85 protein-coding genes, 1 tRNA gene and 1 pseudogene (2 of these 87 only partly in view) are annotated in these 115,343 nt (G+C 64.8%); 37 read left to right on the forward strand and 50 right to left on the reverse strand.

Going from position 1 to position 115,343, the window contains the following annotated elements:
* Positions 1-612, forward strand: the final stretch of a protein-coding gene (locus tag BCV67_RS07360) for a TonB-dependent receptor (protein ID WP_062167203.1). Its footprint begins 2,418 nt before the window's first position; only the last 612 of its 3,030 coding nucleotides appear in the window; its start codon lies off the left edge, out of view; the stop codon is at positions 610-612.
* A gap of 83 nt (positions 613-695) precedes the next feature.
* Here BCV67_RS07360 and BCV67_RS07365 read toward each other — a convergent pair whose 3' ends face one another.
* Entirely contained in the window at positions 696-2,777 is a 2,082-nt protein-coding gene (locus tag BCV67_RS07365) for a gluconolaconase (protein WP_062167205.1), read from the reverse strand.
* Between the two features lie 83 nt (positions 2,778-2,860).
* Here BCV67_RS07365 and BCV67_RS07370 point away from each other — a divergent pair, with 83 nt between their 5' ends.
* Positions 2,861-3,322 (forward strand): hypothetical protein, encoded by a 462-nt coding sequence (locus BCV67_RS07370; protein ID WP_062167207.1) that lies wholly within the window; start codon positions 2,861-2,863, stop codon positions 3,320-3,322.
* A gap of 295 nt (positions 3,323-3,617) precedes the next feature.
* Here BCV67_RS07370 and BCV67_RS07375 read toward each other — a convergent pair whose 3' ends face one another.
* A complete protein-coding gene (locus tag BCV67_RS07375; protein ID WP_062167209.1) occupies positions 3,618-4,391 on the reverse strand; it encodes a lytic transglycosylase domain-containing protein in 774 nt (257 codons plus the stop codon).
* 121 nt (positions 4,392-4,512) lie between these two features.
* Here BCV67_RS07375 and BCV67_RS07380 point away from each other — a divergent pair, with 121 nt between their 5' ends.
* The gene (locus BCV67_RS07380) at positions 4,513-4,821 is read left to right on the forward strand and encodes a hypothetical protein (protein WP_062167211.1); all 309 of its coding nucleotides are present in this window, start codon (positions 4,513-4,515) and stop codon (positions 4,819-4,821) included.
* 165 nt (positions 4,822-4,986) lie between these two features.
* Here the strand turns inward: BCV67_RS07380 and BCV67_RS07385 are convergent, their stop codons facing one another.
* Both BCV67_RS07385 and BCV67_RS07390 read right to left on the reverse strand, forming a co-directional pair.
* The gene (locus tag BCV67_RS07385; RefSeq protein ID WP_062167213.1) at positions 4,987-6,057 is read right to left on the reverse strand and encodes a chitinase; all 1,071 of its coding nucleotides are present in this window, start codon (positions 6,055-6,057) and stop codon (positions 4,987-4,989) included.
* Between the two features lie 187 nt (positions 6,058-6,244).
* Positions 6,245-7,201: a hypothetical protein gene (locus BCV67_RS07390; RefSeq protein WP_062167215.1), complete on the reverse strand. Its 957-nt coding sequence runs from the start codon at positions 7,199-7,201 to the stop codon at positions 6,245-6,247.
* Positions 7,202-7,385: 184 nt separating this feature from the next.
* Here BCV67_RS07390 and BCV67_RS07395 point away from each other — a divergent pair, with 184 nt between their 5' ends.
* Positions 7,386-9,134 (forward strand): acyl-CoA dehydrogenase family protein, encoded by a 1,749-nt coding sequence (locus BCV67_RS07395; protein WP_082746525.1) that lies wholly within the window; start codon positions 7,386-7,388, stop codon positions 9,132-9,134.
* Positions 9,135-9,687: 553 nt separating this feature from the next.
* Here the strand turns inward: BCV67_RS07395 and BCV67_RS07400 are convergent.
* Positions 9,688-11,181 (reverse strand): SulP family inorganic anion transporter, encoded by a 1,494-nt coding sequence (locus BCV67_RS07400; RefSeq protein ID WP_062167219.1) that lies wholly within the window; start codon positions 11,179-11,181, stop codon positions 9,688-9,690.
* A 302-nt stretch (positions 11,182-11,483) separates the two neighbouring features.
* Between BCV67_RS07400 and BCV67_RS07405 the strand changes: the two genes are divergently transcribed.
* The 4 genes from BCV67_RS07405 to BCV67_RS07420 all read left to right on the forward strand — a co-directional run bounded on the left by BCV67_RS07405 (position 11,484) and on the right by BCV67_RS07420 (position 14,737).
* Complete coding sequence (locus BCV67_RS07405; RefSeq protein ID WP_062167223.1) at positions 11,484-12,326, forward strand: class I SAM-dependent methyltransferase; 843 nt, start codon at positions 11,484-11,486, stop codon at positions 12,324-12,326.
* Between the two features lie 180 nt (positions 12,327-12,506).
* Positions 12,507-13,148 carry a CDGSH iron-sulfur domain-containing protein gene (locus BCV67_RS07410; protein ID WP_062167227.1) on the forward strand — a complete coding sequence of 214 codons (642 nt, stop codon included), beginning with the start codon at positions 12,507-12,509 and terminating at the stop codon, positions 13,146-13,148.
* Positions 13,149-13,178: 30 nt separating this feature from the next.
* Complete coding sequence (locus tag BCV67_RS07415; RefSeq protein WP_062167230.1) at positions 13,179-13,475, forward strand: hypothetical protein; 297 nt, start codon at positions 13,179-13,181, stop codon at positions 13,473-13,475.
* Positions 13,476-13,606: 131 nt separating this feature from the next.
* A complete protein-coding gene (locus BCV67_RS07420) occupies positions 13,607-14,737 on the forward strand; it encodes an alpha/beta fold hydrolase (protein ID WP_062167232.1) in 1,131 nt (376 codons plus the stop codon).
* Between the two features lie 102 nt (positions 14,738-14,839).
* Here the strand turns inward: BCV67_RS07420 and BCV67_RS07425 are convergent, their stop codons facing one another.
* A complete protein-coding gene (locus tag BCV67_RS07425) occupies positions 14,840-16,165 on the reverse strand; it encodes a serine hydrolase domain-containing protein (RefSeq protein ID WP_197430078.1) in 1,326 nt (441 codons plus the stop codon).
* Positions 16,166-16,787: 622 nt separating this feature from the next.
* Between BCV67_RS07425 and BCV67_RS07430 the strand changes: the two genes are divergently transcribed.
* Entirely contained in the window at positions 16,788-19,775 is a 2,988-nt protein-coding gene (locus BCV67_RS07430; protein ID WP_065868071.1) for a TonB-dependent receptor, read from the forward strand.
* Positions 19,776-20,296: 521 nt separating this feature from the next.
* On the opposite strand, the gene BCV67_RS07435 is transcribed toward BCV67_RS07430, so the two are convergent.
* The 3 genes from BCV67_RS07435 to dtd form a co-directional block, all read right to left on the reverse strand.
* Positions 20,297-20,372: transfer RNA gene (locus BCV67_RS07435), tRNA-Ile, on the reverse strand.
* Positions 20,373-20,617: 245 nt separating this feature from the next.
* A complete protein-coding gene (gene rpoD, locus BCV67_RS07440; RefSeq protein WP_062167238.1) occupies positions 20,618-22,465 on the reverse strand; it encodes an RNA polymerase sigma factor RpoD in 1,848 nt (615 codons plus the stop codon).
* 93 nt (positions 22,466-22,558) lie between these two features.
* Positions 22,559-22,999, reverse strand: coding sequence for a D-aminoacyl-tRNA deacylase (gene dtd / locus BCV67_RS07445; RefSeq protein WP_062171511.1), 441 nt, complete (start codon positions 22,997-22,999; stop codon positions 22,559-22,561).
* 63 nt (positions 23,000-23,062) lie between these two features.
* Between dtd and BCV67_RS07450 the strand changes: the two genes are divergently transcribed.
* From BCV67_RS07450 to BCV67_RS07465, 4 genes are all read left to right on the forward strand, one after another.
* The gene (locus BCV67_RS07450; RefSeq protein WP_062167240.1) at positions 23,063-23,983 is read left to right on the forward strand and encodes a lauroyl acyltransferase; all 921 of its coding nucleotides are present in this window, start codon (positions 23,063-23,065) and stop codon (positions 23,981-23,983) included.
* A 74-nt stretch (positions 23,984-24,057) separates the two neighbouring features.
* Positions 24,058-25,179, forward strand: a complete 1,122-nt coding sequence (ribA, locus tag BCV67_RS07455) for a GTP cyclohydrolase II RibA (RefSeq protein WP_062167242.1) — start codon at positions 24,058-24,060, stop codon at positions 25,177-25,179.
* A gap of 210 nt (positions 25,180-25,389) precedes the next feature.
* Positions 25,390-25,899, forward strand: coding sequence for a PH domain-containing protein (locus BCV67_RS07460; protein ID WP_062167244.1), 510 nt, complete (start codon positions 25,390-25,392; stop codon positions 25,897-25,899).
* Complete coding sequence (locus BCV67_RS07465) at positions 25,896-27,407, forward strand: PH domain-containing protein (protein WP_062167246.1); 1,512 nt, start codon at positions 25,896-25,898, stop codon at positions 27,405-27,407. The genes BCV67_RS07460 and BCV67_RS07465 overlap by 4 nt, the downstream gene beginning before the upstream one ends.
* A 168-nt stretch (positions 27,408-27,575) precedes the next feature.
* Here BCV67_RS07465 and BCV67_RS07470 read toward each other — a convergent pair whose 3' ends face one another.
* Positions 27,576-28,607 (reverse strand): CDP-glycerol glycerophosphotransferase family protein, encoded by a 1,032-nt coding sequence (locus BCV67_RS07470; protein WP_062171513.1) that lies wholly within the window; start codon positions 28,605-28,607, stop codon positions 27,576-27,578.
* Between the two features lie 101 nt (positions 28,608-28,708).
* Here BCV67_RS07470 and BCV67_RS07475 point away from each other — a divergent pair, with 101 nt between their 5' ends.
* From BCV67_RS07475 to BCV67_RS07485, 3 genes are all read left to right on the forward strand, one after another.
* Entirely contained in the window at positions 28,709-29,536 is an 828-nt protein-coding gene (locus tag BCV67_RS07475; protein WP_062167248.1) for a glycosyltransferase family 2 protein, read from the forward strand.
* A 216-nt stretch (positions 29,537-29,752) separates the two neighbouring features.
* On the forward strand, positions 29,753-31,033 hold the full coding sequence (locus BCV67_RS07480; RefSeq protein ID WP_156455787.1) for an O-antigen ligase family protein: 1,281 nt from the start codon (positions 29,753-29,755) through the stop codon (positions 31,031-31,033).
* Positions 31,030-31,944, forward strand: a complete 915-nt coding sequence (locus BCV67_RS07485) for a glycosyltransferase family 2 protein (protein ID WP_062167252.1) — start codon at positions 31,030-31,032, stop codon at positions 31,942-31,944. Before BCV67_RS07480 ends, BCV67_RS07485 begins: the two co-directional genes overlap by 4 nt.
* A gap of 100 nt (positions 31,945-32,044) precedes the next feature.
* On the opposite strand, the gene BCV67_RS07490 is transcribed toward BCV67_RS07485, so the two are convergent.
* From BCV67_RS07490 to def, 4 genes are all read right to left on the reverse strand, one after another.
* On the reverse strand, positions 32,045-32,812 hold the full coding sequence (locus tag BCV67_RS07490; RefSeq protein ID WP_062167254.1) for a glycosyltransferase family 25 protein: 768 nt from the start codon (positions 32,810-32,812) through the stop codon (positions 32,045-32,047).
* Between the two features lie 214 nt (positions 32,813-33,026).
* Positions 33,027-34,364: a 16S rRNA (cytosine(967)-C(5))-methyltransferase RsmB gene (rsmB, locus tag BCV67_RS07495; protein WP_062167256.1), complete on the reverse strand. Its 1,338-nt coding sequence runs from the start codon at positions 34,362-34,364 to the stop codon at positions 33,027-33,029.
* 4 nt (positions 34,365-34,368) lie between these two features.
* Positions 34,369-35,292 (reverse strand): methionyl-tRNA formyltransferase, encoded by a 924-nt coding sequence (gene fmt / locus BCV67_RS07500; RefSeq protein ID WP_062167258.1) that lies wholly within the window; start codon positions 35,290-35,292, stop codon positions 34,369-34,371.
* Between the two features lie 165 nt (positions 35,293-35,457).
* The gene (def, locus tag BCV67_RS07505; protein WP_062167260.1) at positions 35,458-35,973 is read right to left on the reverse strand and encodes a peptide deformylase; all 516 of its coding nucleotides are present in this window, start codon (positions 35,971-35,973) and stop codon (positions 35,458-35,460) included.
* A 129-nt stretch (positions 35,974-36,102) separates the two neighbouring features.
* Here def and BCV67_RS07510 point away from each other — a divergent pair, with 129 nt between their 5' ends.
* The 7 genes from BCV67_RS07510 to BCV67_RS07540 all read left to right on the forward strand — a co-directional run bounded on the left by BCV67_RS07510 (position 36,103) and on the right by BCV67_RS07540 (position 44,286).
* Positions 36,103-37,227, forward strand: a complete 1,125-nt coding sequence (locus BCV67_RS07510; RefSeq protein ID WP_062167262.1) for a LysM peptidoglycan-binding domain-containing protein — start codon at positions 36,103-36,105, stop codon at positions 37,225-37,227.
* Between the two features lie 78 nt (positions 37,228-37,305).
* Positions 37,306-38,457 (forward strand): DNA-processing protein DprA, encoded by a 1,152-nt coding sequence (gene dprA, locus BCV67_RS07515; protein ID WP_062171516.1) that lies wholly within the window; start codon positions 37,306-37,308, stop codon positions 38,455-38,457.
* A gap of 45 nt (positions 38,458-38,502) precedes the next feature.
* The gene (locus tag BCV67_RS07520; RefSeq protein ID WP_057629553.1) at positions 38,503-38,976 is read left to right on the forward strand and encodes a DUF494 family protein; all 474 of its coding nucleotides are present in this window, start codon (positions 38,503-38,505) and stop codon (positions 38,974-38,976) included.
* A 21-nt stretch (positions 38,977-38,997) separates the two neighbouring features.
* Positions 38,998-39,738 (forward strand): GYF domain-containing protein, encoded by a 741-nt coding sequence (locus tag BCV67_RS07525; RefSeq protein WP_062167264.1) that lies wholly within the window; start codon positions 38,998-39,000, stop codon positions 39,736-39,738.
* Between the two features lie 33 nt (positions 39,739-39,771).
* Positions 39,772-40,728: an RDD family protein gene (locus BCV67_RS07530; protein WP_062167266.1), complete on the forward strand. Its 957-nt coding sequence runs from the start codon at positions 39,772-39,774 to the stop codon at positions 40,726-40,728.
* A 187-nt stretch (positions 40,729-40,915) separates the two neighbouring features.
* Positions 40,916-43,417, forward strand: coding sequence for a DNA topoisomerase I (locus BCV67_RS07535; RefSeq protein WP_062167268.1), 2,502 nt, complete (start codon positions 40,916-40,918; stop codon positions 43,415-43,417).
* Between the two features lie 308 nt (positions 43,418-43,725).
* Positions 43,726-44,286, forward strand: coding sequence for a Sua5/YciO/YrdC/YwlC family protein (locus tag BCV67_RS07540; RefSeq protein WP_062167270.1), 561 nt, complete (start codon positions 43,726-43,728; stop codon positions 44,284-44,286).
* 340 nt (positions 44,287-44,626) lie between these two features.
* Here BCV67_RS07540 and BCV67_RS07545 read toward each other — a convergent pair whose 3' ends face one another.
* Positions 44,627-45,544 carry a hypothetical protein gene (locus BCV67_RS07545; RefSeq protein ID WP_062167272.1) on the reverse strand — a complete coding sequence of 306 codons (918 nt, stop codon included), beginning with the start codon at positions 45,542-45,544 and terminating at the stop codon, positions 44,627-44,629.
* Positions 45,545-45,684: 140 nt separating this feature from the next.
* On the opposite strand from BCV67_RS07545, the gene BCV67_RS07550 reads away from it, so the two are divergent.
* On the forward strand, positions 45,685-46,365 hold the full coding sequence (locus BCV67_RS07550; RefSeq protein ID WP_062167274.1) for a DUF4124 domain-containing protein: 681 nt from the start codon (positions 45,685-45,687) through the stop codon (positions 46,363-46,365).
* On the forward strand, positions 46,365-46,991 hold the full coding sequence (locus BCV67_RS07555; RefSeq protein WP_062167276.1) for a DUF4124 domain-containing protein: 627 nt from the start codon (positions 46,365-46,367) through the stop codon (positions 46,989-46,991). Before BCV67_RS07550 ends, BCV67_RS07555 begins: the two co-directional genes overlap by 1 nt.
* On the opposite strand, the gene BCV67_RS07560 is transcribed toward BCV67_RS07555, so the two are convergent.
* Positions 46,979-47,755, reverse strand: coding sequence for an SDR family oxidoreductase (locus tag BCV67_RS07560; protein ID WP_062167278.1), 777 nt, complete (start codon positions 47,753-47,755; stop codon positions 46,979-46,981). The genes BCV67_RS07555 and BCV67_RS07560 overlap by 13 nt on opposite strands.
* A 95-nt stretch (positions 47,756-47,850) precedes the next feature.
* On the opposite strand from BCV67_RS07560, the gene BCV67_RS07565 reads away from it, so the two are divergent.
* A complete protein-coding gene (locus tag BCV67_RS07565) occupies positions 47,851-48,078 on the forward strand; it encodes a hypothetical protein (RefSeq protein ID WP_062167280.1) in 228 nt (75 codons plus the stop codon).
* A gap of 103 nt (positions 48,079-48,181) precedes the next feature.
* Here BCV67_RS07565 and sppA read toward each other — a convergent pair whose 3' ends face one another.
* The 4 genes from sppA to BCV67_RS07585 form a co-directional block, all read right to left on the reverse strand.
* A complete protein-coding gene (sppA, locus tag BCV67_RS07570) occupies positions 48,182-50,089 on the reverse strand; it encodes a signal peptide peptidase SppA (RefSeq protein WP_065868072.1) in 1,908 nt (635 codons plus the stop codon).
* Between the two features lie 70 nt (positions 50,090-50,159).
* Positions 50,160-51,524, reverse strand: a complete 1,365-nt coding sequence (locus tag BCV67_RS07575; protein WP_062167284.1) for an MATE family efflux transporter — start codon at positions 51,522-51,524, stop codon at positions 50,160-50,162.
* A 127-nt stretch (positions 51,525-51,651) separates the two neighbouring features.
* Complete coding sequence (locus tag BCV67_RS07580; RefSeq protein ID WP_062167286.1) at positions 51,652-52,215, reverse strand: DUF3106 domain-containing protein; 564 nt, start codon at positions 52,213-52,215, stop codon at positions 51,652-51,654.
* On the reverse strand, positions 52,208-53,218 hold the full coding sequence (locus BCV67_RS07585) for a hypothetical protein (protein ID WP_062167288.1): 1,011 nt from the start codon (positions 53,216-53,218) through the stop codon (positions 52,208-52,210). Before BCV67_RS07585 ends, BCV67_RS07580 begins: the two co-directional genes overlap by 8 nt.
* Before the next feature lie 421 nt (positions 53,219-53,639).
* Here BCV67_RS07585 and BCV67_RS07590 point away from each other — a divergent pair, with 421 nt between their 5' ends.
* On the forward strand, positions 53,640-55,835 hold the full coding sequence (locus tag BCV67_RS07590; RefSeq protein WP_062167290.1) for a primosomal protein N': 2,196 nt from the start codon (positions 53,640-53,642) through the stop codon (positions 55,833-55,835).
* Between the two features lie 298 nt (positions 55,836-56,133).
* Here BCV67_RS07590 and BCV67_RS07595 read toward each other — a convergent pair whose 3' ends face one another.
* The 8 genes from BCV67_RS07595 to BCV67_RS07630 all read right to left on the reverse strand — a co-directional run bounded on the left by BCV67_RS07595 (position 56,134) and on the right by BCV67_RS07630 (position 68,835).
* Entirely contained in the window at positions 56,134-57,222 is a 1,089-nt protein-coding gene (locus BCV67_RS07595; protein WP_065868210.1) for a serine hydrolase domain-containing protein, read from the reverse strand.
* A gap of 224 nt (positions 57,223-57,446) precedes the next feature.
* Positions 57,447-58,883, reverse strand: coding sequence for a glycoside hydrolase family 47 protein (locus BCV67_RS07600; protein ID WP_231732469.1), 1,437 nt, complete (start codon positions 58,881-58,883; stop codon positions 57,447-57,449).
* Positions 58,883-61,597 (reverse strand): beta-mannosidase, encoded by a 2,715-nt coding sequence (locus BCV67_RS07605; RefSeq protein ID WP_082746528.1) that lies wholly within the window; start codon positions 61,595-61,597, stop codon positions 58,883-58,885. Before BCV67_RS07605 ends, BCV67_RS07600 begins: the two co-directional genes overlap by 1 nt.
* A 33-nt stretch (positions 61,598-61,630) precedes the next feature.
* Entirely contained in the window at positions 61,631-62,872 is a 1,242-nt protein-coding gene (locus BCV67_RS07610) for an AGE family epimerase/isomerase (RefSeq protein ID WP_062167291.1), read from the reverse strand.
* On the reverse strand, positions 62,869-63,864 hold the full coding sequence (locus BCV67_RS07615; protein WP_062167294.1) for a carbohydrate kinase family protein: 996 nt from the start codon (positions 63,862-63,864) through the stop codon (positions 62,869-62,871). Before BCV67_RS07615 ends, BCV67_RS07610 begins: the two co-directional genes overlap by 4 nt.
* Positions 63,865-63,870: 6 nt before the next feature.
* On the reverse strand, positions 63,871-65,178 hold the full coding sequence (gene fucP / locus BCV67_RS07620) for an L-fucose:H+ symporter permease (RefSeq protein WP_062167296.1): 1,308 nt from the start codon (positions 65,176-65,178) through the stop codon (positions 63,871-63,873).
* A 43-nt stretch (positions 65,179-65,221) separates the two neighbouring features.
* On the reverse strand, positions 65,222-66,280 hold the full coding sequence (locus BCV67_RS07625) for a LacI family DNA-binding transcriptional regulator (RefSeq protein WP_062167298.1): 1,059 nt from the start codon (positions 66,278-66,280) through the stop codon (positions 65,222-65,224).
* A 98-nt stretch (positions 66,281-66,378) separates the two neighbouring features.
* On the reverse strand, positions 66,379-68,835 hold the full coding sequence (locus tag BCV67_RS07630) for a GH92 family glycosyl hydrolase (protein ID WP_062167300.1): 2,457 nt from the start codon (positions 68,833-68,835) through the stop codon (positions 66,379-66,381).
* Positions 68,836-69,809: 974 nt separating this feature from the next.
* Here BCV67_RS07630 and BCV67_RS07635 point away from each other — a divergent pair.
* The gene (locus BCV67_RS07635; RefSeq protein WP_062167302.1) at positions 69,810-72,902 is read left to right on the forward strand and encodes a TonB-dependent receptor; all 3,093 of its coding nucleotides are present in this window, start codon (positions 69,810-69,812) and stop codon (positions 72,900-72,902) included.
* Between the two features lie 597 nt (positions 72,903-73,499).
* Here BCV67_RS07635 and BCV67_RS07640 read toward each other — a convergent pair.
* From BCV67_RS07640 to BCV67_RS20670, 3 genes and pseudogenes are all read right to left on the reverse strand, one after another.
* Complete coding sequence (locus BCV67_RS07640; RefSeq protein ID WP_062167304.1) at positions 73,500-74,120, reverse strand: glutathione S-transferase family protein; 621 nt, start codon at positions 74,118-74,120, stop codon at positions 73,500-73,502.
* Between the two features lie 16 nt (positions 74,121-74,136).
* Positions 74,137-74,538, reverse strand: a complete 402-nt coding sequence (locus tag BCV67_RS20665) for an OST-HTH/LOTUS domain-containing protein (protein ID WP_428999512.1) — start codon at positions 74,536-74,538, stop codon at positions 74,137-74,139.
* Positions 74,515-74,988 (reverse strand): annotated as a pseudogene (locus BCV67_RS20670) (NYN domain-containing protein); the annotation flags it as partial. The pseudogene BCV67_RS20670 and the gene BCV67_RS20665, both read right to left, overlap by 24 nt.
* A gap of 127 nt (positions 74,989-75,115) precedes the next feature.
* Here BCV67_RS20670 and BCV67_RS07650 point away from each other — a divergent pair.
* Positions 75,116-76,396 carry an NAD(P)/FAD-dependent oxidoreductase gene (locus tag BCV67_RS07650; RefSeq protein ID WP_062171521.1) on the forward strand — a complete coding sequence of 427 codons (1,281 nt, stop codon included), beginning with the start codon at positions 75,116-75,118 and terminating at the stop codon, positions 76,394-76,396.
* A 20-nt stretch (positions 76,397-76,416) separates the two neighbouring features.
* On the opposite strand, the gene BCV67_RS07655 is transcribed toward BCV67_RS07650, so the two are convergent.
* The 3 genes from BCV67_RS07655 to BCV67_RS07665 all read right to left on the reverse strand — a co-directional run bounded on the left by BCV67_RS07655 (position 76,417) and on the right by BCV67_RS07665 (position 84,084).
* Positions 76,417-76,818: a GFA family protein gene (locus BCV67_RS07655; RefSeq protein WP_062167308.1), complete on the reverse strand. Its 402-nt coding sequence runs from the start codon at positions 76,816-76,818 to the stop codon at positions 76,417-76,419.
* Positions 76,819-77,277: 459 nt separating this feature from the next.
* The gene (gene rpoH / locus BCV67_RS07660; protein WP_057628050.1) at positions 77,278-78,153 is read right to left on the reverse strand and encodes an RNA polymerase sigma factor RpoH; all 876 of its coding nucleotides are present in this window, start codon (positions 78,151-78,153) and stop codon (positions 77,278-77,280) included.
* 342 nt (positions 78,154-78,495) lie between these two features.
* Positions 78,496-84,084, reverse strand: coding sequence for an IPT/TIG domain-containing protein (locus BCV67_RS07665; protein ID WP_156455788.1), 5,589 nt, complete (start codon positions 84,082-84,084; stop codon positions 78,496-78,498).
* On the opposite strand from BCV67_RS07665, the gene BCV67_RS20000 reads away from it, so the two are divergent.
* Positions 84,077-84,370, forward strand: a complete 294-nt coding sequence (locus BCV67_RS20000) for a hypothetical protein (RefSeq protein ID WP_156455789.1) — start codon at positions 84,077-84,079, stop codon at positions 84,368-84,370. The genes BCV67_RS07665 and BCV67_RS20000 overlap by 8 nt on opposite strands.
* A gap of 168 nt (positions 84,371-84,538) precedes the next feature.
* Here the strand turns inward: BCV67_RS20000 and ung are convergent, their stop codons facing one another.
* The 5 genes from ung to rhlB all read right to left on the reverse strand — a co-directional run bounded on the left by ung (position 84,539) and on the right by rhlB (position 89,903).
* Entirely contained in the window at positions 84,539-85,249 is a 711-nt protein-coding gene (gene ung / locus BCV67_RS07675; protein ID WP_062167314.1) for a uracil-DNA glycosylase, read from the reverse strand.
* Positions 85,246-86,088 carry a response regulator gene (locus tag BCV67_RS07680; protein ID WP_057628046.1) on the reverse strand — a complete coding sequence of 281 codons (843 nt, stop codon included), beginning with the start codon at positions 86,086-86,088 and terminating at the stop codon, positions 85,246-85,248. Before BCV67_RS07680 ends, ung begins: the two co-directional genes overlap by 4 nt.
* 7 nt (positions 86,089-86,095) lie before the next feature.
* Positions 86,096-87,049, reverse strand: coding sequence for a permease-like cell division protein FtsX (gene ftsX, locus BCV67_RS07685; RefSeq protein ID WP_062167316.1), 954 nt, complete (start codon positions 87,047-87,049; stop codon positions 86,096-86,098).
* Complete coding sequence (gene ftsE, locus BCV67_RS07690) at positions 87,046-87,732, reverse strand: cell division ATP-binding protein FtsE (protein WP_062167318.1); 687 nt, start codon at positions 87,730-87,732, stop codon at positions 87,046-87,048. Before ftsE ends, ftsX begins: the two co-directional genes overlap by 4 nt.
* 500 nt (positions 87,733-88,232) lie before the next feature.
* Positions 88,233-89,903, reverse strand: a complete 1,671-nt coding sequence (gene rhlB / locus BCV67_RS07695) for an ATP-dependent RNA helicase RhlB (RefSeq protein WP_062167320.1) — start codon at positions 89,901-89,903, stop codon at positions 88,233-88,235.
* A 196-nt stretch (positions 89,904-90,099) separates the two neighbouring features.
* On the opposite strand from rhlB, the gene trxA reads away from it, so the two are divergent.
* Together trxA and rho are read left to right on the forward strand one after the other, a co-directional pair.
* Positions 90,100-90,429: a thioredoxin TrxA gene (trxA, locus tag BCV67_RS07700; RefSeq protein WP_057628040.1), complete on the forward strand. Its 330-nt coding sequence runs from the start codon at positions 90,100-90,102 to the stop codon at positions 90,427-90,429.
* 225 nt (positions 90,430-90,654) lie between these two features.
* A complete protein-coding gene (rho, locus tag BCV67_RS07705; RefSeq protein ID WP_062167322.1) occupies positions 90,655-92,424 on the forward strand; it encodes a transcription termination factor Rho in 1,770 nt (589 codons plus the stop codon).
* Positions 92,425-93,044: 620 nt separating this feature from the next.
* Here rho and aceK read toward each other — a convergent pair.
* The 10 genes from aceK to BCV67_RS07755 all read right to left on the reverse strand — a co-directional run bounded on the left by aceK (position 93,045) and on the right by BCV67_RS07755 (position 104,431).
* The gene (gene aceK, locus BCV67_RS07710; RefSeq protein WP_062167324.1) at positions 93,045-94,775 is read right to left on the reverse strand and encodes a bifunctional isocitrate dehydrogenase kinase/phosphatase; all 1,731 of its coding nucleotides are present in this window, start codon (positions 94,773-94,775) and stop codon (positions 93,045-93,047) included.
* Positions 94,776-95,188: 413 nt separating this feature from the next.
* Positions 95,189-95,605 (reverse strand): roadblock/LC7 domain-containing protein, encoded by a 417-nt coding sequence (locus BCV67_RS07715; protein WP_062167326.1) that lies wholly within the window; start codon positions 95,603-95,605, stop codon positions 95,189-95,191.
* Positions 95,598-96,146 (reverse strand): GTP-binding protein, encoded by a 549-nt coding sequence (locus tag BCV67_RS07720; protein ID WP_062167328.1) that lies wholly within the window; start codon positions 96,144-96,146, stop codon positions 95,598-95,600. The genes BCV67_RS07715 and BCV67_RS07720 overlap by 8 nt, the downstream gene beginning before the upstream one ends.
* Positions 96,143-97,117, reverse strand: coding sequence for a hypothetical protein (locus BCV67_RS07725; protein ID WP_062167329.1), 975 nt, complete (start codon positions 97,115-97,117; stop codon positions 96,143-96,145). Before BCV67_RS07725 ends, BCV67_RS07720 begins: the two co-directional genes overlap by 4 nt.
* 249 nt (positions 97,118-97,366) lie before the next feature.
* Positions 97,367-99,598, reverse strand: coding sequence for an NADP-dependent isocitrate dehydrogenase (locus BCV67_RS07730; RefSeq protein ID WP_062167332.1), 2,232 nt, complete (start codon positions 99,596-99,598; stop codon positions 97,367-97,369).
* Positions 99,599-100,381: 783 nt separating this feature from the next.
* Positions 100,382-100,861, reverse strand: a complete 480-nt coding sequence (locus BCV67_RS07735) for a hypothetical protein (protein WP_062167334.1) — start codon at positions 100,859-100,861, stop codon at positions 100,382-100,384.
* A gap of 49 nt (positions 100,862-100,910) precedes the next feature.
* Positions 100,911-101,213, reverse strand: coding sequence for a LysM peptidoglycan-binding domain-containing protein (locus tag BCV67_RS07740; protein WP_062167336.1), 303 nt, complete (start codon positions 101,211-101,213; stop codon positions 100,911-100,913).
* Between the two features lie 99 nt (positions 101,214-101,312).
* Complete coding sequence (gene queF / locus BCV67_RS07745; protein ID WP_062167338.1) at positions 101,313-102,122, reverse strand: NADPH-dependent 7-cyano-7-deazaguanine reductase QueF; 810 nt, start codon at positions 102,120-102,122, stop codon at positions 101,313-101,315.
* Between the two features lie 81 nt (positions 102,123-102,203).
* Positions 102,204-103,067, reverse strand: a complete 864-nt coding sequence (locus BCV67_RS07750) for a DUF4261 domain-containing protein (RefSeq protein WP_062167340.1) — start codon at positions 103,065-103,067, stop codon at positions 102,204-102,206.
* A gap of 44 nt (positions 103,068-103,111) precedes the next feature.
* Complete coding sequence (locus tag BCV67_RS07755) at positions 103,112-104,431, reverse strand: amidohydrolase (protein ID WP_062167342.1); 1,320 nt, start codon at positions 104,429-104,431, stop codon at positions 103,112-103,114.
* Between the two features lie 714 nt (positions 104,432-105,145).
* On the opposite strand from BCV67_RS07755, the gene BCV67_RS07760 reads away from it, so the two are divergent.
* From BCV67_RS07760 to BCV67_RS07780, 5 genes are all read left to right on the forward strand, one after another.
* Positions 105,146-106,387 (forward strand): efflux RND transporter periplasmic adaptor subunit, encoded by a 1,242-nt coding sequence (locus BCV67_RS07760; RefSeq protein ID WP_062167344.1) that lies wholly within the window; start codon positions 105,146-105,148, stop codon positions 106,385-106,387.
* A gap of 47 nt (positions 106,388-106,434) precedes the next feature.
* The gene (locus BCV67_RS07765; RefSeq protein WP_062167346.1) at positions 106,435-109,659 is read left to right on the forward strand and encodes an efflux RND transporter permease subunit; all 3,225 of its coding nucleotides are present in this window, start codon (positions 106,435-106,437) and stop codon (positions 109,657-109,659) included.
* 6 nt (positions 109,660-109,665) lie between these two features.
* Complete coding sequence (locus BCV67_RS07770; protein WP_062167347.1) at positions 109,666-112,785, forward strand: efflux RND transporter permease subunit; 3,120 nt, start codon at positions 109,666-109,668, stop codon at positions 112,783-112,785.
* Positions 112,786-113,351: 566 nt separating this feature from the next.
* Positions 113,352-114,461 (forward strand): catalase family peroxidase, encoded by a 1,110-nt coding sequence (locus tag BCV67_RS07775; RefSeq protein WP_062167349.1) that lies wholly within the window; start codon positions 113,352-113,354, stop codon positions 114,459-114,461.
* Positions 114,458-114,997, forward strand: a complete 540-nt coding sequence (locus tag BCV67_RS07780) for a cytochrome b (protein WP_062167351.1) — start codon at positions 114,458-114,460, stop codon at positions 114,995-114,997. The genes BCV67_RS07775 and BCV67_RS07780 overlap by 4 nt, the downstream gene beginning before the upstream one ends.
* Before the next feature lie 99 nt (positions 114,998-115,096).
* Here the strand turns inward: BCV67_RS07780 and BCV67_RS07785 are convergent, their stop codons facing one another.
* On the reverse strand, positions 115,097-115,343 hold the end of the coding sequence (locus BCV67_RS07785; RefSeq protein WP_062167352.1) for a response regulator transcription factor. 356 nt of this gene lie beyond the right edge of the window; the window shows 247 of its 603 coding nt (coding positions 357-603); the start codon falls outside the window, past its right edge; the stop codon is at positions 115,097-115,099.

Genomic DNA, 115,343 nt, shown 5'->3' on the forward strand with positions numbered 1-115,343 from the left:
CTGTTCCTGGAACACCCACTGTCCAACAACTGGTACGGCCGCGTGGACTACACCTGGTCGCGTAACTTCGGCAATACCGAAGGCCAGGTGAAGTCGGATATCGGCCAGGACGATGTGTCCAAGACGCAGGACTGGGACGGCTCGTACCTGATGGAATACGCCGGTGGCTACTTGGCCAACGATCGTCGCCACCAGCTGAAGGGTTACGGCGCCTACCAGTTCAACGACGAATGGACCGCGTCGGCGACCCTGCGCATCATGTCGGGTATGCCGAAGAACTGCTTGGGCTACTACGGCGCCAATGAAGGCGATCCGATGAGCTACAAGACCGCTTACCACTACTGCGCCGGTCAGCCGTCGCGTCCGGGTGATGCGGGCCGCCAGCCATGGACCAAGCGTGTGGACCTGGGTGTGATGTACCGCCCGGCTTTCGCCGACCACAAGCTGGCCTTCAGCCTGGATGTGTTCAATGTGTTCAACGAGTTGAAGGCTGTTCAGTCGGACTCGAAGTTCAACTCCGACGCTCGTTACACCGTGTCCAACACCTATGGCATTGGCACGTACTACACCGCACCGCGTTCGATGCGTCTGTCAGCTTCGTACGACTTCTGATCTGAACCACCGCAACAACGCAATCTCTCTGTAATAGCGAAGTACTTGAAACCCCGGCCCAGCGCCGGGGTTTTTTTTATCCGTCACTGCAGCAGCAACTGCAGCTCACGTGCTGCCACCGCCTCATTGCCGCTGAAATCCTTCGCACTGATCCGGATCGTGTAATTGCCCGGCTGCAGCTCAGCCAGCTGCAGCGCACCGCCGGCCAGCAGCCCGTCACGCACGGTATTGGTCAGTACGTAACGGAAGCGGGTACTGCTGCTGCCGTGCACGGTGATGCCGCTGTCGGCGGCATAAGCCTGCTTCACCGCTTCGCGCTGCGGCGGCATGCGGTTGAAGATGATGTTGGTGCGCGGTTGCTCGTAGCCGGGCAGCGCGCGGCCATTGGCATCCAGGATCTGATAGCCCAAGCTGTAGAGCCCAAGCCGGCGTCGCGGCAGGTTGTTGTCGACCTGATCCCAGGCTTCCACCACCAGTTGCAGGCCGGCAGCATCGCGCGGCACGCGCAGGCGTCCATCCGCTTTTTCGGCCAGGCGTTGATTGTCAGCGTCGAGCACGGCGATGTCGTCGATCTTCGGCGCAACATGGTCGGCATAGTTCGAGAAACCAAGACGCACGGCATTGCGCTCATAGCCGGACGGTCCCACCGCCAGGTGCACATGCGCCTGGTTGTTGATGCTGCCCAGCGCATCGCCGGGCTGGAAGCGGGTGCCACGGCGCACGCGCACACGATCAAGCTGGCCGTTGTCGTCGTACACCAATTGCATGCGCGTCGGGTCCAGCGCACGGTTGGATGCATCGCGGCCAACCTTCATGTGGATGTAATCAAGCTTGTCCAGCGACAAGCCTTCGGCCTGCCCGCCCAGGGTCCAGGTCGAGGCCGGGCTGCTGACCTTGCCACTGACAATCGCCAGCACCGTCTGGCCGACGTCACCGCGCACATCGAAACCACTGTGCAGATGGTGCCGGCTCTCACCGCTGAAGTTGCCACGCACCTCCCCCAAGGTGCCGGTCACCTCATGCCAACCCGACTGCGGTGCCAGCGGCCAGCGGCCCTGGTTTGCGGGTAGGGGGTTTTCCGTCGATGGCCCCAGCTGCGGCACCACCTCCGGCATATTCGCCGTGCGCGGCACCAGATGATGGATGCGATAGGCATCGGCATCGCTCAACAGCAGGCTGCCATCAGGCGCCAGTGCCAGCCCGGCCGGGCGCGCAAAACGCAGGGCATCGTTGCCGGCCACGGCGACGATATGGCCGTGTGGTGACAGCTGCACCACGCGCCCAGTCTGCCGCTCGCCCACATAGACCACGTCGTCGTGGGTGATGGCCAGCGTCATCGGCCCCCACAACACACGCTCGGCGTTGGGCATGCCGACGCGGGTGCTGACCATGCCGTTGCCGTCAATGCTGCGCAGCGCATTGTTCTGCAGGTCGGCAATCCAGAGATTGCCGTGGCCGTCGAACTTCAGATCGGTAGGCGTATCGAAGCGTGCCTGCGCGCCGGGGCCATCTTCCCAGCCTGGCTGCGCGCCGCCGGCCAAGGTGGTGACCGTACCATCGCTGGCAATCACACGGATGCGATCATTCCAGGTATCGGCAACATAGACCCGGCCATCGGCCGCTACTGCCACCCCCATCGGCCCGTTGAAGCGCGCCTGCGCGGCAGTGCCATCGGCAAAACCGGGGCTGCCATTGCCGGCCAGCGTGCTGACCAGCCCCTGTGCGCTGATCTTGCGGATGGCGTGGTTGCCGGTGTCGGCGACATAAAGGTTGCCCTGCGCGTCCAAGGCAATGCCCGAGGGCGTATTGAACCTGGCCGCACTGCCCTGGCCATCGGCAAGGCCTTCAACACCGCCCGCCAGCAGCTGGAAGCGGCCATCCAGGCCGCGATACAGGATGCGGTTGTTGTCGCCGGCATCGGCGACGAACAGCACGCCACCACCCATCACCAGCCCCCAGGGATCACTGAAGCGGGTCTGCGCGGCGGTGCCGGCAGCGTTGCCCGCCACCCCGTCACCACCAAGCAGATCGATCCGCGCCTGCCAGCCCAGCGGCGTCGCCGGCGGCGCCGCAGGCGCGGGCGCTTCGGGCGCCCACAGGAAGCTGGCGCCCAAGGCGGCAGCGGTGACGCCGATGACGGCCATTACCCAATGTTTGCGATCCATGTACACCCAACCAACTGCGGACCCGGCACGATAGACGCTCACGGCCCGCGGCGGAACCGCCGAAAGCCCTGTTGGAGAACCGTATGCACCTGTATCTGCAAGAAGACCTGATCCGGCTGCAGGCCGGGCAAACCACCGACATCAGCCTGCCGCTGTCGCTGTCATCGCTGCTGCAGGCGGGCCTGCAGCACTTTCCGCCGACGGAGCGGGCGCTGGAGGAGGCCATCGCCAGTGCCGAAGACGCACTGATGCCCTGGATTCCTGCCCTGCGCCAGGACTCGCTGGAGGTATTGGAATGTGCCGATGCGGCGCTTGCGCCCTTGCCGGGTGTGCTGGGATACCCGCAACAGCCAATCTGGGAGTTGGATATTGAAGAAGTGGAACGGGCGTTCAACCAACTGGCGCAGGTAGCGGCCGGGATGCCAGCCAAGTCCTTGGGGCTGCCGGAGCGGGCGGATTTCGTTGCAGCGTTGGTGGTGGTGCGCGAGCTGATGCATCACGTGGGGTGGCAGCAGTTGCGCTTGCTTGAGGCTGGGGCGGATTGAGGTTGGAAGTTGGGGTTTGGGGAAATGCAGAAGCAAACGCCAAGGCCAGAGCCAGAGCACCCCTCCCCAACCCTCCCCTTCGCCTACGGCGAAAGGGAGGGGGCTCAAGCCAAAGCCAAAGCCAAAACCAAAGCCAAAGCCAAAGCCAAAGCATCAGCACTGCACCATCCGCCCCCCTCCCTTGCGCGAAGCGCAGGGGAGGGCTGGGGAGGGGTGCTCTGGCTCTGGCTCTGGCTCTAGTTCCAGCTTCGGTTCCAACTGCGAAGCCCCTCCATCCAAACCCCCAACAACCAAACTACAACGCCGGCCTTTCCGGCCCCGTTCCCATCGCCTCTCGGTACCGGCCGTACAACGCCAATACCTTGTCCACGTACTGCCGCGTCTCCGCGTACGGCGGCACGCCGCCATAACGTGCAACCACCCCGATGCCTGCGTTATAGGCTGCAGCAGCCAGGGTCCGGTCACCGTTGTAACGGCGCAGCAGCGATTTCATGTAACGCGCGCCGCCGTTGATGGACTGGGCGGGCGACAACGGATCGCTTACGCCGTATTCGCTCGCCGTTTCCGGCATCAGCTGCATCACGCCCTGTGCGCCCTTGGGTGACACTGCTTTCTCATCGAACGCACTCTCCGCGTGGGCCACGGCCCGCAGCCAGGCATCATCCACGCCAGTGGCCTTGGCAGCAGCACGGAACTGCGGTGCGTGACGATTCAACTGCGGCGTGCCTACCCGGCCCAATCCTGCATGCGCTGGCTCACCCGGTGGCGTAGCCACGGTGAAACGCAGGTAGGGAGTTGAACCCGGTAGGTTGCGGGTGGAATAAACCGGCTTGCCGTCCTGCTCGCGCTCGTAGAGAGTTCCGCTGAATACCCCAAAGTTGCCCCATAGATTAGGCGTCTGCACGGCATTGTCGTCGAGTTCGATGGCCTTGCAGACGGAGCCCGGTTCTGGAGCCGTAGCCATGCTCACTGTGGCTTTCTGCACGCAGCGGTACACCGTGCGCGCCTGCAAAGGCCCGCACAGCCCGTACATCAGCAGCAACAGCAAAAGCGCAGCCGCGCGCGGCATGGCCGGATCCCATCAACAGAAGGAGCACGATGCTGAGCCTGCATGCTTGAACGGCAGGTGATGAAAAATGCGCCAATCGCGCCCAGAATGAACAGCCGCTTTCCAACCCTGTGCCAAGCCCATGACCGTACCCCTGCTAGGCTTCGACAACCCGCAGTTCCATACCGGCCGCAACACCAGCGTACGGCGCGGCGCGCGTTGGCATGGGGTAGCGCAGGCCTGCATCGCCTTGGGTGAAGGGCGCCAACTGGGCCCCCTGCCCCTGCAGACCGAACTGCGCAGTTTCGACGCCCTGGAAGAGGCGGATCTGTGCGACGAACATGACCCTGCATGCCGTAGCCCGGCAGGGCTGTTGGCGGTAATGCAGCGCCTGTATCCCGGTTTCCGCCATGACGAACTGGTCACCCTGGTGCACTTCCGGCTGGAATGAGTCCGCTGGCTGCACGGGTGCGTGATCACCGGTCTGTTGGTGGCGGCTCACCTGCGCGACCTCCCCCTGGATTGGAGCAAGGCCGGGCATCGGATGAGGGGGAGCCTGTGCCTGTTGTTCCGGCAACTACCGGAAACCACCAGGCGCACAAGCTCCCCGCTGCAATCAGCGCGTCCGTGCTGCGCGCAGATGCTGGCCTACCGGCTCGGAAAACGCGCGACCGTCGGCCACATCCCAGTTGATCGACCAGGTCATCACGCCTCGGAAATCCGGGTGCGGCCGGGCCGGCTTCAGCTCATCGCACTGGGTGGCCGTGGTCAGGCAATCGAAGGCGCGGTTTATGTCCGCTGGTGTCGCATAACCGTTGCCGGCAGCGCGCAGGCCCGACGGCAACGCCAGCGCAACCTGGTCCGCACGCAGCCCGGCAAACCGTCCCTTGCCGCCGGCCAGATCAAAGCCTTCGATCAGCATCTTGGCCGAGCCCACCATCATGTCGACGCTGCCACCCGGGTACTTCTCGGCGCGGTAGGGCGTGGGCAGGCCGCCATTGTTGTAGAGCTGCACGTGCAGCAGGTCCAGCTCGTCGCGCAGGCCATCGATCAGGGGCAGGTAGGCTCCCCAGATACCGTCCATCGATACCAGCCCACCCTGCACATAAGGATGCTCCGGTGCCATCGACACATACAGGTTCGGGTACATCTCATGCAGCCGCTTCACTGCGGATACCAGGTGCGGGATGACCGGCGCGCCATGCACAACGCCTGCGATTTTCTCCAGGTCGACATCGATGCCGTCGAAGCCGAAGGTGTTGATCGCCTCGGCGGTAGTGCGCACGAAGTTGTCTTCATCGCGCTGCGTGTTCAAGGTCACCGTGCCCAGCTCGCCGCCGAAGGAGAGCACCACGATCTTGCCCTGTGCACGTTTGGCGGCAATGTCTGCAATCAACTGCGTGCGATCCAGCGCCGGATCCGGGTTGAACGCCACCTTGCCCTCGCCCATGTCATCGGCGAAGGCCAGCACGATCACATCCCAACTGTCATCCACCTTGGCGACCGGCAGCAGCCCCTGGCCATTGTCGAAATTGTGCAGATAGCCCACCAGCGCATGTCTGGGCAACGGATGGCTGTGCCCGGGCGCGACACCCACGCCGCCCGCCGCAGCGGGCTTGGACGTTGCCTGGCAACCGAATGTGGAAACAAGCACCAACGCGGAGAACAACAGACTGATCGACTTCATCACAACCCCAGAATGGAAGACGCCCGATTCTAGGCATGCATTTCCCGCAAAAAGCCATTGAAAGACAACAACTTAGGAAAGTCGTCCTGGTTTGTCCCGGTTTGTCCACTGGGTGACATTCAACCCGATCGGCGGGCACCGGCAATGGCGGCGGCAAGGCCCGCCTCTGGCCTGCGTTGACCCGCGCTCAAGTGCACGTTTTCATGCGCCGCTCGGCATCCCAGAGCGCACGCCGCGCAAGGTCGTAGGCACTATCGGCCGCACTGGGCAGGCTGTGCTCGGCCTCCACAGGATCGGCACCGTTGTTGTAGCGGTACTCCACGCGCTGCAGGGCGTCCATGTGCTGCTGCGCGATACCGAGCCAACGTCGGCGCTGCTCACCATTGCAACGTGGATAGCGTTGCTCCAACGCGCCGATAGCGAGGCGGATGCGACGGCTGGCCCCGCCCCTCATGTCCGGCGCCTTCTCGTAGCGGATGGGCGCGGCCTTGTAGGCATCGCCGGTGGCCTCACTGCCCAGATCGGACGGGCGCTCATGCAGGCCGGGGTTGAACGCAACATCCGGCGGACGCCGCGCCTGTGCCGGCTGGATGTCCCGCCCATGGATCAAGCGCGCGCCCATTTCGCCCAGCGTCGGCGGCTTTTTCTTGTCTTCGAACATGCCCGAGACCATCTTCTCCAACGGCCGTTCCCCCACGCCGGTGGCCAATTCATCGCGGTGTTGGAACACCTGCTGCGCGGCATCCTTCTGTGCCGGCACCGTGCCACTCGGTGGCACCGCCAGGCTGCCATCCCGACCATAGAGCCGTTGCGACCATGCGGCTTGGGCAGCTGCGGGTGCAGTTGGCGCTGCAGAGGGCGCGGCGCTGACGCGCGCTTGGTTCGCCGGCAGCGGCGTATCGGCATGTGACGGCACCACCAGTGCTGGCGCGGCAGCCGGCATCGGCACTGTTTGCGGTTGGGGCGGCGCCGCAGGCATGGCCGCCGGCAGCACCCAGCGCAGCTCGACCCCTGCCTGTTCCGTCACCGGATTGGGCGCCGGCAGCTGCAACATCAGCCGCGCCATCCCCGCCATGAAAGCCACGGCGATCACGCCCGCAGTCAGGCGGATCCATAGCGGTTCGGCGGAACGGTCAGAACGCATGCAACTCCATCACCAACACGACGCAGAGCGGCAACCGGCCCTGTCACGGTACAAATGCACAGTGCAGTGACCGACAAGAGCACAACGAGTTCCACGATTGTGCCTTGCGGATGTGTGAACCTGCGGCAAGAGTGGGCCATCATTCAACAAAGGGCGGCATCGTCCGCACCCCAAGGAGCCGTACGTGAATACCGTTGCAGCGCAGAACCTGGATGAAAGCATCGCCAAACAGCTGTTCTTCGGCCATATCGCCGAGGATGTGCTGTTCCCCTATCCGCAGATCCGCGAACGTGACCGCGAGATGCTGGGCGCGATGACGGACGCCATTGACCAGTTCCTGGCCGACAAGACCGCCGATCTGCGGCAGTACGACCGCGACGCCGAGCAGCCGCCGGAGTTCATCCAGGCGTTGCGGGACATGGGCCTGTTCGGACTGATCATCCCCGAGGAATACGGCGGGCTGGAGCTGTCCAATGGCGCCTATGCGCGGGTGCTGGGCCAGACCAGCAGCCATGACAGCTCGGTGTCGCTGACCATCGGCGCGCACAGTTCCATCGGCATGAAAGGCCTGCTGTTGTTCGGCAACGATGAGCAGAAGCAGCGTTACCTGCCCAAGCTTGCCAGCGGCGAGATGATTGCCGCGTTCTGCCTGACCGAAGCCGGCGCCGGCTCCGATGCCGCGGCCATCCGCACCAAGGCGCAACGCAACGACGACGGCAGCTGGACCCTGAGCGGCGAGAAGATCTGGATCACCAACGGCGGCATCGCCGATTTCTATACGGTGTTCGCGCGTACCGACACGCCGGAAGGCAAGGTCACCGCCTTTATCGTCGAGGCCGGCTGGGACGGCGTCAGCCACGGCCCGCACGAAGACAAGATGGGCATCCGTGCTTCCTCCACCACCACCGTTGCCTTCAACGACGTGCGCGTGCCGGCGGCCAATGTGCTGGGCCCGGTAGGCAAAGGCTTCAAGGTGGCGATGAACATCCTCAACAGCGGCCGCACCGGCCTGGGCGGTGGCGCGGTCGGCGGCATGCGTGCGCTGATCCGCATGGCCTGCGCACAGGCCAGCGAGCGCAAGCAGTTCGGCCAGCCGATCGCCGAGTTCGGCCTGGTGCGCGAGAAGATCGCGCAGATGACTGCCGACTGCTTCGCCGCCGAGAGCACGGTGTGGATGGTGGCGCATCTGATCGACAGCGGCCGCACCGACTATTCGGTGGAAGCGGCGATGAGCAAGATCTTCGCCAGCGAGGCGGTGCAGCGCAGCTGCTACGAAGCTTTGCAGATTGCCGCCGGCAACGGCTTCATGCGCGAGCTGCCGTACGAGCAGATGACCCGCGATACCCGCATCCTGTCGATCTTCGAGGGCACCAACGAGATCCTGCGCCTGTACGTGGCGCTCAATGGGTTGAAGGGCGTGGGCGCAACGCTGAGCGAACTACAGAGCGCGGTGGGCGGCATCTTCAACGACCCGATCAAGGGTTTCGGTGTACTCAGCGACTACGCCGGCCGCCGTGTGCGCGAAGCCACCGGCTACGGCACCGGCCGCATCCGCGCGCCGCTCAACGACGCGCTGCGGCCACTGGCGCGCCTGTGCGAGAAGTACACGGTGGAACTGTCCAAGGCATCAGACCAGCTGCTGCGCAAGCATGGCAAGAAGATCGCCGACCAGCAGCATGCGCAGAAGCGCGTGGCCGATATCGCCATCGATCTGTTTGTCGGGCTGTGTGTGCTGTCACGGGTGGAGAGCCTGCTGCAGGCCAAGCATCCGGCAGCAGAGGATGCGGTGAAGATCGCGCGGCTGTTCGCACGCCAGGCCCGTCGCCGCATGGCGCGCAATGTGCGTGGCCTGGAGCGCAATGAAGACGAGATCGTCGAATCGCTGGCGGCATCGGTACTGGAGCGCGGCGGCTACGCCTGGGACGTGATGTAACCCAGCTTGTTGTAGGAGCGGCGTAAGCCGCGAAGGCAATGTACTGTCCGTTGCTGGGACCACTGCAATTGCAGATTCCGCAACAACCGGCAGCAGCATCAGCTTCGCGGCTGATGCCGCTCCCACAAGGCAACCCAACCACCCGCCGGTTGTAGGAGCGGCGTGAGCCGCGAAGCCACCGCGCTGTCCGACGGGAAGCGATTGTGCAATTGCGCGTTCCCCGGCCACAGCCAGCAGCATCAGCTTCGCGGCTGATGCCGCTCCCACAAGGCAACCCAGCCACCCGCCGGTTGTAGCAGCGGCGTGAGCCGCGAAGCCACTGCACTGTCCGACGGGAGCGATTGTGCAATTGCGCGTTCCCCGGCCACAGCCAGCAGCATCAGCTTCGCGGCTTACGCCGCTCCTACACAGGCACGGCAGCCATCCGGCAATTGTGGGAGCGGTGTAAACCGCGAAGCTCGCGCGCTGTCCGTTGCGGAAACCACTGCAATTGCAGATCCCCCGGCGGCCGGCGGCAGCATCAGCTTCGCGGCTGATGCCGCTCCTACAAGCGTTACGCTGGCGCATCCTCGACAGCCAGTTCGCCCTCACGCAGCACGCGCCGCAGCAGCGCGCGCCCTTGTCTATCCAGGCCCAGTACGCGCGGCTTGATGCCATGGTGGCGATAACGGCTGACCACCTTCTCCAGCGCCGCCACCGCGGTGATATCCCACAGCTGTGCCGCTGACAGATCAATCACCACCGCACGCCCCTGCACCAGGCGCGGATCGAAAGCATCAATGAAGGCATCGGCCGAGGCAAAGAACACCTGCCCGCTCACCGCATAGCGGACGCTGCCATCGGCCAGGTCCTGCTGCTCGATACGCAGCAGACGCGCCACCTTCAGCGCAAAGAACACACCGCTCAACAACACGCCGACGCCGACACCCGCCGCAAGGTTGTGCGTCCCCAAGGTCACAGCCACCGTCGCCAGCATCACCACGCCGGACAGGCGCGGATGCCGCACCAGCGCGCCCAGGCTGCGCCAGTCAAACGTGGACACACTGACCATCACCATGATCGCCACCAGCGCGATCACCGGCACCTGCCCAACCCAGGGTTTCAGCAGCACCATCAGCACCAGCAGGAACACGCCGGCAAACAGCGTCGACAGCCTTCCGCGGCCACCGTATTTCACGTTGCCCACGGTCTGCCCGATCATGCCGCAGCCGGCAATGCCGCCGAACAGGCTGGCGGCGATATTGGCCACGCCCAGACCGGTGCATTCGCGGTTCTTGGAGCTGGGTGTGTCGGTGAGTTCGTCCACCACACGCGCCGTCATCATCGACTCCAGCAAGCCCACCATCGCAATGGCCAGGGCCGGCATCGCGATGATGCGCAGGGTTTCCAGATCAAACGGCAAGGACGGCAAGCCCATCCATTGCGGCAACGCCTCCGGCAGCTTGCCCAGGTCATTCACGGTAGGAAGGTCCAACTTCAACCACGCAGCCAATACACTCAGCACCACGATGCAGATCAGGGGCGAGGGAATCGCCCGCACAGCGGGCAGCGGCAGGCGCGGCAAGCCGTAGATCACCAACAGGCCCAAGGCCAGCATTGCCCAGGTGGCGGTGGTGGCACCGTGCAGCTGCGGCAGCTGCGCGGCGAAGATCAGGATCGCCAGCGCGTTGACGAAGCCGGTGCGCACCGAGCTGCTGACAAAGCGCATCAACACGCCCAACCGCAGCACGCCGAACAGGATCTGGATCACGCCGGCCAACAGGCCTGCGGCAAACAGATAGGGAAGGCCATGCGCGCTGATCAGCGGTGCTGCCACCAAAGCCACCGAGCCGGCCGCCGCGGTGATCATCGCCGGCCGGCCGCCGAACACCGCGATCACGATGCTCAGCACGAAAGACGCGAACAAACCCACCTGCGGGTCCACCCCGGCCACGAACGAGAACGCGATGACCTCGGGGATCAGCGCAAAGGTGGCCACGGCGCCGGCCAACATTTCACGCAGGGGATGAGCGCGCCACTGCGCCAGTTCAGAATGCAGGAAGGACATACGGGCTGGCCGCTGGCGCCGGCCGATTGGGCGGCGGAGCACGCGGAATCGAAGGGAGGGGCGCGAATTATGCCTCCTTGGGTTACCGGGCGCTGCTTGAGGCGGCGTTCCCGGCAAAAAGCCTGAACGTCCAAAGCTACCTCTCCCCGGCCCTCCCCGCGCTTGCGGCAAAGGGAGGGAGTTCTGCCCCCTCCCTTTTGCGAAGCAAAGGGACGCGCTGGGGAGGCGGGCTCTTCGCCAGGAACAAAACCCCAAACCCCTCCCTGCGGTAGCATTCCCTCCCCCGTATCACCGCCATTCCCATGCCCCACTACACCGGCCCCCTGCTGACCCGCCCCCTGCTCGAACAGCTGCAAAGCGCTCTGAAGCAAGGCAGCAGCGAAGCAAGCGCCTCGCTCGACCTGGGCCGCAGCCAGCAAACAGTCAGCCTCAGCGCTGATGGCTGGCAGTACCGTGGCCAGCACTACCCGTGGCCGGCCAAGCTCAAGGACCGCACCATCTACTACTGGGATGGCGATGAATTCAGCGCTGCCTCGCGCTTTGGCAGCGGCCTGTACAAGCTGGTGCCCACCGACTGGGGCATCCCCACCTTCGAGATCGACGGCATCAAGATGCTGGTCAGCGCGCAGATCTCGCCGCTAGACGATGCCCACCGCAAGGTGGCACTGGTGGAGCCACGCGGCAAGCAGCTGCTCGATACCTGCGGCGGCATGGGTTACTTCGCCGCCTGCTGCCTGGATGAAGGCGTCGCCAGCATCCGTTCCTTCGAAAAGAGCCCCGAAGTCCTTTGGCTGCGCACCCTCAACCCGTGGTCACCGGATCCCGATGGTGAACATGCAGGTGGTCGCCTGCAGCTGACCCAAGGCGATATCTCCAAAGAAATCGAAGGCATCGCCGATGCATCGATGGATGCGGTGTTGCACGATCCGCCGCGCTTCGGCATTGCCGGCGAGCTGTACTCGCAGGTGTTCTACGATCAACTGGCGCGCGTGCTGCGCAAGGGCGGCCGCCTGTTCCATTACACCGGCGCGCCGAACAAGCTCACCAGCGGCCGCGATGTACCGCGCGAAGTCGCCACCCGCCTGCAGAAGGCAGGCTTCAAGGCCGAGCTGGCCCTGGATGGGGTACTGGCCGTACGCCGCTAGCAGGCAGCTTGTGGGAGCGGCGTGAGCCGCGAAGCTCACACACCTACAGAACACCAGGTCAACGGCAATCTCATTGCCCGCTCGCTTCGCGGCTCACGCCGCTCCCACAAACAACACCGGCATACGCCCCGCCTTAACGTCCCGCGCGCGACACTGTGCCTTCAGAAGCGGAGGCAGCCCATGGCAACCGAAACCGTACGCGGCAGAACCGTCACCATTCATTTCGATGGCGAACGCTGCATCCACTCGCGCAACTGCGTGCTCAGCCACCCGGACGTGTTCGTGCCCAATGTGGTCGGCGAGTGGATCCACCCCGATGCGGTGGCACCGGAAGAAGTGGAACTGATCGCGCGCAACTGCCCCTCCGGCGCCATCCGCTACGAATACAACGACGGCAGCCACGCCGAGCCCGCTCCAGTGGTGAACCTGGTGCATATCCGCGAGAACGGCCCGCTCGCATTCACCGCACCGCTGCTCATTGCCGGCAAGGATGAAGGCATGCGCGCCACTCTGTGCCGCTGCGGCGAATCGCACAGAAAACCCTTCTGCGACCACCGGCACGTCGACTGTGGTTTTACCGCCAGCGGCGAGCCAGCGGAAAAGAAATCCGACCCTTTGCCGCAACGTGATGGCCCGCTGCAGGTCAACCCGACCAGGAACGGCCCGCTGCACGTCATCGGCAACCTTGAAGTGGTCAGCGGCACCGGCCGCACCATCGACCGCGTCACCGAGACCTGGTTGTGCCGCTGCGGTCATTCCAACAACAAGCCCTTCTGCGATGGCAGCCACCGAAAAGTGGGCTTCCAGGCCGAAGGCGAATAACCGTCCCCTCACGTCCGCAAGGAGATTTACATGGCAAACCTCGAACTCCGCCTCACCGCCGACGACGGCGTCGCCCAGGCCATGCTCGACATGCTCAAGGGCATGGACGATGTGGATTCAGCCGAAGACATCACCGAACCCGCGTTCGCCGCTGATGACGAGGACAGCAGCTCGGCAGGCCTGAGCGACAACGAAGGCCCGGGCTCCTATCTGATCCAGGTGGAAACCCTCAACGACGAAAGCTTGGCACGCGTGCTGGACGCCGCGCAGGCCCTGGCGGAAAGACTGGGTGCGGTACTGGAGATCGAATCCGATTCGCAGGACTGAGGTGAGCGACCCGCGGCCACGGTAGAGATATGCGACAGCTGCAGCCAATGCTGTAAATTTGTCGGAGGTGTCGTTGCGGCGCGCACATGACATGCTTCATCCCTGCAACTGACACCGAGCCGGGGAAACCGATGAAGCTGCTGCCGTTGTTCCTGTTCTGCATTGCCGTTGGCGCCTGCTCCGGCGCAAGCGCCGCCGTGCCCGAAGCGCCCGTGCCGCGTGATCGGGCACAGGCCACTGCGATCGTGGCGGACATGCGCCGCGTGGTTGCCGACAACGGCATCGAGCGCCTGGAGAAGGTCCGCATTGGCGGGATTGATCAATGGGTATCGATCCGCGGCAACGATGCCCGCAACCCGGTTTTACTGATGCTGCATGGTGGGCCGGGCTGGGTCGCCATGCCAACCAGCTGGTATTTCCAGCGCGGCTGGGAGGAGTACTTCACCGTCGTGCAGTGGGACCAGCGCGGCGCGGGCAAGACCTTTGCGAGCAACGACCCAGTGCAGCTGGCCCCCACCATGACCCGCGAGCGCATGGTTGCCGATTCACTGGAAATGGTGGCATGGCTGCGCCATGAATTCGGTAAGCAGAAGATCTTCGTGCTCGGCCATTCCTGGGGCAGCTATCTGGGCCTGGAAGTTGCCAAGCAGCGCCCGCAGTGGCTGCATGCCTATATCGGCATGGGCCAGATATCCAACGCCCCGGAGAGCGAACGGCGCGGCTGGGCATGGACCATGCAACAGGCGCAACGCGACCACAACGCGCAGGCCATCGCCGAGCTTCAGGCGATAGCACCCTATGCCCAGGGCAACGCACCTGTTGCATTGGATGCCCTGTTCAAGCAGCGACGCTGGTTGAACCACTATGGCGGCATGGTCCACAACCGCCGCGGCGGTGACGCCGAGGCCGCAGCCTTTGCGCTGTCACCCGAGTATGCCGACGCGGATATAGCCGCAGCCTGGAAGGGCAACGAGTTTTCCATGCAGCACCTGCTCGCGGATGTGCTGACCCTCAACATGAGCAGCACCCGCCAGCTCAAGACGCCGCTGTTCCTGTTCCTGGGCCGGCACGATTACAACGTGTCCTCCAAACTGGCGGCCGAATGGTTCGCCAGCGTGGATGCGCCGCAGAAGAAACTGATCTGGTTTGAACAGTCCGCGCATGAAGTGATGAATGAAGAGCCGGGAAAGACCTTGCTGAGCCTGGTGCAGGAGGTACGGCCCATCGCAGAAGCGGCCGGCGATGGCGTCTTTGAGAACTGAACCAGATGGCCGCGCGGCAACGGCAACAATCGCGCCCCAATTCCAGTAGTAGCGGGTCCATCGAAGATGGACACAATACTGCGGGTGCATACCCGCACTCGATCAAAGATCGTACGAAAGAAGATCGTACCCAGTCGCCGCGCGCACCACCCGCCGGTGCACGAACGAACCGCTGCCGCCATTGGTCAACACCACGATGCCCCGCCCCCGCTGCGCATCGCCAATGGCGAAATTCTTGAAGATGCCGCTGTTGCTACCCGAGTGATAGAACATCGGGCCGTCGCGGGTCTGCTCGGTATTCCAACCCAGGCCTTTCTCGGTCCATCGCCCCGGCAAGCTGATCTGCGGCGTCAGCATGGCCCGTCGCGCACTCTCACTGATCTCCCATGCCGCAGCTTGCCGGCCCGCCATCATCAAGCTCAGGAACGTCGCATAGTCCTGCACCGTCGTGCGCAGACTGGCGGCGGCGTTGGCGAGGATGTCACCCGGCCAAGTCACCAAGCCTGGCGGCGATGCGGCCTGTACCTCCGGTAGCGCACGCTCGGCATCTTCATACTTCCATGCAGACAGCGGCTTTCCCCAGCGCTCGGCGACGCGTTGAGCTGCGTTCCATTGTTCACGCAGCACCTGCGGCGGCACGCCGGCATCAATGCGATCGTGTGCGGGATGACCAAACACGGAGCGCTCCGCCAGATCCATATTCCAGGTGTAGCTGCTGTTCTTCATCCCGGCAGGACCAAACAGATAGGCCTGCATCGACTCATCCAGACTCTGGCCGGTGAGCGTTTCAACAACCAGCTGCAACCAGACGAATGCCTCACCGGAATAGTTGATGCGCGTACCGGGCTTCACCATCGGCACCAGCTTCTCGGTGGCGGGTGACTTGCGCCAATCGGGTAACCCCGTCGTATGCCGCAATACGTCGCGCGCGGTGATCAGTGCCACCCATGGATGATCGCCAAGGTAATCAGGGCGCCGATACCGAACCAGCGGAACATCCAGATCGATCCGCCCCTGTCCCACCAGCTGCATCACCAGATAGGCGAACACGGGCTTGCTGAGCGAGGCGTCCTCGAACACCGTGCGCGCATCAACAGGTCTGCCGGTCTGTACCTCGGCCAAACCAAAACCTCTACTCCATGCCACAGCACCGTCTTCAACCACGGCGATGCCCACGCCAGGAACCGCAAAGGCCTGCATGATCCGAGGCAACTCGGCGAGAAATGTATCGTCAGGAATCCAGGAACCGCTGTCGGTGTTTTTACACGACGCAGCCAATGCTCGGGTTGAAGGCAACGCGGCGAGAATCCCCAAGGTGGCGGACTGCGCGATGAAGCGGCGACGACCTGGAACCGTGCGTATGGACATTGCCAGCAGTCTCCCTTGCGGAGGGCTCAGCTTAGCCGGTGTTCTATAAGTCGTGATCAAAAAGTTTCGGCATTGATATCACCCGGCCAACACCGACATCACACATGCCCCATCCATAAGCCACCAGGTACAACTGCGTCACCCCACTGCAAGCAACTCCCCACGACTCAACGCCACGTGGAGCCGAGGGATTCAGGCCCCTCGATTGCCGGCCAAACCCACCCGCAAACTTTGCAGGAAACCGACTGCCCCGCAGCGGCATCCGCCCCACGTAGAAAGCAGATTCATCAAGGACGGAAGCCAGGTGTAGAAGCGCTGGACCCACACCGATGCATCTATCTGTACGCGCATCGAATGCCGCGAGAAGCACATGCCGGCAGCTGTGCTGTGCCTCAAACTCGATGTCAGAAAGATAGGGCCTTGCTACGACTGATGGCATCGTCTCATCGCGGTCGTCGAGCATGCAATGAAGAGATCAAGAATAGAATTTTTTTTCATGCATCTCCCAATTTCATTATGTCAGCGATTCTGTAGCTGAGTTCATAACTTATGTCAGTGACCACTGCTGAACCGTCAACTACAGTTCGAGCGCTTCGTGGAAGTTGGATACATCAGCAACCAAAGTTCCGTCTTCCGTTCATCCTCGGGCGAAGCGCATTCCTAAGCAGTAGAGAGAACAGCGATGACGACAGTAAAGGTACTGGCCCGTTCCGGGCTTACGGTTGCCCTGATGAGTGCTGTATTGAGTTTCGGTGCACACGCACAATCCACATCCGGCGCCATCAGCGGCAGCGCCGACGCTGGAAGCACCATCGTTATTGAAAGTACATCGGGCCTTTCGCGCACCGTGGTGGTCGACGAAAATGGGCGTTATAACGTGGGTAGCCTGCCGGTTGGCGCCTATACGGTGAAGCAGATCAAGGGTGGCGCTACCGTTGGCACCCGCAGTATCACCGTTGCGGTTTCATCCACCGCGGATGCTTCATTCAACGCCACGACGCTTTCTACTGTCGAAGTGGTGGGCACGCGAATGCAGCCCATCGACGTGACCCAGGTCGATTCACGCATGGTCATCACGGCCGAACAGTTGGCCAAGCTGCCGATCGCGCGTAGCGCCGATGCCATCGCACAATTGGCTCCTGGCGTCATTCAAGGGTCCAACGACTTCGTCAATGCATCCAACGGTCAGCGACTGTCCTCCTTCGGCGGCGCGTCTGTCTCTGAGAACGCTTACTACATCAATGGCATGAACGTCACCGATCCGCTGAAAGGTTTCGGCGGCATTGAATTGCCTTATGGCTCCATTGAGCAGCAGGAAGTGTTGACCGGCGGCTATGGCGCTGCGTACGGGCGCACCACCGGTGGCGTCATCAACCAGATTGGTAAGCGCGGTACGAATGAGTGGAAGTTCGGAGGACAGCTGCAGTGGACCCCTGAATGGGGCAAGAGTGATCCGCGCAACACTTACTATTCGGATGCGCTACCAGGCAAACTCGGCAGCCATGATCTGTACCAGTACCGCGAGGACAACGTAGGTTGGACGAAGGTAGAAAGTGCCTACGTCGGTGGTCCGATCATCAAGGACAAACTGTATTTCTTTGCTTCGGCGGAAGGCGCCCGGACAGAGGATCAGCTGGTAGGTGTAAAGTCATCCGCATCACAAGTCTCCGAACGCACGTTCAAGGACCCGAAGTGGTACGCCAAGGTTGACTGGAACATCACCAACGACCACGTGCTTGAACTCACTGGAGCGTCAACACAACACAAGTTCTCTGGCCAGAACTACCGCTACAACTACAACACGTTCAACCGCGGTGACTACCTCAGCGACGCGACCGCGTCGGAGACGAAGGCGGTGATGTGGATCGCCAAGTACACGGGCTATCTAACGGATAACCTGACGGTCAATGCCCAGTATGGCGAACAGAAGACGGACCTGGAGTCCGATCCGGACAACAAGTTCTCCAACCTGATACCCGTCAGTGGCAGCGTCAATCAGAACCCGGCTTTGAACGGCGGAACTCCCATCACCAATGCCAACAAGCTGGCGCAGATATCCGATCCCAGGCATCAGACGTTTGGCGCAAACTACCGTTTCGATGTGACCTATCAACTGGGCGGTCACGCGATCACCGCAGGCATCGACAACCAGCGGACCGAAGACCGCAACGACAGCACCATCATGGCGCCGGACGCCGGTTACATGTGGCTCTACGGCCGCAAGCCGAACGCGATGACGCCCATCAGCGAAGGGGGAGTGGGCGCTCCCGGCAACTATCCCGGCGGCGAGACCGGCTACTACGTTTCCAAGTACATCCAGGAAACCCGCGCCTCGGTCAAAGTCATGCAGCGCGCCCAGTACATAGAGGACAACTGGCAGGTAAACGACCGCTGGCTGGTCAAGCTCGGCCTGCGCAACGACCAGTTCATCAATTACAACCCGGAGGGCAAGGCTTACATCAGGCAGACCAAGCCGCAGTGGGCGCCGCGACTGGGCTTCGCTTGGGATGTCAATGGCGACAGCACATTCAAGGTCTACGGTAACGCTGGACGCTACTACCTCGCACTGCCGACCTCACTGGCTGCACGCGGCGCCGCAGGTTCCATCTATACCAACGAGTACTACACCTACACGGGCATCGATGCGAACGGCAACCCGACCGGCCTGACCGCAATCGACACAATCAACGGCCCGGGCGCGCCGTACTCGGCCAATCGCGAATACGGTCAATCGCCGGATCCGAAGACGGTTACGGCGAAGAACCTGAAGGCCCAATCGCAGGATGAGTACATCGTGGGCTTTGACAAGGTCTTCAACGAGAACTGGAACTACGGCGCCAAGCTGACATACCGCAAGTTGAACAACGCCATCGACGATACCTGCTACATCGACAAATTCGAAGAAATGGCTGCTGCTCAAGGTATCGATACTACCGGTCTACGCGGTTGCTATTTCTTCAACCCCGGTAGTGCCGCGGTGTTCAACCTGCCCAATGCTCAGGGCGGCTACACCGAGCTGGCCATCACCAACGCAGACTTCGGTTATTCAAAGGTAAAGCGCACCTATACGGCATTGGATGTCTATGTCGAACACCCGTTCGACGGCAGGCTGTGGGGGCGCGTGACTTACACCTACGCCCACAGTCGCGGCAACACCGAAGGCCAGGTGAAGTCCGACATCGGCCAAAGTGACATCTCGGCTACGCAGGACTGGGACTACCCATCCCTGATGGAATATGCCGGTGGCCACCTTCCGAATGATCGTACCCACCAGCTCAAGGCGATGGGCATGTGGCAGATCAACCCGCAATGGAGCATCAGCAGTACGTTGCAGGTCATGAGCGGGACGCCGAACTCCTGCCAGGGCGCATATGGTCCGGATGAAACCTCTCCGGCCTACGCGGGCAACTACTACCATTGGTGCGGTGGCAAGCCGGCCAAGATGGGCGACGCCGGTGAAACGCCCTGGATCAAGAATCTCAACCTCAGTGCCGAGTACCGTCCATCCTTCGCGGACGGAAAACTGGCCTTCACTGTTGACATGCTGAATGCTTTGAACGAGCAGAAGGCTACCCGTCTGGAGCCGGACTACGGCCCCGGCATCTATCGCCAGGTCCTGTCCTGGCAGGCTCCGCGCAGCATGCGCCTGGGCGTGACCTACGACTTCTGATGCAACCGCGGTGAACAGAAGGGGGCGCCAATCAATGCGCCCCTTTTCTGTGTTGCTCCATGATCCATCGCAGGCAAGAGTGGCAAGCACCAGCGCCCGCCCCGAGCGCTGAAGATGATGACTCAAGATGCGGCCTATGCCGCCACATCAACCGCACGACCTGAGCACAAAACGTTTGCTCTCCACTGCTTCGATCCAATGCCTACCACCGCAAAGAAATCGCGGGTTTCGATCCGTGCGCGTTGCAGAGCGATTTCTATCGAACGTTTTTCCATGCCGTTTGCCGTTGCCATGAGCTGGCCGTAGATGGGATTAGCCAAGCCCCTGACTGATCAGCAACGGTATTTTTCCAAGAGATTTACCTCGGGCATCTGCTTCAATCAGAAGAAAACAGAGCCAAGCAATTGCTTCCACGCTATGCGCAGTGGACGGAGCTGATTGATTGATCGCGGAATTTTCCCGCGAATTCTTCAACGCCCCTGCTCCAACCCGACAAAAACAGAGCTAAGCGATTGATTTCATGGTGGGCCCACCAGGATTCGAACCTGGAACCAAAGGATTATGAGTCCTCTGCTCTAACCGTTGAGCTATAGGCCCGTAGCGACGACACAGTGTAGTGGAGCCGGCTGCGTGCGACTACTTCCCTGTGTCTGCTTTTGATGTGCGCGTGTTGCGCGCTGCACCGCACGACTGCAGGGCCGCCACACCGGCTCCGCAACGCGCCGCAGAACGCCTGTGCCGCTCTGTGCCCCCACCAATACACACACCAAAGAAAAACCCCGCCTGGCCGGGGTTTCTCCTTGCCGGCACTTACGCGCCAGCCGTCAGCTGCAAACCAGCGATCACTCGATGTCGAGGAAGCTGCGCAGCTGCTCCGAACGGCTCGGGTGACGCAGCTTGCGCAGCGCCTTGGCCTCGATCTGGCGGATGCGCTCGCGGGTCACGTCGAACTGCTTGCCCACTTCTTCCAGCGTGTGATCGGTGTTCATGTCGATGCCGAAGCGCATGCGCAGCACCTTGGCTTCCCTCGGGGTGAGGCCAGCCAGCACGTCACGCACGGTTTCCGACAAGTTGATGTTGGTGGTGTTCTCGATCGGGGACTCCACATTGGTGTCCTCGATGAAGTCGCCCAGATGCGAGTCCTCGTCGTCGCCGATCGGGGTTTCCATCGAGATCGGCTCCTTGGCGATCTTCATCACCTTGCGGATCTTGTCTTCCGGCATGTCCATTTCCTTGGCCAGCTCCTCCGGCGTGGCCTCGCGGCCGTACTGCTGGAGCATCTGGCGGGAAATGCGGTTCAACTTGTTGATCGTCTCGATCATGTGCACCGGAATACGGATGGTGCGGGCCTGGTCGGCGATCGAACGGGTGATCGCCTGACGGATCCACCAGGTGGCATAGGTCGAGAACTTGTAACCGCGGCGGTATTCAAACTTGTCCACGGCCTTCATCAGGCCGATGTTGCCCTCCTGGATCAGGTCCAGGAACTGCAGGCCGCGGTTGGTGTACTTCTTGGCGATGGAGATGACCAGGCGCAGGTTGGCCTCGACCATTTCCTTCTTGGCCTTGCGGGCCTTGGCTTCGCCGTAGGCCATGACGCGGCTGATTTCCTTCAGCTCGTCCAGGCTCAGCTGGGTGTTCTTTTCCAGGTCGATGGTGGCCTGCTGCTCGGACACGATCTGGTCCTTGACGTCACGCAGGGCCGACGACCACTTCTGCTTACGCTTGATAGCGTCTTCCACCCACTCCAGATTCGTCTGGTTGCCTTCCCACGAGCGGATGAAATCCTTACGCGGCATACGGGCGGTGATGGTGGCCAGGTGCAGCACGCGGCGCTCCTGTGCCTTGACCTGGCCCATGGTCTCGCGCAGCAGGCGGACCAGCACGTCGGTCAGCGGCAGCGGCAGCTTCAGGGTCACGAAGGTGGCCGAGATTTCCTCGCGCAGCTTGGTCTGGGCCTTGGTGTCACCCTTGGCGTGGGCCTTCTTGAACTTGGCAAGGTCGCTGGCCAGCTGCTCCATGCGGTTGGCGACTTCGACCGGATCCGGACCGGTCGGGCCGGCCTCTTCCTCGACGTCGTCGCCGTCAGCGTCTTCGTCGCCGTCTTCGGCAGCGTCATCGCTGGTGTCTTCGGCAACGGCCGGAGCCGGCGCCTCTTCCACCAGGTCGTTGAAGCCGACGATCACTTCGGCCAGGCGCTTCTTGCCTTCCTTGTGCAGTTCGTAATCGGCCAGTACCGATTCAACGGCCAGCGGGAAGGTGCCCAGTGCAGCCTGCACCTGGCCCAGGCCTTCTTCGATACGCTTGGCGATGGCGATTTCGCCTTCGCGGGTCAGCAGCTCGACGGTACCCATTTCGCGCATGTACATGCGCACCGGGTCGGTGGTGCGGCCACCTTCGGTGTCGAGTGCGGTAAGTGCGGCAGCAGCTTCTTCGGCCGCGGTATCATCGACTTCACGGTTGCCGGTGTTGCCGTCGCTGAGCATCAGCGTGTCGGCGTCGGGGGCAACTTCATGGACATCGATGCCCATGCCGGTGATCAGGCCGATGATGTCTTCGATCTGCTCCGGGTCGACCATGTCGTCGGGCAGATGGTCATTAACTTCGGCGTAGGTCAGGTAGCCCTGTTCCAGGCCCTTGCTGATCAGAAGCTTGATGTCGTTTTGCTGGGCAGGACGTTCGTTGGCCATGTAATGCTCGCGCCACCGGCGATTGTGAAGATGGGAACCTAGCATTATACCAGCGCAGCATAACGCTTGCCGGGGCGGTGGGTTCACGGCGCGTCATGGTCTGAGCAGAAAGGTTACAGGCCCGTCGTTGATCAGGCTGACAACCATATGGGCGCCAAAGCGGCCGGTTTCCACCCCTGCGGCGTGTTTTTCCGTGCAGATCGCCACCAGCCGATTGAAAAGCCGTTCAGCCTCGGCCGGCGGCGCGGCACTGGTGAAGCTGGGCCGCATGCCTGAACGGGTGTCGGCAGCCAGGGTGAACTGGCTCACCAGCAGCAGCCCGCCGCCGGTATCGCGCAAAGAACGGTTCATCTTGCCGGCATCGTCGGCGAAAACCCGATAACCCAGCAGCCTGTCGGCCATCCGAGGCAGCATCGCCTCATCGTCACCTGGCTCCACCCCGACCAGCGCCAGCAGGCCCGGGCCGATCTGCCCTACCACCGCATCGTCGACAGTGATCGAGGCTTGGGCAACACGTTGGATCAGGCAAAGCATGGACAGCTCCTGCAGGCGGGCCGGGCACCATAGCACCGGGCGCCAGCGGCTAAACTTGGGGGAATGAAACCGCAATCCGTCGCCAAGCTCTATTACCGCCTCGCCAGCATCCTGACCCACCTGCCCTGGTCCTGGCAGCGGACGCTGGCCGATACCGTGGCCTGGCTGTGGCGCAGCATCAATGCCCGCGAAAGCCGGGTGACCCGTCGCAACCTGGAGCTGGCCTACCCCGAACTGGACGCCGCGCAGCGCGCGCGCCTGCACCGCGAGGTATTGCGCACCACCGCCCGTCAGGCTCTGGAAACTCTGTACCTGTGGACTCACGACCCGGCCAGTAACCTGTCCCGGCACCTGCGCGAACGCCATGGCCAGGAGCTCTACGACGCTGCTCTGGCCTCCGGCAAGGGCGTGATCGTGGTCGCCCCGCATTACGGCAACTGGGAGCTGCTGAATCAATGGCTGGCTTCGCGCGGCCCTATCGCCATTGTCTATGCGCCGCCGGAGAACCCGGTTGGCGACGAATTCCTGCAACTGGTGCGCGGCGGTGACAACGTGCGCCAGGTGCGTGCCGAGGGCCCGGCGGTACGCCAGCTGTTCAAGGTACTCAAGGACGGTGGCGCCACCGGCATCCTGCCCGATCAGCAGCCCAAGAACGGCGACGGCGTGTTCGTTCCGTTCTTCGGTATCCAGGCGCTGACCATGACCTTGGTCAACCGCCTGGCCGAGCGCACCGGCGCCACCGTCCTGTACGGCTGGTGCGAGCGCACCGGGCCCAACCTCGACTTCGCCCTGCATATCGAACCAGCCGAGGCACAGATCGCCGACCCGGACCTGCAGCTGGCTGCCGCCACCCTCAGCGCCGGTATCGAGCGCATCGCCCGCCGCGATCCCACGCAATACCAGTGGACCTACAAGCGCTACACATTGCGGCCACCCGGCAGTGGCGAGCACGACCCTTACGCCACCGCCCGTCACCCGCATTGAACCTGCTCCTGCAACACTGCATCACCCGTGCTGCTTGATTGATTCGACAGCCAACGGCCCCCATAAGGTTTCAAATGAACAGCCCCGCATCCGCCAGCCCGCCCTATTTCGGCCAGACCGCCGCCATCGCCTGCGAGCGCGCCGCCGCCGAGCTGCGCGCGGGCCGCCCGGTGGTGATCAGCGACGGCCGGCGCCGGCTTGCCAGCATCGCCCTGGACAGCGCCTCGCCGGCAGGCTTCGCCGCCTTCGCCAAGGCTGCGCAGAACCGCCACTACCTGTTCCTGAGCGCCGCGCGCGCACAGACGCTGGGCATCCACGCCGCCGATGGCATCCGCGTTCCGCTGGCCGGCCGCGACTTCGCCGAGCTGCCGGCGCTGGCCTATCTGCGCGATGCAACTGCGCCTGCCGATGCATTGCCCGAGGGCGACGCGCTGGACGCTGCCAGCGTGGAAGTGGCGCGGCTGGGCCTGCTGCTACCGGCCATGGTGTCGGTGGAACTGGAAGCGGCGGGCAGCCCGTTTGACGACTGCATGCAGCTCAGCGCCGATGCCCTGCGCGAAGGTGCCGGCCAGGCCGGCCAGGACTATGAACTGGTCACCCGCTCGCCGGTGCCGTTGCGCGATGTCGGCATGAGCGAGTTCGCCGTGTTCCGTGGCGGCGTGGCGCAGCGCGACCAGGTCGCGGTGATTGTCGGCAACCCAGACATGAGTGGCATCGTACCGGTGCGCGTGCATTCGTCCTGCCTCACCGGCGACCTGTTCGGCTCGCTCAAGTGCGACTGCGGCGACCAGCTGCGGCGTGGCCTGCGCACGCTCAAGGAGCTTGGCGGCGGCATCCTGTTGTATTTGGACCAGGAAGGCCGCGGCACCGGTATCGCCGCGAAAATGCGCGCCTACGGGTACCAGCACGAAGGCCTGGACACCATCGACGCCGACGCGCAGCTGGGCTTCGGCTCCGACGAGCGCCGCTATGGCAGTGCGGTGGCGATGCTGCGTGCATTGGGCGTGCAACGCATCCAGCTGTTGACCAATAATCCGACCAAGGTGCAGCGCCTGCGCAACGCCGGCATCGAAGTGCTGGGCTGCGTGCCGATCACCGGCGAGATCACCCACGAGAACGAGCAGTACCTGCGCACCAAGGCCGCACGCGCCGGCCATCATCTGGATGTGGACGCACTGATCATGGCAGCGCAGTAACAGCCCTGCTTCCTGGCAATTTTGTGGAAGCGGCGTAAGCCGCGAAGCCTATGCCGTAGTGAGTCAACGAAAAGCCTGCACTCTGGTTTTCGAGGTAGGCCACCATTGTGGGCGCCGGGTGCTGCACCAGCTTCGCGGCTTACGCCGCTCCTACAGCAGCCATCGATGCCCACCTAACGTTGTACGGCCCCGCCGTTATATCGTCTGCGCATGACTGAACCTGCCGACTTCGATATACCCGCCCCGGACGACAAGCAATGGCAGGCCCTGCCGCCACGCGGCGCGCTGTTTGCCGCCGCTGGTGCGGCACTGAGCATGGCGCTGCTGCTCGGTGTCGCCTGTGTGGTGCTGATGCTGGCCACCGATCAATCGAACTGGTTGCTGGGCCCCTTGGCAGCCGCCGGGTTGGGGGCGCTGATCGGCGCATGGTTCGGCTGGCGTCGGCATCGGCTCACCTTCTGGCGGCTGGACAGCCAATCGCTGGGCGTGCGCCGCGGCCATATGTGGCAGAGCGAAAGCCATGTGCCGGTATCGCGCGTGCAGCACCTGGACCTGCGCCGCGGCCCGCTGGAGCGCATGGCCGGGCTGGCCACGCTGATCGTGCACACCGCCGGCACCCGCATGAACACCGTGGCGGTGGCCGGGCTGGCGCAGGCCGACGCCGAACGCCTGCGTGACCGGCTGGCGCGGCAGCTGGACCACGACGACGACGCGCTGTGAGCGAACTTCCACCGCCGCTACCCGGCCAGGAACAACGACTGCATCCGTGGTCATGGCTGTTCGCCCTGCAGCAGCAGGTGCAGCAGTTCCTGCTGCCCTTGCTGGCCCTGCTGGTATTCGGCAGCCGCCGCGATGACGACCTGCCCTACCACCACTGGATCAGCGCCGCGATCGTGCTGGCACTGGTGGCCACGGCGGTACTGCAATACCTGAGTTATCGCTACCGCATCGGCAGCGACGCCCTGAGCATCCGCAGCGGCATCTTCGAACGCACGCGCCGTGAGATCCCGTTTGCGCGCATCCACAACGTGGTGGTGCACCAGAACCTGCTGCACCGGATGTTCGGCGTCGCCGAGCTGCGCCTGGAATCGGCCGGTGGCGAAAAACCCGAGGCAGAGATGCGGGTGCTCAAGCTGAGCCAGGCGCTGGAGCTGGAACGGCTGATCCGCCAAGGCGGCAGCGCGCCCGTAGCCAGCACGCAGAGCGAGGCCCCCGGCGATGGCGTACTGCTGAGCCTGCCGCTGCCCGAGCTGGTACGGCAGGGACTGATCGCCAACCGCGCGATGGTGGTAGTGGCCGCGGCGATCGGTGCGGCGTATCAATTGTTCCCGCGCCGGGCCACCTCCGATTTCATCGAGGAGCAGGGCCGGCACGCGTTCGGCTATGCCAGCCAGTTGCAGCTGGGCACGCTGACCATGGCCGCCACCGGCGTGCTGCTGCTGGCGTTCGCACTGGTGCTGATGCGGCTGCTGTCGGTCGGGCTGGCCATCGTGCAGTACTACGGCTTCCGCCTGAGTGAGGCCGACCGCCGCCTGACCGTCGAGCGCGGCCTGTTCACCCGCGTGCGCAGCAGCGTTGCCCGCCGCCGCATCCAGGCCTGGACCCTGCGCGAAGGCGCGCTGCATCGCCTGTTCAAGCGCCGCCAACTGCGGGTGGACATCGCCAGTGGCGGCCAGCAGCAGGAACAGGACGGCCGCGCGCTGAAGGAGCTGGCACCACTGGCACCGCCGGCCACCTGTGACAGCCTGCTGCAGCATCTGTTGCCGCACCTGCAATGGCCACCCGCGCAGTGGCAGCCGGTGAGCACCCGCGGCTGGTGGCGGCTGTGCCTGCCCGCGCTGCTGTTGATGGGCAGCCTGTCAGCATTACTGGTCTACGAGACCGGTCGCGCGTGGGGGCTGCTGCCATTGCTATGGCTGCCGTGGTCGGCACTGAAGGCGCACCGTCAGGTGAGCCGCATCGGCTACAACATCGATGCGCAGCGTGTCGCCATCCGCGGCGGCTGGTGGAACCGCTGGTGGCGCGTGGCCGAACTGGACAAGCTGCAGGCCCTGCGGCTGGATCGTTCGCCGCTGGACCGGCATTTCGGCACCGCGACATTGACCTTGGATACTGCGGGTGCGGCCGGCGCGCCGGCCTTGCAGCTGCGGTTTTTGGAGGAAGCCCAGGCGCGTGCGCTGATGGCGCAGCTTGAGCGGGAGATGGTGCGGCGCAAACTGCGTTGGTGAGGGTGTAGAGCACTCCCCTCTCCCGCCCCTTCGGGGCACCCTCTCCCGCAAGGGGAGAGGGGCGAAGCAGCGCGAGCTCAAGCATTGCCTGCAATTGCAGATCTTCCCCTCTCCCCTTGCGGGAGAGGGTGCCCCAAAGGGGCGGGAGAGGGGGAAAAGCGCGTTACCTCAAACCCGCGCCGGGCCCCAATAACCGATGCGCTTGCGCAGCTTGATCTTGCGCCACCAGTTGCGCGGCTTGGGCTTGCGGTTGCGCCCGCCCTTGGCGATGAAATCGTCAATGGCCTGCAGGATGCGCTCGCTGGAGCGGCCATCGCGGTAGGGATGCAGCTGGTCGGCGAACTGGCGCACCGCCGCCATCAGCTCCGGCGGCCGCGACAAGGCAGTTCGGATCGCGCCTTCAAACTGCGCCGGGTCATCGATGTCGATCAGCTGCGGGCCCGGCCGACGGTTTTTGAAGGTGACCACCGGCTTGTAGGTCAGCAGGAATTCGTTGAGCGCCGAGGAGGTGTCAGAGCACATCATGTCCACCTGCGGGAACAGGTCCAGGATGTTGTCGTCATCGGCAAAGCGCAGGTACGGGCCTTCAAGGGCGCGGTACTTGGCGGTGATTTCCGGGTCCATCTTCGGGTGGAAGGTGACGATCCAGCGCCATTCCCCGGTCTGCGACAAGCGCTTGATCTCGTCGTACAGAAGGCCGGCGGCACTCCAGGACGGCGAGAAGGTGGAGTGGTAAAGGATCACCGGCGGCTCGCGCACCGGATCGGGCTGGTCCTTGAGCTGGCTCATGAACGGGTCGATCTTCGGGAAGCCGGTCTCCACCACCGAAAAATGTCCGGACTTCTGCGCCAGTTCCGAGAACGCGGCGGTATCGCGCGGGCCGGTGGTGCAGTACAGGTCGAAGAAGCCACGGATGTAGATATGCCGCGGCTTGCCCGCGTCGAAGCCGTGGAAGGTCTCGACCTTCACCCCGGGGAAGAAGTGCGGCACCGCGTTGGACGAGGTGATCACCGCGCAGGGGTTCCAGGCGCGCACCTGCGCAACCGTGAGCAGGGTTTCATCGGCGGCCAGATCTTCCGCGCCGGGGCCGTCGAAAAACCATGCCGCCTCATCGCCACGTGCGCGGATCGCTGCCTGCAGCGGGCGGAGGATGGCCAGGGCATAACGCTCGGACCCGTACAGCAGATAGTGGCGTGGCACGGCGGGGAACTCCTGAATATCCCGGATATTGCGCAATTATCGCATCGCCAGTGGGAGCCGTCGCTGCTAGGCTTTGGCCCATCCCCCGTACCAGATGCCGCATGCCCAGCCCAAGCACCACCCTGTCCAGCCAACGCCCGCGCCTGTCGGCCTGCATCATCGCCTTCAATGAAGCCGACCGCATTGGTGACTGCCTGGCCTCGCTGGCGTTCTGTGACGAGATCGTGGTGGTGGATTCGTTTTCCAGCGACGCCACCGTCGCCGTCGCCGAGGCGGCCGGTGCGCGCGTGCTGCAGCGGGCCTTCGATGGCTTCCGCAGCCAGAAGGCGTTCTGTGTTGAACAGGCCAGCCATGACTGGGTGCTGTGCCTGGATGCCGATGAGCGGGTCAACCCGGAACTGCGTGCGGCCATCGAATCCGAACGCGATGCCGGCTTGCCCCGCGCCGTGGGCTACCGCTTCGCGCGCTGCTCGGAATACTTCGGCCGCTTCCTGCGGCACGGCACGGCCTACCCCGACCGCGTACTACGCCTGTTCGACCGCCGCCACGGCGGCTGGCGCGGTGATCGCGAAATCCACGAAGCGGTGTCGCTGGACGGCCCGGCCGCGCTGCTGAAGGGTGATCTGCTGCACCACCCGTACCGCAGCTTCCTGCAGCTGCTGGACAAGAAACAGAAGTACGCGCGGATGATGGCCGAGCACGAGTTCGGCAAAGGCAAGCGCGCCAGCCTGGGCAAGCTGATCATCGCCCCGAGCTGGCGCTTCATCCGCAGCTACGTGATCAAGCGCGGCTTCCTCGACGGCTGGCCAGGGCTGATCGAAGCCTTCGTCAGCGCTAATTACGTGCGGCAGAAGACCATCATGCTGTGGCTGCTGCAGAACGGGCAGCCGCTGGTGACGCCGCCAACCGGTGCCGGGCCCGGCAACTAGCCCGGCACCGGGCTCACGGCGTTTGCTGAACCCTGCCTCGGCAGGTGCCATCCACATGCAATCCGGTTCGTTGAAGATGCAGGTTCGCGTCGCTAGAATTGTCCGTTCCAGCTAGCGACTGAGAATCAGACTGGTTGCCCGGTGGCGGTCCCTGTCACTGCCACTTTCCCAGCGGCGTCCCCACGCCCCACCGGTGTGATCCATTACGTGAATCATTTGACTGCGGCCCCCTCCACCCCGCTGTTGCAGGCACTGCGAGCCCGGCTGCTGACCCTTGGCCAGTGGTGCGCGGTGCTTTCGCTGTTTGCCGCGCCCATCAACAAGCCAGCCACCAACATCCTGATCGGCCTGGGCCTGCTGGGCTCGCTGGCCGGTACCGGGCTGGTCGAGCGCTGGCGTGCCGCCGTGCGCGAGCCGGTGGTGATCGGCTTCCTGGTCTGGTTCGCCGTGCTGCTCGCCAGCGCACTGCATGCCACGCTTACCACCGGAGCCTCGATGTTCAGCGAAGCGGGATTGTGGGGCTGCCTTTACCCGGCCCTCATTGCCAGCCTGCTGCGCGATTCGCGCTGGCGTTGGCGCGCGCTGGCCGCGTTTGCCGTAGCCGCCGGCCTGGTGGTGGTGATTTCCTACCTGATGCAGTTCGGCCTGGTGCCGCAGCGGGCGGTGGCTGAAATCCAGCCTTCCATGCGCAACACCGTGTTCAAGGAATACACCCAGCAGGGCCTGGCCAGCCTGATCCTGATGTCGATGCTGGTGGCCATCGGGCTGAACAGCCCCAACCGCCGCTGGCGTGTCGCCGCCCTGCTCGGTGCGGCGGTGGTGCTGGCCAACGTGGTGTTGCTCATCCAGAGCCGGACCACCTATATCGTGCTGTTGCCGCTGCTGGGGTATTGGATCTACCGCCTGGTGGCGCACCGCTTCAACGGCTGGCGCACGCTGATCATCAGCGCCGGCCTGATCGTGCTCACCATTGGCAGCCTGTGGTCGACCCCGAGCATCCGTGAGCGCATGCTCAGTTCGATCACCGAGGAAGTCGACAGTTACCTGGTTACCCAGCAACCCACTTCCAGCGGCATCCGTCTCTGGTTGTGGCAGCAGACCCTGCCAATCATCGCCGACGCGCCGGTATTCGGGCACGGGCTGAACCAGTGGGAGCCGCTCTATCTTGAGCAGATGCGCGATATTCCCGGCTCAGCGCCGTTCATCACCGGCCACCCGCACCAGGAAGCCCTGCTCATCCTGGCCGAAGAAGGGACGGTAGGCCTGCTCGTCTTCATCGGCCTGCTGCTGGGCTTTGCCGCCCATGCGCACAAGCTGCCCTCTCCGCAAAAGGGTATCTTTGCCAGCATTCTGATCATCTATGTCGCCGCCGGCCTGGCCAACGGGCTGTGGAGCAACTTCACCCATCGACACGTCTTCATCCTGTTGATGGCCTGCATCCCGCTGGGCAGCTTCCCTTGGTACGGTGTCGGCAGAGAGCGCGAATCCACCTCATGAACCCCAGCCCGTCGTTTGATGAGGTGACCATTGTCTGCGTCACCTACAACAGTTCGACTCTTGTGGAGGCGATGGCCAGCACCCTGGCTGCCTTCCCGCATGTCGTCATCATCGACAACGGCAGCAGTGACGACACCGCCGCGCACATTGCCCAACGCATCCGGCATGCACGGCTGGTCACGCGCACCACCAACGCCGGCTACGGCAGTGCCAACAACCAGGCAATGGCGCTCGTGCAGACGCCCTTCGCCTTGCTGCTCAACCCCGATTGCCTGATCGCGGCGGATGACCTGCAATGCCTGCTGGACTGCATGCGCGATCACCCGCAGGCCGGCGTGGTTGGCCCGCAGAACTGGCGCAGTGACACCGTGCCGCAGATCTCGCATCGCGCGGCATTCTTCAAGCCCGATGTCGACAGCACCTGCACGGTACCGGACAAGGTCATCAGCGCCGACTGGATCCACGGCTGCTGCCAGCTGCTGCGGACCCGCGCGTTCCGCGATATCGGTGGCTTCGATGAAATATTCTTCCTGTACTACGAAGACGACGACCTGTGCCTGCGCATGGCCCAGGCCGGCTACCAATGCCTGCTGCAACCGGCCGCACGCGCCTTCCACAAGGGCGGCGCATCCTCCGCCCCCAGCATCCGCATCGACTTCATCAAACGTTTCAACTATGCCCGCTCACGGCAGATCGCCATCCGCCGCTACATGGGCAACGGCGCCGGGCGCATGCACCTGGCCAAACTGATGGTCGCAGCGGTGCCGGCGGTGGCGGTCTACAGCCTGCTGCTGCGGCGCCGTGACGTGATCAAGTGGGCCGCGTGGGGAGCGGCGGCATTCTCCGCCGCGCTGGGGTTGGACGTGGTGCCAGGACGCGGTAAGCCGGCGCCCGCCACCAGCCGCGCCTAGCGGCAGACAGCACCGCACTGCGCGGCGCTGCCAGCACTACGAAACAGCATCCAATCCTTCATGCCGGGCGCTGCCTGCAACGGCCGGGCCTCGCCTGGGATCAACCGTTGCCGATACGCGTGCGCCAGCGCAGCCGCGACGCCAGGTTGTAGGCAAACCAGCGCACGCTCAGACGCGCGCGGTAGATCTCGCGGCTCCACCACCCCAACACACCGACACCCGGCTTGGCCTTGCGCCCGGCCTGGATCACCGATGCGAACAGATCGCCGCTGCGCACCACCCCGGGCTTGAGGCCCAGGCATTCCACACCATGCAACCAGGCCAGATCCATGTAGTCGTCGACCGGCAGTACCCAGCGATCGGCATGACGCAGGAATTTTTCCGCCGCCGACGGTGCCAGGTAGTAGCCGAATGCACACAGGGGACTGCGCCAGTAGCGGTGCAACACGAAGTCGCCAAACTGTACCCAGGGCGAGCTGGGCCGGTCTGCTGCATGCAGGCGGAAGTACCCCACCGAATCCGGCAGGCGCGGCAGGTCGCGCAGCACGTCCAGGAAACGCGGGTCGATGGTGATGTCGTCTTCAAACACGATCATCGGCCGGCCGCTGTCCACGCATTGCTGCCACAACAGATAGTGGCTGGCCCAGCAACCGATTTCGCCCGGGCGGAACGGCCGTCCCTTGCAGGTCAGACGGCGCTTTTCATCCACCTTGGCGAACAGCGGGTGATCGCTGTGGCCGTTGACGGCATCCCATACCGTAACCTCGATGCCCAAGGCAGCCGCCTGCCGCTGGATCGAGGCACGGCGATCCGCCGATGCCGGCAGATTGATGACATAAAGGGGCAGGTCTGCGGACGGCCGGGTCATTGCGCGAAGCGATCCTGGAAAAGAATCAATACAGGCTCCCGACGCATCAGGAGCCATCCTGAGCACAACTGCGAGCCATGATAGTACCTGATCACCACCTTGCCACCTCCGCCCCATACCTGCCCGCCGACACGTCGCGGCGGGGCTTTCCATTGATCGGCAGCAATGCCGCCAGCTTGATCGGATTTGTCCGCGATCTGCGGACGCGGCGTCTTTACGCCCGTTTCAGCAACCGCGCATAGAAGAAGCCATCACCGCCCTGCTCACCTGGCAGCCGCTGGCGGCTGCCCACAACGTCATGCCCGAATGCATCAGGCAACACCTGCACCTGCGCATCCGCGGTACGGGCGAGGAAACGTTCCACCTGCTGGCCGTTTTCCGCGCGCAGGATCGAACAGGTGGAGTACAGCAGCACGCCACCGGGACGCAGCACCGTCCACAAGGCATCCAGCAGACGTGCCTGCAGCGCGGCCAATGCGGTGATGTCTTCGGCGCGGCGGTGCAACAGCACGTCGGGCTGGCGGCGGATGATGCCGGTGGCCGAACACGGCGCATCCAGCAATACCGCATCAAACGCGGTGCCATCCCACCAGGCGGCGGTATCGGCGGCATCCACCGCGACTACCTGCGCCTGCGGACCAACGCCGGTACGTGCAAAGGTTTCGCGGATGCGCTGCAGACGTCGCGCATCCACATCCAGCGCTAGCAGCTGCAGCGATGGATCGCGCTCCAGTAGGTGGGCGGATTTGCCCCCGGGCGCCGCGCAGGCATCCAGCACGCGTGCGCCAGGCGTCGCCTGCAAGGCATCGGCTACCTGCTGCGCCGACAGATCCTGCACCGACACCGCGCCCTGCGCGAAGCCCGGCAGGCTGCTCACCGGCACCGCCATCGGCAGGCGCACCGCGTCGGCCGACAAGGGCTCGGCAACGGCTTCGATACCCGCCTCGGCCAGCAACGCCAGATACGCCTCACGTGTGTGCTGCTGGCGATTCACCCGCAGCCACATCGGCGCCGGCTGCAGGCTCTGCGCGATGATCTCCGGCGCCTGCTGCGGCCAATCGGCCTGCACCTGGGCCAGCAGCCACGCCGGCCAGGCGTCCTCGGCTCGTGCCTCGGCAAAGCCTTCGCGCTGCGCACGCCGCAGCAGGGCATTGACCATGCCGGCCTGACGTTCACGGCCCAGCGCGCGCGCGGCATCCACCGTCGCCGACAACGCGGCATGCGCCGGCAGCTGCAGTACATCGAGCTGGGCGAAACCGGCCATCAGCAGCGCGCGCAGATCGCTGTCGCGCGCACCCAGCGGTTTCTGCAGCCACTGCCGCAGTGCCTGGTCGTAGACCACCCGGCGGCGCAGTGCCGCAAAACAGATGGCTTCCAGCAGCGCGCGATCGCGGCTGTCGTCCAGCTTGGGCAGGGCCGCGCCCAGTTCGGCCTTGAGCGAGCGCCCCTTGCCGATGACCGCCGCCAGCACCTTGGCCGCCAGCGCGCGGGTCTGCACGCCGGGCTGTGCCGCCGGGGTCTTACCCCACGGCGAGGAAGTAGCAGCCGTCATCCGCTCAGCCCTCGATCCGCAGGTCGCGACGTGCGTTCAGATAATCGGCGGCGGTGATCGCCTTGCCGCCTTCGCGCTGCACCACGCGCAGGCGCAGCGCACCCTGCCCGCAGGCAATGTCGATGCCATCGCGCGAGGCGCCGATCACCGTGCCCGGTGCCTTGCCACGGTTGTCGTCGATGGCGACCGCGCCATGGATGCGAACGCGCTCGCCGGCCAGGGTGGCTTCGGCCACCGGCCACGGATTGAAGGCGCGCACGCGCCGCGCCAGCGCAGCAGCAGGTTCGGCCCAGTCGAGCTTGGCCTCGGCCTTGTCCAGCTTGTGCGCGTAGGTGACGCCGGCCTCGGGCTGCCGCTGCGGCACCGGCTTGAGGCCGGCGCGCAACAAGCCCAGACCATCGGAGAGCACCTGTGCGCCCAGCTGTGCCAGACGGTCATGCAATTGCCCGCCGGTATCGGTATCGCTGATCGGGGTGTGCTGGCGCAGCAGCACCGGGCCGGTATCCAGGCCGGCTTCCATCTGCATCAGGCAGACGCCGGTTTCGGCATCGCCGGCCTCGATCGCGCGCTGGATCGGCGCCGCGCCGCGCCAACGCGGCAGCAGCGAGGCATGCACGTTCCAGCAGCCGTGGGTAGGAATGGCCAACACCGCCTTGGGCAGGATCAGGCCATAGGCCACCACGATCATCAGATCCGGCTGCAGGTCGCGCAGCTGCTGCTGTGCTTCGGGCGTCTTCAGGCTTTCCGGCTGGAACACCGGAATGCCGCGCGCAATCGCGTCAAGCTTCACCGGCGAGGGCATCAGCCCGCGGCCACGGCCGGCAGGACGGTCCGGCTGGGTGTAGACCGCAACCACCTCATGCTGGCGGGCGGCGGCAGCCAACGAGGCGACGGCGAATTCCGGCGTACCGGCGAAGATGATTTTCATTGGGCGGGATTCGCGATGCGGGATCCGCGAGGGGCTGAGGCGGCGCAGCGGCGGCCGTTACCCATCACGAATCGAAAAAGAAAGGTGCAGGCCGTTGATGTACTACACAACGCCAAGACGGCAGCAGGCGTGGCAGGGCCTGCGCCTGCCTCCGCCAGCGCCGGATCAAGCCACGTGCTTGCGCGTCTTGGCCAGCTTCTTGCGCACCATCTCGCGCTTGAGCGGCGACAGATAGTCGATGAACAGCTTGCCGTCCAGGTGATCCATCTCGTGCTGGATGCAGGTGGCCAGCAGATCATCGGCCGCCAGTTCCTGCTGCTTGCCGTCGCGGTCCAGGAAGCGCACCACGATGGAATCGGCACGGGTGACATCGGCATAGATGCCCGGCACCGACAGGCAGCCTTCCTGATAGACGCGGCCGCTTTCGCTGGCGCTGACGATCTGCGGGTTGATGAATACCTGCGGCTCGTTGTGCTCTTCGCTGACGTCGATGACCATGAAACGCTTATGCACGTCCACCTGGCTGGCGGCCAGGCCGATGCCGGGGGCGTCGTACATAGTCTGCAGCATGTCGTCGAGCAGCTGCTGGAATGCCGGCGTGGTCACTTCGGCCGCTTCGACAAGGGCCGCCTTGGTGCGCAGGCGCGGATCGGGGAACTCAAGAATGGGCAGGAGGGCCATGGTGGTACCAATCTGGGAATGCCGCTTATTTCGGCAAGATGTCGCAATTCTAACGCTTGCGCTTGCCCGGCGCCCCCGTTTCTGCAATATAGTGCGCCAACCTGTTGGGGAATCAGGCAGATCGCAACCATGTTTAAACAGTTACGTACGGTCGCCGCCGTGGCGATGCTGACCGTCACGACGTATGCCGTGGCCGTCGAAATGAACGGCACTCACCCTGACACCTACGTGGTGCGCAAGGGCGATACTTTGTGGGACATATCAGCACGTTTCCTGAAAAAGCCGTGGCTTTGGCCGGAAATCTGGCAGGCAAACCCGCAGGTAAAGAATCCGCACCTGATCTATCCGGGCGATGTATTGAGCCTGGCCTATCTGGACCGTGTCACGGCCCAGGCCGGCCCGCGCCAAGAAGCACCCATCACCGGCGTACCGCTGTCGGACGTTGAACCGTTCCTCAGAAACCTGAACGTTGTCGACAGCTTCGAAGAGCTGCCCTACGTGGTTGGCCTGGAAGACAACCGTCTGCGCGCCAGCAGCGGGCAGAAGGCTTACGTCGTGGGCCTGGACGCGGCGCAGCCCGGCCAGCGCTACATGGTGGTGCGTCCGACCGTGCGCTTTGCCCAGCCCAAGCCCACCGAGGATCTGGACAGCCGCGGCAAGGTCACCCCGGGCAGCGGCAACCTGTGGAGCAACTACGTTGCCTCCAGTGACCGCAACGAGGTGCTTGGCTATGAGCTGGCCAAGGTCAACGTCGGCACCCTGACCCAGGTTGCCAGCGGCGACGTGCAGGCCTCCACCCTGCAGCTGGAAGACAGCGGCAGCGAGGTACGCAGGGGCGACCGGCTGATGCCGGTGCAGATCAATCCGTACGACCTGCAGTTCTTCCCGCATGCCCCGGCCAACGCCACGGCACCGGGACAGCTGCGCGTGCTGGCGGTGACCGACACCTTCACCAGCGGTGGTCCACGCGACGTGATCGCCATTTCCGGCGGCGCACGCGAGGGCATCAACAACGGCACGGTGTTCTCGGTCTGGCGCAATGGCAGCCATGTGGCGGACCGCATGCATCACCCGGGTTCTTCGCGCGCGGACGATGCCATGAAGGCCGGCGCAGGTCGGGTCAGCCTGCCTGACGAGTACGCAGCCCACGCCATGGTGTTCCGCACCTTCGACAAGGTCAGCTATGCGCTGATCATGGAAGGCACCAAGCCGGCACGTCTTGGCTATGAGCTGAAGCACCCGGACGCGCAGTAAGCGCCTGCGGTCTAGCCTTACGATCTACAACAACGGCGCCTGAGGGCGCCGTTGTTGTTTGTGGCGGCAGGCTGGGCCATGCCCGGATCAACTGCCCTCGATGCCCACACCCCGCCCTGTTGCCCGGCGTTGCTGAGCCTGGCGCTGGCGGGCGGCCCGCTGGAACCGCTGCGCCATCTGCGCGACCAGTACGACAGCGCCGCCGCCGCGCTGGCGGCCGGGCCGGCGCAATGGCGCGCGGCAGGCTGCAGTCCGGCGCAGTGCCAGGCGCTGTCGCGGCCAGAGGCAGACCGCCGGGCCAGGGCCGAGACCTGGCTGCAGGACGACAACCACCACCTGATCGGCTGGGGCGAACCCGACTATCCGCCGCTGCTGCGCGACAGCCCCAACCCGCCGGTGGCGCTGTTCATCGCCGGAGACCCCACCCGCTTATGGCAACCGGCGATCGCTATCGTCGGCAGCCGCATCCCCACTGCAGGCGGCCGCGACAGCGCGCGCGATTTCGCCACCGCGCTGGCCGGCCACGGTCTCACCATCGCCAGCGGCCTGGCGGCCGGCATCGACGCCGCCGCGCACCGTGCGGTCTTGGCCTGCGATGGCAGCACCTATGCAGTGATCGGTACCGGCCCGGACCTGGCCTACCCTCGTCACCACCGCCAACTGCAGGCGCAGATCGCCAGCCAGGGCGCGGTTGTCAGCGAATACCCGCCCGGCACCGTGCCGCGCAGCGGCCAGTTCCCCGCCCGCAACCGGCTGTTGGCGGCGCTGGCGCTGGGCACGGTGGTGATCGAGGCGGCCGAGCGCTCCGGCGCGCTGATCACCGCCCGCCTTGCCAGCGAGGCCGGCCGCGAGATCTTTGCCCTGCCCGGCTCCATCCACAACCCGATGGCGCGCGGCTGCCACCGGCTGATACGCCAGGGTGCAACCTTGGTGACACATGCCGACGACATTCTTGAAGGCGTGGCCAATCTGGCCGGTGAACTGGCCTGTGCCTTGCAAACCCGGCTCCAGACCCCCATCTCCGGTGTACCGTCCGGCCAGCACCCGGCCGTCACACCAGAAGATCCAAACTACAAGCGATTGTGGGATGCCTTGGGTTACGACCCAACCGGTATGGATTTACTGATCGAGCGCACTGGATTGACGGCCGCCAGCCTGTCCTCCATGCTGCTGCTCATGGAATTGGAAGGCAGGGTCGCGTCCGCACACGGCCGCTACACCCGCACCTGAAGGTTTCTTCACCTCCACAGCGCCAATGGCGCAGGCCGAGGGGCAATGAAAGAGAGCATCCTGGACGTCCTGTTGTACCTGTTTGAACACTATTTCAGCGAAGATGCCGATCTCATCCGAGACCGCGACTCGCTCCAGAACGGCCTGATCCAGGCCGGTTTCAGTCCCGCCGAAATCAACAAGGCCTTCGATTGGCTCGATGCCTTGGCCGAACAGCGCCCAGCCGTGGCCCAGCCACGCGTTGACGGGCCGGTACGTGTTTTCCACGGCCCCGAGCTGGACAAGCTGGACGTGGAATGCCGCGGTTTCCTGCTGTTCCTCGAACAACAGCGCGTGCTCGACGCCGACCAGCGTGAGCTGGTGCTGGACCGCGCCATGGCCTTGGACCAGGACGAGCTGGACCTGGACGACCTGAAGTGGGTGGTGCTGATGGTGCTGTTCAACCAGCCCGGCGCGGAAGCCGCCTATGCCTGGATGGAAACCCAGATGTTCGTCGACGAACCCGAACCCCTGCATTAAGCCGCATGGCGGCGTGCAGGGATGCATAAGGACAACACCTACGTGAACCAGTGGTTCTACGCCGAGGGCAACCGCGAACGTCGCGGCCCGATCAGCGACGAAAACATCGTCGCGCTGTTCCAATCCCGCCGCATTGATGAAGACACCCTGGTCTGGCGCGAAGGCGCCAGCGACTGGCGCCCGCTGCGCGATTTCGCCAGCGAACTGGGCCTGGACACAGCCACCGCAGAACCCTCCGCAGCCGCTGCCCCACCTGTCCTGCCACCACCGCTGCAGACCCAGGCGCAGCCTGTCGTCACCCCCGCCGTCGCCCCCAAGCAGGGCCTGTCCGGTTGCGCCATTGCAGGCATCATCGCCGCCGTGGTCGGGGTGATCCTGATCGCCGTCATTGGCATCCTGGCAGCCATCGCCATGCCCGCCTACAACGCGTATGTGCTGCGCTCCAAGACTGCCATGGTCAATGGCCAGCTACTGGGCCTGAAGCATCAGGTTGCCGAATTCGCCGCCGCCAACGCGCGTTGCCCGATCAACGACGACGCAGGCTTCGGCCCCCCGGACAGCTACGCCAGCGGTGATCTGGCCCAGGTCCATATCGGGCGCTTCGAAGAGGGGCATTGCGGGCTGGAAGCGTTCATGCGTGTCCCGAAACACGCCCAGCTTGACGGCAAAAGCATCTGGCTCGACTACGATATGCAGGCCGACACGTGGGAATGCAGTTCCGATGTCGAGGACAACTTCCTGCCCACCAGCTGTCGCGGCTGACAGGCAGCGGCCAGAACTTTTACGGGGAACACGATGAGCCAGTGGTATTACGCTGACAGCCAGCGCGAACGGCATGGGCCGATCGAAGCGGAGCAACTGCGCGAGATTTTCCGCGCGGGCCAGATCGACATGAGCACTCTGGTGTGGCGCGAAGGCATGCAGCAGTGGCAGCCGCTGTCAGCGGTGAGCGATGAGCTGCAGCTGCTGGCCCAGGCCACCACCGGCATCGACCTGCGCCAGGACTATGCCGCCATCGAAAGTGGCGAGGCACTGGCCGCGCCGGTCACTGCCGCCGAAGGCCAAACCTTTGGTGGAGCTTCCGCCGAGACCTATTCGCCATACACCGCCCCCGCCAGTCGCCCGCAGGATGTGGATGCCGCTGCGGTGCAGGGTGGGCTGGTGGTACAGGCTGGCTTCTGGAAGCGGGTGGCCGCCTACTTCATCGATTACGTCATCCTGACCGTTTTCACCTATATCGTGCTGATCCCGCTCAGCATTCTGGGTGTGGTGGTGGGCGGCATATCGGGCAACACGGACTCGGCGGCCGGCTCGATCGGCATGATCCTGACGATGGGCATCGGCTATCTGTTCATCTTCGTCGCCAACATGATGTATCCGGCCTGGATGCACTCGTCCAAGTACCAGGCCACGCTGGGCAAGATGGCCGTGGGCATCAAGGTGGTCCGCAGCAACGGCGAGCGCCTGACACTGGGCCGCGCGGTGGGCCGCTTCTTCGCCTACCTGCTGAGCAGCATCACCTTGTGCATCGGCTTTGTAATGGCGGCTTTCACCCAGCGCAAGCAGGCCTTGCATGACATCATCTGCGACACCCTGGTGGTGGACAAGTTCGCCTTCACCGAACACCCGGAATGGCAGCAGCAGGGCCTGGGTACGGTCACCATCGTGATCCTGTCGCTGGCTGGCCTGGGCATCCTTTGCCTGATCGGGCTGTTGGTACTTATCGGCGTTGCCGCAGCTGGCTTCAACTGACAAATTGCCGGGGGCGGCTTGACATCAGCCCCTCCGGCATGATTCCTCTAATAAGGAACCAAGCTGAACGCCCGGGCCGCAACCCGGGCGTCGGCTTATGCACAATCCAAACATCGGCTTCACTATCGTCCCGGTTTAAGCCACCCTAGCGCCCCCCAAGGGCGTTCCGCCCCAAGAATGTACTGACATGCCCAAGCACCTGCTCATCGTCGAATCGCCGGCCAAGGCCAAGACGATCAATAAATACCTCGGCAAGGACTACACGGTCCTGGCCTCGTATGGGCATGTGCGTGATCTGGTCCCCAAGGAAGGCGCGGTCGACCCGGACAACGGGTTCGCCATGCGGTACGACCTGATCGAGAAGAACGAGAAACACGTCGAAGCCATCGCCAAAGCCGCAAAGGGCGCCGATGACATCCTGCTGGCGACCGATCCGGATCGCGAGGGTGAGGCAATCAGCTGGCATATCGCCGAGATCCTGAAGGAACGCGGCCTGTCCGACGGCAAGCCGATGCAGCGTGTGGTGTTCACCGAAATCACCCCGCGCGCGATCAAGGAAGCCATTGCCCAGCCGCGTGAAATCGCCGCCGACCTGGTCGATGCCCAGCAGGCACGCCGCGCCCTCGATTATCTGGTCGGTTTCAACCTGTCGCCGGTGCTGTGGCGCAAGGTACAGCGCGGCCTGTCCGCCGGCCGCGTGCAGAGCCCGGCGCTGCGCATGATCGTTGAGCGCGAGGAAGAGATCGAAGCCTTCATCTCGCGCGAGTACTGGAGCATCGAGGCTGCCTGCGCGCATCCCTCGCAGCACTTCAATGCGCGCCTGATCAAGCTGGACGGGCAGAAGTTCGAACAGTTCACCGTCACCGACGGCGACACCGCCGAAGCTGCCCGCCTGCGCATCCAGCAGGCCGCACAGGGCGCGCTGCACGTCACCGACGTGGCCAGCAAGGAGCGCAAGCGGCGCCCGGCGGCCCCGTTCACCACCTCCACCCTGCAGCAGGAAGCCTCGCGCAAGCTCGGCTTCACCACCCGCAAGACCATGCAGGTGGCGCAGAAACTCTATGAAGGTGTGAACATCGGCGACGAGGGCACGGTCGGCCTGATCTCGTACATGCGTACCGACTCGGTGAGCCTGTCGCAGGACGCGCTGGCCGAAATCCGCGACGTGATCGCCCGTGATTACGGCATCAGCTCACTGCCGGACAAGCCCAACACCTACACCACCAAATCCAAGAACGCGCAGGAAGCCCACGAAGCCGTGCGCCCGACCTCCGCGCTGCGCACCCCGGCCCAGGTGGGCAAGTACCTCACCGACGACGAGCGCAAGCTGTACGAGCTGATCTGGAAGCGCGCCGTCGCCTGCCAGATGATCCCGGCCACCTTGAACACCGTCAGCGTCGACCTGTCGGCCGGCAGCGAGCACGTGTTCCGCGCCAGCGGCACCACCGTTGTCGTGCCCGGCTTCCTGGCCGTGTACGAGGAAGGCAAGGACAACAAGAGTGCCGAGGACGAGGACGAAGGCCGCAAGCTGCCGCTGATGAAGCCCGGCGACCGCGTACCGCTGGACCGCATCGTCGCCGACCAGCACTTCACCCAGCCGCCGCCGCGCTTCACCGAAGCGGCGCTGGTCAAGGCGCTGGAGGAATACGGCATCGGCCGGCCGTCCACCTACGCGTCGATCATCCAGACCCTGCTGTTCCGCAAGTACGCCGAGATGGAAGGCCGCAGCTTCAAGCCAACCGATGTGGGCCGCGCGGTCAGCAAGTTCCTGTCCAGCCACTTCACCCAGTACGTCGATTACGACTTCACCGCCAAGCTCGAGGACGAGCTGGATGCGGTGTCGCGTGGCGAGGAAGACTGGATACCGCTGATGGAGCGCTTCTGGGGCCCGTTCAAGGAACTGGTCGACGACAAGAGCGAGTCGCTGGACCGCACCGACGCCGGCAGCGCGCGCGTGCTCGGTCCGGACCCGGTCAGCGGCAAGGACGTCACCGCGCGCATCGGCCGCTTCGGCCCGATGGTGCAGATCGGCACCGTCGATGACGAAGAGAAGCCCAAGTTCGCCTCACTGCAGCCGGGCCAGAGCATCTATTCGATCTCGCTGGACGAGGCGCTGAAGCTGTTCGACATGCCGCGCAAGCTCGGTGCCGACGCCAATGGCGAGGAAGTCACCGTCGGCATCGGCCGCTTTGGCCCGTTCGCCAAGCGCGGCAGCACCTATGCCTCGCTGACCAAGGAAGACGATCCGTACAAGATCGACCTGGCCCGCGCCATCTTCCTGGTCGAGGAGAAGGAAGAAATCGCGCGCAACCGCATCATCAAGGAGTTCGAAGGCTCGGACATCCAGGTGTTGAACGGCCGCTTTGGTCCGTACATCAGCGACGGCAAGATGAACGGCAAGATCCCCAAGGACCGCGAGCCCGCCTCGCTGACCCTGGCCGAGGTTGAGCAGCTGATGGCGGACACCGGCAAGCCGGTGCGCAAGGGCTTCGGCAAGAAGGCCGCCAAGAAGACCACGGTGAAGAAGGAAGCCGCGCCGAAGAAGGCCGCCGCCAAGAAGGCCCCGGCCAAAAAGGCAGCGACCAAGAAAGCCGCAACCAAGAAGACCGCGGCGAAGAAGACCACGAAGAAAACCGTCGCCAAGAAGGCAGTGAAGAAGTCAGCAGCCGACGACGCACCGCCGTTCTGATCCCGCACTTCCTTCTCCCTCCGGGAGAAGGTGCCCGAAGGGCGGATGAGGGTGGGCTCTGTGATCCTGCACTTCCTTCTCCCTCCGGGAGAAGGTGCCCAAAGGGCGGAAGAGGGTTGGCTCTGCTCCGAGAACAGGCCAAAAGGTCTTGCTCCAAGGCAGCCGACCGATCCCTCTATCCCCCTCCCCCGCCAACAAGCGGATAATCAGCAACACCCGCAGCAGGCCGCCCATCGGGCGGCCTTTGTTTTGCGTCCCTTTCGTGGGTTGACCGCTTCGTGTGCGGCGGCCCTCCAACGGTGCTTATCATGCTCGAACTCGACCTGCACAACGTCGTCCCGGCCCTCAAGGCCGGTGGCGTGATCGCCTACCCGACCGAAGCGGTCTGGGGGCTGGGCTGTGATCCTTCCAACCAAGCGGCGGTGATGAAGCTGCTGGCGCTCAAGCAGCGGCCCATCGAGAAAGGCATGATCCTGGTCGCCGCCAGCCCGGCACAGCTGGACGGCTGGGTGCGACTGGATGCATTGGACGACGCGCGCCGCCAAGCGGTACTGGACAGCTGGCCCGGCGCCAACACCTGGATCGTCCCGGCCGGCCCGCATGCGCCGCGCTGGATCACCGGCGAGCACACCGGCATCGCCGTGCGGGTCAGCGCCCACCCGCTGGTGCAGGCGCTGTGCGAGGCCTGGGGCGGCCCGCTGGTATCGACAAGTGCCAACCTCGCCGGCCAGCCCCCGGCGCGCGCCCGTGAGCAGCTGGATCCCGCCCTGCTGGGCCTGCTGGATGGGTTGGTGGACGGCGCCACCGGCGGCTTGGCCCAGCCCACCCGCATCCGCGTGGCAGCCACCGGCGAAGTCCTGCGCGACTGAGCCGCCCAGTCCAAGGCCTGGATTTCTGTAGTGCCGAGCCATGCTCGGCAGGGGCTTCACCAGTAGAGCCTCAGCCGAGCATGGCTCGGCTCTACAGCGCCACTTCCGGCAATGCTTCTAGGAGCTACTGTAGTGCCTAGCCATGCTCGGCAAGAGGCTTCACCGGTAGCGCCTCAGCCGAGCATGGCTCGGCGCTACAGCCCCGCTTCCGGCAATGCTTGTAGGAGCTGCGGTAGTGCCGAGCCATGCTCGGCAGGGCTTCACCGGTAGAGCTTCAGCCGAGCATCGCTCTGCTCTACAGACGCGCTTCCAGGAAGGGCAGAGCTCCCACGCCAAGGCCTCAACGCTGGCCCGGCACGCGCCTCCAGCGATGCCAAAACAGTACCGCGCCCAGCAACAGCACGCCGGCGAAAGCAGTGGCAAACGGCAACACCGGCAAGGCCGTCGCGGGCAGTACCAAGGCCAGGAACGGGAATGCATACACCGCCGGCACCCGCATCTTGAAGATCGCCAGAAGGGCATGCACCAGCAGCAGGTCCAGCAACGCTATCAGCAGCCATGACTCCAGCAACTGCGCCGTCAGCACACCCACGCCGGCAGACAGACTGAGCACTGCCACCTGTTTGCCCAACAGACGCGCCGAATACATTTTCATGTGCAGCGATTCGTAGACCACCACCGCCAGTGGTGGGATCACCATCAGCTGTGCATGCCCCAGCGCCAGCGCAACGCCCATCCATGCAGCACTGATCAACGCGTAGAAACCGAGCAGGGGCCATTGCGGCGGCGCTGCATCACGCGATGCGCCGCGCGGCCGGCGCCACACCACGCCGATGGCCAGCACCGCGGTGGTGACCAGGATCGCCAGCATGAAGGACCAATGGGTGGCATTGGTGACAACAGGCAGAAAGCCCGTCGCCAACGCCGGAGCCAGGCTGTACCGCAGCACCGCGAACAGGCCCAGCATGCCGATCAACACCAGCGCCAGTTTCGCGCTGACCGGCAGTTGGGTCAGGTTGATCGCAAACCCCAGCAATGCGGTGAGGCTTGGCCAGAGGAAGATTTTCTCCGGGTGCCGCATCCATTGCGGGTCTTTCCACGTCCACAGCGCCACCGCCATCGCCGCCAGTTCCGGAAGGATGATCTCCCTGTCCTGGAACAACACTGCCGCTGCAACCATCAGCAGGATGAAGGCGAAGGCAGGCAGATATGAGCGCAGTGGCAAGGGAAGCGGCGGCGCCGGAGTTTTGGTGGGCATGCGTGAGCGGCTGACGGCATGAAGACCGCGCAAGGATGCGCCTTCCCACCGTGTGAGGGTCAAGCACAGCGCGCGCTGTGCCGCAGGCAGGACCGCTGCCGTCACTTGCGCCAGCCCCCCTGCAGGGTAACTATCACGCCATGCGCATCTTCCACCTGTCCCTGCTCGGCTGCCTGGCCCTGCTGCCCTTCGCCGCAGCTGCGGCGAATCCGCCGCCTGCCTCCACCGGAACCGGCGGTGCCGACAACGTGCGCATCTACCGCTGTGTTGGCAGCAATGGTGCGGTGTCGTTGCAGGACGCGCCGTGCACCAAGGCGGCACAGCAGCAGGTGCTGGACATGACGCGCCCCAAAGATCCGCCGCCGCGCACCGCTGCCGCAACGCCGGCACCTGCCGCACCCGCACTGCAGCGCGAGGTGCGGGTGGTCACTGTGCAGGCGCCGCAGCCGATGTACGAATGCGTCACCAGTGAAGGCGAGCGCTATACCAGCGACAACAACGACGGCAATCCCCGTTGGATGCCAACCTGGGGCTATGCCTATCCGACCCATGGCCCCGGCCACGGTGGGCTGCGCCCGCCGCACCCGCCCGCTGGCGGCGGCATCCCCTGGCAACCCGGCATCGCGGTTCCGATGGGTTCGGTGCTGGTGCGTGACAGCTGCCATGCGCTGCCGCAACGGGAAGTGTGCGCGCGCCTGCGTGATCGCCGCTGGGAACTGATCCGCCGCTACAACAGCGCCCTGCAGAGCGAGCGCCAGGAACTGATGCGCGAGCAGCGCGGCATCGATGCCCGGCTTGAGCAGGATTGCGGGGGAACCTGATGCGCCATCTACTTGCACTACTGCTCTGCGCCAGCGCCGGTGCGCAGGCCGGCGAAATCGTGTTCTATCGCTGCACCGATGCCAGTGGCGCACTCACCGTGCAGAACATGCCTTGCCCAAAAGGCACGCAGCTGCAGAGCAGGAAAGTGATGCAGGCGGTGGACACTCCACCGCCAATGCCGGCCCCAGCGGCGCCCGCCGCATTACCAGCGCTGATGGCAGCACCAGCGGAAGCACCACCCGTGGCAGCAGCCACCCCGGCAAAAGCACCAGCCGCGCCCGTTGCAGCGCCAGTACCCTTGCCCGATCTGTTCCAATGCCGCACCCGCGAAGGTGAGAGCTACTTCAGCGAAAGCAGTGCGCCGCCCTCACGTTGCGTAGCGATGCAGGTCACCGGCCTTGACGGCAACCCGTCGACCGGCGCTGGCGAAGCCTGCGAAGTGGTGCGTGATACCTGCACCGCGATTGATCCTGCCCAGCAGTGCGCCACCTGGCAGCAGCGGGTGGACGAGGCCGAATCGCAATGGCGCTTCGCCGCGCCCAGCCAGGCGCAGACCCTGCAGAAGAACTATCAGCGGCTGCAGTCGCTGCTCGACGGCAGCGACTGCAAGACTCAGAAGCCGTAGCGCAGGAAACCGCCATCCACCGCGATGCATTCGCCGGTGACATAGCTTGATGCAGGCAGGCACAGGAAGCCTACGGCCGCCGCAACTTCCTCCGGCTCACCGATGCGGCGCATCGGCGTGCGCGCGATCACTTCGTCGTAGTAGTCGGCATCGGACAGGGGCCCGGAGGTGCGGCGGGTACGGATGTACCACGGCGCCACCGAGTTGACGCGGATGCCGTCCTCGGCCCATTCGCAGGCCAGGTTGCGGGTCATCTGCTGCATGGCCGCCTTGGTCATGCCGTAGACCACGCCGCTGCGCACATGGGTGATGCCGGACACGCTGCCGACGTTGACGATGGCCGAGGATGCATGCCGGGTCAGCAGCGGATGTGCATAGCGGCACAGCTCGAACGCCGAGAACAGGTTGGTCTCGAAGATGCCGCGCCACTCGTCCTCGGAATATTCGGTTGCCGGCTTTGTGATGTTGCCGCCAGCGTTGTTGACCAGGATGTTCAGGCCATCGCTGTGGTCCTCGACCCAATCGAGGATTTCCTGGCGGTCCTGGTCATCGCTGACATCGGCGGACAGCGCATGGATGATGCGCTCGGGGAACGCCTCGACCAGTTCATCGCGGGCGGTTTCCAGCGCATCGACATCGCGCCCGACGATCAGTACATCGGCGCCGAAGCCCAGCAGTTCGCGGGTGATTGCCAGGCCGATGCCGGCACTTGCACCGGTTACCAGTGCGGTCTGTCCATCCAATCGCCAGCGCTGCGGGTTCATTGCGGTTCCTCTTCGGTGCTCGGGTGCGGCGTCGCGGAAGGACGCTGCGGGGGGATGGGGCTAGGATAGCGGCCTGAGCCCAGCGGAGCATGCCAATGAAACGCCTTTCCCTGTTGACCCTGCCGTTGCTGATTGGCCTGGCGGCGTGTGGCAAGCCGCAGCCACCGGAAACCGAGCGCCGGCCCGATCCGCAGGCCAGCGCGCTGCGTGATGCGATGAGCAAGGATCTGAAACAAGCCAAGGCCGCCGGCGCCGCGACCGAGGAAGCTGCCAAGGCGCAGAAAGCCGCGTTGGATGCCGCCGAAGGGGCAAACAGCCAATAGCACGCATCGCCTGTAGTGCCGAGCATGGCTCGGCACTACAGAGCTGCGGATACAACAACGCCGCCCTTGGGCGGCGTTGTCGGTATTCACCAATCAGGTGCGTTTACAAACCGCAGAAGCAATACGCCAGTGACTTCACCGGTGCGCCGTTGCGGTCCTTCACTGCGTCTTCGACGAAGCGCAGCTGGGTGTCCAGCTCCGGCATCTGCTTGGCGATCAGCATGCGCGCGATGCCCGAGTCGGCCAGCATCCAGGCGCCTGCACGGCTGCCGGCAAAGCCGGTCATGAACTGTGCAAACGGGGTGGCGGCCTTCTCGATGTAACGCACGCGGAACTTGCCGGCCTCGCCCAGCTTGGCCAAGGTGGCGGCGTGCGCGACGGCGGCCTTCAAGCCACCAAACTCGTCCACCAGGCCGCGTTCCTTGGCCTGTGCACCACTCCACACGCGGCCGCGGGCGACTTCATCCACTGCTTCAACCGTCTTCTTGCGTGCAGCGGCCACCTTGCCGGTGAAATCGGCATAGCCCTTGTTGATCACCGACTGGATCACCTGGCCAACGGCCGGGTCCATCGGCCGAGTCACGTCGAACGCGCCGGCAAAACGGGTGGTGCCGACGCCATCGGTATGCACGCCGATCTTGTCCAGGCTGCGGGCGAAGTTCGGGATCATGCCGAAGATGCCGATCGAGCCGGTGATGGTGGATTCGTCGGCATAGATGCGATCGGCATTCATGCTGATCCAGTAACCGCCCGATGCCGCCATGTCACCCATCGAAACCACCACCGGCTTGCCGGCGGTCTTCAAGGCTTCGACTTCGCGGCGGATCTGCTCGGAGGCGAAGACTTCGCCGCCGGGCGAATCCACGCGCAGCACCACGGCCTTGACGTCGTCATCGTCGCGGGCCTCGCGCAGCAGCGCCGAGGTCGAAACGCCGCCAATGCGGCCGGCCGGCAGGTCACCGCCGCCGATTTCACCTTCAGCCACCACCACCGCGACCTGCGGACGCGAATCCACCGGCGAGCGGTGCGCATCGACCTGGGTCAGGTAGTCGCCCAGACTGATCTGGCGGTAACCGCCGTCGGCATCGCTGTCGGCCACGCCACGCTCGGTCAGCAGCGCATCCACTTCTTCGCGGGTCTTCAGGCCATCCACCAGCTTCTGCTGCAGGGCGAAGCGGGCCAGGTCGCCTTCGGCGGCGGCAACCCCTTCAGGCAGGGTGTCGATGCCGGCCGCCAGCTGTGCGGGGTCCAGCTTGCGTGCCTTGGCGATGTCACCCAGGTAGCGCTGCCACACATCGTTCATCCAGAACAGGTCGGCTTCCTTGGCCTGCGGCGATGCGGCGTCGAGCACGTAGGGCTCGGCGGCGGACTTGAATTCGCCCACCTTGAACAGGTGCACGTCCACGCCCAGCTTGTCCTGCAGGCCACTGCGGAAGTACTGGCGGTAGCGGCCCAGGCCTTCCAGCAGCAGGCCACCCATAGGGTCCAGGTAGATCTCATCGGCCTGCGCGGCCAGCAGGTACTGCGACTGGCCCATGTTCTCGCTGAAGGCCACGACCTGCTTGTTGGCCGCACGCAGGTCCTGCAGCGCGGCGGTCACTTCACGCATCGAGGCGAAGCCGCTGGGCTGCAGCTTGTCCAGCTGCAGCACCACGCGGTTGATCTTCTTGTCGTCCTTGGCCGCTTCGATGGCGCGGATGAGATCGCGCAGCTGCAGCTCTTCAGCGTTGCGTTCACCCAAGGCCTTGCCCAGCGCGCGGCTGAGCGGATCGGTGCTGAACTGCTCGACCAGGCGGCCTTCCGGGGCGATCACCAAGGTGGTGCCTTCCTGCAGCAGGGCGGTGGATGAAGCGCCCTTGCCCACGGCAACCATCAAGCCGATCAGGATCAGGAACAACAGGCCGAAGAACAGCAGGTTGAGGATCAGCCGCCGGGTGAAGTTCATGACGTCCCACAGGCCGATGAAGAAGCTGGCAATGGGATTGCGGCGTGGCAAGGGGGGGGGATTCATGGACGCTCCGGTAGGGGCTGGTTGCAAGTCAGGATACGCATAACCGGACGCCGCCGGCATGGCCTTTAAGTCAGGGGGAAGCCTGGGCGATAAGCCGGCCGCTGCTTACCCGCAGCCGCCAGCCCAACAGTACGGCGGCCACGGTCAAACCGATGATCAGGCCGATCCACATGCCCTGCGGCCCCCAGCCCAGACCCAGTCCAAGCCCGGCGCCGACCGGCATGCCCACGCCCCAATAGGCGAACATGGCGATGAACATCGGCACCCGGGTGTCCTTCAGCCCGCGCAGCGCGCCGGCGGACAGCACCTGGATGCCATCGGGAATCTGGAAAGCCGCCGCATACAACAACAAGGTGGAGGCCAATGCGGCCACCGCAAGGTCGTTGGTGTACAAACCCACCACCGCGTCGTGGCCGAGCAGCAGCGCGGTGATCGACACCAGCTGGGTAACCAGCACGATGCCGTAACCGGCCCAGGTGGCGCGGCGCACGCCCAGCGGGTCGTTGCTGCCCACCGCATGGCCGACGCGCACCGTGGTGGCCTCGGCCACGCCCATCGGGATCATGAAGCACAGCTGCGCCACGTTGATCGCGATCTGGTGGGCACTGGCTTCAATGGCGCCGATGCGACCGATCAACAGTGCGGTGATGATGAACAAGCCGCCTTCCATCAGCACGGTGATGCCGATCGGCAGGCCGGTGCGCAGCAGGTCCCAGATCGCCCGCCAGCGCGGCAGTTCGAAATGGGTGAACAGCCCAAGGTGGGCAAAGCGCTTGGTGGTCCACAGGTAGGTGGCGAACGCCAGCGCCTGTACCCACATGGTTACCGACGACGCGATGCCCAGGCCTTCGGCGCCCATTTCCGGGAAACCAAACTTGCCGTTGCACAGCGCATAGCCCAATGGCCCAAGCACCAGCAGGCCGCCGAAACCGATCAGCATGGTCGGCAACGTCCAGTGCATGCCTTCGCTGAGGTAGCGCATGCAGAAATACAGGGTCAGCGCAGGCACGCCCCAGCGGATGGCATGCAGGAAGTCGGTGGCACCGGGCACGATTTCCGGGGCGATGCCAAACGCGGGCAGGAACGCCGGTACCACGCTCAGGAACAGGAACATCAACGCGCTCAAGCCCACGCCCAGCCAGAGCGCCTGGCGGAACAAGGGACCGATTTCACGCTCACGACCAGCGCCATGCAGCTGCGACACCGAGGCGGTGAGCGAGATCAGGGTGCCGATCGGCACCAGCATCGGCAGCCACAACAGGGCCGTGCCGATGCTGACCGCAGCAAAGGTATCGGTGCCGTGGTGGCCAGCGATGGTGTTGTCGACAAAAGCGATCAGACCGGTGGAGACATGGCCCAGCACCAAAGGCAGGGCAAGCAGTCCGGTCGTCCGCACTTCCTGCAGGAAGCGCGGCGTAGCGGGAGAGATGGACATAAAACCAAGAGACGCAGACTACGGCCGGCGCAGGACGCGCGCAGATGCCGGGTTGCGGAGTGTGCCTATTCTAGCGTGGCGACGGTGTTACAGCGCCGCACCGCGGATGAACGGGCGGCGCGGGCCTTCAATGCCCCACTTTCTCGCGCAGCCAGGCATCGCGCTGGGCCGGCGCGAGCGCCAGCAGCTCGGTGCGCAGCGCTTCACGTTGCTGCGGCGGCGTCCGCTGCGAGATCAGGCTCAACTGCTCCAGCTGGACCGGATCAAGTTGGCGCAGCAAGGCGATGACCGGTTCCCGCTGCGCGGCGGGCAGATAGCCGAACAAGGGCTGCAGGCGCGGATACAACACGCCCAGCTGTGGGCCCAGCAACCAGCCGTCGCGGTGCATCTGATCAATGGCCAGGTAGCGCGCGCGCAACGCCTGCTGGTCTGCAACCGGCAGTGCGGCAACCGCCGCCGCCGCGTGGCGGATGCGCTGGCGCTCGCTTTCGGGCAGGGCCTGCCAGGCCGCATAGCGGCTGCGCAGCTCGCGTTTTTGCGCCGCGGTCTGGGTGGCCCAACTGCCCGGCGTACCTGCCACATTGGCCGGGCTTGCCGGCGACGGCATCGACGGCACCGCACTCGGCACCGCGGCGTGCACGGCCAACGGGAGACCTGCCAGCAGCAGCCAGGCCAGCACCAACCTACTCATCCGCATCGCTTGTCTCCAGAGCGGCACCGGCCGGTTCCGGGCGGCTCGGCTGCGGTTGCGATTCATCCACCGGGATCGGGCCACCGGCGGCATACCAGGCATACAGATCAGCGTCGCGCGCCAGTTCCAGCTCGGCATCGGCAAGCATCGCCGCGTCGCTGGCGGCGTGCGGGTCTTCGCCCGGGCCCGCCGGGGCACTGTCGTCTGGCAGGTCTTCAACCTGCACCGGGCTGTTGTCGGACAGGCCATTGCCGGCATTCGGATCGGCTGCCGCCGCGGTATGCGAGCGCCACCACCACAGCGCCACCACCGCCAGCAACAACAAGGGCAGGCACAGCAGCAACCAGGTGCGCAGCGTCCACGGTTGCGACGGTTTGCGCCGCGACGCCGGCTTGCGCTTCGGCGTCTGTTCCACCGTCGCTTTGGGTACAGCTGCCGCAGACGTTGCCGGCAGTGCCCCGCTGACCACCGACTCGCGCAGCTGTTCCAGCTGCTGCAGGCGCGGTGGCGACAGGTCCCGGATACGCACCTGCACCCGCTCGGCCAGCGCACGCCAGCTGGCGGCGTCCGGTCGTCCGCCCGCATCCAAGGGGCAGGCGCCCGCCAGCGCCTGCCGATAGGCGTCGGCATCCACGCCCAATACGCTGGCGGCCGGGGCTTCATCCAAGCCGGCGCCGATACGCAGCAACAGTGCCAGGCGCTCACCGGCCGCCAAGCTGCCAAGATGGGCCAACGCCGGCTCCCACTGCCCGGGGCTGGCTGGTTTCAACAACAGCGGGGTGCTGCACAGCAGGCCCCAGAAGCGGGCCGGCCATTCCACCATCAACAGTTGTGCGGCCGGGCCAACGAAGGCGCGCATGGCCACGGCCACCGCGCGCTCACCGACCACGGCGTCGCCGGCCTGCAATTCAGCAACTACCAGTGCACGACGCTCCACCCCGCGCAGGAAGGCGGACAGAGCGTTGGCTGCGGCCGGCGAAAGAGGGGCTGGTGCAGCCATCATGTGAACTCCGTCATGCCGTGATGATACCCAGCGCTCACCGCGCTGCCGACGCCCTGCAGCGCCAACCGGCCGATTCCGCAAGCCTCTGCTACAACTTGTGCACAGCGTCAATACGCCAAGGAAGGCGCGCCGCGCACGCCGCTCCGAGACTGTGTTTCGTTTTTGTTTCACGGGCAAGTTGTTGATTTTAATGACTTATACATTGTGGCTATTTTTTGACCAAGTTGACCCAGAGGCCCCAACCGTCGCCTTGAGCGCGTGGAGCACAATACTCACCCACAGAGTTATCCACAGGAAATGTGGATAACAATAAATCCCCAAGCGCAGCCAGCGTTTACGCCTCATTTATGCAGGACTTCACAGGAAGCGGATGCAGGTGAATGGAGGGGGCCAAATGCTCCACTGCCGCTAAACTGAGCCCATGTCCGCCTGCCCCACTCTGCGCATCGCCCTGCCGGTGCCGCTGCCCCAAGTGTTCGATTACCTGCCCCCCGTCGGCAGCCCCGCGCCCCGGCAAGAGGACGTCGGCCGGCGGCTGCGGGTGCCGTTCGGGCCACGCGAGCTGGTTGGGGTGGTGGAGTCGCTGGGTCAGATTGATGACCCGGCCAGCCTGCGCCCGGCCCTGCAGTGGCTCGACGGCAGCGCCGTGCTGCACGGCGAACTGCTTGCCAGCCTGCGCTGGCTGGCGCGTTACAGCCACGCCCCGCTCGGCGAAGTGATCGCCACCGCGCTGCCGGCACCGTTGCGACGGGGCGATGCCCTGCCCGATACCCACGGCTGGGCCTGGCAACTCTCCGAGGCCGGGCGTGCCGGCCATGCGCGCCTGCGCAGCGGCACCCGCCCGCAGCGCCTGGCCACGCTGCTGCTCGACGGCGCGGTCAATGAAGACCTGCTCGACGAACAACTGGACGACTGGCGCAGCGCCGCCCGCGCGCTGCTCAAGCGCGAGCATGTACAGCGCATCGAGGTGGCGGCGGTGATCCCGCAGCCGCGCATCGTGCCAGGCCCGCAGCCCAACCCGCAGCAGCAACAGTCCATCGATGCGCTGCAGGCCGCCGATGGCTTCCAGCCGTTCCTGCTTGATGGCGTCACCGGCAGCGGCAAGACCGAGGTCTACCTGCAGGCGATCTGCCATTGCCTGCAACAGGGCAAGCAGGCGCTGGTGCTGGTGCCGGAAATCGGCCTCACGCCGCAGACCCTGCATCGCTTCCGCAGCCGCCTGGGCATTCCGGTGCATGCACTGCATTCGGGCTTGAACGACAACGAACGGGCCCGCGTCTGGGCAGCGGCATCGCGCGGCGAAGCGCGGGTGATCGTCGGTACCCGCTCGGCGATTTTCACGCCTTTGCCGCAGGCCGGCTTGATCGTCATCGACGAGGAACACGATGGCAGTTACAAGCAGCAGGACGGCATCCGCTACCACGCGCGTGACTTCGCGCTGGTGCGCGGCAAGGCACTGAACGTGCCGGTGGTGCTGGGCAGCGCCACGCCGTCGCTGGAGTCGCTGCACAACGCGCGCAGCGGCCGCTACACGCACCTGCGCCTGCAGCAGCGCGCAGGCGATGCCAAGCCACCCGGCGTGCGCGTGTTCGACGTGCGCAAGCGTCCGCTGCAGGATGGCCTGTCACCGGAAGTGCTGGTCGGCATCGAGCAGCATCTGAAGGCCGGCAGCCAGGTCTTGGTGTTCAAGAACCGGCGAGGTTATGCGCCGGTTCTGTTGTGCCATGACTGCGGCTGGACCGCGCCCTGCAAACGCTGCAGCACGCCCCTGCATAAAACTCCGATGACGGTGCACGGCGGTGGCCGCCGCCTGCAATGCCATCACTGCGGCGCGCGCCAACCGGTGCCACTGGCCTGCCCGGATTGCGCCAGCCTCGCGCTGCAGCCGCAGGGCATCGGCACCGAACGGCTGGAAGAGCGTCTGCTGCAGTTGTTTCCGGATTACCCGGTGCTGCGCATCGACCGCAGTACCACCAGCCGCCGTGATGCGCTGGAGCAGACCCTGGCAACGCTGGGCGAGCAACCGGGCATCCTGGTCGGCACGCAGATTCTGGCCAAGGGCCACGACCTGCCCAAGCTGACCCTGGTAGTAGTGGTTGGCATTGATGAAGGCCTGTTCTCGGCCGACTTCCGCGCCAGCGAAAAACTGGCGCAGCAGTTGATCCAGGTTGCCGGCCGCGCCGGCCGTGCCGAGCGCCCCGGTGAGGTCTGGCTGCAGACCCATCACCCGGACAACGCGCTGCTGCACACACTGGTCAACGGCGGCTACCACGCCTTTGCCGATGCCGAACTGCTGCAACGTGAGGCGGCGGGATTTCCACCCTTCGCGCACATGGCCTTGCTGCGTGCCGAAGCCAAACAGGTGGAACAGGCCAATGAATTCCTGGCCGCACTCAAGCAGCTGATCCCGCAACAGCGTGATGTCGAACGGTTTGGCCCGATGCCGGCGCCAATGCCACGCCGCGCGGGTTTCCAACGCACGCAGTTGTTGTTGTCGGCCGAGCAACGCCGGCCGCTGCATGCGGCATTGGACAGCGTGATGGCGCAGGCCTACGGGCTGCCGCAGGCGCGCCGGGTGCGCTGGTCGCTGGATGTCGACCCGATGGATCTGTACTGAGAAAGGATTTGCTTTTGTAGGAGCGGCATCAGCCGCGAAAATGGCAACGCCTGAAAGGCCAGAGCCTACCCCTCCCCAACCCTCCCCTCCGCCTGCGGCGCAAGGGAGGGGGCAACAGCCGTCGGTCGCTGCATACGGGTCGCTGCATGTGGCCCCGATGGATCTGTACTGAGAAAGGGATTCTCTTTTTGTGGGAGCGGCGTCAGCCGCGAAGCTGGCAACGCCTGAAAGGCCAGAGCTTACCCCTCCCCAACCTTCCCCTCCGCCTGCGGCGCAAGGGAGGGAGCAACAGCCACGCTCATCTGTAGAAATCGGCGATCTTCGCGGTGAATTGCTGCGGGTTGGCACCGACCAGGTTGGTCAACACCACAACCGCCAGGCCTTCCTCCGGATAAACCACAAACGCCGAACGTGCGCCGCCGAAACTGCTGATCTGGCGCCGCCCCTGCAACGTGGACACCGGCCAGCCCGCGGCCCAATCACCTGCGCTGCCGTCATTCAAGCGCTCGGGCGTCCACATGCGTTCAAGGCTGTCGGCACGCAATACACGATGCTGCAACAAGGCTGCCAACCACTGCGCCAGTTCGTCTGCGGTGATCTGGATGCCGCCGCCAGCCCACAGCCCGTGCGGCATGTCATAGAACCAGTGCGACAGCCGCGCCGGCGCGTTGGCCGCATCACTGCTGCGTGGGAAAAAGCTGTACGTCGTTACCGCATTCGGCACCAGGTCGTAGCTGCCGCCGAAACGGACGTTGCGCAGCCCCAGCGGCTGGAACTGATGTGCCACAAGATGATCTTCGTAGGTTTGGCCGCTGCGCTGGGCGATGATCCGGGCCAGCAAGCCATAGTTGGTCTGGTTGTAATCGAACTGCGCCCCCGGCACGGCCTGCACCGGCTGCTGCTCCACCCGCTGCCAGGCCTGTGCTTCCGAGCCCCCACCCACCAGGCCGTTGCCATCAACGATGTTCGGCAAGCCCGAGGTATGGGCCAGCAACTGACGCACGCGGATACCCTGCCATGCCACCGGCAGCTGCTGCAGATACGTGGAAATGGGCGCATCAAGATCCACCTGCCCAGCCTCGACCAGCTGCATCATCGCCACACCGGTAAATGCCTTGGTCGCCGAATTGATCGGAAACAAGGTGCTGCGTGTAGCTGCGATCTGGTATTCGACATTAGCCAGGCCGGACACATCGGAGAACACCACGCGGCCATCCTTGACCACCGCAACCTGCAGGGCGGGAATGCCCCGCTCCTTCATCGTCGTTGCAATGAAAGTGCGCGTCGCCTGGTTGGCATCATCCAGCGTTGCCGCAAATGCCGGCGCGCAGCACACAAATAGAATGGCCTGCAGGCAAAGCAGGTAGGGACGGGCTGCCAATCGCATGTTCTTATCCATTCTCGGCCGAGGCACGGCGTGCCCCATCCAAGGCTTGGATGCAGAGAGCGTGGAAAAGGTTTAAACAGCGGGATCAACTGGCCGGGGAATTCCGCAGCCAACCCAAGGGCTTTCGTTGCGCAACCATCCGATGGTTCACGAACTTCCCCCCCACTCCACCGAGGGAGTGGAGGGGAAGCCTGGCTCCGGATGGCCTTCGCAGAACCCCGTTCTTACCAGGTGCGGCGCAGCGGGTGGGCTTCGGTATTGAAGACCACGCCATTGAAGTCCAGGGTCTTGGCCGGGGCGAACAGCAGGTAGTAGTACTTGAAGGTCTCGGCGAACAGGAAGCTCTCCATCGAGTCGTCCTTCTCCTTGCTGCGCACGTCCTTCAGCGCCGAGAAACCGTGATCGGTGCGGGTGTAACGCACGAAGTCCTCGAAGAACTCCTTGCCCATGCCGCGGTAGCGGGCGTCACCGGTGTAATGGTGCAGGTAGTACGCCGACTCCACGATCTCCGGGCGCAGCGCGTAACTGGGCGAGCGCACTTCCATCTTGGCGTAGTCCAGCGACTCCGGCTCGATGTCGTGCAGGCGCCACATCTTCAGGTTGGATTCCTGCAGGCGCTTGGCGCGGTCGACATCGCCACCCAGGGCCAACAGGCCCGGCATGAACGCGTCCAGTGCGCCATAGGTGGTGGAGGTGCGGGTGCCGGTATCCATGTCGGCGTGGCCGTACCACAGCTCACCTTCACGCACTTCGTCGGCCAGGTACTGGTTGATCGGGCCGATGCTCTCGTCCCACATCTTCTTGCAGTCCTCGTCGCCGAACAGCTTCCAGCACTTGAGCAGGTACTCGTAGTACGAGTCGATGCCGCCGGCAATCGAGGCGTCCTTGTTGGTCCACTCGCCGGTTTCGACGTTGATGTTCAAACCGACCAGACCGATCTTGGAGCGACGCTTGTGGGTTTCCACCAACGCACGCTTGGCCTTGTCGTAGTACGCCTGCTTGCCGGTGAGCTTGGCCAGGGTGCCGAATTCCAACAGCAGGGTGCCGGTCTCGGCCGGGTTGCTGATCTTGCCGCTGGTCTTGCCGGTATGCAGGTTGACGTGGGTGTAGGGCAGGCCGGTGGGGCTGTCGAATACCGGCGACAGGCGCGTGCCCAGATCATCGGCGAGCTTGAGCAGGCGCTCGTCGTTGGTCATCTGGTAGGCCGACAGCAGGCCACCGAGCAGACGGATGGTGACCTCGAAGTTCTGCACGTCCATGTCCTGGTCGAAGGACAGCTGGGTGACGATCAGCTCGCGGGCCTCGTTGGCCTCCTTGTCCAGGCCGAGCAGCAGCAGCGTGTCCAGCGCATCCACCGGCGACATCAGCAGCGGCTTGGGATACCAGTCGCGCGGCTGCGCGCTGATCGGCTTCAGGTCGTCATGGCCCTTGGCGTACTGCATGTAACCCTGCCAGGCATGGCGGGTGGCCTCGCGGACCTGTTCGGCCATGCGTGCGGCTTCGGCTTCATCCACCGCAGGCAGGGCGGCATCGGGGGTCGTTGCGGCGGCAGCAGCCGGAGCAGCCGGGGTCTTGGCGGGAGCGGCGGCCTGCTGGTTGCAGGCGGAGAGCGCCAGCATCAGCGCGGCGACCAGGGGGGCGGTACGCAGGGAACGGGTCATCAGTGAATCCTCTCGACGTAAGCGTTGTCTTGCGATGCAACGGGACGGGACTGCAGGGTGTCGCCCAGCGTCTGCAACTGCAGGGCTGTGCGCAGGGTGGAAAGCGGTGCGGTGCTGCGCACGATCAGCATGCGGGTCTGGCCGGGCAGCAGGTCGAAGGCGTTGTCTTCGAGGCTGGCGTTGGCGCCATCGAAACCTATCCAGATGCCGCGTACCAATGCATCGGCGCGCAGCTGCAAGACGTAGTGATCGCCTTCGGTACGCAACGCGGCGTGCAGCTGCCCGGCCTGCAAGGCCTGCTGCTTGGCGGCGACGAAATAGACCAGGCGCTGCGCCACTACCTCACTGCCACGGGTCAATTCGAAAGCCGCCACGCTGCGGTTAGGATCTGCTCCCTGCAGCAGTTCGGCGTCAGTGAAGCGCGCCGCTTCCGTCGCCACTCCTCCGGCCAGACGAATGGCCTTGCGTTCCTGTCGCAGCACACGGCCATCAAAATCCAGCACGCGCATCTGCCACTGTGCATCCAACGGTTGGCGGTCATCGTTGAGCAGACTCACACGGGTCGTACCGTCATCGCGCAACGCCGCCACCGCTACATCGGCGAAGAATCGCCTGGCATGGAAGTTCAGCGCTTTCCAGTTGCCGTAATAATCCACGCTGGACCACGACGCACCCGGCCACACATCGTTGAGCTGCCAATACAGCGAGCCCATCGTGTAAGGCCGCGAGGCGCGATGATGCAGTGCCGCCAGCGCGATGCCTTCAGCCTGCATCATCTGGCTCAGATAGACGAAGTCGGCGAAGTTGCGCGGCGTGCCGTATTCCATCTCGATGTAGTGCAACAGCCGCTCGTTGCCCTTGCCGGCGAGGAATTTCTGGTGCGCCTGGATCACCGGGCCATCAATCTGCTGTTCTTCCGCCGTGGCAAAGGCATTGATCGTCGACAGCTGCGGCCAGGCCTGCAGTCCGAACTCGGACATGAAGCGCGGGGTTTCCTTCAGGTAGGCGGTCGGCGGCAACGCCGGGTTGCCCCAGACTTCCCAGTAGTGCTTGTCACCGCGGCGCGAATCGTTGGCCTTGGCATCCAGGTCATTGCTGGGCGAGCTGGACCAGTACGGCACGCCCAGTCCCTCCTCGGCCACCACGCTGCGCAGGTCCTTGCCGAACAGGTCCACGTACCCCTGCCACACCTTCTGCGCGAACACCGGATCGGCGTCCTTCAGCGTCTTGCCGTGGCCCCAATCCTTCCACGCGGTTTCTTCCTCGTTGTTGCCACACCACAGCACGATGCTGGGGTGATGGCGAAGACGTCGGATATTGTCGCGCGCTTCGGCGACCACATTGGCGCGGAACGCCGGGTCATAGCCTGGCTGCATGCCGCCGCCGAACATGAAGTCCTGCCATACCAGCAGGCCCAGCTCGTCGGCGATATCGTAGAAGGCGTCGTCTTCGTAGTAACCGCCGCCCCAGTTGCGCAGCATGTTCATGTTGGCATCGCGCGCAGCCTGCAGATCGCGTCGCAGCCGTTCGCGCGTGACCCGTGCGGGGAACGCATCGAAGGGAATCACGTTGGCCCCCTTGGCAAACACCGGCACGCCATTGATGACGAAGGCGAAACCCTGCCCGCCGTCCTTGTCCTCGTCGCGCTGCAGCTGCACGGTACGCAGGCCGATGCGGATGCTCGACGCCAATGCATCCTGCTTGCCGTCACCCAGCCGCGCCTGCACGGTATAGCGGTCCTGGGCGCCATAGCCAACCGGCCACCAGCGCCGTGGCTTGTCGATCTGCAGCGGCAGCGACACGTTGTTCTCGCCCGGCGTCAGCGCGATGTCCTGCGTGATCCGGGCGACCCTGGCACCGTCCGGGCCAAGCACATCAACAAGCACTTTCTGCGTGGCAGCGGCATCCGCCTGCTCCACCTGCAGCAGCACGCTCAGCCGCGCGGTGTCCGCATCCAGTGCATCGGTACGCACCGACAGATCGGTGATGCGCTGCTGGTCCCAGCTATCCAGATGCACCTGCCGCCACACGCCGGCAGTGACATAACGCGGGCCCCAGTCCCAGCCGAAATGGTAGGCCGGCTTGCGCACGAAATTGCCGACCATTGCGTCCTTCGGCTCATCGCCGTAGGGCGAAGGGTAATTGCCGGCGATCTTGTGCGGCATCGCCTGTACCTGCGGAAGCAGCGTGCGGATCGGCGAGCGGAACACGATCTGCAGCGCATTGCCCTGCGCACGCAGACGACCATCAACGCGCGCGCGCCAGGTGCGGTGTGCGTTGTCGGCGTTGAGCAAGGGCTGCCCGTTGAGCCGCACCTCGGCAAACGTATCCAGACCATCGAAGCGCAGCTCGGCATGCGGGCGCGCCAGCGTTGCCGCATCCACATCGAAGCGCGCGCGGTATTCCCAGTCGCCCAGGCCTATCCATTGCAGGCCGGCTTCGGCCGCACCGACATAGGGATCGCCGATCACTCCGGCCGCCATCAGATCGGTGTGCACGCTGCCCGGCACGGCCGCCGGCTTCCACGCATCCAGGCCGGGATGTGACTGCAGCTGTGCATCGCCGGGCAGCAACCGGAAACTCCACTGCGCCTGCAATTCGGCAGCCGACGCGTTGCCGGCCAGCGCCAGCAGAACACACGTCAGCCACGCACGCTGCGCGCTGCCAGAGTGCCTTTGTATCCATCCAAATTTTCTCTGCAAACGCTGCCGCATAGCCCCTCCGCTAGTGCTTGACGTTGCCGGGCCTCAGCCCGGCTGCTGCTCGCGAACCACGTTCAGTACTTCGTGGCAGGCGCCCATGGTGTGATAGTCGGTCTTGCCGGCCGGGCTCTTTTCATCGTCGTACTTGCGGTTGTCGGCATCGAGGATGCGGAACCAGGCGCCGTAACGATGATCTACGAAGTACTGCCACGCGTATGCCCACAGGCGGTCATACCAGTCCCAATAACCGGCATCGCCGGTGCGTTTGGCCAACAGCGCGGCAGCGGCCAGCGACTCGGCCTGCACCCAGAAGTATTTGTCGTCGTCGCAGACAAAACTGTCGCCACCGATGGCGGCGCCGTCCATGTTGGGCTGCCGGCGCGACTCCGGCGCGAACCCGTAATACAGGCCACCGCGTGCCTCATCCCAGGAGCGCATGACTGCGCTATCGAACAGATGCTGCGCTGTCGGCACCAGCCAGTCGGCATCGACATGGCGATCAAGGATCATCAGCAGCTTGGCCCATTCGGTCTGATGACCGGGCTGGAAGCCCCACGGCCGGAACAGGTGCTTGGGGTTGTCCAGGTTGTAATCCCAGTCGATGTTCCAGTCGATGTCGTAGTGTTCCCAGACCAGGCCGCCAGCCTTGGAAGCCTGGCGGCGGGTCATGTTGTCGGCCAACTGCAGCGCACGCAGCAGATAGCGCTGCTCGCCACTGGCCTCGAACGCGGCCAGCATGGCCTCGCACATGTGCATGTTGGCGTTCTGGCCACGGTAGCCGGTGAAGTTCCAGCTGGCATCGGCTTCGTCGCGGTACAGGCCATGCTGCGGCTCCCAGAAATGGCGCTCCAGCAGCTGCCAGGTTTCATCCATCCATTCGCGGCCCTGCTCGATGCCCGCCTTCAACGCGCAGCTGTACGCCAACAGCACGAAGGCCACGCCGTAGCAGTGGTTCATGTCGTCCTCGACCTTGCCATCGCGCAGGGTCCAGGCATAACCGCCGGTCGCCGGGTTGCGGTGCACATCGCGCAGATAGCGCACGCCGTGCTTCACCGCGTCCAGATACTCGGCATTGCCGTACTCACGGTAGGCCATGGCGTAGTTGAAGACGAAACGGGTGCTGCTGACCAGGTGCCGGTGGCTGCGGTCATAGATGCTGCCGTCGTCGCGGTAGTAATGGAAGAAGCCACCTTGCGGATCGATGCAATGCGGGTGATAGAAGGCCATCGTGTCGGCGACATGCGCGCGCAGGAAGGCCGGTGAACGGAAATCGGGCGTGGTGCTCATACGATGGCCTCGTGTTGCTGCAGCAGCTGCTGCACTTCATTCAATGCAGGCATGGCGGCGAATGCGCCCTTGCGGGTGACTGCCAATGCGCCCACCGCCGCGGCAAAGCGCAGCGTGCCGTGGATGGCATTGGGGGTTTTGCAGAACGCGGCAAAGCCGGCGCCCGCACCGCCGCGTTCAACCAAGCCAACCAGCACGCCGCCGACAAAGGCATCGCCCGCCGCAGTGGTATCCACCGCCTGCACGCTGAAGCTGGGCACTTCACCCTGGCCATGGCGGGTATACCAGCGCAGCGTGCCGGCGCCGTCGGTGACGATCACCCACTGCGCCTGCGCGGCCAGCAGCCGGCGCAGTACCTGCGCGTCGCCGTCCGCGCCCAGGGGGGCGGCCAGATAGTCCAGTTCCTCGCGCGAGAGCTTGATCAGGTCGGCACGTTCCAGTGCCTGCCAAAGACGTGGGGTGGGGTCGACATCGGCCGGCCACAGCGCCGGGCGCAGGTTCAAATCCAGGCTGACCACCGCACCGGCGGCGCGGGCGCGCTCCATGCCGGCGAAGGTTGCCGCAGCGATCTCCGCCTCGGTCAGGCTGTTGGAGCACACATGGAAGCAGGCGGTGCCGTCGAAACAGGCCGGCAGGTAATGCTCGGCGCGGAACAGCAGGTCCGCCGCCGGTGGCCGGTAGAAGCTGAAACTGCGCTCGCCATGTGCATCCAGGGCAACAAATGCCAACGCGGTCTTGGCCTGGTCGGTGCGCACCACACAGTCGGTTTCAACTCCGGCCTGCTGCAGGCTTTCCAGCAGGAAATCAGCAAACATGTCGCGGCCCAGCATGCCGGCGAAATGGCTGCTGGCACCCAGCCGCGCAGCCGCGACGGCGACATTGGCCGGGGCCCCGCCAGCGTACTGCAGGAAGGCGCGCGGGGTGTCGGCCGAGGCCGGCGGTTGCGCTAATAGATCGATCAAAATTTCGCCGAAACAAACAATCTTGCCCATCTGGCCTCAGTCCTTTTGGCTGACACCGGTGCTGGCGCGTGAACCCACCAGCCCGTAGAAAATGATGTAGCCGTAGCACAGCAACGGCAGTACGAAGGAGTGGTGCAGGCCGATGCGATCGGCCAGCATGCCCTGCAGGAACGGCACCACCGCGCCGCCGACAATGGCCATGATCAGCAGGCTGGAGGCCTTGTTGGTCAACGGCCCCAGGCGTTCGATGCCCAGCGCGAAGATGGTCGGGAACATGATCGAGTTGAACAGGCCAATCGCCACCACCGAATACAACGCCAGCGTGCCTTCACTGGCCATGGTCAATGCCAGCAGGCCAACGTTGATCAAGGCGAACAGCGCCAGCAGCTTGCGCGGCGAGAAGCGCACCAGCAGCGCCGAGCCGGCAAAGCGGCCGATCATCGCCATGGTCCAGTACAACGACACGTAATGCGTTGCCTGCTGCTCACTGAAACCGCCGATATTGGGCAGCGACAGGTAATTGACCAGGAAGCTGCCGATCGACACCTCGGCACCCACATAGAAGAAGATGCCCAGCACGCCGAACAACAGGTGCTTGTGACGCAGCGCATCGCCGTAGCTGTGCCGCGCAGTGTCGGCCTGCTCGCTGTTCTCGCTCAGCGTCGGCAGGCGGAACAGGAATACGAACAGGGCCAGCAGGAACAGCGCCACCGCCAGGCCGAGGTACGGGCCCTGCACCGACTGCGCTTCCTGCGCGCGGTAGGCCAGCTGGTCGGCCAGCGGCAGCGCGGTCAGCTCATCGGCGCTCTTCACCGTATTGCCCAGGATCAGCATGCCGCCGAAGATCGGCGCAATCGCCGTGCCCAGCGAATTCAGCGCCTGCGCCAGGGTGAGGCGACTGGAACTGGTGCGTTCCGGGCCGAGCAGCGCCACATAGGGATTGGCGGCGACCTGCAGCACGGTGATGCCGGTTGCCAACACGAACAACGCCGCAAGGAACGCGCCATAGATGCGCAGCTCCGCCGCCGGCCAGAAGCCCAGCGCGCCGATGCCGGCAATGACCAGCCCGGCGACAATGCCCTGCTTGTAACCCAGCCGCGCCACCAGCCGCCCGGCGGGCAGTGACATCAGGAAGTAGGCGCCGAAGAAGGTGAACTGCACCAGCATCGCGCGGGTGTAGTTCAACTCGAACACCGATTTCAGGTGCGGGATCAGGATGTCGTTGAGGCAGGTCAGGAAGCCCCACATGAAGAAGATGGTGGTGGCCACCGCCAGCGCCACGCGCGTATTGACCACGGGCGCCGCAGCATTTGGTGCAGACGATGGCGATGTTGGTATGTGCATGTGGGCTGCCTGGATGCGGTAGTCAAAAAAGGGGGTTACAAACTCAACTCGGCCTTGCTGCACTGCTTTCGCGGATCCGCAGCTGCACCGGCGCGACGGTGCGCATCGGTGCCGCGTCGGGGTTGTCCAGGCGCTGCAGCAGCAACGCCGCCGCCTGGCGGCCACGTTCACGCGGGTCGGCGGTAAGCGTGGTCAACGGCGGCACCGCGACGGCGGCCTCGGAGATATCGTCGAAACCGGTGACAGCAAAATCGCCGCCCGGTCGGATGCCGCGCGAGGTCAGGCCCAACATCAGGCCCAACGCAACCGTATCGTTGTAGCAGACCGCCGCGCTGGGCCGCTGTGCGCTTTCAAACAATTCGCCGGTACGCGCAGCCGCTTCCAGTCGGTTCGGGGCCGATTCGATCATCCAGCCGGCATGCACCGGCAGGCCGGCTTCGGTCAGCGCCTGCTGGTAACCCAGGCGGCGCTGCGCGCACGAACTGGAGACGGCGTGACCGCCGAAGAAGGCGATGTCACGGTGTCCGCGCTCGATCAGGTGCCGGGTCGCCATGTAGGCGCCGTGCTGGTTGTCCAGGGTCAGGAAGTCCCACTCGGCACCGGGCAGCTCGCGGTTGAACAGCAGCACGTTCGCGTGCGCGCCCAGCACATGGCGCAGTTCCTCGGCATCGCTGCCTTCGGCCGGCGACAGGATGAAGCCGGTGGGGGTGTGCTCCATCAAGGTACTCAGCACCGCCTGCTGCCGCTGCGGTGATTCGCCGGTGCTGCCGAGCAGGGTGACATAACCCTTGCCGCCCAGCGCCTCGTCCACGCCCGAGGCAAACTCGGCGAAGAATGGGTTGGACAGATCGTTGATCACCAGCGCGATCGATGACGAAGTGCGCCGGCGCAGGTTGGCGGCAGTGCGGTTGTAGACATAGCGCTGCTTGCGCAGCTCGGCCTCGACCTTGGCGCGGGTGTCGACATTGACCAGCGGGCTGCCACGCAGCACCAGCGACACGGTCGCCCGCGACACCCCCACCGCCTGCGCGATGTCGGTGACGGTGACCGCGCGTTGGCCGGGCTTGCGTGCGTTCTTGGCGCCAGGTGAGGTTTCTTTCATCGTTTCCGCTACGGTTCCGGGATGCGCCAAGCCTATAGGATCGCAGCCCCCGCCAGCGGTGCCCGCTCCCCTGCGTGTGGCCTTGGCGCTGCCCTTGCTCACGGCTGGGCGCTGCCCGGGGTGGCGCAGTACGACACCGGCAAGTCGGCCGTTGCGGTGCCCCAGCCCTGCTCCGGTGCCTGCGTGCCCAGCGTGAAGCGGACATCGCCGCCCTGCTGCAGGCGCTGCCAGTCCAGCCACACCGCGGCCTGCGGCTTGCCATCAACCTGCACTGCCTGGATGTACTGCAGGCTGCGGCCATCGGCACCTTGCGCATGCAGGCGCAAGGTGCGGCCATTGCCCAGGGTGATCTCGGCCTTGCTGTAACGCGGTGCATGCAGCAGGAACTGGCCGCTGCCCGGCACCGCCGGATACAGGCCCAGCGCGCTGAACAGGTACCAGGCCGACATCGTGCCCAGGTCGTCATTGCCGGTGACGCCGTTCGGCGCATTGGTGAACAGCTGCTGCGCGGCGCGGACCACGGTAGCGGTCTTCCACGGCTGGCCTATCAGCGTATACATCCACGGCGCATGCAGGTCCGGCTCGTTGTTGGGGTTGTATCGGTACTGGTTGTAATAGCTGTACGGGCCGACCACCCACTCCTTGCGTGCGGCGGTCAGCGGCGCCTGCAGCAGCGCGTCGTAGGCGAAGAAAGCATCCAGCCGCTTGCCCGCCTGTTCGCGACCATGCATGGCCTGCAGCATGCCCGGCACGTCCTGCTGTACCAGCCACTGGTACTGCCAGCCGGTGCCTTCATGGAAGCCGTGCTGCGAACGCGGGCTGTAGTGGCCATCGGCCGGCGTATACCACTTGCCGTTCTCGTCGCGCGGACGCGGGAAGCCGGTGAAGCCAGTCTCGGCATCACGCACATCCGCATCCCATACCTTGTGCCAGTTGCCACCGCGACTACGCAGGGTAGCTGCATCGTCAGCATGGCCGAGACCATCGGCCATCTGCGCCAGCGCACAATCGGCCAGCGCGTATTCCAGCGTCGCCGAACCACCGTGGTGCGGATCCACATCCATGCCCTTGGACGGGAAGGCACGGTCGTAACCGACATAACCGTTGGCGAGATAACTTGCGTTGCCGGAACGCCCTGCATGGCGCGAGTTGATCGGCGGCATTTCAAAGGCATTGCGGCGCAGTGCGCCCCAGGCTTCCGCCTCGCGGCCCTGCAGCGCACCGAAGCGCCACAGATCAACCATGAACGGCGTTACCGGGTCGCCGGTCATCACATTGGTTTCGAAGTTTGCATAGCCCCAACGCGGCAACCAGCCGCCCTGTTCGTTGATGGCGAGCAGGCTGCGGCCGATATCGCGGGCAACGTCCGGGCGGGTCAGCGCAAGCCACTGGTTCTGCGTGCGGTAGGTATCCCACAGCGAGAAGTACTCGTAGTAGGTCCAGCCATCGGCGCGATGAATCCCGTCGTCATAACCACGGTAGCGGCCATCGGCATCGCTGCCGGTCATCGGCTGCAACAACGCGTGGTACAGCGCGGTGTACAGCACGCTGCGATCGTCGGCATTCGCGCCTTCCAGCTTGACGCTGGCCAGCTGCTCGCGCCATTGCGCCTGCGACAGCGCGCGCATGTGGTCGAAGCTCAACAGCTTGCCGCCCTGCATGCCATCGCTGCGCAGGTTGTTGCGCGCGCCTTCGGCATCCACATGCGAGATCGCACTGGTGGCGGTGACGCTGCGGCCATCGGCCAGGTCAAAACTCAACCACGCACCATTGGGCTTGGCCTCGCCTTCCATGCTGTGGCGCGCACCGGGCAGGCCGCCTTCCTCGCCCCAGGTGCCATGCGCCTTGAACGGACGATCGAACTCGATGCGGAACCACGTCGTGTACTGGTGGCCACCGCAGAAACTCTTGGTAACCAACTTGCCTTCCACCGCGCGGTCACCGACCACATCGACGACGCTGCCGATCACCGAATGGCGTTCGTTGGCCTGCGCAACATTGACCAGCACCTGGCCTTCGCTGACACCGGCGCTGAAGGTATAGCGCTCGGCGGCGGCGCGGGTGAGCGCGGTGGTTTCCACGTCGATACCGCGGTAGTCGGTCAGCCGGACCTTGTAGTAGCCGGCCTGCCCGACTTCACCGTCATGGCTGTAGGCCGATGCGTAATTCTTGTGGTCGAAACGCTTGGGGTCCTTGGTATCGAAATCACCGCCCGGGCCAATGCTGCCGGTCACCGGCAAGACCGACACCTGCCCGCCCTGCTCCCAGCAACCGGCGCCGGAAATGAAGGAATGGCCAAAACCACGGATCTTCTCGTCGTCATAGCGCCAACCCGAGTAGTGGCTGCCGATCGGGCTGACCTGGATCAGGCCGAACGGTGCCGATGCGCCCGGGAAGGTGTTGCCGTCGTCCTTGCTGCCGATGAAGGTGTTGACCTCGCGCTCCAGCGCGGCCGACGGTGCGGCCTGCAGCAAGGGCGCGAAACTCAATGCCAGCAGGCAGGCGGCCATTGCCGCAGGGCGGCTGAAATGGGCGGTGGACGGCGATCGGCTCATGTCTTGGATCCTTGGGTCGGTCGTTGCGGCAACGATGTTGGTACGGCAAAGGTTGGCCCGGACAAGCCGGGCCGCTGATGCCCAGCCCGTCCCGCGAGGGACGGGGGAGAGATGCCAGGCATCAGCAAAACTGCTCAGGCCCCGCCATCCGCCGCTGCCGCCGCGATGGCAGCGGCAAGCAAGGCAGAAGCACACATCGCGCGGCCTTCTGAAGCTTCTTTGGCAGCATTTCCAGTGGTTTACAGCGGCCGCGCAGCCACATCTGCGCAACCATCCCTGCCCCCTGGGAACGCCCCTCTGAAAATTTAGATCGATCCAAGTAAAGCACGGTCATTTCCGCGAACGCATTCTGCGGCGCAACATCAACTGCCCCGAGCAGACCGACAAGGCCCGTCCCATGCTCGGCAGCAGCATCACCCTGTAGCGCCGAGCCATGCTCGGCAGAGGCTTTCCCGGTTAGGCCCCGCCGAGCGTGGCTCGGCTCTACCCAGGCAAAAGCCTACCCCTCCCCAACCCGTCCGGCCCGAAGGCACAGCCTTCGGTCGTTCATCAGGCCGCGCGCCAGTGGCGCGCAAGCAGGCCTTCTTCACCCCCTTCGCTACGCGAAAGGGAGGGAGCAAAGCGGTAGTGCCGAGCCATGCTCGGCAGAGGCTCTCTCGGTAAGGCCCCTGCCGAGCATGGCTCGGCACTACCCGTTGCACCTCTGCCCCGCCAACCCCACCGCCCCGCCCCGCCCCGCCCCGCCATATTGCGTAGCAACATGCGTCCGCCCCGTGGCTGTGCTAAAAAATGCGCGCCAATCGTTTAGATCGATCCAAATCGACACCCCCACGATCGCCGGCAGCGGAAGCCCAGGCATACGCCAAGCAGGTCTTGAGCGGACGCACCACAAGGCCCCGGTTTCACAGGTTTTTTAGATCGATACAAGTCAACGTTCCAGCAAACAATTCAATCCAGGAGAGGGAGAGAGTGGAATGAAACAGATCAAACCCAAGCAGGGCCGCGACACATTGTCCGCCGCCATTGCCGTGGCCTTGTTGGCCGTGGCTGCCGTCCCCGGCGCCGCGTTCGCGCAGCAGGCAACTACCACCAGCAGCGCCGATGCCACCACGCTCGACAGCGTCAACGTCACCGGCTACCGCTACGCCATCGAAAAAAGCCTTGAGCAGAAGCGCGACGCCAATGCCGTGGTCGAGGTGATCACCGCCGAAGACGTGGGCAAGTTCCCCGACAAGAACGTGGCCGACGCGCTGCAGCGCGTGCCCGGCGTGATCATCACCCGCGACGGTGGCGAAGGTAAGAACGTCAGCGTGCGCGGCCTGTCCTCGGAGCTGACCCTTACCGAATTGAACGGCAATTACGTGGCCACCGCCGAATCCAACGGCGACCCCACCCGCTCGTTCAACTACACGCTGCTGCCGTCGAACATGCTGGGCAGCGCCGAGCTGTTCAAATCGCCGGAAGCGCGCATCGACGAAGGCGGCATCGGCGGCACGGTGATCCTGCACACGCGCCGCCCGCTGGACATGGAAGCCAACACCGGCTTCGTCTCCGTTGAAGGCACCTGGGCCGACACCACCAAGAAGACCGACGGCCAGCTTTCCGCCTCGTACTCGTGGCACGACAAGGACGAACGCTTCGGCGTGTTCGTCGGTTACACCGACCAGAAGCGCACCACCCGCACCATGGGCGCCAGCACTGAAGGCTGGTCCTGGTATGGCCGCGACGAAGGCGGCACCGCGGTTGACGTCCACGGCAACCCCTCCGACTTCAATTCCAACTGGTGGGGCGGTACCGGCTTCTACGACCAGAACGGCAAGTACTACACCGGCTTCATGATGCCGACCTCGGTGAACCTCGATGTCACGGATGAGGAACGCGAGCGCAAGGGCGGCCAGATAACCCTGCAGTTCAAGCCGCTGGACAACCTCACCCTGACCGCGAATTACTTCCGCTTCGACCTGTCGCAGAACTCCCAGACCCACACCATCAAGGTGCCGGAATGGAACATCGCCCGCTATTGGGGCGACGGCAACTGGGCCGGCGGGCGCCTGCTCGACGGGCTGACCATGGACCCGAGTGGCACCATCGTCACCGGCGCCGATTACAGCAAGCACCCCGGGAAAACGTACTACTGCAAGGAGCCGACGAAGGAAGAGATCGAGGCGGGCCGGCTGCCCGGCGGCTGGGGCTCGGACGACTGCACCGTGCCGACCCCACAGATCACCGGCAGCTACAACCTCGAAGAGGCACTGTCGCAGACCGTCGATTTCTCCGCCGAATGGATCGGCGAGTCGGTCGACATCGCCTTCAAGGGCGGGCGCACCTGGGCCGAGGGCGGCCCGTCGCTGCAGTTCTCGGTGCCGCTCAAGCCGCGCAGCCAGAATACGGACGGCAGCTGGAACCTGGGCAACCTGACCAGCTCCTGGAACCTGACCGGTACGCCGTCGATGGCGTTCTCGCCGGAACTGATGCAGAACCTGAAGAACGGCATCCTGCAGGTTGACCTCGGCTCCACCGGCTCGTCGTGGACCCGTAATACCAATCAGCAGAAGTTCGCCCAGATCGACACCACCTGGCACAACGACTCCGGCTTTCTGGAATCGCTGCAGTTCGGCGTCAAGTACCGTGACGGCGGAATCCACCGCAGCACCGGCAACAGCTACTGGGCCTGCCCGGGCACCGACCCCAGCGACTACGCCAACCGCTATTGGAACGGCCGCTGCAACGACATCGCCCAGCAGTTCTCGCCGGACTTCATCTACGGCATGGGCAACCTGGCCGGCGGCATCAATGCAAGCGCGTTCCCGGCCATCAACTACCCGGCCTATATCGCCCATCTGAACAAGACCTACGGGCCGATGCAGACCCGCAACGAGGACAACTTCGTCTACAACGTGGACGAAAAAATCTACGCCACCTACCTGCAGGCCAACTTCCGTACCGAGCGCCTGCGCGGCAACGTCGGCGTGCGCGTGGTCAGCACCCGCCAACACGCTGATTCCACCGACAAGGTCACCTCGTACAACGACTACTTCTACGACGACGCCAACGGCAACCCGCTGGCCTGCCAGGCCGGCGCGACAGTACCCGGTGGCGCACCCGCCGATACCTATTGCGGCACCGAAGGCTACTGGCGGCTCTCGGATGACGAGCAGCGCGTCGAGTCGTTCGCAGTCAGTGGCCTGGACCGCAGCTACACCGACGTGCTGCCCAGCTTCAACCTGGCCTATGACCTGACCGATAACCTGCTGCTGCGTGCGGCGGCGTCCAAGGTGATCGCACGCCCGAGCTACAACAACATCGCCGCACCGGGCAGCCTGGAATACTTCAGCCCCGAATACGTCAACGACCGCCGCCTCACCGGTGGCGCCAGCGAACAGGGCTGGTACGGCTCGGGCAGCAACAAGAATCTGAAAGCCTACAAGGCCACCCAGTACGACATCGGCGTGGAGTGGTACTTCCAACCCGGCTCGGTGTTGGGCTTGGGCCTGTTCCGCAAGGACGTCAGCAACTTCTTGGTACCGGTGGTGCAGGACGTCACCCAGAACGTTGGCGGTCAGAGCGTGGTGGTGCAGAACTACTCCACCACGGCCGGTGGTCGTGATGCGGTGTCGCAGGGCCTGGAGTTCTACGCCCAGCACACGCTGGATTTCGGCCTGGGCTTCCAGGCGAACTACACCTGGAACGACACCAACGAAGCGGCGATCACCCTGGAAGACGGCACCGAGATCGGCAAGTCACCGCTGGTTGGCAGCGCCGAGAACCAGGCCAACTTCACCGTGTTCTATGAAGTTGAAAAGCTGCTGCTGCGTGCCTCGTGGAACCGTCGTGGCGAAGTGGTGCAGGGCCTGGTCAGCGGCCTGAACCTCTACCAGGAGCCCTACCAGCAGATCGATCTGAACGCGGCCTACAACATCACCCCGGCGTTGAGCCTGAGTGCCTCGGTGTTGAACCTGACCAAGGAAGAGACGCGCACCCATCTGGGCAACGACACCAAGGCCCGTTTCTACTCCAACGGTTACGCGGGTCGTGTGGTCTATTTCGGCGTGAACTGGAAGTTCTAAGACGGTTGTAACCGTGCCCAGTGCACGGAGGTAGTGAAAAGCCGCGCTGGCAACAGCGCGGCTTTTTCTTTGCAGCAACCGCAAGAACCAACGGAAGCCGCTGTCCCTTCTCCCGCTTGCGGGGGAAGGTGCCCGGAGGGTGGATGGGGGCGCTGTTGCTTGTGCTGTTGCTTGTGCTGTTGCTTGTGTTGTGGCTGTTGCCTGTGCTGTGGCTTGTGCTGTTGCTGTGGCCTTTGCAGCTACCGCAAAGACCGACGGAAGCCGCTGTCCCTTCTCCCGCTTGCGGGGGAAGGTGCCCGAAGGGCGGATGGGGGCGCTGTTGCAGTTGCTTGTGCTGTTGTTTGTGCTTCTACGGCATTTCCGGGCAAAGAAAGCACAAGGCAAAGTCAAAAGCTCCCCTCACCCCAACCCCTCTCCCGCAAGCGGGAGAGGGGCTCGCATTCCTGTGCTCCCGCATTCCTGCATTCCTGCATTCCCGCATTCCCGTATTCCCGCATTCCCGCATTTCCGCATTTCCGCATTTCCGCATTTCCGCATTCCCGCATTCCCGCATTCCCGCATTCCCGCATTCCCGCATTCAAAAATCTTCGTATCAACTCACGTCAACGCCGTCATGACTCCCTTCCGATACGCAGGCCGCTGCTGCAGCCGTGCATACCACGCCGCCAGATGCGGCAGCTCCGGGCGTTGGATCGGCATTTCAAACCAGGCGTAAATAAACGACCCCAACGGAATATCGCCCATCGCGAAACGTTCGCCAGACAGCCACGGTTGCTCGGCCAGCGCCGCGTCAGCGAGCGTCAGCAGCTCACCACAGCGCAGCAGGGCCGCTGCGATGCGCGCCTCATCGCGATCCGCTGGAGCAGTGCGCAGCACGCCCCAGAACAGATCACGGAACGCCACCGCAAAACTCGACGTGGTCCAATCCATCCACTGCTCGCTGCGTGCACGCTCAACCGGGTCGGCCGGGTACAGCACGTCCAAGGCATAGCGCGCGCTCAGGTAACGGACGATGGCGTTCGATTCCCAGACCGGCAGGCCCTGATCCTCGATCACCGGCACCAGGCCATTGGGATTCATCGCCCGGTATTCGGCGGTCTGCGTGCCGCCAAACGCGCCGCCGACTTCGATGGATTCATACGGCAAACCGATTTCCTCGGCACACCACAGCACCTTGCGCACATTGCTGGAATTGCGCCGGCCCCAGATCTTCAACATTCAGTCACTCCTTCCATCAGGTTTCATCACGTGCGCCCTTGCGCGGCAGCGTGCGTACCGCCGATGCCTTGCCGGCGCGCTTGACCTCGAACAGGCCGGTCGCAGCAATCAGGTCGCTCAGCTTGCGATAACCATAGTTGCGCGAATCGAACGAGGCACGGTTGGCAATCTGGTTGCCCACCGCGCTCAGCAGCGCCCAACCCTGCTCGTCGGCCACCGCATCCACCGCGCCACGCAGCAGGTTGAGCAGGCGCGTGTCGCCGCGCAGCTCGTTGGCACTGCGCGGGGTGATCGGAGCTGCAGGTGACTCCGCCGATTCACTGCCTGTCGGCTCGCTACTTGCCGGTTCACTGCTTGTCGCTTCGCTACTCGTTGGTTCACTGCTTGCCGGCGCGGTGCTGGCGGCAGGCTCGGCCACTTCCGCCGGTGCATTGCCCAGCGCTTCAAGATAGATGAACTTCGAGCAGGCGTTGACGAAAGCCAATGGCGTCTTCTGCTCGCCGAAACCATATACCTTCAGGCCATCGGTGAGGATGCGCATCACCAGCGGAGTGAAGTCGGCATCGCTGGAGACAATGGCAAAACCATCCAGGTTGCGCGCGTACAGCAGGTCCATCGCATCCACCACCATCGCCATGTCCGAGGCATTCTTGCCCTTGGAATAGGCGAACTGCTGGATCGGCCGGATCGCGAACTCGTGCAGCACGCTTTCCCAGCCCTTCAGGCGTGGGTTCTTCCAATCACCGTAGGCGCGGCGTACGTTGGCCACGCCGAACGCGGCCACTTCCACCAGGATGTCGTCGATCTTCGACGACGGTGCGTTATCGGCATCGATCAACAGCGCGATGCGTTTCTCGGGTTCAGACACGGGACGACTCCATGGCGACACGCTGGATGCCAGTATCGGTCATCGCTGTTTCAAAGCACATCAATGCGATGATGCCGGCTGACAACCCGCCCCCATGGCCGGTTCACCGGCCCCACCGGAGTACGTCATGCCGCAACACCCGCATCTTGTCGTCGTCGGCGGTGGTTTCGCCGGGCTCTGGGCCAGCCGTGCGCTGGCCGATGCGCCACTGCGCATCACCCTGGTCGACCGCCGCAACCACCATCTGTTCCAGCCCCTGCTTTACCAGGTTGCCACGGCCGGGCTGTCCGCGCCGGATATTGCCGCGCCGCTGCGCCACATTCTCGGCGGGCAACGCAACATCGAGGTCCGCCTGGGCGAGGTGACCGCCATCGACAAGCATGCCAGGCAGCTGCAGCTCGGCGACGGCAGCCAGCTCGGCTACGACATGTTGCTGGTGGCCAGTGGCGCTACCCATGCGTATTTCGGCCACGACGAATGGGCCAACGACGCACCTGGCCTGAAGACCCTGGACGATGCCCTCGCGCTGCGCCGCAAGCTGCTGCTGGCGTTCGAGCGCGCCGAGGCCGAGCCCGACCCAGCCAAGCGTGCGGCGTGGTTGAGTTTCGCCATCGTCGGCGGCGGCCCCACCGGGGTGGAACTGGCCGGCACCCTGGCCGAGATCGCCCGCCACACGCTGAAGAACGAATTCCGCCACATCAACCCGGCCGATGCCAAGGTGCGGCTGGTGGAAGCCGGCCCGCGCGTGCTGTCCTCGTTTCCGGAGGTGCTGTCCTTGAAGGCACGCCGCCAGCTGGAAAAACTGGGCGTGGAAGTGCTCACCGGCACCCCCGTCAACCATATCAACGGACAGGGCTTCCAGCTCGGCGACACCCATGTGCCGGCACGCACGGTGGTGTGGGCCGCCGGTGTGGCCGCCTCACCGCTGGCACGGACGCTGGACGTGCCGCTGGACCGCGCCGGCCGCGTGCTGGTCGAGCCGGACCTCACCATTTCCGGCCACCCGGAGATCTTCGTCGGCGGCGACCTGGTCGCGCTGACCCAGGCCAATGGCCGGCCGGTGCCCGGGGTGGCGCCGGCGGCCAAGCAGATGGGCAAGTACGTGGCGCAGGTGATCAGCGCCCGCCTTGCCGGCAAGCCGGCACCTGCCGCGTTCCGCTACAACGACCAGGGCAACCTGGCCACCATCGGGCGCATGGCGGCCATCGTCCACGTCGGCAAGCTGCAGCTCTCCGGTGTGCTGGCGTGGTGGTTCTGGCTGGCCGCCCATGTGTTCTTCCTGATCGGCTTCCGCAACCGGCTGGTGGTGCTGCTGAACTGGGCAGTGGCGTACTGGAGCTACCAGCGCAGCGCGCGCATCATCCTCGGCGATGCCGACGAGGATCACGACAAGGAGCCCGCCGGCTGATCCGCCTCACCCGCCAACGCTCAGCTGTTGCCGCTGGCGAACTGCTCGAATACCTCGCGCCCGGTGAGCATGGGCGTCTGGTTGGCCAGGTCGTAATACGGCGGTTTTTCGTCGATGAAGATCTGGCTGGCAAGCGCGAAGCTGTGATCCTGGAACACGCCGGCCGGCACGAAGTATTCGCCATCCGGTACAAGCCGGTAATACAGGTGCGTACCGCATTGCCCGCAGAAGCCGCGCTCGGCCCAGTCCGAGGAACGGTAGGTTTTGACGGTGTCGCCGAGCACCTGCACTTGGTCATCGCAATGCACCGCGAACAACGGACCGCCCGACCAGCGGCGGCACATGCTGCAGTGACACAGGCCAATCTCGGAACTGTCATTGGCGATCACTTCGACAGCACCACACAGGCAGTTTCCTTTCATCGTCAGGTCCGGCGGAAAGAGGAAAGCCGAATTTACACGGGAAAGCCACGCGCGATCACCCGTAGTGCCGAGCCATGTCCGGCAGGGGCCTTACCGGCAAAACCGCTCTTGTAGTGCCGAGCCATGCTCGGCAGGGGCGTTACCGGCAACGGTGAGCCCTGCATAAAACCCTTGCCGAGCATGGCTCGGTACTACCGATTACCGGCCCTTCGGAATGACCTTCAGCTGTAGCCCGGGTAAGCGCAGCGCACCCGGGGCTTGCCGCGAAGAACTCCCGGGTGCGCTGCGCTTACCCGGGCTACGGGATGTTTCGTTCCCTGTAGTGCCGAGCCATGCTCGGCAGGAGCTTTACCGGCAACGATGCGCCTTGCATAAGGCATCTGCCGAGCATGGATCTGCACTACAAAAGCAAAGGCCCGGGTTTCCCCGGGCCTTTGAATTTCATCGTTGCGGCCTTGCTCAGGCGGCGAACAATGCCTTCATCTTCTTCAGCGCGTTGGCTTCGATCTGGCGGATGCGCTCGGCCGATACGCCGTACTCATCTGCCAGTTCCTGCAGCGTCACCTTGCTGTCGGCGTCCAGCCAACGGCGGGCGATGATGTCGCGCGAACGCTGGTCGAGCTTGGCCAGGCCTTCGCGCAGCAGGCTCAGCTGGTTGTCTTCGCTGTCCTCACGCTCATAGGCCTGCGACGGATCTTCATCGCGTGCGACCAGGTACGCAGCCGGCGACGGCGGCGCATGATCGTCGTCGTCATCGGACGGCGCATCGAAACCGATGTCACGGCCGGACAGACGCGATTCCATCTCCATCACTTCACGCTCGGAGACGTTCAGATCCTTTGCAACCGCGCTGACCTCGGCGGCGTTCATCCAGCCCAGGCGGGTCTTGGACTTGCGCAGGTTGAAGAACAGCTTGCGCTGCGCCTTGGTCGTGGCGACCTTGACGATGCGCCAGTTCTTGAGGATGAACTCGTGCATCTCGGCACGGATCCAATGCACGGCGAAGGACACCAAGCGCACGCCCATATCGGGGTCGAAACGCTTCACCGCCTTCATCAGGCCGATGTTGCCTTCCTGGATCAGGTCGCCCAGCTGCAGGCCGTAGCCGTTGTAACCGCGGGCCACGTGCACCACGAAGCGAAGGTGCGAATGCACCAGCTCACGTGCGGCGTGCAGATCCTGCTCGTCACGGAAACGACGCGACAGTTCCTGCTCCTCATCGACCGACAGCACCGGGATCTGGTGCACGGCACCGATGTAGGCGTCCAGCGAACCGAGCGCACTGGGAATCGGGAGATTGTTTGCCACAAGGGCAGTAGAGGTGTTCAGGTTCATAGGACCTCATCTTAGCAGTCGAACTATTGGACTGCTCAGTACAGAAAAAGTTCCAGCGTTCTGTTTTTGTCGCCAAACCCCAGGTTAAACCTGAATAGGCGACACAAACAGCGGCACCGCAGCAGAACCCTTAACGTAGCAAACCCAGTGCCTCACGCATATGACAAGGCGCAACGGGATTCAGCCTGCGGCCGGCAGACCGGCGCTGACGGCCTGCCGGATGCTCTCCATCCAGCCACTCCGCAGCCGAGCCGGGCAGCCCGCAGGAGGGAAAGCCCGGGAGGGCATCGTGCGCCCTCCCCGCCTTGGCCGTCGCAAACGCGCGGCCCCGCCGCCTTGGCTTCAGCGCCCGTCGGGTTTGGCCGGCGCTCGGCCTGGCTCAACCACCGGCCGGGTCAGGCCGCTGTTCTGGAACCAGGCCTGCTCGGCGTTGATCGGCGCCAAAGCCCGTCCATAACCGATGCGCAGGCCGAAGCTGTTGGCAAATGCATCACGCGCCTGTTCGCGACGGAACAGGAAGGACATGCTCCAACCATTGCTGAAGTCCACGTCCAAGCCGGCGCCCACTGCCAACAGATCATCGTTGTAGCTGCGCAGCCCAAGTACGTAGTTGCTGTCGCGCGGTGCCACCACGTAGTTCATCTCGGCATCGCCATTGCTGCGCAGCGCCTGCCGCCACTCCAGCAACCAGGACGGGCGCAGCATCGCCTTGGCGGTGCGGAAGTTGTAGCGCCCCTCCACACCCACTGCGGCAGCGCTGCTGTCCACGTTCTGCTGTGCGTATTGCAGGTCGTAGATGCCCAATCCCTGCTCGCGGTAGGCGTCCAGGGTGGTCTTGCTGGCGTCCAGCCGGCCATAGCCGGTCAAGGTGCCGACCTCACCGGTGTGGTCGTAACCCAGGGTGAGCGACGCGAAACGCTGGTCACCGTCGCGCGACCCGGTAGCCGTTGCATTGGCGACGCTGCTGTGGCGCTTGCTGTCGAAGTCCAGCTGTCCCCAGCCCAACAGGCTGTCGACGAACCAGCTGTGCGAATGCCACACTCCGTACAACGCGAATGACTGCTGCTTGGCTTCCAGCGACGAACCACCGGTATCGAAATCGGTGTCGTTCCAGCCCATGCCACCGGCTGCACCCAGCACCAGGGTTTCGCCCACCACGCGATCAACACCGAAACTCACACCATCGCTGCGGAACTTGAAGCCCTCGCTGACACCCCGTGCGTCACGCTCACCCTGGATGATCGCACCCGCACTCCATGCACCCCACCCCGCCGGCAACCTGGGGACGGTGGCCCCCACCTGGTCGGCACGCAGCGACAGCCCGGGCTGATTGATTCCGCCCTGCATGTTCAGCGACATCCCGTTGGAGGATGCATTGCGTCCCTGCCGCAGCTGGCCCATTCGTCCCCGAATATTGTCCTGCTGGGCCTGCACGAAACGCAGGCTGGCATCGAGCTGCGCCTGCACGCCAGCCGCCACGGAAGCGTCGCGGGACGGATCAGGGCGGTCATCCACGGTCAACTCAAGGCTGACGGTGGCAGCGACGAAGTTGCCCGATTCCGCCAGCGTGGCGGTCAACGTGGTGACGCCCGCACCGACGACGCTCACGCTGCGGCCGCTGATGGTCGCAACCTGGGTGTTGCTGCTGACGAAGGTGAACTCGCCGGGTGCATTGCTGCTCGGGTCCGGCAGGTCGAAGCTGCCTTCGCTGCGCAGGCGGCGCATGTTGGCCACCCATGCCAGTGCCGGGGTTGCCTTGCCGATCTGCACGTCCAGCGTGACCTGCGTGGCAGCGCTGTAATTGGCATTGCCGGCCTGGTTGGCGGTCAATGCGCAGACACCCGCCGACAGCATTGTCACGTTGCTGCCGGCCACCGTGCACACATTGGGCGATGTCGCATTGAAGACGACCGGCGCACCCGAATCGCCACCCGTCGCCGAGACACTGAAATTCCCGTTCGGCGTGAACACCGGCGCCGCCGGGTTGGCGACGAACCGGCTGATCACCTGCGCTGCCGCACCAATCACCACACGCAGGCTCTGCTGCGCGGCCGCCGAGTAGCTGGCATTGCCCGCCTGATCGGCGCTGAGCATGCACTCGCCTGCCGCCAGCATCGTCACCGTCGAACCATTGACCGTGCATACCAACGGGGAGCTGGAAGCGAACAGCAGCGGCTCACCGGAGTCACCGCCCGTTGCCGCAACGCTGAAGCTGCCATTGGCTACAAAGACCGGTGCCACCGGGTTGGCGGTGAAACCGCTGATCACCTGCGTCGCCTGGCTGATCACCACGCTCAGTGTCTGCTGCGCTGCCGGTGCGTAACGGTCGTTGCCGGCCTGGTTGGCAGTCAACATGCAGTTACCCGCCATCCGCATCGTTACCGTCGAACCGCTGACCGTACACAGCGACGGCGTGGTGGAAGCGAACACCACCGGCTCGCCCGAAACACTGCCCACCGCCGATACCGAGAACGTGCCATTGGGCGCGAACACAGGGGCCGACGGATTGGCGGCAAAGGCCGTAATCGCCTGGGTGGCCGCATTGATTGCGACACTCAGTTGCACCTGGGCAGCTGCCGAATAGTTGATGTTACCGGCCTGGTCCGCCGTCAACGCGCAATTGCCTGCGGTCAACATCGTCACGCTGGACCCAGTGACCGTGCATACCGTTGGCGAGGTGGAAGCAAACACCAGCGCTTCGCCGGATGCGCCGCCCACCGCCGCCACGCTGAACACACCTGCCGGGCTGAACACCGGTGAGGCCGGGTTGGCGACAAAACCGGTGATCACCTGCGACAACTGTCCGATGGCGATGGACCGGGTCTGCTGCGGCGCAGCCAGCCAATAAGCATCGCCGGCCTGGTCGGCAGCAATCACGCAATTGCCTGCGGTGAGCATCGTCACCGTCGTGCCGTTGATCGCGCACACCGTTGCAGCTTGCGGGGCAACGCTGTAACTGACCGCCAAACCGCTGCTGGCAGTGGCCGGCTTCAATGCGAACGTGCCATTGGCGACGAAACTCTGGCCCGGCTGCGCTGAAAAATCGAGCGTCTGCGGGTTCTGCCCCACCAACACGGCGCTGGTAGACCCAACGGCGTTGAGCATCAGCAGCGCATCATTGCCTGTTGTGTCCGTCAGCGCGCCGCCATTGATCTCCAGTGCATTGGCAACCGCGATGCCGTCGGTATCACCATCACCAACGGCCACGGGGTAGCTGAAGGACAATGCGCTGCTGCCGGAGCCGGCGCGGTAGCTGGCGTAAACCGTGCTGCTGCCGATGACCAGCGGCAAGCGCGGCGCACCGGTGACGACGACCGGCTTGCTGAAGCTGACGGTGAAGTCCAGTGCGCTGCCTGCAAGGTAATGCCCCGCAGCAGGCACGGCCACGCCCAGGACAACGGGATTGATGGTATCCACCGTGTAGGTTTGACCATTGGTGTAACCCCCGGCGATGGCGATGCCCGCCCCGTTGGTAATACCGGTGCCACTGCTGTTGAGATCCAGACGCAACGTGCCTGCGCCAGCCACACCGGTGATGGTCACCGTATAGTGGATACCGGCACCCACAACGGTGCTGGGCGTTCCACTGGCCGAGTCCGTGCTGGTCAACGCGAAGTCCGACACATCCACCCCGGTCACCGCTTCGGAGAAGCTCACCTCGAACTGCAACGTGCTGGCGTTGCTGGGATCACTGCCAATCCGGGTGATGGCGCTGACCGTCGGTGCCAGCAGATACGTGAACTGATCTGCGCCACTGGTGGCGCTGCTACCGCCCAGGCTGGTCACCTGCACGTCCACCGTACCGGCGCCCCCTGCTGGCGCGGTCGCGGTGATCTGGGTCGCACTGTTGACCGTGAAGCCGGTTGCAGCGGCGGCGCCAAACTTCACCGCCGTCGTACCCATCAGGTTGGTGCCGGTGATGGTCACGGTGGTACCGCCCGTGACCGGGCCGCTGTTCGGCGAGATGGACGTTACCGTGGGCGCGGGTACATAGGTGTACTGGTCGGCTGCGCTGGTTGCGCTGTTGCCGCCGGGCGTGGTTACCCGCACGTCCACCGTACCCGTGCCCGCAGGAGCGGTCGCGGTGATCTGTGTGTTGCTGATGATCGTATAGCCCGTCGCGGCAGTCGCACCGAAGCTGACTGCCGTGGCGGAGCCCAAATTGGTGCCGCTGATGATCACCGTCGTGCCGCCACTGCTCGGACCTGCGCTCGGCGAGATCGAGGTTACCGTGGGCGCAGGTACATAACTGTACTGACCGGCGGCACTGGTGGCGCTGGTGCCGCCCGTCGAGCTCACCCGCACATCCACCGTTCCGCTCCCTGCCGGAGCCGTCGCGGTGATGCTGGTCGCGCTGTTGACCGTGAAGCCGGTTGCTGCGGTCGAGCCGAAGGTCACCGCAGTGGTGCCGATGAAATTGCTGCCGGTGATGACCACCATCGTGCCGCCGGTGGTCGGGCCTGCGCTCGGCGTGATCATGGTGACCGTGGGCACTGGCAGATAGGTGTACTGATCGGCGGCGCTGGTCGCGCTGGTGCCGCCGACCGTGGTCACCCGCACATCCACCGTTCCGCTGCCTGCTGGAGCGGTCGCGGTGAGGGTGGTTGCGCTGAGGACCGTAAAGGCCGTTGCTGCAGTCCCGCCAAAAGTCACCGCCGACGCACCACCGAAATTGGTACCGATGAGTGTCACCATGGTGCCACCCGTGCCCGGGCCTGCGTTCGGAGTGATCGACGTGACTGTAGGTGCTGGCGCGTAGGAGTATCGATCGGCAGCGCTGATCGCGCTGGTGCCGCCAGCGCTGGTCACCGTCACGTCCACCGTACCGGTCGCACCTGCAGGCGCAGTGGCGGTGATCTGGGTTGCACTGTTGACCGTGAAGCCGGTCGCAGCGGCGGCGCCAAAATTCACCGCCGTTGTACCCGTCAGATTGGTGCCGGTGATGGTCACCGCGGTGCCGCCCGTGCCCGGGCCGCTGTTCGGCGAGATCGACGTGACCGTGGGCACTGCCACATAGGTGTACTGGTCCGCAGCGCTGGTCGCGCTGGTGCCGCCAGCGGTGGTCACCGTCACATCCACCGTACCGGCCGCACCTGCTGGCGCGGTCGCAGTTATCTGGGTCGCGCTGTTGACCGTGAAAGCGGTGGCAGCGGCCGCGCCGAAGTTCACGCGCGTCGCTGCCGTCAGATTGGTACCGGTGATGATCACCGGGGTACCGCCCGCGGTCGGACCGGCAGTCGGCGCTATCGATGTCACCGCGGGTGCGGGAACATAGGTGTACTTGCTGCTGGAGGTAACCGCGCTGGTGCCGTCTGCGTTGGTCACGGTGATGTCCACCGTGCCGGTGCCGGCGGGCGCCGTCACGGCGATGCGGCTATCGCTGGTTGCAGTAAAAGTGGCGGCGCGTACGCTGCCGAACCTGACTTCCGACGCATCGGAGAAATACATGCCCGTGAGGACGACCGGCGTACCGCCCACCGCAGGACCTGAGGTCACGCTCAAGCTGCTGAGCACCGGTGGCGCAGGCAGGACGGTTATGGTGTTGGACACGGGGCTCGACAGACTTCCCCCTGCGGCGTTGCTCGCGTTCATGTAGAACTCGTAGCGCTTGTTGCTGCTCAAGCCGCTCACGGTGATCGGGCTGCCGCTGCCCTGCCCCGCTCCCACCGCGCCGCCATCCAGTGGCAAGGCCGAGACGGCATAGGTAACCGTGCCGCCACCATTGTCCGCGGACGGCGTGAAGCTCACCACCGCCGCGCGCGGCCGCGCAACCGCAGTGACGTTGCCTGGGGCGCCCGGTATGCCGGCGCGCGCGATCCAGGACGTGGACGATGAGACCGCTCCGCTCCACGACCCCGACGACGAACGCGCCATCGTGAAACCAAGCGAGACCTGCACGCCGCCCAGCATCACGTCGTCGGCCGTGATCACGTACCTGGCCGTGCATGAGCCTGAGGACGTCAACGCACTGCAGTTCGACCCCGCCTGGAAAGGACCGGGAACACCACTGAAGCTCACCCCGCTGATGGGGCTGCCATTTGTGTCAACGTTGAAGGTGAAGGTTAGGACGTCACCGGCGGCGGTGAAACTGCCCGGGCTCACCGTCGAAGTCACCGACTGCGCGAAGGCAGGTGCCGCCAACATCGCCGCGCACAACAGGGCGACATTGACCACGCCGGCAAGCAGCGTGCGGGCGCGCGTGAAGGCACGCGACTGAACAGCGACCCATGAAAAAAGAGCGCTCATCGCGCTGGAATATCCCCTGATCATCAACGCCCCCTAAGGCGCAACGCTGCCGGGCCCTGCAGGATGCATGTCCCCCCGTGGCCCGGATGAAAACACACAAACGTAAGAGGTGCGTGACGAGGGTCCGGACGCGCCGGTTTTACGCCGGCAGTGCCGCCCGCGCCGGCAGCCGCCAGTCGATCCGCGCCTGCCCACGGCGGGCCAGGTAATCGTTGGTCTGCGAGAAATGACGGCAGCCAAGGAAGCCCCGGTGCGCCGACAACGGCGATGGGTGTGGCGCTTTCAACACGCGGTGGCGGCCGGTGTCGATGACCTTGCCCTTCTGCTGGGCATAGGCGCCCCACAGCAGGAAAACCAAGCCTTCGCGCTCTCGGTTGAGCACATCGACCACGTGGTCGGTGAAGCCTTCCCAGCCACGGCCCTGATGCGCGCCGGGCTTGCCCTCTTCCACCGTCAGCACGGCGTTGAGCAGCAGCACGCCCTGCTGCGCCCACGGCAACAGGCAACCGTGGTCCGGGCGCGGGATGGCCAGATCGGCCTCCAGCTCCTTGTAGATGTTGAGCAGCGACGGCGGCACCGGCACATCGGGTTTGACCGAGAAACTCAGGCCATGCGCCTGGCCATAGCCGTGGTACGGGTCCTGCCCCAGCACGACCACCTTCACCTGTTCGAACGGGGTGGCGTCGAATGCGGCGAAGATTTCCGGGCCAGGCGGGAACACATGTGCGCCGGCCGCCTTGCGCTTGCGCAGGAAGGCCGACAGCTCACGCATCTCCGGGCGCAGCAGCCAATCGCCGACGCGCGCCTTCCAGCTCGGTTCAAGCTGGATCTGTGCGCCCTCTTCGCTCACAGCACCACCGCCGGCTGTGCCATGCGCGCCAGCCGCAGCTGGAACAGCACCTTGGTCACCAGCAGGCGTTCTTCGATGGGTTTCTGCACCAGGTCATTGGCGCCGGACTGCAGCAGCGCCGACTGGTTATGCGGGTTGCCATCACCGGTCATCACCAGCACCGGCAGACGCCGCTTGCCATAGGCGAAATCGACGCGGATGCGTTCAACCACATCACGGCCGCTCAACTCGCCCTTGAGGGTGACGTCGGTCAGCACCAGGTCCACCTGCCGCGTGGTGCGGCCCAGCGACTCGGCGGTGAGCAGCGAGAACGCATCCTCGGCGGTGAGCACGTGTACCACATGCAGATCGTGGCGTTCGAGCATGCGCTTGGTGGCCTCGGCCACCACGCGGCTGTCCTCGACGTAAAGCACGGTGGCATTGGCCACCGGCTCGGGCTGCACATAGCCACGGATGAAGGTGGCCAGGGCTTCATGGCCCAGCGCCTTGTCGAAATAATCGGTGACGTATTCGGTGAAGCGGCGCTGTTCCAGGTGCTGCTGGGCATCACCGGAGACCACGATCACCGGCACATAGGCCTGCCCGGCGGTCTCGCGGACACCACGGGCAAGCGCCAGGCCATCGCCATCGGGCAGGGCCAGCGAGGTGGTGACCAGGTGCACCGGGCCGGCGGCGAGCGCTTCGCGCGCCTCGGCAATGCTGGCGCAGCCCACTACTTCGACATCGGGCAGTTCGCGCTTGAGTACGTCGCTGATCAGGCGCCGTACCAGTTTGGATCCATCGACCACCATTACCCGCGGCGCGTCGCTGATCAGGTGCTTGAGCTCGTGCGTGGACATGCGGGCCTCAGGTTTCAGTCGGGCGAGTCTGCCTGAGGAAGTGGCCCGTCACCAGCCATGCCCCCAACCAACCCAGAATCGTGGTGCCTGCCAGCACCATGCCCGAATGCAGCAAATCCAGGCCATGCAAGGTGAAAGGACTGCCGTAGCTTTGCGACAGGTTTGCCAACGGTGGCCGCAACGCCAGCCCGCACAAGGCGATCAAGCCCAGCGCCAGCGCGCCTGCGGCCAGCCCATACCACGCACCCAGGTAGACGAACGGGCGGCGAATGAAGCCATCGCTGGCACCGAGCAACTGCAGTACGCCGATCTCCTCGCGCCGCGCCTGGATATCCAGACGCACGGTATTGCCTACCACCAGCGCCGCGCCCAGGCCCAGCAAGGCCGACAACACCTGTACCAGCCGCGCGCCGAAATTCAGCCAGCCATCCAGCCGTTGCCGCCACAGCGCATCGTGCTGGACCAGATCGGCCTGCGGCAGCGCTTCCAGCGATTTGGCCAGGGCCGCGTCATCGCCATTGGCCGGGGTCACGATCAGCAATGTCGGCAACGGGTTCTCGCCCAGCGCATCGATGGCCTCGCCCAGCCCGGCGTTCTGGCGCAGCTCTGCCAAACCTTCGTCCGGTGTGCGCAGCAGTACCTCGCCAACATCGGGGCGTGCACGCAGGCTGGTGACCAGTTGCTGAGCCGCCGGCGCATCGACATCGGTCTTCAGGAACAGATTGATATCGCGCGACTGCTGCACGCTGCCGGCGAAATGCTTGAGGTTGTCCAATGCGATCGACAGCCCCAACGGCAATGCCAGTGCCAGCGCCATCACCGCCACCGTCAGCGCGGTTGCCCACGGCTTGCGCACGGCACGGCCAAGGCTGAAAACCACGCTGTGCAGATGATGGTTGAACCAGGTGAACAGCCGCGACGGCGCGGCGCTGCCGGTGTTTTCGGGTTTGCTGCTGCTCATTCGGCCAGATCCTGCGGCGAGATGTCATCGACCAGGCGGCCGTGGTCAAGAATCAACACGCGCTTGCGCATCTGCTTGAGCAGGGCCAGATCATGGCTGACCACCAGCACGCTGGTGCCGCGTGCCGGCAGTTCGGCAAACAGGGTCATGATTTCCGCGGCCAGGGTCGGGTCGAGGTTGCCGGTGGGTTCGTCGGCTACCAGCAGGCGGGGCTCGGCAATGATGGCGCGGGCAATGCCCACGCGCTGCTGCTCACCGGCCGACAGTTCGCTGGGCAGGGCCTTTTCGCGATGGCCCAGGCCCATCCGTTCCAGCACCGAGCGCACCCGCTTGCCGGTATCGGCGCGGCGGTCACCGCGCAGGATCAGTGGCAGGGCGACGTTCTCGCCGATGCTGCGGTCCACCAGCAGCCGGTGGTCCTGGTAGACCGCGCCAACCTCGCGCCGATGCAGGGCCACCTTGCTGCCACGCACCTTGAGCAGGTTGCGCTCGGCAAACAGCACCGCGCCACGGCTGGGCCGTTCGCTGAGGTGGATCAACTTGAGCAGGGTGCTCTTGCCGGCACCGGAATGGCCGGTGACGAACAGCATTTCGCCGGCCGCCACTTCAAAGCTGACATCGACCAGCGCCTGATGGCCGCCGGCATATTGTTTGCTGACATTGTCAAAACGCAGAACGCTCATCCTGCCGATTATGCAGGACCGCAGGCAGGCTGCGGAGATGTCGGTCACGCGTAATGCACAGCAATAGGCAACCTGTAGCGCCGAGCCATGCTCGGCAGGGGCCTTCCCAGCACTGCCGGTAGTGCCGAGCCATGCTCGGCAAGGGCGCTGCTCGCCATATGGAGGGGGTTGTAGTGCCGAGCCATGCTCGGCAGGGGCCTTGCCAGCCATGCTGTAGGAGCGGCGTCAGCCGCGAAGCCGGGGCTGCATCAGCCAGATGCGAAGGACTTACCCCTCCCCGACCCTCCCCTTGGCCTTCGGCCAAATGGAGGGTGTAGTGCCGAGCCATGCTCGGCTGGGGCGTTACCGGGAAAGCCCTTGCCGAGCATGGTTCGGCACTACCTTGGCAATGCTGGGAAAGCCTCTGCCGAGCATGGCTCGGCACTACCCTGGCATTGCTGGGAAAGCCTCTGCCGAGCATGGCTCGGCACTACGGCTTCCTGCTCGGCCTCCGCGGCCGATCAGCTGCCTGACAACATCCGGCGGATCTTGCGGCCCAGGCGGGTCAGGAACGAATCACTGTCGTTGCCGCCGCGCATCGGCTTGGCCTGTACCTGCACCGGGCCGTTGTTGTGCGGAGTGGCCACTGCCGGTGCTGCACCCTCGGCACCCTCGAGCGGGCGGCCGTGACGACGACGGCGACGCTTGCGCGGTGCGCGCTCGCCTTCCACTGCCGGGCTGTTGGCTGCATCCGGTGCGGATTCGGCGGCCGGACGCGGCGGCTTGGGCGTGGCTTCGGCGTTGGCCGGGGCGCCTTCGACGCGTGGCTTGCGCGGCGGACGCGGCTTGCCGTCGGCACTGCGCTCACCACGCCGTTCACCGGGCTTGCCGCCACTGCGACCACCACCACGACGGGCTTCATCGGCAGCCTTCTGCTCGCGCGCTTCGCGGAAGATGCTGCCCACGCTTTCTTCCTCTTCACCGGCTTCCAGCGGTGCGCGCTCCGGGCGCGGCAGAGCAGTCAGCAGTTCAGCGGTGACCGCTTCGACCGGAATCTTCTGCTCGATGTAGGCCTCGATGTCCGGCAGGCTCATCGCATAGCGTTCGCAGGCGAAGCTGATCGCATCGCCTTCCTCGCCCAGTCGCGCGGTACGACCGATGCGGTGCACATAGTCTTCGGCATCGAACGGCAGATCGTAGTTGTAGACGTACTTGATGCCGTCGATGTGCAGGCCGCGCGCGGCCACATCGGTGGCAACCAGTACTTCCAGCTGGCCCTTCTGGAAGCGGTTGAGCAGGCTCTCGCGCTTCTTCTGCGGCACGTCGCCGGACAGCACGCCGACGCGGTAGCCGGCACGTTCCAGCGCGCGCGCAACGCGTTCGACAAACACCTTGGTGTTGACGAACACCATGGTGCGGGCGCCTTCGCTGCGCGACAGCAGGCCGATCAGCAGCGGCAGCTTTTCTTCGTCAGCCGGGAAATAGATGCGCTGGCGGACACGGTCGGCGGTGATGCTTTCGGTTTCCACCACCAGCTTCTGCGGCTCGTTCATGTGCTCGTAGGCCAGCTCCAGCACGCGGTGGCTGAGGGTGGCGCTGAACAGCAGGGTCTGGCGCGTGGTGCGCTCGGGCATGCGCCGCAGCAGGAAGCGGATGTCCTTGATGAAGCCCAGGTCGAACATGCGGTCGGCTTCGTCGAGCACACAGATCTCGCAGGCGTGCAGCGAAACCACCTTGTGCTGCTTGACGTAGTCGATCAGGCGGCCAGGGGTGGCGATGATCACGTCCACGCCCTGCTGCAGCAGCTCGCGCTGCTTGTCGTAGTCCACGCCACCGTAGACCAGCGCGAAGCGCAGGCCGGTGTCGGAAGCGAACTTCATCGCGTCCTTGTGGATCTGGATGGCCAGCTCGCGGGTCGGCGCCAGGATCAGCGCGCGCGGATCTTCCGGTTTGCGGTCAGCCAGCGCGGGGCGGGTGAGCAGGCGGTTGGCGACGGCGACCAGGAAGGCCAGCGTCTTGCCGGTGCCGGTCTGCGCCTGCCCGGCGACGTCGCCGCCTGGCAGCGCCACCGGCAGGGTCAATGCCTGAATGGGGGTGCAGCGGGTGAAACCCGCGCTTTCTAGGCCTGCAAGCAGTGAAGGCTGCAGGTCGAAGGAGGAAAACGTTACGTCGGTTAGCGGTTTGTCGCTCATTGATTTCGTCTTTGTAGTGCCAGCCGGTCAGTGTGGCCGGGCAGCTTGCATCGATTCGGGCACCGTCGCACACTGCGGCCCCTGCGCCGGGTCGCGCGACACCTGGGCCCTGCCCACTGTCCGCGCAATGCCCCAGTTTACCGCAATGCGACCGCCAACCCGGCATGGGCAGTCGCATTGCACCAGGAGACTCCAAGTGAGCGATAAGGTTTTACACGTCGGCGATGCCGACTTCGACAGCGCCGTCCTGCAATCGAGCGAACCGGTCCTGGTGGATTTCTGGGCTGAATGGTGCGGCCCGTGCAAGATGATTTCCCCGGTTCTGGACGAATTGGCCGACGCCTATGACGGCAAGCTGAAGATCGCCAAGGTCAATGTGGACGAGAACCGCGCCACCGCGATCAAGTACCACGTGCGCTCGATCCCGATGCTGCTGTTGTTCAAGGATGGCCAGATCCAGGCCACCCAGATCGGCGCGGTTGGCAAGGGCCAGCTGAGCCAGATGATCGACAAGGCGCTGGTCTGATCCAGCCAGGTCCGGCGGCTCCGTGCCGCCGGCCACCGGGCCTGCCATACCGCGGCCCAACAGGGTTCTGCAGGCTCTTGCACCGCCGCGCTTGGCGGTGTTAGTGTCGCTACATCCGGCAGCATTCGCGTGCCGCACCCTCTGGACGGGTTCTCGTCCGGACCATCCCAACCAATTCGCAGCCCCGCAGGGCGCTCGCACGTCTAAGCGAGAGGAATCAAGCACTTGTCCGAGAACACTCCTTCCGAAACCGGGAGCACCGACGCTCCTGTCGAGAAGCGCGTGCGCAAGCCGCGTGTTGCCAAAGCAGTTGAAAACGCCGATAGCGGTGCCTCTGCTCCCGCCCAGCCGGCCCTGCCGTTGCCAGCCGCCCCGGCCGCTCCGGCACCGGTAGCCGCCGCACCCGCACCTACCCCCACTGCTCCGCCGCCCGCGCCCGCCGCGGCAGCGTCCAGCAATGATGGCCAGGCCCAGGCACCCGCAAGCTCAGGCGACAACGCCCCGCAAGGTGGCGGCCAGGACGGCGGTGACGGCAACCAGCAGCGCTACGGCCAGCAGAATCAGCAGAATCAGCAGGGCCAAGGCCAGGGTCAGGGCAACCGCCGCGACCGTTTCCGCAACCGTCGCGACCGTGACCGCAACCGTCCGCGTGACGACAACGGCATGAGCAACGACGGCGGCAACGAGCCGTTCGTACCGCGTTCGATGCCGGGCGTGCCGGAAGGCTTCCCGGTCTACTCGCTGAGCGACCTGAAGCGGATGCCGGCACAGAAGCTGCTGGAAATCGCCGAGCAGCTGCAGATCTCCGAAGGCGTGGCCCGTGCCCGCAAGCAGGATGTGATCTTCGCCCTGCTCAAGGTGCTGACCCGCCACGGTGACGGCGTCGCCGCCGACGGCGTACTGGAAATCCTGCCGGACGGCTTCGGTTTCCTGCGCGCAGCCGAGGCCAGCTACCTGGCCGGCCCGGACGACACCTACATCTCGCCCAGCCAGATCCGCCGCTTCAACCTGCGTACCGGCGACCACCTGTCCGGCCGCATCCGCTTCCCGAAGGATGGCGAGCGTTACTTCGCGCTGTCGATCGTGGACACCATCAACGGTGAGCCGATCGAAGCCTCGAAGAACAAGGTGCTGTTCGAAAACCTGACCCCGCTGTTCCCGCGCAAGCGCTTCACGCTTGAGCGCGGCAATGGCTCCTCGGAAGACATCACCGGTCGTATCCTCGACCTGATGGCACCGCAGGGCAAGGGCCAGCGCGCATTGATCGTCTCGCCGCCGAAGGCCGGTAAGACGATGATGATGCAGCAGATCGCCACGGCCATCACCACCAATCATCCGGAAGTGCACATGATCGTGCTGCTGGTGGATGAGCGCCCGGAAGAAGTGACCGAAATGCAGCGCACGGTGCGCGGCGAAGTGGTCTCCTCTACCTTCGACGAGCCGGCCGCGCGCCACGTGCAGGTTGCCGAAATGGTGATCGAGCGTGCCAAGCGCCTGGTCGAGCACAAGAAGGACGTGGTGATCCTGCTGGACTCGATCACCCGCCTGGCCCGCGCCTACAACAACGTCGTACCGAGCTCCGGCAAGGTCCTGACTGGTGGTGTGGACGCCAACGCCCTGCACCGTCCGAAGCGTTTCTTCGGTGCGGCGCGTAATGTTGAAGAAGGCGGCTCGCTGACCATCATCGCCACCGCGCTGGTTGAAACCGGCTCGAAGATGGACGAAGTGATCTACGAAGAATTCAAGGGCACCGGCAACAGCGAAGTGCATTTGAACCGTCGCATCACCGAGAAGCGCGTCTACCCGGCCATCGACATCAACCGTTCGGGCACCCGCCGCGAAGACCTGCTGATCGAGCCGGAGCTGCTGCAGAAGATCTGGATCCTGCGCAAGCTGCTGCACCCGATGGACGAAATCGCCGCGATGGAATTCCTGTTGGACAAGATGAAGAACACCAAGTCCAACGACGAGTTCTTCGGTTCGATGAAGCGCTGATTCCGGTTGGAGTTGGCTGCAGACAAAAACCCCGCGCAAGCGGGGTTTTTGTTTGGTGTTGATCGGGCAAGTGATGCTCCCTTCTCCGCTCCACAACGCCCCCATCTGTGGAGCCGAGCCATGCTCGGCTGGGGCATGACCGACTCGGCTGCAGCTCTACGGGCAACGCCCTGCCGAGCATGGCTCGGCACTACATTTGGCTTTACCGGTGACGCCTCTGCCGAGCACGGCTCGGCACTACGCCCCCTCCCCTTGGCCGAAGGCCAAGGGGAGGGTTGGGGAGGGGTTGGCTCTTCGCCGCCTGCTGCAGCACCAGCTTCGCGGCTGACGCCGCTCCCACGGCACCGCCCCACCTGTGGAGCCGAGCCATGCTCGGCTGGGGATTTACCGGTGCCGCTCCTGCCGAGCATGGCTCGGCACTTCGCCCCTCCCTTTCTTTGGCCGAAGGCCAAGGGGAGGGTTGGGGAGGGGTTGGCTCTTCGCCGCCTGCTGCAGGTACCAGCTTCGCGGCTTACGCCGCTCCTACAGCGCCCACCCACCTGTAGAGCCGAGCCGTGCTCGGCTGGGGCTTTACCGGTGCCGCTCCCGCCGAGCATGGCGCGGCACTACATTTGGCATTCTCACGCCAGCCGCAGCGAGCGTGGGTAGGGCGGTGTATCCGGGTACAGCCCCTGACGGAAACCGGCCTGCAGCCCTTGCCACCATGCCGGGTCGAACAGCTCGGCGAATTTTTCCTGGACCACGTCCAGTGACGAGCGCGGCAGGCCCATGAACAAACCGAAGCGTTCGGGAAAGACATCGTTGGGTGCAACGTGGAACCACGGTTCGGCTGCCATCGCCTCTTCGGCGCTGCGCGGCTGCGGCCAGTGGCGGAAATTGCACTCGGTGACCAGGCACAGTTCGTCGTAGTCGTAGAACACCGCGCGACCATGCCGCGACACACCGAAATTCTTCAGCAGCATGTCGCCGGGGAAGATGTTGTTGCAAGCCATGTCGCGGATGGCCTGAGCGTAATCGAGCGCGGCCGCGCGTGCGGCCTCGGCGCCCTGCTCGCGCAGATAGAGATTCAACGGCCGGAACCGCCGCTGCACGTAGCACAGCGCAATCTCCACTTCGTCACCATCAATGCGCACGCTCTGGCTGCACTGGCTGATCAGTTCCTGCAGCAGGGCGGGCGCGAAGCGCTGCTGCGGGAAGCGCAGATAGCGGTACGGTTGCGCGTCCAGCAGGCGGCCAATGCGATCAAGGTTGAACACCAGCGCGTACTTGTCCTCCACATCCTGCCGGCTCATGGTCTTGGGCCAGGCAAAGCGGTCGCGTATCAACTTGAACACCAGCGGGTAGCTGGGCAGGGTGAATACCGTCATCACCATGCCCGCAGTGCCATCGGCATGCACCAGCTGCTCGTTGTCGTGCTGCTGGAAGTGGCTGAAGAAGGTGCGGTAGCGTTCGGTCTTGCCCTGTTTGGCGCGGCCCAGCACGGTGTAGATCTCATCCACCGGCTTGCCCGGCAGGATGCTGCGCAGGAACACCACCGCATCGGCCACGGTCGGCAGATCGGCCTGGAAGTAACTGCGCGACACGCCGAACAGATGCGCGACATCGCGGCGGCGGCTGAGCACGGCTTCCACGCGGATGCCTTCACCATCATTGACCAGGGCGATCACGCAGGGCGAGAAGCGATGCTCCCCGAATACGCGTCCGACCAGGTAAGCGCGCCGCTCACGGTAAAAAACGGTCTGCAGCAGTTCGATCGCGCGTACCGGGTACGGGCCCCAGTGCGCAAGATCATCCTGCAGGCGCACCGCGATGGCCGCTGCGCAGCGCAGTTGATGCTGGTACGGCAGCTCGAACGCATAGTCCGCCAGCAGCCGCGAGAACGCCTCGACCGGACGTGCTTCGGACACGGCGTAGACATGCCTTGCGACCGGATGGGTGATGGCATCGGAGGGTTCGATGTCCAGCGCCATGAACTCGATGCCATCGTCCACGCCGTGGGTGGCAAACAGGCGCCGGGTCAGCGTGTTGTAGAAGGTCTTGTACAGCTCGCCATCGATGCGGCCGTCGATCAACGCGGCGAAGTGCTGCTTGACCTGCTGCCAGAGCGGCCTTGCATCGGCACTGCCGGGCAGCAGTTGATCGAGCTGGGTACGACACTGGGCCACGCAGCGGTCGTACAGCTCGATGCGCTCCACCGCATCGGTCCTGGCCGCGGCCCAGTCGCGGCGCTGGAAGCGCTCACGTGCGCGCCGGCTGACCAGCGCGAAGTCGCGGTGGTAGTTCTCAAAGCCCTGCGCGATACAGCTGGCGATGCGGACGGCCAACGTGCTGTCGTTGCTGGCGGCGTTCATTGCGGCAACACCTGCAGCGGTCGGGGTGTTGGCTCAATGCGGATACAGGGCAAGCGCATGCGAAAGGACACCGGGGATGTGCATCGACCATACGCCACTGAGGACTGTTCGGCACGGTGGGCTTTTGGTTCCGCGTAAAAGGCACCCCTCCCCAACCCTCCCCTGCGCTGCGCGCAAGGGAGGGGGTAGACGCGGCTGCGCTGCGATCCGAACGACCGCAGCAAACAGCTCCTTCCTTTGCGCGCAGCGCAGGGGGTGAAGACGTTCTGCTTGCGCGGCACTGCCGCGCAACCTGATGAACGACCGAAGCGCGAGCCTTCGGGCCGGACGGGTTGGGGAGGGATGCTTCTGCTTACGCTTTTACCTTCGCAGCTGCAGCCGCAGCAACTCCACCCACAGCCTATGCCCTTCCCTCACTCCGCCGATAATTCCGCCTGGATCTTGCGGCCGCATTCGCGCGCGCTCCACAGCACATGTCCGATCACGCTGCGCTGGCCGCAGGCGGCCATCAGCAACAGCGAACCCCGCGGCAGCGGGATGGACTGCATCAATACCTTGCCTTCGCTGGCCTCCAGCATCAGCACATCCATCGTGCCCAACGCCAGTTCGCGGCCCACCGCCGATGCCAGTGCCAGCATCGCACTGGTCATGGCCGCCAGACGCTCGCCGCTGGACGAATGGGTTGCGGCCTGTGCCAATACAAAGCCGTCAACGCTGGCAACCACGGCAGCGCGCACGCCATCGACCGAGCCGGCGAACTCCTGCAGCCTGACGTCGATCGCTTTGACTTCCCAGTCCTCCAACAATGCCATCCCCTTTGCCTCAGACATGATTTTCCACCAGGGCAGCCGCCTCCACCTCACCCATCAATACATCCATCAACAGCATCACCGCATCTTCCGAACGGGCATCGAACGGCACCAGCGGCAGTGGCCGGCCAGCGGTTTTCTGGGCCTGCAGCAGGCAGGCATCCAGGTCCACATCCGGCCGCAGGTCGAATTTGGAAACACCGATCACCGCCGGCACCTGCGCGGCATGTTCGCGCAGCGCCAGCAGGTAACGTTCCATTTCCTGCGCCACATCCGGGCTGGATGCATCGGCCAGGATCACCACACCGCGTGCGCCCTGCAGCAGTACCGGCCAGATGAAGGAGAAACGCTCCTGCCCCGGCGTGCCATACAGGCGCAGGCGGTCGCCGTTGGGAAGATTCACGTCGGCATAGTCCATCGCCACCGTGGTGGCCAGCTTGGCGGAGCTGGTGTCGGTATTGATCACGTCCGTATCGATGACAGTGCCGCCGGCGACCGCGCGCACCAGGGTGGATTTGCCCGCGCCCATGGCACCCAGAATCACTACCTTGTGCTCGATCATGCGTGCGCACCCGCGCGTTGGCGAACGCTGCGCCACATCCGTGCCAGCAGGGTGCTGGCGTTGGCTTTGGCCGGTGCGGTGGCCGCAGCCACGGCAATCTGAGGCACCTGTGCTTCGGCATAGCCGCACAGGTAGGCCGAACGCATGAACGCGCGGGTTGCGTCGATATCCACCTCCAGCAGCTGCGTGCATTCCACTAGGCTGCAGGGTTTCTTCAGCAGCAGCGAGCACAGCCGGAACCCATCGTGCTGGTGCGCAAGCACGCGGAAGTCCGGCCAACGCAGCAGGCGCACCTGCGCGTGCTGCTGCAGGCGGCGATCGAAATCGGTCCAGTTGTCGCCAAACTGCGCCATCTGCCACAGCAGCGGCCGCAAGGGTTGCCGCGACAGTTTGTCGGCAAGGGCCTCGAAGCGTGCCGGCGACAACTCCTGCAAGGCCAACAGCTCGAACACGTCGCCCAGCTGCTGCGCCAGCGTTGGCCCGTCTGCCGGGTGCTGGTAGAGCGGCACCATCTGGTCGTGCTCAAAATCAATCAGCAGCTGCGGCTGCCCCTGCAGGGACAGCATCGCGCGCCCCTGTTTTTCCTGTAGCCGACGGCGCAGCAGACGGGTGACCTGTTTGGCCCCGCAGGCAAGATACAAACCATCGGTGGACGCCTCGGCCTGTGCTGCTGGCGGGGCCAGCGCGCGTTGGATCTGCGCCTGGTCCAGGTGCAGCACACCATTGCCGCGGCCATCGTGCACGGCGCCGGCATCGTCATGCAGCCACAGCCGCATTGCCGGCCGCTTGCTGGCCATATGTTGTGCGGCACTGCGCAGTGCCGGTGTATCGCGTACCAACAACAAGTCGCACTGGTCCAGATCAACACAACGCTGCAATGCTTCCGGCGGCAATCCTGCAATTTCCCTGAGTCGCCCAAGGAGCGTCTGCTCCTCTCGGGTATCCGAGCCCACTACCAGCACCCTGGTCATGCCCTCTTCCCCTTTTTGACGCGCCCGCATCATGCGATTCCCTACGTGTCGAATCAGGCTATGCCAGAAGCCGCATGTGAAAGGGTGATTGGACCCACACTTCGATTTTTCGGCGTTCCTGCAGGCCCCCGACCTTGGTCGTAGCTACACACCCCCGTCACGCAAAAACAAGAAAGCCTGCCTCCATGACGGGTGCAGGCTTTCGATGTGCAGCGACGGCGGCAACATGCCGCCGCCACTCTTACGGGCTCAGGCCTTGAGGCTGGCGATGGCGGCATTGAGCGTGGCGCTCGGGCGCATCGCCGCGCCGGCCTTGGCCAGGTCCGGGCGGTAGTAGCCACCGATGTCGACCGGCTTGCCCTGCACCGCGGCCAGTTCGTCGACGATCTTCTGCTCGTTGCTGGTCAGTGCGTCGGCCAGCGGGGCGAACCTGGCCTTCAGGCCGGCGTCGTCGTTCTGCTCGGCCAGCGCCTGCGCCCAGTACATGGCCAGGTAGAAATGGCTGCCGCGGTTGTCGATGCCACCCAGCTTGCGCGAAGGCGACTTGTCGTTGTCCAGGAACTTGCCGTTGGCGGCATCAAGCGCATTGGCCAGCACGGCCGCACCCTTGTTGTCGTAACGCTGGCCGAGGTGCTCCAGCGCCGCAGCCAGGGCAAGGAACTCGCCCAGCGAATCCCAGCGCAGGTAGTCCTCTTCGACAAACTGCTGCACGTGCTTGGGTGCCGAACCACCGGCGCCGGTCTCGAACAGGCCACCGCCGGCCATCAGCGGCACGATCGACAGCATCTTGGCGCTGGTGCCCAGTTCCAGGATCGGGAACAGGTCGGTGAGGTAGTCACGCAGCACGTTGCCGGTCACCGAAATGGTGTCCTGGCCCTTGCGGATGCGCTCCAGCGAAACGGCGGTGGCTTCTTCCGGCGACAGGATGCGGATATCCAGACCGCTGGTGTCGTGGTCCTTCAGGTAGGTTTCGACCTTGGCGATCACCTGGGCATCGTGGGCGCGCTTGGCGTCCAGCCAGAACAGCGCCGGGGTGTTGCTCAGGCGTGCACGGCTGACGGCGAGCTTCACCCAATCCTGGATCGGCGCGTCCTTGGTCTGGCACATGCGCCAGATGTCACCGGCTTCCACCGCATGCTCGAACACCACCTTGCCGGCGTCGTCGGTCACCTTGACCACGCCATCGGCGGCGATCTGGAAGGTCTTGTCGTGCGAGCCGTATTCCTCGGCCTTCTGCGCCATCAGGCCGACGTTCGGCACCGAGCCCATGGTGGACGGATCGAACGCACCGTGTGCCTTACAGTCCTCGATCACCGCCTGGTACACGCCGGCGTAGCAGCGGTCAGGGATCACTGCCTTGGTGTCCTGCAGCTTGCCTTCGGCGTTCCACATCTTGCCGGAGTCGCGGATCATCGCCGGCATCGAGGCGTCGACGATCACGTCCGACGGCACATGCAGATTGGTGATGCCCTTGTCCGAATTGACCATCGCCACGGCCGGGCGCTTGGCGTACTCGGCGGCGATGTCGGCCTTGATCGCTTCCTGCTCGGCTGCGGGCAGCTGCGGCAGGCGCGCGTACAGGTCGCCGATGCCGTTGTTGGCATCAAAGCCGATCTGCTTGAGGCTGGCGGCGTGCTTGGCGAGCACGTCCTTGTAGAACTCATCGACGACGACACCGAACATGATCGGGTCGGAGACCTTCATCATGGTCGCCTTCAGATGCAGCGAGAACAGCACGCCCTGGCGCTTGGCATCGGCAATCTGCGCGTCGACGAAGGCGGCCAGCGCCTTGCGGTTCATCACCGCGGCGTCGACGATCTCGCCAGCCTTGACCGCGGTCTTTGCCTTCAGCACGACGGTGTTGCCATCGTTCTGTACCAGCTCGATCTTCAGGCTGCCGGCATTGGCCAGCGTGGCCGACTTCTCGCTGCCATAGAAATCACCGCCGTCCATATGCGCGACGTGCGACTTGGAATCGGCAGACCAGGCGCCCATGCGGTGCGGATGCTTGCGTGCGTAATTCTTGACCGACAGCGGTGCGCGGCGATCGGAATTGCCTTCGCGCAGCACCGGGTTGACCGCGCTGCCCTTGATCCGGTCGTAGCGCGCCTGGATGTCGCGCGACACGTCGTCGGTCGGCGCGTCCGGGTAGTTCGGCAGGATGAAACCCTGGTCCTGCAGTTCCTTGATCGCGGCCTTGAGCTGCGGCACCGAGGCCGAGACGTTCGGCAGCTTGATGATGTTGGCTTCCGGCGTGGTCGCCAATGCGCCCAGTTCGGCCAGGTCGTCGCTGACCTTCTGGTCGTCCTTCAGGAAATCAGGGAACTGCGACAGGATGCGGCCGGACAGGGAAATATCGCGGGTTTCGACGGCAATGCCGGCGGTCGCGGTAAAGGCATCGACGATCGGCAGCAGCGACTGCGTGGCCAGGAACGGAGCTTCGTCGGTGAGCGTGTAGATGATCTTCGGCGTATTCGACATGGGGGCACAAACTCTCTTGCTGACGGATGCGGAGCGTGGAATGGCAGCGGCGCTCGGGCAGGCGCATGGCCATCCAGTGGGCCGGCGCGCAGTCCCTATCCGGCTGCCGGATGAGGAAACCCTCGCATTGTCGCGTTTTCAGCCGGTACGGGCAAAAAAAACCATACGCAGAAGTAGGGTCAACCGGGCAACCCGCCACGGCAAATGCGCGCAGCCCTTGTGCTGTCTTGGATCGCGCCTTGGCAGCGCACGCTGGTCTCAGCTGCAACCGTTGCCCCTGTCACCAAAGCCCGTTGGACAGTGCGCAGAACGGTGCTGGCCGGCGTAAGCAATCTCGCGGCAGTATCTGGCGCACGCCAAGCCGGAGCTGATCTTTGGAGTGGATGAAGATCGACGCCTCATCTCAAACCCAAGGTAGCCCGGGTAAGCGCAGCGCACCCGGGGCTTTCGGCATGCAATCAGCGATTGCATCGGTTACCGAGGTCCCGGGTGCGCTGCGCTTACCCGGGCTACGGTCACTGCTGATTATCGGTACGAGCGGCGCTTGTGGGAGCGGCGTAAGCCGCGAAGCTAGCGTTCTCAAACCCGGTCATCTGATGGTGTACCTGCTTCGCGGCTTACGCCGCTCCCACAACAAGAAAAATCCGCTGCTTTGGGTCTGGCCCCGGATTCCTGGCGACACGAATGCCCGGTGAAAAAAACCTGCATAAAAAAAGGCGCAGCCTGGCGGCTGCGCCCATGCGTGTCACCGGCGGGAGAGAGTTGCGCCGGCTTACGCCTTGCTCACTTCACCTCGAACTGCTGCTGCATGCCGGCAGCCTTGCCATCAACGGTGACGTCGGCGGTGTACTTGCCAGCCGGCCACGGCGTTGCCTTGGTGAATTCGATGTTGGTGGTGCCAGTGTCGGTGGCATTGAGCGTGGCGCTCTGCTCACCGGCCACCTGGCCGTCCTGATAGGTCAACTTGGCAGCCACCGGCACATTGCTGGCGGTGCCACTGGTCTTGACCGACACGATGATCTTGTCCTTGGCGGCCAGTACGGCCACCGGCGCCACCGACATGTCGGCTGCGGCAGTGTTACCCACCGTCACTGCGGTAACCGCCAGCACCGGTGCGGCAGGCGCCGATTCAACCATCGGAGCCGGGGCGCTTGCTGCCGGCGGCGGGGTCGGCGCGGCTTCTTCTTTCTTCTTGCAGCCAACCAGTGCAACGGCACCGACCACAGCGATCATCAGGGCACTGCTAAGCGAAGTCTTCTTCATGAATTGCTCCGAATCTGGTTTGTAAGGGGTGCAACGAACAGCGCAGGGATCAGCCCTGACGCGCCGGAATCTTCAGCGTCTGCCCGGGCCGGATCTTGTCCGGGTCGTCCAGGATGTCGCGGTTGGCGTCGTAGATGCGCTTCCACGCATTGCCATCGCCCAACAGGTTCTTGGCGATCTTGGAGAGGTTGTCACCACTCTGCACGGTGTACTGCTGCTCCCCGACGATCTCTTCGCTGCTGGTCACCGTTGCGCTGACATCGGAAAAATCCGCCTTCTGCACCACTTCTTCTGTGCTTTTGACGGTGCCGGTGACATCGGAAAAGTCGGCTTTCTTTTCAGTACTGCTCATCCAGGTAGCTCCTCCGTGACTGTCTGGAGGCAACGATTGCACGACGCCTGTTAAGGTTTCATCGCGCCAACGTAAAAACCGGCGTAGGCAGCTGAACGTTTATTGACGGGCATCCCGGATCGGGGCGCTGGCGACCAAACCAGGGGTGGCCCGGCGCGGGTTGATGTCCAGCCCGCCACGGCGGGTATAGCGTGCCTCCACCTCCAGCGCGGTCGGCTGGCAGCGCTGGCTCAGCTCCAGGAAAATCCGCTCCACGCACTGTTCGTGGAACTCGGCATGATCGCGGTAGCTGACCAGGTAACGCAGCAAACCTGCACGGTCGATGCGCGGGCCCTGGTAGCGGACGCTGACGCTGGCCCAGTCCGGCTGGCCGGTGACCGGGCAATTGGACTTGAGCAGGGCCGAGACCAGGGTCTCCTCGACCACGGCGCGGTTGTCGGCCAGCAGCAGGGCGGCATTGGGCGGGCCATAGCTGTCGATGGCGACATCCAGATGGTCAATGCTCTCACCCGCTGCCTGCGCGACCGGCGGCAGCCCGAACTCGACCCGTACATCAGCACCGGCACAGACCGAAAGATCGGTGGCAATACGCTCACGCACCGCTTCGGCGCGGTTGAAGCGTGCCCCGTTGAGTGAATTCAGGTACAGCTTGAGCGACTTGGATTCGATCAGGTTCGGCGAGGTCGCCGGCACGTACAGGGTGGCGGTGTCCACGCAGGGCTTGCCGCGCGCATCCAGCCAGCCCAGCTCGTAGATATGCCAGCGGTCCTCGCCGACGAAGGGCAGTACATCGCCCAGGCCGATCTCGGCGCGGGCGGCCGCGCGCGGGATCGGGAACAGCAGACTGGCGTCGTAATGACGGGGATAGTCGACCTCGCGACCGAGGCTGGAATTTTCGGGGGTGTTCATCGGCGTAGTGTAATTGCGCCATCTTGAGCGTCGGATATACCGATGCACTTTTCCGTGGCACACACGGCGCCGCGCGCAGCTTCAGTTCAGCAGCCGCGCCCACCACGATTTGCCCGGTTTGGCCGGCGCTATCGGCTCGTTCTGCAACCGCATCACCTGCCGCTCCGGGTCCAGCGCCGAGGGGCCGTAGACCACCCGGATGCGCTCCTCTTCGGTGGCGCCCAGGGTGTCGCCATCGCTGATGACCATGCCGTTCTCGATCAGGTAATCAACGATGCCGCTGAGCCGGCTGAACACCTCTTCGGCATTGTCCCGGGTCTGGGCAATCTCGATGTCCATCAAGCCCAGCATGTCCATGCCGCGGGTATGCCCGGTCATCACCCCATCCGGGCGCGCGCCGACGTTGATCGCCACCCAGGCAAGCGGCATCGGTTCGGGCAGGGTGGCCTGGGTCAGCTCGCGGAACAGGCCCGGCAGCACCACGTGGTTGGCGCTGCCGAAGTACACCGCCTGGATGCTGTCGGAAAGCGCGATGGCCGAGGCCAGCACGCGGCTGAGCAATGCGGCCTGGGCGATCAGGTTGGGTTCCTGCCCGTCGTCACCGAAGCGCATCACGGTGACGATGGTGTGCGCGGCGTACTCCGCCGGCGCCGGTGTGGCGTCCGGCCACAGCCGGCTGTGCGCGCAGATCTGCGCGATGTCATCGCCGATCTGCACCGGGATGGGCATCAGTGCGATCAGGTGGTCGCCGTATTCCAGGCATTGCATCGGCGAATCGTCGGTGCCGGCCTCCTGATCATCGTCGCCTTCGGACGGAACTTCGCCCAGCCGCAGCAGCGATTGGTCCAACTCTGGCCAATCGCTGCGCAGCTGCGCAAGCAGGGCTTCGGCGGTGAGCGCGGGGTCGAGCTGCGACTGCAGCAACATGGCCAGGCTGGCTGTCATGGTGCTCCTTCTTCCTTGTAGGTAAACCCCGACACTACCCGGACTCAACCCGCCTTGCCACCGTGCAGATAATCCAGCGAGACCTGCAACAGCGCGCGCATGCCCACGTCCAGTGCCTTCTCGTCGAGCAGGAACTTGGGCGAGTGGTTGCTGGGCGCGGTGGCCGGGTCGATACCGGCACCGGTGGAGCCGACAAAGAAGAACATCGACGGCACCTGCTGGGCATACAGGGAGAAATCCTCCGACCCCATCTGCAGCGGCGGCTCATAGACATTGGCCTTGCCGACCACCGCCTGCAGGCTGGGCAGCATGCGTGCGGTCAGTGCCGGGTCGTTGACCGTGGCCGGATTGCCTTCCTGCTCGTAGATGTCGGTGACCGCGGTGGCGCCGTGCGCGGCAGCAGTATGTTCGGCGACGTTGCGCAGGTCGGCGAAGATCTGCTTGCGCATGTCCGCATCGAAGGTGCGGATGGTGCCGACCATTTCCACCGAATCGGGAATGATGTTGTAGCGGATGCCGCCCTTGATGGCGCCGAAGGTGAGCACCGCCGGCTGCTTGGACAGATTGACGCGGCGGCTGACGATGGTCTGTGCGGTGCCGATCAGGTCGGACGCGGCGACGATCGGGTCAACCCCGTTCCAGGGGGCCGAGCCGTGGGTCTGGCGGCCGTTGACGGTGATGCCGAAGCGGTCGGACGCGGCCATCAGCGGGCCACCGCGTACGGCTATCTGCCCTGCCTGCACGCTGGAGAACACATGCAGGCCGAATACCGCTTCCGGCTTGAAGTCCTTGAACAGGCCTTCCTTGAGCATCAGGTCGGCGCCGCCCTGTTCCGGCGGCGGCGCGCCCTCCTCGGCCGGCTGGAAGATCAGCATCACTTCGCCCGGCAGCGTGGCGCGCATGGCCATCAGGGCATCGGCCACGCCGAGCAGGGTGGCGGTATGGGCGTCATGGCCGCAGGCGTGCATCACCCCGACCTGCTCGCCGCGGTACTGGGAGGTGGCCTTGGAGGCGAATGGCAGGCCGGTCTGCTCGGTGACCGGCAGCGCGTCCATATCCGCACGCAAGGCGATCTTCGGGCCAGGCAGGCCGCCCTTGATGATGGCGACCACGCCGTGCCCGGCCACCCCGGTCTTCGGCGTCAGGCCCATCGCGCGCAGGCGCTCGGCCACCTTGGCGCCGGTGCGTTCCTCACGGTTGGAGAGTTCCGGATGGGCGTGGAAGTCGCGGCGCCAATCCACCACCTGCTGCTGCAGGCGATTGGCGGCGGCGGCCACCTCCGGCCGCTGCGCGGCGTCCTGGGCCTGTGCCAACGGGGACAGGGCACACAGCAAAGCGGACAGCAACACGGTCTTGCGGGCCATCGACAGCTCTCCTTCCAGACGGGGACAGGGTGAATGTAGGGCAATCATGGGCCAAGCACCCGCCGACAGCGAACCGGCAGAAGGCAGGTACAGTGGCCCGCTGTGCCGCCGCCCGCCGGCAAGGCACAGCCACGCTGCCTGGCCACCCCAAGCAAACATGGTGTTGCGCGATGTCCTGGGGTACCGAACCCTGCTCGGCAGGGGCTTGCCTGCGATGAGCCAGAGGTAAGAACAACGTCAATTGCGAAGCTGGGGTTTCGTCGGGTTGTGGCTTGATCAGCGATTTCCACATGGCCGGCTTCGCGGCTGACGCCGCTCCCACAGGCGCGCGAGGCAAACTCCTGTAGTGCCGAGCCATGCTCGGCAAAGGCTTACCCCACAACCCATCGGCATGTAGGAGCGGCGTCAGCCGCCAAGCTCAATGTCCGTCAGATCACAGGCCAACTACGGTTCTGATTGTGCCGGCTCCGCAGCTGACGCCGCTCCTACAACGTTCGCGCAGGTTGATGCGCTACCGGTAGTGCCCCTTGCCGAGCATGGCTCGGCACTACATGGCGCGTTGCGCGATCAGGTCAACCAATCCTGCAATGGAACGTTCATCACCTGCAGGGGTCTGTAAGCGTGGCCCATCGGTCATGCCTCCATGCGCACATGCGCGGGGGTATCCTCTGCGCCTTGAACGTTTCCCCCTATCGGTTCCTCAGGAGTTTTCGCATGTCGCGTTTCTGGAAGATCGTACTGCTGGTCATTGCAGTGCTGCTGGTGGCCGGTATCGGCTATCGGGTGATGGGGGGCGGCAAGCAGAAGGCCGGCGGTACGGCAGCCAGCATGGGCCAGGGCGGCAAGGGCAACCAGGAGCGGGATCCGGTGCCGGTCACCGCAGTCACCGCCGAGAAGAAGGACGTGCCGGTCTATCTCACCGCGCAGGGTACGGTGACCGCATTCAATACCGTCACCGTCAGTCCGCAGGTCGGCGGTGAGCTGCTGAGCGTCAACTTCCGCGAAGGCCAGGCGGTCAAGAAGGGTGAGCTGCTGGCACAGATCGACCCGCGCACCTTCCAGGCCCAGTACGACCAGGCCATCGCCAGCAAGCGCCAGAACGAGGCACTGCTGGCTACTGCCCAATCCAACTACGCGCGCTCCAACGCGCCGGAATACCGCCAGTTCGTGGCGCAGACCGACCTGACCACGCTGCGCAACCAGGTTGCCCAGTACCAGGCGGCGGTGGCTGCCTCGCAGGCCTCGGCCGCGCAGGCCAAGGTGCAGCTGGACTACACCCGCATCACCTCTCCGATCAACGGCATTGCCGGCATCCGCGCGGTCGACCCGGGCAATGTGGTCAGCGCCGGCAGCGCGATCGTCACCATTACCCAGCTGCAGCCGGTCTACGTGATGTTCAACCTGCCCGAGCAGCAGCTCGATGCGGTGCGCAGTGCGCAGGCCGCAGGCCCGCTGCAGACCTCCACGCTGGACCGCACCGGTGGCAGCGTGATCAATGCCGACGGCGTGTTGCAGGTGGTGGACAACCAGATCAGCAGCAACAGCGGCACCTTCCGCCTGCGCGCGCAGTTCCCCAATGCCAACGATGCGTTGTGGCCGGGCCAGTTCGTCAACGTGCAGATGAAGCTCAACGAGCTGCCCGGCGCGGTGGTGGTGCCGGCCGAAGCGGTGCAGCGCAGCAGCACCGGCGATTTCGTCTATCTGATCAAGCCCGACAACACCGTCACCCTGCGCGATGTGGTGCAGGGTGGCCAGGTCGACGACAGCCACGTGGTGATCAGCAAGGGTCTGCAGGCCGGCGACAAGGTGGTCACCGAAGGCCAGTTCCGTTTGAAGGAAGGCAGCAAGGTCAACGCACTGGCACCGGGCCAGGCACCGCCGGCACCGACTGAAGAACAGCTCAAGGCGGCCAGCCAGAAGGGCAACCGTGGTGGACGGGGTGGCCCGCCGCGCTGAGGCGCAGGCCGGCACCCGCCTCCCCTCCCCCGCACCAGGAATCGACCGTGGGCTTTTCGACTATTTTCATCCGGCGCCCGATCGCCACCTCCCTGCTGATGATCGGGCTGATGCTGCTGGGCATTCTCGGTTACCAGCGCCTGCCGGTTGCGGCCCTGCCCGAGATCGAAGCGCCCAGCCTCGTGGTGACCACCCAGTACCCGGGTGCCAGCGCGCAGACCATGGCCTCGCTGGTGACCACGCCGCTGGAGCGGCAGCTGGGGCAGATTTCCGGGCTGGACATGATGACCTCCGATTCCTCGGCCGGTCTGTCCAGCATCGTGCTGCAGTTCTCGATGGAACGCGACCTGGATACCGCCGCGCAGGACGTGCAGGCGGCGATCCGCCAGGCCACCCTGCCCAGCTCGCTGCCTTACCAGCCGGTCTACAACCGGGTGAACCCGGCCGATGCGCCGATCCTGACCCTGAAGCTGGCCTCGGACACGCGCCCCCTGCGTGAGGTCAACGATCTGGCCGATTCGATCCTGGCCCAGCGCCTGTCGCAGACCGACGGTGTCGGCCTGGTGTCCATTGCAGGCAACGTGCGGCCGGCGGTACGCATCCAGGTCAACCCGGCCCAGCTGGCCAACATGGGCATGACCCTGGAAGACCTGCGCAGCGCGCTGACCCAGGCCAACGTCAATGCGCCCAAGGGCTCGCTCAACGGCAAGACGCAGAGCTACACGCTGTCCACCAACGACCAGCTCAGCGACGCGTCCGACTACAACGACATCATCATCCGCTACCAGAACGGCGCACCGGTACGGCTGCGCGACGTGGCCCAGGTGGTCGACGGCGTGGAGAACGACCAGCTTGCCGCATGGGCCGATGGCAAGCCGGCGGTGCTGCTGGAAGTACGCCGCCAGCCCGGCGCCAACATCGTCAAGACGGTGGAGAACATCCGCCAGATCCTGCCCAACCTGCAGGGCATGCTGCCGGCCGACGTAACGCTGGATGTGTTCTCCGACCGCACCGTCACCATCCGCGCCTCGGTGCACGACGTGCAGTTCACCCTGATCCTCACCATCTGCCTGGTGGTAGCGGTGATCTTCGTGTTCCTGCGCCGGCTGTGGGCGACGGTGATCCCGTCGGTGGCGGTGCCGCTGTCGCTGCTGGGTACGTTCGGGGTGATGGCCTTTGCCGGCATGTCGCTGGACAACCTGTCGCTGATGGCGCTGACCGTGGCCACCGGCTTCGTGGTCGACGATGCGATCGTGATGATCGAGAACATCGTGCGCTATATCGAGAAGGGCAAGGACGGCCCGGAGGCGGCCGAGATCGGTTCGCGCGAAATCGGCTTCACCGTGCTGTCGCTGACGGTGTCCTTGATCGCGGTGTTCCTGCCGCTGATCCTGATGCCCGGCGTCACCGGCCGCCTGTTCCACGAGTTCGCCTGGGTGTTGACCATCGCCGTATCGATCTCGATGCTGATCTCGCTGACGCTGACGCCGATGATGTGCGCCTACCTGCTCAAGCCGGACGCGCTGCCCGAAGGCGACGACGCGCATGAGCGGGCCGCCGCAGACGGCAAGGTCACCGCATGGTCGCGCCTGGTCGGCGTCTACGAGCGTACCCTGGACTGGGTGCTGCGCCACCAGCCGCTGACGCTGACGATCGCGCTGGCCTCGGTTGCGCTGACCGTGCTGCTGTACATGGTGATCCCCAAGGGCCTGCTGCCCGACCAGGACACCGGCATGGTCACCGGCGTGGTGATCGCCGACCAGAACGTCGCCTTCGAGCAGATGCAGCAGCGCACCCAGGCCGTTGCCGCCGCATTGCAGAGCGATGAAGCGGTCACCGGTGTGGCCGCCTATATCGGCGCCGGCAGCATGAACCCCACGCTCAACCAGGGCCAGCTGAGCATCGTGCTCAAGGACCGCGGCGATCGTGATGGACTGGATGTGATCCTGCCGCGCCTGCAGGCCGCCGCCGCGCATGTGCCCGGTGTCGCCCTGTACCTGAAGCCGGTGCAGGACGTGACCCTGGACACGCGCGTGGCCGCCACCGCCTACCAGTTCTCGCTGTCGGACATGGACAGCACCGAGCTGGCCGCCCAGACCGAGCGCGTCACCGATGCACTGCGGCGCCTGCCCGAGCTGGCCGACGTCGACAACAACCTGGCCAACCACGGCCGCGCCCTGCATGTGGAAGTGGACCGCGACAAGGCCAGCCGCTACGGCGTGCCGATGCAGACCATCGACGACACGCTCTACGACGCCTACGGCCAGCGCCAGATCTCGACCATCTTCACCCAGCTCAACCAATACCGCGTGGTGCTGGAAGTGGCGCCGGAGTTCCGCAACAGCGATGCGCTGATGAACCAGCTGGCGATCGGCAGCAATGGCAGCGGCACGCTCAGTGGCAGCAATGCGACCACGCTGGGCCAGGTGACATCGAGCAACTCGTCCACCGCTACCGGCATCGGCAGCGCCAACACCGGCATCGCCCTGGGCGCGGGCGGCAGCATTCCGCTGTCGGCCATTGCCAGCGCCACGCCCGGCACCGCGCCGCTGATCGTCAGCCATCAGCAACAGCTGCCATCGGCGACCATCTCGTTCAACCTGGCACCGGGTTATTCCCTGTCCGAAGGCGTGGATGCGATCAACAAGGCAGTGGCCGAACTGGAACTGCCGCAACAGATGCAGGCGCAGTTCGTCGGCACCGCCGCCGAGTTCTCCAGCAGCCAGACCGATGTGATCCTGCTGCTGTTGGCGGCCATCGCGGTGATCTACATCGTGCTCGGCGTGCTGTACGAAAGCTGGATCCATCCACTGACCATCATCTCCACCCTGCCGCCGGCCGGCGTGGGTGCGCTGCTGGCGCTGTACCTGTGCGGCATGAGCCTGTCGGTGGACGGCATCGTCGGCATCGTGCTGCTGATCGGCATCGTCAAGAAGAACGCGATCATGATGATCGACTTCGCTTTGGACGCGCAGCGCGCCGGTGCCAATGCGCATGACGCCATCCGCCGTGCCTGCCTGCTGCGTTTCCGGCCGATCATGATGACCACCGCCGCGGCCATGCTCGGCGCGCTGCCGCTGGCCTTGGGCACCGGCATCGGTTCGGAACTGCGGCGTCCGCTGGGTGTGGCCATCGTCGGCGGCCTGCTGCTGTCGCAGCTGGTCACGCTGTACACCACGCCGGTGATCTACCTGTACTTCGAACGTCTGTCCGAGTGGGCCGCCAAGCGCCGCGAACAACGCGCCGCCGCCCGCCTGCAGGCCGCACGGTAAGCGCGGATGAATATCTCCGCGCCTTTCATCACACGCCCGATCGGCATCACCCTGCTGGCCATCGGCCTGTTTTTCGCCGGCATGGTCTGCTACCTGCGGCTGGGCGTTGCGGCCCTGCCCAACCTGTCGATCCCGGTGATCTTCGTGCAGGCCTCCAACACCGGTGCCGACGCCAACACCATGGCGGCGACGGTGACTGCACCGCTGGAACGCCACCTCGGCCAGGTGCCGGGCATCGACACCATGCGTTCGAGCAGCAGTGATGGCCGCAGCATGGTGTTCCTGATGTTCAACACCAGCCGCAACATCGACTCGGCCGCACAGGACGTGCAGGCCGCGATCAACGCGGCCATGGCCGACCTGCCGGCGGGCATCAACACGCCCACCTACCAGAAGGCCAACCCCAACGATGATCCGGTGATCGCGCTGGCGCTGACCTCGGACACGCAGTCGGTGGCTGAGCTGTACAACACCGCCGACTCGCTGCTGGCGCAGCGGCTGCGGCAGTTGCCCGGCGTATCGCAGGTGGATATCGCCGGTGCCTCCACCCCGGCCGTGCGCGTGGACCTCAACCTGCGTGCGATGAGCGCGCTGGGCCTGAGCCCGGATGACCTGCGCAATGCCATGCGCGCGGCCAACGTGGCCTCACCGCTGGGATTCCTGAGCGATGGCACCAGCCAGACCGCGATCATCCTCAACGACCAGATCCGCAAGGCCTCGGACTTCGCCAACGTCGCCATTTCCACCCACGACGGTGCGGTGGTGCGGCTCAAGGATGTGGCCACGGTCTACGACGGCCAGCAGGACGCCTACCAAGCGGCCTGGTTCAACGGCAAGCGCGGCGTGCTGATGTATGTCTACCTGCGCAGTGGCGACAACCTGGTCGCCACGGTCGACCGGGTCAAGGCTGCCATCCCCTCGCTCACCGGCTATCTGGATGCCGGCACCACGCTGACCCCGTACTTCGACCGCACCCCGACCATCCGCGCCTCGCTGGCCGAAGTGCAGATCACCTTGATGATCAGCCTGCTGATGGTGATCCTGACCATGGCGCTGTTCCTGCGCCGGTTGGCGCCGACCTTGATTGCCGCAGTGACCGTACCGTTGTCTCTGGCCGGTGCCGCGCTGGTCATGTATACGCTGGGCTTCACCCTCAACAACCTGACTCTGCTCGCGCTGGTGATCGCCATTGGTTTCGTCGTCGACGATGCCATCGTGGTGATCGAGAACGTCATGCGCCATCTCGATGAGGGCATGCCACGGCGCGAAGCCGCAATGGCGGGCGCACGCGAGATTGGCTTCACCATCATCTCGATCACCGCCTCGCTGATTGCGGTATTCCTGCCGATCATCTTCGCCCAGGGCATGATCGGCGCGTTCTTCCGTGAGTTCACCCTCACCCTGGTGTCGGCGATCCTGGTGTCGGCAGTGGTCTCGCTGACCCTGACCCCGGCGCTGTGCGCGCGCTTCCTGCACCCGCATGCTGAAGGTGCACGCGACACCCGCCTCAACCGCATGCTCGACCGCATGCATGAGGGCATGCTCAGGATCTATACGGTTGCGCTGGATTTCTCGCTGCGCCACGCCTTGCTGTTGTCGTTGACGCCGTTGCTGTTGATCGTGGCTACCTTCTACCTGGCCGGTTCGGTCAGCAAGGGCCAGTTCCCCGAGCAGGACACCGGCCTGATCTGGGGCCGAGCCAGTTCCAGCGCGACGGTCTCGTTCCAGGAAATGAGCGAGCGCCAACGCCGGCTCAGCGACATGTTCCTGGCCGACCCGGCGGTGAAGATGGTGGGCTCGCGACTGGGTTCCAGCCGCCAGGGCAGCAGTGCCCAGTTCAACATCGAGCTGCTGACCGAGAAAGAAGGCCGCCGCGAACCCACCAACGTGGTGGTGACCCGGCTCAGCGCCAAGGCCGCGCAGTTCCCGGACTTGGACGTCCGCCTGCGGGCCATCCAGGACCTGCCGTCCGATGGCGGCGGTGGCGGCTCGCAAGGCGCGCAGAACCGCGTGACCCTGCAGGGCAACGATGCCGAGCAGCTGGCCGAATGGCTGCCCAAGGTGGTGGCCGCGCTGAAGCAGCATCCGCAGCTGCGTGATGTCGGCTCGGACGTGGACAAGGGCGGGCTGATGCAGAAGATCGTCATCGACCGCGACAAGGCCTCGCGCTTGGGTGTGACCATCGGCGCCATCGACGGTGCGCTGTACGGCGCCTTCGGCCAGCGCCAGATCTCCACCATCTACGCCGACCTCAACCAGTACGGTGTGGTGGTCAACGCGCTGCCCAGCCAGACCGGCAGCCCGGCCGCGATCGAGGATCTGTACGTTGCCTCCAAGAGCGGGCAGATGATTCCGCTGACCGCACTGGCCCACCAGGAGCCGGGGCTGGCGCCATCGCAGGTGACCCACCAGAACCAGTACACGGTGATGGACCTGAGCTACAACCTGGCACCGGGTGTGAGCAGCGGTGAGGGCGATGCCATCGTCAAGTCCGTGATCGACGGCCTGCGCATGCCGGGTGACATCCGCCAGGCCGCACCCGGCGGTTTCCGCCAGGCGATGGACCCGACCGCGATGCTGATGCTGATCATCGCCGCCATCGCCACGGTCTACATCGTGCTGGGCATGCTGTACGAGAGCCTGGTGCATCCGGTGACCATCCTGTCCACCCTGCCTGCTGCAGGCATGGGCGCACTGCTGGCCTTGTGGATCACCAACACCGACCTGTCGATCATCTCGATGATCGCCCTGGTATTGCTGATCGGCATCGTCAAGAAGAACGCGATCATGATGATCGACTTCGCCCTGGTCGCGCAGCGCGTGCATGGCAAATCACCGGCTGATGCTGTGCGCGAAGCCAGCATCGTGCGTTTCCGCCCGATCATGATGACGACGATGGTTGCCATCCTGGCGGCACTGCCGCTGGCGATCGGCCTTGGCGAAGGTTCGGAGCTGCGCCGGCCACTGGGCATCGCGATGATCGGCGGCCTGTTGATCTCGCAGAGCCTGACGTTGCTCAGCACCCCGGCCTTGTACGTGATCTTCTCCTGCCTGCAGCAGCACTGGCGCAACTGGCGCGCCCGCAGCAAGGAGCGCAGGCGCCTGCGCAAGCTGGCACGCGCGTGATGTAGCCCCTCTCCCCTGCACGATGCGCAAGGGGAGAAGAACGATTGGCTGCACGTCACATGCACGCGGTCTGATCAACCACCGAAGGCGATGCCTTCGGGCCGGACGGGTCAGGGACGGAGGCTTTGGCTTTGGCTTTGGCTTTGGCTTTGGCTTTGGCTTTGGCTTTGGCTTTGGCTTTGGCCTTTGGCTGTTGCTCTGGCTTTTGCCCGTGCTCTGGCTTTCGCCGTTGCTTTAGCCCTTCTCCCGCCTGCGGGAGAAGGGTTGGGATGAGGGGAAGCTTTGGCTTTGGCTTTGGCTTTGGATTTGCTTGCGCGCTGCGATTCACGCGAAACAAGGCAAAAGCAGAACCACCAGCAACACAGCAAAAAACTACCCCTCCCCAACCCTCCCCTGCGCTGCGCGCAAGGGAGGGAGCTGAAAGCCCTGCACTGCGTGCAAGGGAGGGAACCGAAAGCCCCTGCGCTACACGCAGGGAGAGGGAAAAGCACAACGCTGGCCCTGCGCTGCCACTTCTGCCACCGTATAGCGGCACAACGCTCCCGTCAGCCACGACTGGTAACGCAATGCCCCTATTCAAATTCACCCGCCACGGCGGGCAAGCGCGCGGCGGCCGGCCGCACTCCCCGCTGCCATGGATTACGCTAATCGCTCTGATCCTGGGGGTAGTCGCACTCGGTTTTGCCTGGCTGGCAGGCTGGCTGGGCCGTGATCGGCTCACCTCGCAGAATTTCACCGATGCCATCGAAGCCACCGGCGCCAAATACCCGGGCTTCCGTCGCGCGCACAGCAAGGGCGTGTGCGTCAGTGGCTGGTTCGAACCCAGCGCGCAGGCAGCACAGCTCTCGCAGGCGCGCGTGTTCGCACAGCCTCGCGTGCCGGTATTGGGGCGGCTGTCGATAGGCGGCGGCAACCCGCATGGCGCCGACAACAGTGCACGCGTGCGCAGCATCGCCTTGCAGCTGAGCAGCGATGACGGCCAGCAGTGGCGCATGGCGATGAACAGCTTCCCGTTCCTCGCCGTCGCCACGCCCGAAGCCTTCTACGAACAAACCCGCGCACAGATTCCCGACCCGGTCACCGGCAAGCCTGATCCCGCCAAACTCGCAGCGATCCAGGAAAAATATCCCAGCGTCCGCGCCTTCCAGCAATGGGCCAAGACCGCGCCGTGGACCGACAGCTGGGCCAGCACCGAGTTCAACAGCGTCAACAGCTTCTGGTTCACCAATGCACAGGGGCAACGCCGCGCGGTGCGCTGGCGCTGGCAGCCACAAGCAGCCGTCCACGAACTGGATGCCGCCAGCCGCGAGCAGGCCGGCGTGGACTTCCTCAGCCAGGACCTGCAGCAGCGCCTGGCGCAGGGCCCCGTGCGCTGGAATCTGCTGGTGACCCTGGCCGGGCCACAGGATGCGATCAACGACTCCTCCGTGCCGTGGCCAGCCGAGCGCGAACAGATCGCAGCCGGCGTGCTCAACATCGATCAGATGCAGCCGCAGGCACAAGGCAGCTGCAATGACCTCAACTTCGATCCGCTGATCCTGCCCGAGGGTATTGCCGGCAGTGACGACCCGATCCTGGCGGCACGCTCGGCGGTGTACTCACAGTCCTTCAACCGCCGCGAACGCGAGCGCGCCACCGGTGCGGCCGCCCGCGACAACGCGCAGGTGCAGCCATGAACAACGGCAACGGTCACTTCAACCTGCTGGCACGCGTGCTGCACTGGAGCATGGCACTGCTGATCCTGGCGATGCTGTTCATCGGCGTCACCATGGTGGCCTCGGTGCACCTGCGCCCCGCGCTGATCAACCTGCATCGGCCACTGGGCATTCTCATCCTGCTGCTGGCCCTGCTGCGCCTGTACAACCGCTTCCGTCACCGGCCACCGCCGCTGCCCGCTGATCTTCCGGCATGGCAAGCCTGGGCCGCCACCGCCTCGCATTGGCTGCTGTACGCATTGATGCTGGCGATGCCGCTGATCGGCTGGGCAATGTTGTCGGCCGGTGGCTATCCCATTGTGTTGTGGGGCGGTGTACAGCTGCCGGCCATCGTGCCGCATACGCCATCGCTGTATGCGCTGCTGCGTGGCGCCCACAGCCTGCTGGCCTACCTGCTGTTCGCCACGGTGTTGATGCATGTCGGCGCGGCTCTGTTCCATGCCTGGGTGCGCCGCGATGGCGTGTTCCAGGCAATGGCACGCGGCGAGCCCCAATGACCCGATAGTGCCGAGCCATGCTCGGCAAGGGCCCCACCAGGGATAACAACAGCCCTCAAGCTCCTCCCTTCGCTGCGCGAAAAGGAGAGAACTCAGATCCTACAACCAGCCCTTCTGCCGCGCCACGCGATAGGCTTCGATGCGATTGGCCACGCCCAGCTTGCCGATACATTCGGACAGATAGTTGCGCACGGTGCCATGCGACAAGCCCAACTGCTCGGCGATCTCGTTGGCGGAACGGCCATCGCCGGCCAGGCGCAACACCTGGCGTTCGCGATCATTCAAAGGATCGGCTTCCGACCAGGCTTCCACCGCCAGCAGCGGATCGATGGCGCGGCCGCCGCGA

Origin of the sequence: Stenotrophomonas nitritireducens, assembly GCF_001700965.1 — a bacterium.
Classification (GTDB): domain Bacteria; phylum Pseudomonadota; class Gammaproteobacteria; order Xanthomonadales; family Xanthomonadaceae; genus Stenotrophomonas; species Stenotrophomonas nitritireducens_A.

Excerpts from the sequence above, each read along its gene's own strand:
- BCV67_RS07365 (WP_062167205.1), bottom strand. The coding sequence starts at position 2,777 with ATGGATCGCAAACATTGGGTAATGGCCGTCATCGGCGTCACCGCTGCC.
- BCV67_RS07370 (WP_062167207.1), top strand. The coding sequence starts at position 2,861 with ATGCACCTGTATCTGCAAGAAGACCTGATCCGGCTGCAGGCCGGGCAA.
- BCV67_RS07375 (WP_062167209.1), bottom strand. The coding sequence starts at position 4,391 with ATGCCGCGCGCGGCTGCGCTTTTGCTGTTGCTGCTGATGTACGGGCTG.
- BCV67_RS07380 (WP_062167211.1), top strand. The coding sequence starts at position 4,513 with ATGACCGTACCCCTGCTAGGCTTCGACAACCCGCAGTTCCATACCGGC.
- BCV67_RS07385 (WP_062167213.1), bottom strand. The coding sequence starts at position 6,057 with ATGAAGTCGATCAGTCTGTTGTTCTCCGCGTTGGTGCTTGTTTCCACA.
- BCV67_RS07390 (WP_062167215.1), bottom strand. The coding sequence starts at position 7,201 with ATGCGTTCTGACCGTTCCGCCGAACCGCTATGGATCCGCCTGACTGCG.
- BCV67_RS07400 (WP_062167219.1), bottom strand. The coding sequence starts at position 11,181 with ATGTCCTTCCTGCATTCTGAACTGGCGCAGTGGCGCGCTCATCCCCTG.
- BCV67_RS07405 (WP_062167223.1), top strand. The coding sequence starts at position 11,484 with ATGCCCCACTACACCGGCCCCCTGCTGACCCGCCCCCTGCTCGAACAG.
- BCV67_RS07410 (WP_062167227.1), top strand. The coding sequence starts at position 12,507 with ATGGCAACCGAAACCGTACGCGGCAGAACCGTCACCATTCATTTCGAT.
- BCV67_RS07415 (WP_062167230.1), top strand. The coding sequence starts at position 13,179 with ATGGCAAACCTCGAACTCCGCCTCACCGCCGACGACGGCGTCGCCCAG.
- BCV67_RS07420 (WP_062167232.1), top strand. The coding sequence starts at position 13,607 with ATGAAGCTGCTGCCGTTGTTCCTGTTCTGCATTGCCGTTGGCGCCTGC.
- BCV67_RS07430 (WP_065868071.1), top strand. The coding sequence starts at position 16,788 with ATGACGACAGTAAAGGTACTGGCCCGTTCCGGGCTTACGGTTGCCCTG.
- rpoD (WP_062167238.1), bottom strand. The coding sequence starts at position 22,465 with ATGGCCAACGAACGTCCTGCCCAGCAAAACGACATCAAGCTTCTGATC.
- dtd (WP_062171511.1), bottom strand. The coding sequence starts at position 22,999 with ATGCTTTGCCTGATCCAACGTGTTGCCCAAGCCTCGATCACTGTCGAC.
- BCV67_RS07450 (WP_062167240.1), top strand. The coding sequence starts at position 23,063 with ATGAAACCGCAATCCGTCGCCAAGCTCTATTACCGCCTCGCCAGCATC.
- ribA (WP_062167242.1), top strand. The coding sequence starts at position 24,058 with ATGAACAGCCCCGCATCCGCCAGCCCGCCCTATTTCGGCCAGACCGCC.
- BCV67_RS07460 (WP_062167244.1), top strand. The coding sequence starts at position 25,390 with ATGACTGAACCTGCCGACTTCGATATACCCGCCCCGGACGACAAGCAA.
- BCV67_RS07475 (WP_062167248.1), top strand. The coding sequence starts at position 28,709 with ATGCCCAGCCCAAGCACCACCCTGTCCAGCCAACGCCCGCGCCTGTCG.
- BCV67_RS07485 (WP_062167252.1), top strand. The coding sequence starts at position 31,030 with ATGAACCCCAGCCCGTCGTTTGATGAGGTGACCATTGTCTGCGTCACC.
- BCV67_RS07490 (WP_062167254.1), bottom strand. The coding sequence starts at position 32,812 with ATGACCCGGCCGTCCGCAGACCTGCCCCTTTATGTCATCAATCTGCCG.
- rsmB (WP_062167256.1), bottom strand. The coding sequence starts at position 34,364 with ATGACGGCTGCTACTTCCTCGCCGTGGGGTAAGACCCCGGCGGCACAG.
- fmt (WP_062167258.1), bottom strand. The coding sequence starts at position 35,292 with ATGAAAATCATCTTCGCCGGTACGCCGGAATTCGCCGTCGCCTCGTTG.
- def (WP_062167260.1), bottom strand. The coding sequence starts at position 35,973 with ATGGCCCTCCTGCCCATTCTTGAGTTCCCCGATCCGCGCCTGCGCACC.
- BCV67_RS07510 (WP_062167262.1), top strand. The coding sequence starts at position 36,103 with ATGTTTAAACAGTTACGTACGGTCGCCGCCGTGGCGATGCTGACCGTC.
- dprA (WP_062171516.1), top strand. The coding sequence starts at position 37,306 with ATGCCCGGATCAACTGCCCTCGATGCCCACACCCCGCCCTGTTGCCCG.
- BCV67_RS07520 (WP_057629553.1), top strand. The coding sequence starts at position 38,503 with ATGAAAGAGAGCATCCTGGACGTCCTGTTGTACCTGTTTGAACACTAT.
- BCV67_RS07525 (WP_062167264.1), top strand. The coding sequence starts at position 38,998 with ATGCATAAGGACAACACCTACGTGAACCAGTGGTTCTACGCCGAGGGC.
- BCV67_RS07530 (WP_062167266.1), top strand. The coding sequence starts at position 39,772 with ATGAGCCAGTGGTATTACGCTGACAGCCAGCGCGAACGGCATGGGCCG.
- BCV67_RS07535 (WP_062167268.1), top strand. The coding sequence starts at position 40,916 with ATGCCCAAGCACCTGCTCATCGTCGAATCGCCGGCCAAGGCCAAGACG.
- BCV67_RS07540 (WP_062167270.1), top strand. The coding sequence starts at position 43,726 with ATGCTCGAACTCGACCTGCACAACGTCGTCCCGGCCCTCAAGGCCGGT.
- BCV67_RS07545 (WP_062167272.1), bottom strand. The coding sequence starts at position 45,544 with ATGCCCACCAAAACTCCGGCGCCGCCGCTTCCCTTGCCACTGCGCTCA.
- BCV67_RS07550 (WP_062167274.1), top strand. The coding sequence starts at position 45,685 with ATGCGCATCTTCCACCTGTCCCTGCTCGGCTGCCTGGCCCTGCTGCCC.
- BCV67_RS07555 (WP_062167276.1), top strand. The coding sequence starts at position 46,365 with ATGCGCCATCTACTTGCACTACTGCTCTGCGCCAGCGCCGGTGCGCAG.
- BCV67_RS07560 (WP_062167278.1), bottom strand. The coding sequence starts at position 47,755 with ATGAACCCGCAGCGCTGGCGATTGGATGGACAGACCGCACTGGTAACC.
- BCV67_RS07565 (WP_062167280.1), top strand. The coding sequence starts at position 47,851 with ATGAAACGCCTTTCCCTGTTGACCCTGCCGTTGCTGATTGGCCTGGCG.
- sppA (WP_065868072.1), bottom strand. The coding sequence starts at position 50,089 with ATGAATCCCCCCCCCTTGCCACGCCGCAATCCCATTGCCAGCTTCTTC.
- BCV67_RS07575 (WP_062167284.1), bottom strand. The coding sequence starts at position 51,524 with ATGTCCATCTCTCCCGCTACGCCGCGCTTCCTGCAGGAAGTGCGGACG.
- BCV67_RS07580 (WP_062167286.1), bottom strand. The coding sequence starts at position 52,215 with ATGAGTAGGTTGGTGCTGGCCTGGCTGCTGCTGGCAGGTCTCCCGTTG.
- BCV67_RS07585 (WP_062167288.1), bottom strand. The coding sequence starts at position 53,218 with ATGATGGCTGCACCAGCCCCTCTTTCGCCGGCCGCAGCCAACGCTCTG.
- BCV67_RS07590 (WP_062167290.1), top strand. The coding sequence starts at position 53,640 with ATGTCCGCCTGCCCCACTCTGCGCATCGCCCTGCCGGTGCCGCTGCCC.
- BCV67_RS07595 (WP_065868210.1), bottom strand. The coding sequence starts at position 57,222 with ATGCGATTGGCAGCCCGTCCCTACCTGCTTTGCCTGCAGGCCATTCTA.
- BCV67_RS07600 (WP_231732469.1), bottom strand. The coding sequence starts at position 58,883 with ATGACCCGTTCCCTGCGTACCGCCCCCCTGGTCGCCGCGCTGATGCTG.
- BCV67_RS07605 (WP_082746528.1), bottom strand. The coding sequence starts at position 61,597 with ATGCGGCAGCGTTTGCAGAGAAAATTTGGATGGATACAAAGGCACTCT.
- BCV67_RS07610 (WP_062167291.1), bottom strand. The coding sequence starts at position 62,872 with ATGAGCACCACGCCCGATTTCCGTTCACCGGCCTTCCTGCGCGCGCAT.
- BCV67_RS07615 (WP_062167294.1), bottom strand. The coding sequence starts at position 63,864 with ATGGGCAAGATTGTTTGTTTCGGCGAAATTTTGATCGATCTATTAGCG.
- fucP (WP_062167296.1), bottom strand. The coding sequence starts at position 65,178 with ATGCACATACCAACATCGCCATCGTCTGCACCAAATGCTGCGGCGCCC.
- BCV67_RS07625 (WP_062167298.1), bottom strand. The coding sequence starts at position 66,280 with ATGAAAGAAACCTCACCTGGCGCCAAGAACGCACGCAAGCCCGGCCAA.
- BCV67_RS07630 (WP_062167300.1), bottom strand. The coding sequence starts at position 68,835 with ATGAGCCGATCGCCGTCCACCGCCCATTTCAGCCGCCCTGCGGCAATG.
- BCV67_RS07635 (WP_062167302.1), top strand. The coding sequence starts at position 69,810 with ATGAAACAGATCAAACCCAAGCAGGGCCGCGACACATTGTCCGCCGCC.
- BCV67_RS07640 (WP_062167304.1), bottom strand. The coding sequence starts at position 74,120 with ATGTTGAAGATCTGGGGCCGGCGCAATTCCAGCAATGTGCGCAAGGTG.
- BCV67_RS07650 (WP_062171521.1), top strand. The coding sequence starts at position 75,116 with ATGCCGCAACACCCGCATCTTGTCGTCGTCGGCGGTGGTTTCGCCGGG.
- BCV67_RS07655 (WP_062167308.1), bottom strand. The coding sequence starts at position 76,818 with ATGAAAGGAAACTGCCTGTGTGGTGCTGTCGAAGTGATCGCCAATGAC.
- rpoH (WP_057628050.1), bottom strand. The coding sequence starts at position 78,153 with ATGAACCTGAACACCTCTACTGCCCTTGTGGCAAACAATCTCCCGATT.
- BCV67_RS07680 (WP_057628046.1), bottom strand. The coding sequence starts at position 86,088 with ATGTCCACGCACGAGCTCAAGCACCTGATCAGCGACGCGCCGCGGGTA.
- ftsX (WP_062167316.1), bottom strand. The coding sequence starts at position 87,049 with ATGAGCAGCAGCAAACCCGAAAACACCGGCAGCGCCGCGCCGTCGCGG.
- ftsE (WP_062167318.1), bottom strand. The coding sequence starts at position 87,732 with ATGAGCGTTCTGCGTTTTGACAATGTCAGCAAACAATATGCCGGCGGC.
- rhlB (WP_062167320.1), bottom strand. The coding sequence starts at position 89,903 with ATGAGCGACAAACCGCTAACCGACGTAACGTTTTCCTCCTTCGACCTG.
- aceK (WP_062167324.1), bottom strand. The coding sequence starts at position 94,775 with ATGAACGCCGCCAGCAACGACAGCACGTTGGCCGTCCGCATCGCCAGC.
- BCV67_RS07715 (WP_062167326.1), bottom strand. The coding sequence starts at position 95,605 with ATGTCTGAGGCAAAGGGGATGGCATTGTTGGAGGACTGGGAAGTCAAA.
- BCV67_RS07720 (WP_062167328.1), bottom strand. The coding sequence starts at position 96,146 with ATGATCGAGCACAAGGTAGTGATTCTGGGTGCCATGGGCGCGGGCAAA.
- BCV67_RS07725 (WP_062167329.1), bottom strand. The coding sequence starts at position 97,117 with ATGACCAGGGTGCTGGTAGTGGGCTCGGATACCCGAGAGGAGCAGACG.
- BCV67_RS07730 (WP_062167332.1), bottom strand. The coding sequence starts at position 99,598 with ATGTCGAATACGCCGAAGATCATCTACACGCTCACCGACGAAGCTCCG.
- BCV67_RS07735 (WP_062167334.1), bottom strand. The coding sequence starts at position 100,861 with ATGAAGAAGACTTCGCTTAGCAGTGCCCTGATGATCGCTGTGGTCGGT.
- BCV67_RS07740 (WP_062167336.1), bottom strand. The coding sequence starts at position 101,213 with ATGAGCAGTACTGAAAAGAAAGCCGACTTTTCCGATGTCACCGGCACC.
- queF (WP_062167338.1), bottom strand. The coding sequence starts at position 102,122 with ATGAACACCCCCGAAAATTCCAGCCTCGGTCGCGAGGTCGACTATCCC.
- BCV67_RS07750 (WP_062167340.1), bottom strand. The coding sequence starts at position 103,067 with ATGACAGCCAGCCTGGCCATGTTGCTGCAGTCGCAGCTCGACCCCGCG.
- BCV67_RS07755 (WP_062167342.1), bottom strand. The coding sequence starts at position 104,431 with ATGGCCCGCAAGACCGTGTTGCTGTCCGCTTTGCTGTGTGCCCTGTCC.
- BCV67_RS07760 (WP_062167344.1), top strand. The coding sequence starts at position 105,146 with ATGTCGCGTTTCTGGAAGATCGTACTGCTGGTCATTGCAGTGCTGCTG.
- BCV67_RS07770 (WP_062167347.1), top strand. The coding sequence starts at position 109,666 with ATGAATATCTCCGCGCCTTTCATCACACGCCCGATCGGCATCACCCTG.
- BCV67_RS07775 (WP_062167349.1), top strand. The coding sequence starts at position 113,352 with ATGCCCCTATTCAAATTCACCCGCCACGGCGGGCAAGCGCGCGGCGGC.
- BCV67_RS07780 (WP_062167351.1), top strand. The coding sequence starts at position 114,458 with ATGAACAACGGCAACGGTCACTTCAACCTGCTGGCACGCGTGCTGCAC.